102 protein-coding genes and 3 tRNA genes (2 of these 105 only partly in view) are annotated in these 114,505 nt (G+C 69.5%); 53 read left to right on the top strand and 52 right to left on the bottom strand.

The features are described 5' to 3' along the window. Positions 1–1,139, top strand: the 3' portion of a protein-coding gene (locus ACZ3KP_RS18400; protein WP_467500729.1) for a YibE/F family protein. Its footprint begins 367 nt before the window's first position; 1,139 of the gene's 1,506 nt are visible here — the last part of the coding sequence; the start codon falls outside the window, past its left edge; its stop codon occupies positions 1,137–1,139. A 117-nt stretch (positions 1,140–1,256) separates the two neighbouring features. On the opposite strand, the gene ACZ3KP_RS18395 is transcribed toward ACZ3KP_RS18400, so the two are convergent. The 4 genes from ACZ3KP_RS18395 to ACZ3KP_RS18380 all read right to left on the bottom strand — a co-directional run bounded on the left by ACZ3KP_RS18395 (position 1,257) and on the right by ACZ3KP_RS18380 (position 3,487). Then, the gene (locus tag ACZ3KP_RS18395; protein WP_132888303.1) at positions 1,257–1,694 is read right to left on the bottom strand and encodes an SsgA family sporulation/cell division regulator; all 438 of its coding nucleotides are present in this window, start codon (positions 1,692–1,694) and stop codon (positions 1,257–1,259) included. A 98-nt stretch (positions 1,695–1,792) separates the two neighbouring features. Then, a complete protein-coding gene (locus tag ACZ3KP_RS18390) occupies positions 1,793–2,518 on the bottom strand; it encodes an IclR family transcriptional regulator (RefSeq protein WP_467500727.1) in 726 nt (241 codons plus the stop codon). Positions 2,519–2,793: 275 nt separating this feature from the next. Next, positions 2,794–3,006 carry a DUF5326 family protein gene (locus ACZ3KP_RS18385; protein ID WP_132888304.1) on the bottom strand — a complete coding sequence of 71 codons (213 nt, stop codon included), beginning with the start codon at positions 3,004–3,006 and terminating at the stop codon, positions 2,794–2,796. Positions 3,007–3,169: 163 nt separating this feature from the next. Continuing rightward, positions 3,170–3,487, bottom strand: coding sequence for a cupin domain-containing protein (locus tag ACZ3KP_RS18380; RefSeq protein WP_358971605.1), 318 nt, complete (start codon positions 3,485–3,487; stop codon positions 3,170–3,172). A gap of 59 nt (positions 3,488–3,546) precedes the next feature. Here ACZ3KP_RS18380 and ACZ3KP_RS18375 point away from each other — a divergent pair, with 59 nt between their 5' ends. The 5 genes from ACZ3KP_RS18375 to ACZ3KP_RS18355 all read left to right on the top strand — a co-directional run bounded on the left by ACZ3KP_RS18375 (position 3,547) and on the right by ACZ3KP_RS18355 (position 7,256). After that, positions 3,547–3,924 carry a phage holin family protein gene (locus tag ACZ3KP_RS18375; RefSeq protein WP_358971608.1) on the top strand — a complete coding sequence of 126 codons (378 nt, stop codon included), beginning with the start codon at positions 3,547–3,549 and terminating at the stop codon, positions 3,922–3,924. Between the two features lie 7 nt (positions 3,925–3,931). Then, on the top strand, positions 3,932–4,423 hold the full coding sequence (locus tag ACZ3KP_RS18370; protein ID WP_467500723.1) for a low molecular weight protein-tyrosine-phosphatase: 492 nt from the start codon (positions 3,932–3,934) through the stop codon (positions 4,421–4,423). After that, a complete protein-coding gene (locus ACZ3KP_RS18365) occupies positions 4,420–5,550 on the top strand; it encodes a cystathionine gamma-lyase (RefSeq protein ID WP_467500721.1) in 1,131 nt (376 codons plus the stop codon). The genes ACZ3KP_RS18370 and ACZ3KP_RS18365 overlap by 4 nt, the downstream gene beginning before the upstream one ends. Positions 5,551–5,780: 230 nt before the next feature. Then, entirely contained in the window at positions 5,781–6,686 is a 906-nt protein-coding gene (locus tag ACZ3KP_RS18360; protein ID WP_467500719.1) for a LysR family transcriptional regulator, read from the top strand. An 87-nt stretch (positions 6,687–6,773) separates the two neighbouring features. Further along, positions 6,774–7,256 (top strand): NUDIX hydrolase, encoded by a 483-nt coding sequence (locus ACZ3KP_RS18355; protein ID WP_360513747.1) that lies wholly within the window; start codon positions 6,774–6,776, stop codon positions 7,254–7,256. Between the two features lie 4 nt (positions 7,257–7,260). Here the strand turns inward: ACZ3KP_RS18355 and ACZ3KP_RS18350 are convergent, their stop codons facing one another. Further along, complete coding sequence (locus ACZ3KP_RS18350) at positions 7,261–8,559, bottom strand: globin domain-containing protein (protein ID WP_467500717.1); 1,299 nt, start codon at positions 8,557–8,559, stop codon at positions 7,261–7,263. Positions 8,560–8,913: 354 nt separating this feature from the next. On the opposite strand from ACZ3KP_RS18350, the gene ACZ3KP_RS18345 reads away from it, so the two are divergent. After that, positions 8,914–9,780, top strand: coding sequence for a GNAT family N-acetyltransferase (locus ACZ3KP_RS18345; protein WP_467500715.1), 867 nt, complete (start codon positions 8,914–8,916; stop codon positions 9,778–9,780). Positions 9,781–10,059: 279 nt separating this feature from the next. Here ACZ3KP_RS18345 and ACZ3KP_RS18340 read toward each other — a convergent pair whose 3' ends face one another. Then, positions 10,060–10,479 carry a GlcG/HbpS family heme-binding protein gene (locus ACZ3KP_RS18340; protein ID WP_467500713.1) on the bottom strand — a complete coding sequence of 140 codons (420 nt, stop codon included), beginning with the start codon at positions 10,477–10,479 and terminating at the stop codon, positions 10,060–10,062. A 67-nt stretch (positions 10,480–10,546) separates the two neighbouring features. Beyond that, on the bottom strand, positions 10,547–11,755 hold the full coding sequence (locus ACZ3KP_RS18335; protein ID WP_467500711.1) for an MFS transporter: 1,209 nt from the start codon (positions 11,753–11,755) through the stop codon (positions 10,547–10,549). Positions 11,756–11,898: 143 nt separating this feature from the next. Here ACZ3KP_RS18335 and ACZ3KP_RS18330 point away from each other — a divergent pair, with 143 nt between their 5' ends. Together ACZ3KP_RS18330 and ACZ3KP_RS18325 are read left to right on the top strand one after the other, a co-directional pair. Continuing rightward, positions 11,899–12,357, top strand: coding sequence for a MarR family winged helix-turn-helix transcriptional regulator (locus ACZ3KP_RS18330; RefSeq protein ID WP_358971631.1), 459 nt, complete (start codon positions 11,899–11,901; stop codon positions 12,355–12,357). 9 nt (positions 12,358–12,366) lie between these two features. Next, positions 12,367–12,819 carry a GNAT family N-acetyltransferase gene (locus ACZ3KP_RS18325; protein WP_467500708.1) on the top strand — a complete coding sequence of 151 codons (453 nt, stop codon included), beginning with the start codon at positions 12,367–12,369 and terminating at the stop codon, positions 12,817–12,819. Positions 12,820–12,875: 56 nt separating this feature from the next. Here ACZ3KP_RS18325 and ACZ3KP_RS18320 read toward each other — a convergent pair whose 3' ends face one another. The 5 genes from ACZ3KP_RS18320 to ACZ3KP_RS18300 all read right to left on the bottom strand — a co-directional run bounded on the left by ACZ3KP_RS18320 (position 12,876) and on the right by ACZ3KP_RS18300 (position 16,117). Beyond that, entirely contained in the window at positions 12,876–14,261 is a 1,386-nt protein-coding gene (locus ACZ3KP_RS18320) for a serine hydrolase domain-containing protein (RefSeq protein WP_467500706.1), read from the bottom strand. Between the two features lie 68 nt (positions 14,262–14,329). Next, the gene (locus ACZ3KP_RS18315; RefSeq protein ID WP_467500704.1) at positions 14,330–14,764 is read right to left on the bottom strand and encodes a VOC family protein; all 435 of its coding nucleotides are present in this window, start codon (positions 14,762–14,764) and stop codon (positions 14,330–14,332) included. 196 nt (positions 14,765–14,960) lie between these two features. Next, a complete protein-coding gene (locus ACZ3KP_RS18310) occupies positions 14,961–15,341 on the bottom strand; it encodes a hypothetical protein (RefSeq protein WP_467500702.1) in 381 nt (126 codons plus the stop codon). Positions 15,342–15,420: 79 nt separating this feature from the next. Beyond that, on the bottom strand, positions 15,421–15,723 hold the full coding sequence (locus ACZ3KP_RS18305) for a hypothetical protein (RefSeq protein ID WP_467500956.1): 303 nt from the start codon (positions 15,721–15,723) through the stop codon (positions 15,421–15,423). Positions 15,724–15,781: 58 nt separating this feature from the next. Then, on the bottom strand, positions 15,782–16,117 hold the full coding sequence (locus ACZ3KP_RS18300) for a hypothetical protein (protein ID WP_467500700.1): 336 nt from the start codon (positions 16,115–16,117) through the stop codon (positions 15,782–15,784). 90 nt (positions 16,118–16,207) lie between these two features. Between ACZ3KP_RS18300 and ACZ3KP_RS18295 the strand changes: the two genes are divergently transcribed. Continuing rightward, positions 16,208–17,002 (top strand): DUF6193 family natural product biosynthesis protein, encoded by a 795-nt coding sequence (locus tag ACZ3KP_RS18295; RefSeq protein WP_467500698.1) that lies wholly within the window; start codon positions 16,208–16,210, stop codon positions 17,000–17,002. Here ACZ3KP_RS18295 and ACZ3KP_RS18290 read toward each other — a convergent pair. From ACZ3KP_RS18290 to dnaB, 5 genes are all read right to left on the bottom strand, one after another. Next, entirely contained in the window at positions 16,993–19,653 is a 2,661-nt protein-coding gene (locus ACZ3KP_RS18290) for a TniQ family protein (protein WP_467500696.1), read from the bottom strand. The genes ACZ3KP_RS18295 and ACZ3KP_RS18290 overlap by 10 nt on opposite strands. After that, positions 19,650–20,768, bottom strand: coding sequence for an AAA family ATPase (locus ACZ3KP_RS18285; protein ID WP_467500694.1), 1,119 nt, complete (start codon positions 20,766–20,768; stop codon positions 19,650–19,652). The genes ACZ3KP_RS18290 and ACZ3KP_RS18285 overlap by 4 nt, the downstream gene beginning before the upstream one ends. Beyond that, complete coding sequence (locus ACZ3KP_RS18280; protein WP_467500692.1) at positions 20,765–22,894, bottom strand: transposase; 2,130 nt, start codon at positions 22,892–22,894, stop codon at positions 20,765–20,767. The genes ACZ3KP_RS18285 and ACZ3KP_RS18280 overlap by 4 nt, the downstream gene beginning before the upstream one ends. Continuing rightward, a complete protein-coding gene (locus tag ACZ3KP_RS18275) occupies positions 22,891–23,598 on the bottom strand; it encodes a TnsA-like heteromeric transposase endonuclease subunit (RefSeq protein ID WP_467500690.1) in 708 nt (235 codons plus the stop codon). Before ACZ3KP_RS18275 ends, ACZ3KP_RS18280 begins: the two co-directional genes overlap by 4 nt. Before the next feature lie 195 nt (positions 23,599–23,793). Beyond that, positions 23,794–25,269 carry a replicative DNA helicase gene (gene dnaB, locus ACZ3KP_RS18270; protein ID WP_360561149.1) on the bottom strand — a complete coding sequence of 492 codons (1,476 nt, stop codon included), beginning with the start codon at positions 25,267–25,269 and terminating at the stop codon, positions 23,794–23,796. 459 nt (positions 25,270–25,728) lie between these two features. Here dnaB and ACZ3KP_RS18265 point away from each other — a divergent pair, with 459 nt between their 5' ends. Then, entirely contained in the window at positions 25,729–27,066 is a 1,338-nt protein-coding gene (locus ACZ3KP_RS18265) for an MATE family efflux transporter (RefSeq protein WP_467500688.1), read from the top strand. 127 nt (positions 27,067–27,193) lie between these two features. On the opposite strand, the gene rplI is transcribed toward ACZ3KP_RS18265, so the two are convergent. From rplI to rpsF, 4 genes are all read right to left on the bottom strand, one after another. After that, entirely contained in the window at positions 27,194–27,640 is a 447-nt protein-coding gene (rplI, locus tag ACZ3KP_RS18260; protein ID WP_132888321.1) for a 50S ribosomal protein L9, read from the bottom strand. Between the two features lie 18 nt (positions 27,641–27,658). Then, positions 27,659–27,895, bottom strand: a complete 237-nt coding sequence (rpsR, locus tag ACZ3KP_RS18255; RefSeq protein WP_006381652.1) for a 30S ribosomal protein S18 — start codon at positions 27,893–27,895, stop codon at positions 27,659–27,661. Between the two features lie 58 nt (positions 27,896–27,953). After that, a complete protein-coding gene (locus tag ACZ3KP_RS18250; RefSeq protein ID WP_467500685.1) occupies positions 27,954–28,541 on the bottom strand; it encodes a single-stranded DNA-binding protein in 588 nt (195 codons plus the stop codon). A gap of 74 nt (positions 28,542–28,615) precedes the next feature. After that, the gene (gene rpsF, locus ACZ3KP_RS18245; RefSeq protein ID WP_005482942.1) at positions 28,616–28,906 is read right to left on the bottom strand and encodes a 30S ribosomal protein S6; all 291 of its coding nucleotides are present in this window, start codon (positions 28,904–28,906) and stop codon (positions 28,616–28,618) included. 264 nt (positions 28,907–29,170) lie between these two features. Here rpsF and ACZ3KP_RS18240 point away from each other — a divergent pair, with 264 nt between their 5' ends. The 3 genes from ACZ3KP_RS18240 to ACZ3KP_RS18230 all read left to right on the top strand — a co-directional run bounded on the left by ACZ3KP_RS18240 (position 29,171) and on the right by ACZ3KP_RS18230 (position 31,874). Beyond that, positions 29,171–29,473 (top strand): hypothetical protein, encoded by a 303-nt coding sequence (locus tag ACZ3KP_RS18240; protein ID WP_046727593.1) that lies wholly within the window; start codon positions 29,171–29,173, stop codon positions 29,471–29,473. 163 nt (positions 29,474–29,636) lie between these two features. After that, the gene (gene femX, locus ACZ3KP_RS18235; protein ID WP_132888324.1) at positions 29,637–30,758 is read left to right on the top strand and encodes a peptidoglycan bridge formation glycyltransferase FemX; all 1,122 of its coding nucleotides are present in this window, start codon (positions 29,637–29,639) and stop codon (positions 30,756–30,758) included. A gap of 84 nt (positions 30,759–30,842) precedes the next feature. Next, complete coding sequence (locus tag ACZ3KP_RS18230; RefSeq protein WP_132888325.1) at positions 30,843–31,874, top strand: alanine racemase; 1,032 nt, start codon at positions 30,843–30,845, stop codon at positions 31,872–31,874. A 105-nt stretch (positions 31,875–31,979) separates the two neighbouring features. On the opposite strand, the gene ACZ3KP_RS18225 is transcribed toward ACZ3KP_RS18230, so the two are convergent. Beyond that, the gene (locus ACZ3KP_RS18225) at positions 31,980–33,479 is read right to left on the bottom strand and encodes a glycosyltransferase family 87 protein (RefSeq protein ID WP_467500682.1); all 1,500 of its coding nucleotides are present in this window, start codon (positions 33,477–33,479) and stop codon (positions 31,980–31,982) included. 130 nt (positions 33,480–33,609) lie between these two features. Further along, the gene (locus ACZ3KP_RS18220) at positions 33,610–36,255 is read right to left on the bottom strand and encodes a transglycosylase domain-containing protein (protein WP_467500680.1); all 2,646 of its coding nucleotides are present in this window, start codon (positions 36,253–36,255) and stop codon (positions 33,610–33,612) included. Between the two features lie 363 nt (positions 36,256–36,618). Here ACZ3KP_RS18220 and ACZ3KP_RS18215 point away from each other — a divergent pair, with 363 nt between their 5' ends. From ACZ3KP_RS18215 to ACZ3KP_RS18205, 3 genes are all read left to right on the top strand, one after another. Further along, positions 36,619–37,302 (top strand): PadR family transcriptional regulator, encoded by a 684-nt coding sequence (locus ACZ3KP_RS18215; protein ID WP_358971659.1) that lies wholly within the window; start codon positions 36,619–36,621, stop codon positions 37,300–37,302. Positions 37,303–37,345: 43 nt separating this feature from the next. Then, positions 37,346–38,428: an inositol-3-phosphate synthase gene (locus ACZ3KP_RS18210; RefSeq protein ID WP_132888329.1), complete on the top strand. Its 1,083-nt coding sequence runs from the start codon at positions 37,346–37,348 to the stop codon at positions 38,426–38,428. 110 nt (positions 38,429–38,538) lie between these two features. Then, positions 38,539–39,849 carry an MFS transporter gene (locus ACZ3KP_RS18205; protein ID WP_467500677.1) on the top strand — a complete coding sequence of 437 codons (1,311 nt, stop codon included), beginning with the start codon at positions 38,539–38,541 and terminating at the stop codon, positions 39,847–39,849. 27 nt (positions 39,850–39,876) lie between these two features. Here the strand turns inward: ACZ3KP_RS18205 and ACZ3KP_RS18200 are convergent, their stop codons facing one another. Continuing rightward, positions 39,877–41,343: a CCA tRNA nucleotidyltransferase gene (locus tag ACZ3KP_RS18200; protein ID WP_358971666.1), complete on the bottom strand. Its 1,467-nt coding sequence runs from the start codon at positions 41,341–41,343 to the stop codon at positions 39,877–39,879. A gap of 287 nt (positions 41,344–41,630) precedes the next feature. On the opposite strand from ACZ3KP_RS18200, the gene ACZ3KP_RS18195 reads away from it, so the two are divergent. The 7 genes from ACZ3KP_RS18195 (at position 41,631) to trxA (ending at position 51,419) form a co-directional block, all read left to right on the top strand. Further along, on the top strand, positions 41,631–44,030 hold the full coding sequence (locus tag ACZ3KP_RS18195; protein WP_467500674.1) for a DUF6049 family protein: 2,400 nt from the start codon (positions 41,631–41,633) through the stop codon (positions 44,028–44,030). 46 nt (positions 44,031–44,076) lie between these two features. Then, a complete protein-coding gene (murJ, locus tag ACZ3KP_RS18190) occupies positions 44,077–46,398 on the top strand; it encodes a murein biosynthesis integral membrane protein MurJ (protein WP_467500672.1) in 2,322 nt (773 codons plus the stop codon). 119 nt (positions 46,399–46,517) lie between these two features. After that, a complete protein-coding gene (locus tag ACZ3KP_RS18185; RefSeq protein ID WP_467500670.1) occupies positions 46,518–48,236 on the top strand; it encodes a protein kinase family protein in 1,719 nt (572 codons plus the stop codon). A 34-nt stretch (positions 48,237–48,270) separates the two neighbouring features. Then, positions 48,271–48,996 carry an RNA polymerase sigma factor SigM gene (sigM, locus tag ACZ3KP_RS18180; protein WP_467500668.1) on the top strand — a complete coding sequence of 242 codons (726 nt, stop codon included), beginning with the start codon at positions 48,271–48,273 and terminating at the stop codon, positions 48,994–48,996. Then, positions 48,993–49,880 (top strand): anti-sigma factor family protein, encoded by an 888-nt coding sequence (locus tag ACZ3KP_RS18175; RefSeq protein WP_467500666.1) that lies wholly within the window; start codon positions 48,993–48,995, stop codon positions 49,878–49,880. Before sigM ends, ACZ3KP_RS18175 begins: the two co-directional genes overlap by 4 nt. Before the next feature lie 192 nt (positions 49,881–50,072). After that, entirely contained in the window at positions 50,073–51,041 is a 969-nt protein-coding gene (trxB, locus tag ACZ3KP_RS18170) for a thioredoxin-disulfide reductase (protein ID WP_132888337.1), read from the top strand. A gap of 45 nt (positions 51,042–51,086) precedes the next feature. Beyond that, positions 51,087–51,419, top strand: a complete 333-nt coding sequence (trxA, locus tag ACZ3KP_RS18165) for a thioredoxin (RefSeq protein ID WP_362580649.1) — start codon at positions 51,087–51,089, stop codon at positions 51,417–51,419. Positions 51,420–51,471: 52 nt separating this feature from the next. Here the strand turns inward: trxA and ACZ3KP_RS18160 are convergent, their stop codons facing one another. The 9 genes from ACZ3KP_RS18160 to rpmH form a co-directional block, all read right to left on the bottom strand. Further along, the gene (locus ACZ3KP_RS18160; RefSeq protein ID WP_467500663.1) at positions 51,472–52,089 is read right to left on the bottom strand and encodes a GNAT family N-acetyltransferase; all 618 of its coding nucleotides are present in this window, start codon (positions 52,087–52,089) and stop codon (positions 51,472–51,474) included. Positions 52,090–52,398: 309 nt separating this feature from the next. After that, positions 52,399–53,511 (bottom strand): ParB/RepB/Spo0J family partition protein, encoded by a 1,113-nt coding sequence (locus tag ACZ3KP_RS18155; protein ID WP_467500661.1) that lies wholly within the window; start codon positions 53,509–53,511, stop codon positions 52,399–52,401. Beyond that, positions 53,508–54,581: a ParA family protein gene (locus tag ACZ3KP_RS18150; RefSeq protein ID WP_358972150.1), complete on the bottom strand. Its 1,074-nt coding sequence runs from the start codon at positions 54,579–54,581 to the stop codon at positions 53,508–53,510. The genes ACZ3KP_RS18155 and ACZ3KP_RS18150 overlap by 4 nt, the downstream gene beginning before the upstream one ends. A 288-nt stretch (positions 54,582–54,869) precedes the next feature. Next, a complete protein-coding gene (gene rsmG / locus ACZ3KP_RS18145; protein ID WP_358971689.1) occupies positions 54,870–55,589 on the bottom strand; it encodes a 16S rRNA (guanine(527)-N(7))-methyltransferase RsmG in 720 nt (239 codons plus the stop codon). A 114-nt stretch (positions 55,590–55,703) separates the two neighbouring features. After that, positions 55,704–56,216 carry a Jag family protein gene (locus ACZ3KP_RS18140; protein ID WP_358971691.1) on the bottom strand — a complete coding sequence of 171 codons (513 nt, stop codon included), beginning with the start codon at positions 56,214–56,216 and terminating at the stop codon, positions 55,704–55,706. Between the two features lie 15 nt (positions 56,217–56,231). Beyond that, positions 56,232–57,533 carry a membrane protein insertase YidC gene (gene yidC, locus ACZ3KP_RS18135; RefSeq protein ID WP_467500658.1) on the bottom strand — a complete coding sequence of 434 codons (1,302 nt, stop codon included), beginning with the start codon at positions 57,531–57,533 and terminating at the stop codon, positions 56,232–56,234. A 3-nt stretch (positions 57,534–57,536) separates the two neighbouring features. Continuing rightward, a complete protein-coding gene (gene yidD / locus ACZ3KP_RS18130; protein WP_358971695.1) occupies positions 57,537–57,899 on the bottom strand; it encodes a membrane protein insertion efficiency factor YidD in 363 nt (120 codons plus the stop codon). Then, positions 57,896–58,267 carry a ribonuclease P protein component gene (rnpA, locus tag ACZ3KP_RS18125; RefSeq protein ID WP_132888345.1) on the bottom strand — a complete coding sequence of 124 codons (372 nt, stop codon included), beginning with the start codon at positions 58,265–58,267 and terminating at the stop codon, positions 57,896–57,898. The genes yidD and rnpA overlap by 4 nt, the downstream gene beginning before the upstream one ends. Positions 58,268–58,287: 20 nt before the next feature. Further along, positions 58,288–58,425 (bottom strand): 50S ribosomal protein L34, encoded by a 138-nt coding sequence (rpmH, locus tag ACZ3KP_RS18120; protein WP_015659252.1) that lies wholly within the window; start codon positions 58,423–58,425, stop codon positions 58,288–58,290. A 373-nt stretch (positions 58,426–58,798) separates the two neighbouring features. On the opposite strand from rpmH, the gene dnaA reads away from it, so the two are divergent. The 9 genes from dnaA to ACZ3KP_RS18075 all read left to right on the top strand — a co-directional run bounded on the left by dnaA (position 58,799) and on the right by ACZ3KP_RS18075 (position 71,684). Next, the gene (dnaA, locus tag ACZ3KP_RS18115) at positions 58,799–60,763 is read left to right on the top strand and encodes a chromosomal replication initiator protein DnaA (RefSeq protein ID WP_467500655.1); all 1,965 of its coding nucleotides are present in this window, start codon (positions 58,799–58,801) and stop codon (positions 60,761–60,763) included. A gap of 932 nt (positions 60,764–61,695) precedes the next feature. Next, a complete protein-coding gene (gene dnaN, locus ACZ3KP_RS18110) occupies positions 61,696–62,826 on the top strand; it encodes a DNA polymerase III subunit beta (protein ID WP_467500653.1) in 1,131 nt (376 codons plus the stop codon). 176 nt (positions 62,827–63,002) lie between these two features. Next, a complete protein-coding gene (gene gnd, locus ACZ3KP_RS18105; protein WP_132888348.1) occupies positions 63,003–63,878 on the top strand; it encodes a phosphogluconate dehydrogenase (NAD(+)-dependent, decarboxylating) in 876 nt (291 codons plus the stop codon). A gap of 61 nt (positions 63,879–63,939) precedes the next feature. Then, a complete protein-coding gene (gene recF, locus ACZ3KP_RS18100) occupies positions 63,940–65,061 on the top strand; it encodes a DNA replication/repair protein RecF (RefSeq protein ID WP_467500650.1) in 1,122 nt (373 codons plus the stop codon). Next, the gene (locus ACZ3KP_RS18095; protein WP_467500648.1) at positions 65,058–65,591 is read left to right on the top strand and encodes a DciA family protein; all 534 of its coding nucleotides are present in this window, start codon (positions 65,058–65,060) and stop codon (positions 65,589–65,591) included. Before recF ends, ACZ3KP_RS18095 begins: the two co-directional genes overlap by 4 nt. 420 nt (positions 65,592–66,011) lie before the next feature. Next, on the top strand, positions 66,012–68,051 hold the full coding sequence (gene gyrB / locus ACZ3KP_RS18090; RefSeq protein ID WP_467500646.1) for a DNA topoisomerase (ATP-hydrolyzing) subunit B: 2,040 nt from the start codon (positions 66,012–66,014) through the stop codon (positions 68,049–68,051). Between the two features lie 42 nt (positions 68,052–68,093). Beyond that, complete coding sequence (gene gyrA, locus ACZ3KP_RS18085; RefSeq protein ID WP_467500644.1) at positions 68,094–70,688, top strand: DNA gyrase subunit A; 2,595 nt, start codon at positions 68,094–68,096, stop codon at positions 70,686–70,688. A gap of 19 nt (positions 70,689–70,707) precedes the next feature. Then, positions 70,708–71,496 (top strand): DUF3566 domain-containing protein, encoded by a 789-nt coding sequence (locus tag ACZ3KP_RS18080; protein WP_467500642.1) that lies wholly within the window; start codon positions 70,708–70,710, stop codon positions 71,494–71,496. Positions 71,497–71,607: 111 nt separating this feature from the next. Beyond that, positions 71,608–71,684 (top strand) — tRNA-Ile (locus ACZ3KP_RS18075). 250 nt (positions 71,685–71,934) lie between these two features. Here ACZ3KP_RS18075 and ACZ3KP_RS18070 read toward each other — a convergent pair. From ACZ3KP_RS18070 to ACZ3KP_RS18060, 3 genes are all read right to left on the bottom strand, one after another. Continuing rightward, positions 71,935–75,942, bottom strand: a complete 4,008-nt coding sequence (locus tag ACZ3KP_RS18070; RefSeq protein WP_467500640.1) for an nSTAND1 domain-containing NTPase — start codon at positions 75,940–75,942, stop codon at positions 71,935–71,937. Positions 75,943–76,378: 436 nt separating this feature from the next. Further along, positions 76,379–76,849, bottom strand: a complete 471-nt coding sequence (locus ACZ3KP_RS18065; RefSeq protein WP_467500638.1) for a hypothetical protein — start codon at positions 76,847–76,849, stop codon at positions 76,379–76,381. Positions 76,850–76,893: 44 nt separating this feature from the next. Then, entirely contained in the window at positions 76,894–77,343 is a 450-nt protein-coding gene (locus tag ACZ3KP_RS18060; protein ID WP_132888357.1) for a DoxX family membrane protein, read from the bottom strand. A gap of 183 nt (positions 77,344–77,526) precedes the next feature. Between ACZ3KP_RS18060 and ACZ3KP_RS18055 the strand changes: the two genes are divergently transcribed. From ACZ3KP_RS18055 to ACZ3KP_RS18045, 3 genes are read left to right on the top strand one after another with little or no spacing between them, the layout of a single operon-like run. Then, complete coding sequence (locus ACZ3KP_RS18055) at positions 77,527–78,738, top strand: amidohydrolase family protein (RefSeq protein ID WP_387137399.1); 1,212 nt, start codon at positions 77,527–77,529, stop codon at positions 78,736–78,738. 37 nt (positions 78,739–78,775) lie between these two features. Continuing rightward, entirely contained in the window at positions 78,776–78,979 is a 204-nt protein-coding gene (locus ACZ3KP_RS18050) for a ferredoxin (RefSeq protein ID WP_467500635.1), read from the top strand. Between the two features lie 3 nt (positions 78,980–78,982). Next, on the top strand, positions 78,983–79,909 hold the full coding sequence (locus ACZ3KP_RS18045; RefSeq protein ID WP_467500633.1) for an FkbM family methyltransferase: 927 nt from the start codon (positions 78,983–78,985) through the stop codon (positions 79,907–79,909). A 4-nt stretch (positions 79,910–79,913) separates the two neighbouring features. Here the strand turns inward: ACZ3KP_RS18045 and ACZ3KP_RS18040 are convergent, their stop codons facing one another. The 3 genes from ACZ3KP_RS18040 to ACZ3KP_RS18030 all read right to left on the bottom strand — a co-directional run bounded on the left by ACZ3KP_RS18040 (position 79,914) and on the right by ACZ3KP_RS18030 (position 81,972). Then, on the bottom strand, positions 79,914–80,663 hold the full coding sequence (locus tag ACZ3KP_RS18040; protein WP_467500631.1) for a glycosyltransferase family 2 protein: 750 nt from the start codon (positions 80,661–80,663) through the stop codon (positions 79,914–79,916). 7 nt (positions 80,664–80,670) lie between these two features. Continuing rightward, complete coding sequence (locus ACZ3KP_RS18035; RefSeq protein ID WP_467500629.1) at positions 80,671–81,459, bottom strand: GntR family transcriptional regulator; 789 nt, start codon at positions 81,457–81,459, stop codon at positions 80,671–80,673. A gap of 165 nt (positions 81,460–81,624) precedes the next feature. Further along, a complete protein-coding gene (locus ACZ3KP_RS18030; RefSeq protein WP_358971739.1) occupies positions 81,625–81,972 on the bottom strand; it encodes a DUF6344 domain-containing protein in 348 nt (115 codons plus the stop codon). 339 nt (positions 81,973–82,311) lie between these two features. Between ACZ3KP_RS18030 and ACZ3KP_RS18025 the strand changes: the two genes are divergently transcribed. Together ACZ3KP_RS18025 and ACZ3KP_RS18020 are read left to right on the top strand one after the other, a co-directional pair. Further along, complete coding sequence (locus ACZ3KP_RS18025) at positions 82,312–82,440, top strand: DLW-39 family protein (protein ID WP_003999697.1); 129 nt, start codon at positions 82,312–82,314, stop codon at positions 82,438–82,440. 257 nt (positions 82,441–82,697) lie between these two features. Next, complete coding sequence (locus ACZ3KP_RS18020; protein WP_467500626.1) at positions 82,698–83,975, top strand: hypothetical protein; 1,278 nt, start codon at positions 82,698–82,700, stop codon at positions 83,973–83,975. On the opposite strand, the gene ACZ3KP_RS18015 is transcribed toward ACZ3KP_RS18020, so the two are convergent. Together ACZ3KP_RS18015 and ACZ3KP_RS18010 are read right to left on the bottom strand one after the other, a co-directional pair. Next, positions 83,939–85,447: a serine/threonine-protein kinase gene (locus ACZ3KP_RS18015; protein WP_467500624.1), complete on the bottom strand. Its 1,509-nt coding sequence runs from the start codon at positions 85,445–85,447 to the stop codon at positions 83,939–83,941. The genes ACZ3KP_RS18020 and ACZ3KP_RS18015 overlap by 37 nt on opposite strands. A 165-nt stretch (positions 85,448–85,612) precedes the next feature. Continuing rightward, complete coding sequence (locus tag ACZ3KP_RS18010; RefSeq protein WP_132888366.1) at positions 85,613–86,161, bottom strand: helix-turn-helix domain-containing protein; 549 nt, start codon at positions 86,159–86,161, stop codon at positions 85,613–85,615. Between the two features lie 184 nt (positions 86,162–86,345). On the opposite strand from ACZ3KP_RS18010, the gene ACZ3KP_RS18005 reads away from it, so the two are divergent. After that, positions 86,346–86,418: transfer RNA gene (locus ACZ3KP_RS18005), tRNA-Ala, on the top strand. A 57-nt stretch (positions 86,419–86,475) separates the two neighbouring features. Here ACZ3KP_RS18005 and ACZ3KP_RS18000 read toward each other — a convergent pair. Beyond that, positions 86,476–87,162: a DUF5324 family protein gene (locus ACZ3KP_RS18000; protein ID WP_467500622.1), complete on the bottom strand. Its 687-nt coding sequence runs from the start codon at positions 87,160–87,162 to the stop codon at positions 86,476–86,478. A gap of 323 nt (positions 87,163–87,485) precedes the next feature. Here ACZ3KP_RS18000 and ACZ3KP_RS17995 point away from each other — a divergent pair, with 323 nt between their 5' ends. Together ACZ3KP_RS17995 and ACZ3KP_RS17990 are read left to right on the top strand one after the other, a co-directional pair. Continuing rightward, positions 87,486–88,019 carry a peptidylprolyl isomerase gene (locus ACZ3KP_RS17995; RefSeq protein WP_358971748.1) on the top strand — a complete coding sequence of 178 codons (534 nt, stop codon included), beginning with the start codon at positions 87,486–87,488 and terminating at the stop codon, positions 88,017–88,019. A gap of 95 nt (positions 88,020–88,114) precedes the next feature. Then, positions 88,115–89,014, top strand: coding sequence for a rhomboid family intramembrane serine protease (locus tag ACZ3KP_RS17990; protein WP_467500619.1), 900 nt, complete (start codon positions 88,115–88,117; stop codon positions 89,012–89,014). Positions 89,015–89,326: 312 nt separating this feature from the next. Here the strand turns inward: ACZ3KP_RS17990 and crgA are convergent, their stop codons facing one another. After that, positions 89,327–89,581 (bottom strand): cell division protein CrgA, encoded by a 255-nt coding sequence (gene crgA, locus ACZ3KP_RS17985; protein ID WP_046727637.1) that lies wholly within the window; start codon positions 89,579–89,581, stop codon positions 89,327–89,329. Between the two features lie 152 nt (positions 89,582–89,733). Between crgA and ACZ3KP_RS17980 the strand changes: the two genes are divergently transcribed. From ACZ3KP_RS17980 to ACZ3KP_RS17955, 6 genes are read left to right on the top strand one after another with little or no spacing between them, the layout of a single operon-like run. After that, the gene (locus ACZ3KP_RS17980; protein WP_366889727.1) at positions 89,734–90,522 is read left to right on the top strand and encodes a DUF881 domain-containing protein; all 789 of its coding nucleotides are present in this window, start codon (positions 89,734–89,736) and stop codon (positions 90,520–90,522) included. A gap of 27 nt (positions 90,523–90,549) precedes the next feature. Then, positions 90,550–91,236, top strand: a complete 687-nt coding sequence (locus ACZ3KP_RS17975) for a class E sortase (RefSeq protein ID WP_467500616.1) — start codon at positions 90,550–90,552, stop codon at positions 91,234–91,236. A 52-nt stretch (positions 91,237–91,288) separates the two neighbouring features. Further along, entirely contained in the window at positions 91,289–91,450 is a 162-nt protein-coding gene (locus tag ACZ3KP_RS17970; RefSeq protein WP_358971758.1) for a hypothetical protein, read from the top strand. Further along, entirely contained in the window at positions 91,447–92,085 is a 639-nt protein-coding gene (locus tag ACZ3KP_RS17965) for an aminodeoxychorismate/anthranilate synthase component II (RefSeq protein WP_467500614.1), read from the top strand. Before ACZ3KP_RS17970 ends, ACZ3KP_RS17965 begins: the two co-directional genes overlap by 4 nt. Continuing rightward, positions 92,082–93,131, top strand: coding sequence for a class E sortase (locus ACZ3KP_RS17960; RefSeq protein WP_467500612.1), 1,050 nt, complete (start codon positions 92,082–92,084; stop codon positions 93,129–93,131). Before ACZ3KP_RS17965 ends, ACZ3KP_RS17960 begins: the two co-directional genes overlap by 4 nt. A gap of 13 nt (positions 93,132–93,144) precedes the next feature. Next, positions 93,145–93,894: a class E sortase gene (locus tag ACZ3KP_RS17955; RefSeq protein ID WP_467500610.1), complete on the top strand. Its 750-nt coding sequence runs from the start codon at positions 93,145–93,147 to the stop codon at positions 93,892–93,894. Between the two features lie 96 nt (positions 93,895–93,990). Here ACZ3KP_RS17955 and ACZ3KP_RS17950 read toward each other — a convergent pair whose 3' ends face one another. The 7 genes from ACZ3KP_RS17950 to ACZ3KP_RS17920 all read right to left on the bottom strand — a co-directional run bounded on the left by ACZ3KP_RS17950 (position 93,991) and on the right by ACZ3KP_RS17920 (position 103,426). Then, positions 93,991–95,022 (bottom strand): restriction endonuclease, encoded by a 1,032-nt coding sequence (locus tag ACZ3KP_RS17950; protein WP_467500608.1) that lies wholly within the window; start codon positions 95,020–95,022, stop codon positions 93,991–93,993. 214 nt (positions 95,023–95,236) lie between these two features. Beyond that, complete coding sequence (gene pknB, locus ACZ3KP_RS17945) at positions 95,237–97,219, bottom strand: Stk1 family PASTA domain-containing Ser/Thr kinase (protein ID WP_467500606.1); 1,983 nt, start codon at positions 97,217–97,219, stop codon at positions 95,237–95,239. A 169-nt stretch (positions 97,220–97,388) separates the two neighbouring features. Beyond that, the gene (locus ACZ3KP_RS17940; RefSeq protein WP_467500604.1) at positions 97,389–98,873 is read right to left on the bottom strand and encodes a peptidoglycan D,D-transpeptidase FtsI family protein; all 1,485 of its coding nucleotides are present in this window, start codon (positions 98,871–98,873) and stop codon (positions 97,389–97,391) included. Continuing rightward, positions 98,870–100,309: an FtsW/RodA/SpoVE family cell cycle protein gene (locus tag ACZ3KP_RS17935; protein ID WP_467500602.1), complete on the bottom strand. Its 1,440-nt coding sequence runs from the start codon at positions 100,307–100,309 to the stop codon at positions 98,870–98,872. Before ACZ3KP_RS17935 ends, ACZ3KP_RS17940 begins: the two co-directional genes overlap by 4 nt. A gap of 27 nt (positions 100,310–100,336) precedes the next feature. Beyond that, the gene (locus ACZ3KP_RS17930; protein WP_467500953.1) at positions 100,337–101,914 is read right to left on the bottom strand and encodes a Stp1/IreP family PP2C-type Ser/Thr phosphatase; all 1,578 of its coding nucleotides are present in this window, start codon (positions 101,912–101,914) and stop codon (positions 100,337–100,339) included. 98 nt (positions 101,915–102,012) lie between these two features. Then, complete coding sequence (locus ACZ3KP_RS17925; RefSeq protein WP_132888381.1) at positions 102,013–102,534, bottom strand: FHA domain-containing protein FhaB/FipA; 522 nt, start codon at positions 102,532–102,534, stop codon at positions 102,013–102,015. Between the two features lie 10 nt (positions 102,535–102,544). Further along, entirely contained in the window at positions 102,545–103,426 is an 882-nt protein-coding gene (locus ACZ3KP_RS17920) for a DUF3662 and FHA domain-containing protein (protein WP_360561191.1), read from the bottom strand. A gap of 427 nt (positions 103,427–103,853) precedes the next feature. Here ACZ3KP_RS17920 and ACZ3KP_RS17915 point away from each other — a divergent pair. After that, positions 103,854–103,937: transfer RNA gene (locus ACZ3KP_RS17915), tRNA-Leu, on the top strand. A 172-nt stretch (positions 103,938–104,109) separates the two neighbouring features. On the opposite strand, the gene ACZ3KP_RS17910 is transcribed toward ACZ3KP_RS17915, so the two are convergent. Next, the gene (locus ACZ3KP_RS17910; protein WP_467500598.1) at positions 104,110–107,088 is read right to left on the bottom strand and encodes a hypothetical protein; all 2,979 of its coding nucleotides are present in this window, start codon (positions 107,086–107,088) and stop codon (positions 104,110–104,112) included. A gap of 270 nt (positions 107,089–107,358) precedes the next feature. Between ACZ3KP_RS17910 and ACZ3KP_RS17905 the strand changes: the two genes are divergently transcribed. The 3 genes from ACZ3KP_RS17905 to ACZ3KP_RS17895 all read left to right on the top strand — a co-directional run bounded on the left by ACZ3KP_RS17905 (position 107,359) and on the right by ACZ3KP_RS17895 (position 110,242). After that, a complete protein-coding gene (locus tag ACZ3KP_RS17905; RefSeq protein WP_467500596.1) occupies positions 107,359–108,777 on the top strand; it encodes a DUF2252 domain-containing protein in 1,419 nt (472 codons plus the stop codon). A 235-nt stretch (positions 108,778–109,012) separates the two neighbouring features. After that, positions 109,013–109,825, top strand: a complete 813-nt coding sequence (locus ACZ3KP_RS17900) for a hypothetical protein (RefSeq protein WP_467500594.1) — start codon at positions 109,013–109,015, stop codon at positions 109,823–109,825. A gap of 87 nt (positions 109,826–109,912) precedes the next feature. Continuing rightward, positions 109,913–110,242 carry a rhodanese-like domain-containing protein gene (locus ACZ3KP_RS17895; protein ID WP_358972155.1) on the top strand — a complete coding sequence of 110 codons (330 nt, stop codon included), beginning with the start codon at positions 109,913–109,915 and terminating at the stop codon, positions 110,240–110,242. A 140-nt stretch (positions 110,243–110,382) separates the two neighbouring features. On the opposite strand, the gene ACZ3KP_RS17890 is transcribed toward ACZ3KP_RS17895, so the two are convergent. After that, positions 110,383–111,516: an acyl-CoA dehydrogenase family protein gene (locus ACZ3KP_RS17890; protein WP_467500592.1), complete on the bottom strand. Its 1,134-nt coding sequence runs from the start codon at positions 111,514–111,516 to the stop codon at positions 110,383–110,385. Positions 111,517–111,674: 158 nt separating this feature from the next. On the opposite strand from ACZ3KP_RS17890, the gene pepN reads away from it, so the two are divergent. Together pepN and ACZ3KP_RS17880 are read left to right on the top strand one after the other, a co-directional pair. After that, complete coding sequence (gene pepN / locus ACZ3KP_RS17885) at positions 111,675–114,107, top strand: aminopeptidase N (protein ID WP_467500590.1); 2,433 nt, start codon at positions 111,675–111,677, stop codon at positions 114,105–114,107. 346 nt (positions 114,108–114,453) lie between these two features. Next, positions 114,454–114,505 carry the 5' portion of a DUF5819 family protein gene (locus ACZ3KP_RS17880; protein WP_467500588.1) on the top strand. Its footprint extends 782 nt past the window's final position, so 52 of the gene's 834 nt are visible here — the first part of the coding sequence; its start codon is at positions 114,454–114,456; its stop codon lies beyond the right edge, outside the window.

Below are 114,505 nucleotides of genomic sequence, written 5' to 3'. Positions count from 1 at the left end.
GTGTCGGTTTCGACCGGCAGACACAGGCGGCGACGGTCGCCAAGGTCGTCTCGGTCAGCTGCAAGTCGGTCAACGCCTCGGGAGGCGGTTCGACCGGTGACCTCTCCACCACCGACGGAGGGTCCGGCAAGCAGGAGGACGGCGGCACCTGCAAGAAGGCCACGGTCCGGGTCGACACCGGCAAGGACACGGGCCGTACCTTCACCGAGATCGTGCAGCCCGACCAGTCGCGGCAGTTGCACCAGGGCGAGAAGGTCGTGGTCGCCTACGAGCCCTCGGCACCGAAGGATCTGCAGTACTCGGTCACCGATGTGAACCGGAAGTTCCCGATGGCGCTGCTGGCCGGGATCTTCGCGCTCGCCGTCGTGGTGGTGGGCCGGCTGCGCGGGGTGATGGCGCTGGTCGCGCTGGCCGTGAGCTTCATGGTGCTGACCCTGTTCATCCTGCCGGGGATCCTGCAGGGCTCCAATCCGCTGCTGGTGGCGGTGGTCGGGTCGAGCGCCATCATGCTGATCGCTCTGTACATGTGTCATGGCCTGTCGGCCCGTACCTCCGTGGCGGTGCTCGGCACGCTGGTCTCGCTGTGCCTGATCGGCCTGCTCGGCTCCGAGTTCATCGACTGGGCCGCGCTCACCGGCAACACCGATGACAACACCGGGCTGATCCATGGCCTGTACCCGTCGATCGACATGAGCGGTCTGCTGCTGGCCGGCGTCATCATCGGTTCGCTGGGCGTGCTGGACGACGTGACGGTGACCCAGACGTCGGCAGTCTGGGAACTGCACGAGGCCAACCCGACGATGGGCTGGCGCGGGCTGTACCGGGCGGGCATCCGTATCGGCCGCGACCACATCGCCTCCGTCGTCAACACCCTGGTGCTGGCCTACGCGGGCGCGGCGCTGCCGCTGCTGCTCCTCTTCTCCATCGCGCAGAGCAGCGTGACGACGGTCGCCAACAGTGAGCTGGTGGCCGAGGAGGTCGTGCGCACGCTGGTCGGCTCGATCGGCCTGGTGGCCTCGGTGCCGGTCACCACGCTGCTGGCAGCCCTGGTGGTGTCGGCCGACCGGCCGGGCACGGAGGCGGTTGCGACCGTGCAGACACCGGCGCGCGGCGGACGGGGGCGGCGCCGGAAGCGCTGACGGCACGCCCGGAAGCGCTTGCGGAGTCAGGAGAGCACGCAGAAGCGTTCCTGCGTGTTCTCGTCCGGCTTCGCGTCCGGCTCGGCCGGAGGGTCCTGCCCCCGTCGCCACGACATCTCAGCCGGCGCTCTGCTCCTCTGCCAGGATGCGGTCCAGGGCTTCGTCCAGATGGGCGTCGAAATCGGCGAGCGCGCCTTCCTGGCCGAGCGGCACCAGCTTGTCCGTACGGTCGAGAAAGGCCACCAGCGGGGGTGCCGAGGAACGGAACATCGCCTGGTCGCATCCGACCTGAAGGCGGATCAGCACCTCACCCAGCACCTCGGAATCGGCGGGCGCGATATGCACATCGCCCTCGCCGCACGGTCGGCCCACCCCGTCGATCAGCAGCTCACGGCCGAAGGCCCAGGTCACCGGCGCGTCCCCGGGCAGATGAAAGGTGAGCCGCACGGCATACGGATCACAGGTCTCGTAGCGCAACTCCACGGGGATGCGGAAGGAGAGCTCCTCCGAGACGAGAAAGCTCATCATGACTTCTGCTTGTACGGACTCGCGCATCGCCTACCCCGTCATATGACGCCGACTGGCCGGGTTTACCCCTTTGATAGTGGTCAAATCTTGCTGAAAGTACACAGGAGATCACAAGGAGTGAGTTTTCAGATACTGATAGCGATGGCCAGGGAACCCAGGTGCCGTCCGACCTCGCCCTGCAACTGCCGTGCCGCGGGGAGCAGCCGGTCGGCCTGGTGCAGCGGGAGGGAGATGGCCATGGTGGCGGCTGTGGTGCCCGCGGTGATGGGAATGGCCGCGCACACCGTCCCCAGCGTGTACTCCTGGCGCTCGACCACAGGGTCCATCCGGCGCGTGCGCTCCAGCCTGCGCAGCAGCGTGTGGCTGTCACGCACCGTGTACGGGGTGAGCGTCCGCACGGGGTACCGGTCGAGATGGTCGCGGCGGGCGGCCTCGTCCAACTGGGAGAGCAGACACTGGCCGATGGCATGCGCATGGGCGGTTTCGCGGAAGTCCGCCCACTCCTCGACCGCCGGGGCAGCCGGGGAGTCGGAGACGCACACGACCTCGATCTCGCCGTCCCGGTACATCGCGTAGTAGACCGGCACGCCGATCGCGTCCCGCCAGTGGGCGAGGGTGTCGACGACCGCGCTGCGACGTTTCTGCTGCGCTCCGCTGCTGCTCAGCCGCTCGGCGGCCTCGCCGAGGAAGAACAGGCCCTTGTCACGGCGGAGATATCCCTCGTGCACGAGGGTGCGCAGCAGGTGGTAGGCGGTGGGCAGAGCGAGGCCGGTCTCGCGGGCCAGTTGTTTGGCGGGGGCGCCGTGTTCGTGCTCGGCGACACATTCCAGCAGACGCATGGCGCGCTGCACGGAGCCGATGAGAGTGGCCGAATGCGGCTGCGCGGGGTCGGCCTGGGTGGCCGGCCGCTGTACGGGGGGTGTGGTGGAACTGCGTCGGGCGGGGGGTGGGCGGTGTTCCGTGGGTGCTGAGGCGGCGTCAAGCGTGGCCAAGAGTCGCTCCCGGAGCGCGAGGGGGTCAGCGACTCTAACCGTCCGTCGCCGCTTCCGGTCGGCCCGTTGGGGGAAACTTCCCCCGCCCGAGGGAACCGGTGATTCCTGTTACCGGCCACCGATTCCCCCGGTCCTCACCAGTCGCTCTTCGACGAGGAGTTCGACATGAACTTCCGCACGATGTAGATCAGGCCGCCGACCAGCGCCACGAAGATCAGCAGCTTGAAGAGCAGATAGGCCAGGAAGCCGACGATCGCGCCGATCAGGCCGCCGAACACCACCAGTGCGATGACCGGCACCGCGATCCACTTCACCCACCACGGCAGACCCGTGAAGATCTCTCGCATTGCCCTGTCCTCAGCTTTCTCGTGCGCTCGGCACGTAGGTCTCGTGCGTCCCGCACGATGCGATGTCCTGCACTCGATGCTAGAGCCGCGCGGGGGCCGTCCGGGGGCCTCGGATCCCTTGTCCTCCCCTGACCCGTCCCCTAGGGAACCCCGAGGACCGGGGTCAGGCCTCAGGCGGAGAGAAGACGACCAGGACCCTCAGGTCCTCGCTGATGTGGTGGAACCTGTGGGCCACCCCGGCCGGCACGTACACCACGCTGCCCCGCGCGACCTGCGTGGTCTCCAGACCGACGGTGATCGAGGCACGGCCGCTGACGACGAAGTAGACCTCGTCCTGGTTGTGGGGCTGCTGGGGGTCCCGCTCACCCGCGTCCAGCGCGTAGAGGCCGACCGACATGTTCCGCTCGCGCAGGAACTGCAGGTAGGCACCGTCGTTGGCGGCGCGCTCCGCCTCGAGTTCGTCCAGCCGGAATGCCTTCATCGCCGTCGCCGCCCTCGCCTCACTACTTGTGTTCGATCTCATCTGTCACGATCAGACACATGATGAATTTCGTAGTCAAGACGATCGCCAACGCGGGCGCCCTGGCGGTCGCCGTGTGGCTGCTCGACAAGATCACTCTGACCGGTGACAGCACCGCCAAGAAGGTCTGGACGCTGATCCTCGTCGCCCTGGTCTTCGGGCTGGTGAACTTCCTCGTCAAGCCGATCGTGAAGATCCTGACCTTCCCGCTGTTCATCCTCACGCTCGGTCTGATCACCCTGGTGGTCAACGCGCTGATGCTGCTGCTCACGTCATGGGTGTGCGACAAGCTCGACCTGAGCTTCCACGTGGAGGGGTTCTGGACGGCCGTGCTGGGCGGTCTGATCATCTCGATCGTGTCCTGGGCCCTGAACATGATCCTTCCCGACTCGGACTGAGCGCCCCATGACCTACCGCGTCTGCTTCGTCTGCACGGGCAACATCTGCCGTTCCCCGATGGCCGAATCCGTCTTCCGTGCCCGCTTGGCCGAGGCCGGACTCGACGACCGGGTCAAGGCCGACAGCGCCGGAACCGGCGGCTGGCACGAGGGCGACGGCCCCGACCCGCGCACCGTGCGCGTCCTGACGGAACACGGCTACGACAGCGACCACACCGCCCGCCAGTTCCAGGTGGCCTGGTTCGCCCGCCTCGACCTGGTGATCGCGCTCGACGCCGGTCACCTCAAGGCCCTGCGCCGCCTGGCCCCCACCGAGGAGGACGCCCGCAAGGTGCGGCTGCTGCGCTCCTACGACCCCGCCGCCGGTGACGATCTCGACGTACCCGATCCGTACTACGGCGGTCTGGACGGCTTCGAGGAGTGTCTTGAGATGGTGGAGGGGGCGAGCGAGGGGCTGCTCGCCGCCGTACGCGACGAAGTGGAGGGAACGGCCCTATGAGCGAGGCAGCCATGGGCGAGGGCACGCGCGCGGTGCGCGCGGGGCTCCCCGATCCGGTCAAGAACGAGCCGACCCTGCCCGGGCCGGTGTTCGCCGCGCACTTCCACCTGCCGGGCGAGGTCAGCGGGCCGTACGCGTACGGGCGGGACGAGAACCCGACCTGGACGCATCTGGAGCGGGCCGTCGGCGAGCTGGAGGCGCCCGGTGAGGAGGCCGAGACCCTGGTGTTCGCCTCCGGCGTGGCGGCCGTCTCGGCGGTGCTGTTCTCCCAGCTGCGCGCCGGGGACGCGGTGGTACTGCCCTCCGACGGCTACCAGGTGCTGCCCCTGGTCCGGGCCCAGCTGGAGGCCTACGGCATCGAGGTGCGCACCGCGCCGACCGCCGGTGACGCCCAGCTGGACGTCCTGGACGGCGCGAAGCTGCTACTGATCGAGTCACCGTGCAATCCGGGCCTCGACGTGTGCGACATCCGGCGGCTCGCCGAGGCCGCGCACGCGCGTGGCGCCCTCGTCGCCGTCGACAACACCCTCGCCACCCCGCTCGGCCAACGGCCGCTGGCGCTGGGCGCCGACTTCTCCCTGGCCAGCGGCACCAAGCAGCTCACCGGGCACGGAGACGTCCTGCTGGGGTACGTCGTCGGACGGGACGCCGAGGCGATGGCCGCCGTCCGCCGCTGGCGCAAGATCATCGGTGCGATCGCCGGGCCGATGGAAGCGTGGCTGGCGCACCGCTCCCTCGCCACCCTCGAGTTGCGGGTCGACCGGCAGAACGCGACCGCCCTGCTGCTCGCGGAGGCACTGCGCGGGCGGCCCGAGGTGACCGGACTGCGCCACCCGGGGCTGGCCGACGATCCCGCCCACAAGATCGCCTCACAGCAGATGCGCCGCTACGGCTCGGTGATCTCGTTCACGCTGCCCACGCGCGCGCGTGCGGAACGCTTTCTCGAGTCCCTGCGGCTGGTCGACGACGCGACGAGCTTCGGGGGGGTGCGTTCCACGGCCGAGCGACGCCGGCGCTGGGGCGGGGACGACGTACCGGAGGGCTTCATCCGGCTGTCGGTCGGGGCCGAGGACCCCGAGGATCTGGTGGCCGATGTGCTCCGCGCACTCGACGAGTCGGCCAGGTGACCGGAATACGGACGCCCGCACCGGTCCGGCTACGCATGACGGACGGTCCGAGCCTCCCCCCTCGTGACTCGGACCGTCCCGGTTCTCGCGCGCCAAGAACCACGCGACCAAGGCTAGTTGACTCTGCGTCAGTGTCCAATCACTGTAGCGGCAGAGACCTATCGACTTATTTATAGTTGTGGACCTGCCCAGGGGCCGCGAAAGGGGCGGGGCGAACGGGAGGGCGTGCGATGGATCTGGCCTTGCTGCGCACCTTCGTGACCGTGCACCGGGCCGGATCCTTCACCCGCGCCGCCGCTCTGCTCGGCCTCTCACAACCGGCCGTGACCTCCCAGATCCGGACCCTGGAACGGCAACTGGGCCGTCCGCTCTTCCTGCGCCAGGCCCGCGGGGTGACCCCCACGACGATCGGCGACGAACTCGCCCACAAGGCCGCCCCTCACCTCGACGCCCTCGTGGAGATCGCGGAACGCGGCCTCGACGACGAATTCTCGGTACGTACCCTGCATCTCGCCGGCCCGCCGGAGTTCACGGCCGAGCGCGCCCTCCCCGCCCTCACCGAACTCGCCGGTGACGACGGCCAGGGCTTCGCACTGCGGGCCTCCTTCGGAAACGCCGAGGAGACCTTGGAGGGGCTGTCCGCCGGACACCACGACCTGGTCATCAGTACCCTCCGGCCACGCGGCGCCCTGCTCACCGCCACCGCGCTCTGCGACGAGGAGCATGTGCTGGTCGCCGCTCCGCGCTGGGCCGCGGAGATCGGCGCCGGGACGGTGGGGGACAAGGGTGCGCCCGCCCTGGAGTACCTGCCTGTCGTGGAGGTCCATGAATCGCTGCCCTTCGTCTCCCGCTACTGGGGTTCCGTGTTCGACGCCCGTCCGGCCGCCTCGGGCACGGTCGTCGCACCGGACCTGCGCGCGGTCCTCGCCTGTACGGTCGCGGGTGCCGGGCTCGCCGTGCTGCCCCGGTACCTGTGCGCCGCAGCTCTGGAACGCGGGGAGGTCATGGCCCTGCACGATCCCGCGGTACCTCCGCTGCGGACGTACTTCCTGGTGGTGCGTACCGGCACGCTCGCCATGCCCCATGTGGCACGGGCGCACGAATGGCTCCGGCACGCGGCCGCGGACTGGGCCTGAGTACGTTTCCGTGACGTTCGCGGGGTACGTCCGCTCGATGGGTCCTCACGATGTTTCACGTGGAACAAGCTGGGCCACATTTCTCCCATGACCGTCCGACCCGTGGTCAAGCGCACCGCACGTGCCGTTCTTCTGGACGGCGATGACCTGATCCTGATCAAGCGCACCAAGCCCGGTGTCGATCCCTACTGGGTGACCCCCGGTGGCGGCGTCGAGCCGGAGGACAGCACCGTCGTCGACGCCCTGCACCGCGAGGTGGACGAGGAACTCGGCGCCAAGATCACCGATGTGGTGCCCTGCTTCGTGGACACCGTGGAGCACATAGGCGACAGCGGCAGCGCGACCGGCGTGAAGGTCCAGCACTTCTTCGTCTGCCGGCTGGAGTCCATGGATCCCGAGCGTCGGCACGGCCCCGAGGTCGACGAGCCCGCGGGTGAGTACGAGATCGTCCGCGTCCCCTTCACCCGGGTCGGGATCGCCTCCGTCCACCTCGTCCCGCTGTCCCTGCGGCACTACCTGGACGGCAACATCGAGGGTGTCCGGGCCATGCACGCCCCCGACCTCGGGTGACGGCTCAACCGCCGACGACCGGTTCCTCGACCGAGTCGTGCCGTATGCGGTGCGCGGGGACCCCGGCGTCCCGCAGCGCGTGGACACCGTTGCGGATCATGCCGGGCGGGCCCGAGACGTAGGCGTCGTACCCGGTCCACGGGCCGCGCCCGCGGAGCGCGTCGGGGAGCTGGATCCGCTCCCGCTGGTCGACGACCGCGCGCACCGCGAGCCAGGGATGGCTCTGCTGAAGTCGGAGCAGGGTGTCGAGGTCGTACAGGCCGTGATCGGTGCGGGCGCCGTAGTACACCTCGACGGGACGGCGTGCGGCGCGATCGGCGATGTCCTCGACCAGCGCCTTGATCGGTGCGATGCCGGTGCCGCCGCCCAGGCAGAGCAGTCCGTTGTCCCGGGTGTGGTCGACGGTCATGGAGCCGCCGGGCGGCCCCAGTCGGACCACGTCGCCGGGGCGGGCGCGGTGTACCAGGGCGTTGGAGACCCAGCCGGCCGGGACGGCCTTCACGTGGAAGGTGAGCAGACCGTCCGAGCGGGGCGCGGAGGCGAAGGAGTAGTGCCGCCAGACCCGAGGCCACCAGGGCGTCTCCATGGCGGCGTACTGCCCGGCGAGATAGGGGTACGGCTGCTCCGGGCGGACCGTGAGCACCGCGACGTCCGCAGTCATGTGCTCGTGCGTGAGGACCTCCGCGTGCCACCAGGCGGGTGCCCGCAGCTCGTCCGTGGCCGCCGCGTCGATCATCACCTGGGACATCGTCGTGTACGTCCGCACCCAGGCCGCTTCTGTCTCGGGACTCCAGGTGCCCGAGGCGTACCTGCTCAGCGCGCCGATGAGGCACTCGCCGACAGCCGGGTAGTACTCGGCGCGGGTGCCGAACTTGCGGTGCCCGCGGCCCAGGTTCTGCAGGTACTCGACCAGGACCGGCGTGTTGTCGATGTGCTCGGCCGCCGTGAGCAGGGCCTTCAGCAGCCGCTCCCGCTGGGTGTCCATGGCGGCCGGGAAGAGCTCACGCAGTTCGGGGTGGCGGATGAAGAGCAGCGCGTAGAAGTACGAGGTGACCTTGTCGGCGATCGGACGGATCTCCGCCATGGTGTCGCGCACGCGTACCGCGTCCGGGGAGGCCTCCTGCCGCGGTGGTGCGCCGCGCTGCGGCGGGACGCGATGCCCGAGCGTCTCCCCCGAACCACCCGGCGCCACGACCGCCAGCTCTGCGGAGGACTCGCCCGCGGGACTGCTGTGGGCCGGTGTGAACCAGCCGCCTCCGACGGCCCCGTCGTCGTCAGCCGACGTGGTGGTCGGAGCGTCCATGGTGTGCCTCGCCTCGAACAACTTGCGGTCGGTCCCGGCACTTCACTCGGAAAGTGCCTGCGTTCCCCCGTTGACGGCCGGCTCCCCCTCGTCGCGCCCTTGGCCGACGGACCCTGTACGGGGTGGCCGTGCCTCGAACGTGAACCGGACTCGACACTACCCGCCGTCACTCCGGGCACGACTACCCCCCGCCGCCCCTGCGACACCGCGCACGGTGATCCGTCCCGTGCAGTTTCACGTGAAACAGCCCGCCGTTCCAGAAGCTGCACTCTTGACGACGACATGGCCAAAAGCGCGTGTGTCTCCTTTGAAACGGGTGGACGTCGGGGGTGCGGGTCGGCAAGCCTGACCTGCGTGCCAACTCCTTCCCTCGCCGCTCTGCCCATTCGCCGACTGACGCCACGCGATCTCACCGCCTGCGCCGACCTGTCCGTGGACCGGGGGTGGTCGCGTGAGGAGCACAAGTGGCGTTTCCTCCTCACGGCCGGACAGGGCTACGGCATCGACGACCCCGGCGGAGGCCTGGTCGCCGCCTGCGTCGTCACGGAGTACGGCCCTCCAGGGCGCCCGGATCTCGGCGCGATCGGCATGGTTCTGGTCGCCGAACGGCATTCCCGTCAGGGTGTCGGGCGGCGACTGATGCGGCACATCCTCTCGATGACAGGGACGACCCCGCTGACTCTGTACGCCACCCCGTACGGCCGTCCGCTCTACGAGGAGCTGGGGTTCAAGACCACGGGACGCTCGGAGATGGTGTCGGGGCCCTTCATCCCGGGCGGCCCCGAACCACGGGTGGCGACGCGTCCGGCCACCGCCGAGGACCTCGGTTCCCTTCTCGCATTGGACGAGGAGGTGTTCGGCAGCGACCGCACCCCTCTGATCACCCGACTGCCCGCCTTCTCGGATCAGCTCCGCGTGGCCGTGGACGACGGCCGGATCGTGGGCTACGCGGCCGCCTGGCCGAATATGGACACCCATGTCGTCGGTCCATTGATCGCCCGTGACACTCCGACGGCGAAGGCCCTCATCACCTCGCTCGCCGTGCACACCGACCGTCCGCTGCGCACCGACATCGACGTCCGGCACGAGGAACTGCTGGCCTGGGTGAAGGCGCACGGACTGACCTCCGTCGCCATGAACTCCGTCATGACGTACGGCGTCGCGGAGCTGCCGGGCGACTGGACACGGCGGTTCGCGCCGCTCACGGTGGCGGCGGGTTAGGGGCTGTCCGGGCGGATCTGCCGCAGACGCGGGGTCTGGGGCGCCCTCCCCCACTGCCCCAAAGGCGTGGGGACCCCCAGCGGCGCTGTCGTCGGTCGCCGACGTCCCCCAGCCTCCGGCCGGGAGGTGCCCCCACCGCGTCGCCCGCCGCGGCAGCGGCTGATCGGCCACGGCTCCTCCGCCGTGCAGCCGGACGCACCAGAGACCCCGCTCACCTCGGCCGACGAGCCACCCTTGCTTTCCTGCGACCTGATCCGCCGGACAGCCCCTAAGCCTCCGTCAGGACAGGGTCTTCGCGGCGGTGACGGCGAAGCCGTGGTCCTGGTCGGGGGTGCCGCCGCCGACGCCGACCGCCCCGACGGTCCGGCCGTCACGCTGGACGGGGACGCCCCCGGCGATGAAGAGAAGCGGCCGGTCCAGCGCCGTCGGCAGGGTGTGGAAGAGGCCACCTGGCTGGACGGTGTCGACGAGGTCGGCGGTGGGGGTGTTCAACTGCAGTGCCGTGTATGCCTTGCGGGTGCTGGTCTCGCCGGAGATCAGGACGGCGCGGTCGTCCCGCCGGAAGGCCAGCAGGTGGCCTCCGGCGTCCAGGACGGTGACGCTGACAGTGGCTCCGGCGGCCTCGGCGGCTCGCCGGGCCTCGGCGATCAGCAGTTCGGCGTCCTGGATGGTGAGTGGGGCGACGGTGGTGGTGCTCATGGGCTCTTTCTCCTGCGGGGGTGCTGGGGTTCAGGTGCGGGGGTGGCGTGCGGCGCCCTAGCCGGGCTCAGTGGTGGACGGGGTCGGGCTGCCGGGCGGGACTGCCGTCAGCGGTCACGGTGGCCGGAGCGTCGTCACGGCGTTCCAGCACGCCCGACAGGAAGGCGAGGACCAGGGCGGCCGCGGCCAGGGCGGCACCGACCCAGTTGGGAGACGTGTAGCCGTAGCCGGCGGCGATCACCATGCCGCCGAGCCAGGCGGACAGGGCATTGCCGAGGTTGAAGGCACCGATGTTCACTGCCGAGGCCAGGGTGGGAGCACCGTGTGCCTGGTCGAGGACGCGCTTCTGGAGCGGCGGCACGGTGGCGAAGCCCAGGGCACCGATCAGGGCCACGGTCAGAGCAGCCGCGATCTTGTGGTGCGCGGTGAGCGTGAAGAGGACGAGAACGGCGGCCAGGGCGCCCAGGGACACGTACAGCATGGGCATCAGGGCTCGGTCGGCGAACTTCCCGCCGACGAGGTTTCCGCCCACCATGCCGAGTCCGAAGAGGACCAGCAGCCAGGTGACGGAGCCGTCGGCGAAGCCGGTGACCTGGGTCATCATCGGCGCGATGTAGGTGATGGCCGCGAAGACCCCGCCGAAGCCGAGAACGGTCATCGCCATGGCGAGCAGGACCTGGGCGTTCTTGAACGCGGCCAGCTCGTGCCGTAGGTGCACGCCGGCCGGCCTGGGCAGCTCGGGCACCAGCCTGGCGATACCGGCCAGGCCCACGACGCCGAGCGCGGCGACGATACCGAAGGTGACGCGCCAGCCGACGTGTTGCCCGACGAGGGTGCCGAGGGGGACCCCGACCACGTTGGCCACGGTGAGGCCGGTGAACATCATCGCGATGGCCCCCGCCTTCTTGCTCGGCGCGACGAGTTCGGCCGCCACCACCGAGCCGATGCCGAAGAACGCACCGTGGGCGAGGGAGGCGACCACGCGGCCGATCAGCATGACGGCGAAGACCGGGGCCGTCGCGGACACCAGGTTGCCGAGGATGAACAGGCCCATCAGGAGCATCAGCATCCGCTTCCGCGGGAGCCTGGTGCCGAGGACGGTCATCAGCGGGGCACCGACCACCACACCGAGCGCGTAGCCGGTCACCAGAAGGCCGGCGGTGGGGATGGAAACCCCGAAGTCGCCCGCGACCTCGGGCAACAGGCCCATGATCACGAACTCGGTCGTGCCGATTCCGAAGGCCCCGATCGCGAGGGCCAGAAGCGCGAGAGGCATGGGGATGAAACCCTCCCAGACGATTGCAGGTGCGCTTAGCTTGCGTCCACAATAGTTGCATACGCTGGCTATATGCAACCGAGGGATATCGCGAACCTGCTCTATCCTGGATTCAGTCGCTCCGGGACGGAGGAAAACGCCCTATGACTGCCACGGATCCCGCTCTCACCGCCCTCGCCCAGGGCTGGTGCGCCCTCTCGCTGCTGCACGGCAGGATCGAGGCGCACATCGAGCGCGCCCTCCAGTCGAAGCACGACCTGAGCGTGCGCGAGTACTCGCTGCTCGACGTCCTCAGCCGACAGCACGACGGCGAAGGAGGACATCTGCAGATGAAGCAGGTCGCCGACGCGGTCGTGCTCAGTCAGAGCGCGACCACCCGGCTGGTGACCCGCCTGGAGGACCGTGGCCTCCTGGAGCGCTATCTCTGCCCGACGGACCGGCGGGGCATCTACACCAACGTCACCGACGCAGGGCTGCATCTGCTGGAACAGGCTCGCCCCACCAACGACACCGCGTTGCGCGAGGCTCTCGACGAAGCAGCCGGGACTCCGGAACTGGCCCCCCTGGTACGGGTCGTGGAGTCGCTGAACGTCCCCGCGTAGGCTCCGGCCATGGAAGATCTTGACATCCGTGCCGCGGTGGCCGACGACGTTCCGGCCGTCGTCGGCATGCTCGCCGACGACCCGCTCGGCGCCGAACGGGAGTCGCCTGACGACCTCGCGCCCTACCTGCGCGCGCTGGAGCGCCTCAACGCGGACCCCAACCAGCAGCTGGTCGTCGCCGTGCGCGAGGGCCGTGTCGTGGGCACGCTCCAGCTCACCGTCATCCCCGGCCTGTCCCGGCGCGGCGCCACCCGGTCGATCATCGAGGGCGTACGGGTCCATGCGGACGAGCGTGGCAGCGGGCTGGGCACCCGGTTCATCGAGTGGGCGATCGACGAGTCCCGGCGCCAGGGCTGCCAGTTGGTGCAGCTGACTTCGGACAGCTCGCGCACCGACGCCCATCGTTTCTACGAGCGGCTGGGCTTCACCGCCTCACACGTGGGCTTCAAGCTGGAGATCTGAGCGCCGAAGGCGCACGGGCGGCGTTTCACGTGAAACGCCGCCCTGCTCCGCCACGGTCAGCCGACCCCCTGCCACCCCTCGGGGGCCACCCCGCCGGGCACAGGAGACGTCTCGTCGTACGGCTGACGCGTGAACACGAACGATCCGAGGTCCAGGTGGCTCACCACTCCGTCGGGGCGCCGTACGGGCCGGAGAAGCTCTCCGGCGTAGTAGCCCTCCAGACCGGTCCACGTTCCGTCGCCGTTGGGACGGAAGCGGGCGCGGCGGCCGGCGCCCGACAGCGGTCCCAGCGAGACAAGACCGTCGGCCGTCACGCGGAGCACGAAGGGGTGCGTGCCCCAGTACCACTGCCCGGCCAGCTCGAGTACTGCCGGATCGACCCGGTTCAGTGGCCGCCACGGCTCCGGGATACGCGGTTCGGCCTCCGCGACGATACGGACGAGGTCGGCGCCGACGGTGGACGTCAGCGGGCCGGAGGTGCAGTTCGCCAGCACCACGGCCGCCACGTCCTCGTCCACGCTGATGGTGAGGCCGGCGAGGAAACCGGGCAGCGAGCCGGAGTGCCCGACGAGAAGCCTGCCGTCACGGCGCTGGATCTGCAGGCCGAGACCATAGGTGGCACCGTCCAGCACATCGGCGGGCTCTGCCGGAGCCGCCGGGACGCGCATCTCGCGTACCGACTCGGCGCTCAGCACCCGGTCGTCACCGGCCGTCAGGAAGACGGCGAAGCGGGCCAGGTCGCCGGTGGTCGACCAGAGTTGTCCGGCGGGCGCCATCCGGCCGAGGTCCTCCAGCGGCTCGGGAAGCATGACGTCGGCCCAGGGATGCACCGCCCACCCGCCCGCGTGCGGTGCCTGCGGCTGGGCGCTCGTGCGGTCGAGCCCCAGGGGTTCGAGCACCTCTCGCCGGAGCACCTGCTCCCAGGGGGCGCCACGGAGTTCCTCGACCAGCGCGCCGAGCAGGGTGTAGCCGGGGTTGGAGTAGTGGTGCCGGCGCCCGACGGGGTGCAGCAAGGGCTGCTCGCCTAGGACGTCGCTCAGCTCCGGCCGCAGCGAGCCCGGGGTGCGCTCCCACCAGGGGCCCGGAGACTCGGCTGCCAACCCGGCGGTGTGCGCGAGGAGTTGGATGATCGTCGCCTCCCCCGCGCCGGTGCCCGGCAGGTACTTCTCCAGTGGGTCGCCGAGGTCGAGCAGCCCCTCGTCGCGCAGCCGGAGCACCAGCACGGCCGTGAACGTCTTGGTGATGGAGCCGATCCGGTACTGCACGTTCTCGTCCGGTCCGTGCCCGTCCACGGAGGTACGCGCTCCGTGCCAGACGGTCCGGCCGCCCCGCACGACGGCGGCCACCAGCGAGGGCGCCCGGCCTTCGGCCTGGGCCACGGCGATCCTGTGCAGCAGCGCCCGCCGAGTGGCAGGGAGCAGCTCATCCTGGAATGTCGTCATGCGCCCAGTCCACCCGTTGTCCGGACCGGCGTCGAGTGCGTTTCTCCGGTGTGGACCCGTTCGGGCCCTCAGTCGAGACAGAACTCGTTGCCCTCGATGTCACGCATCCCTATGCACGATTCGTTGTACCCGTCGGCCACAAGCAGTCGTTCGCGTACCGCGCCGAGCGCGACAAGCCGCGCGCATTCGGCTTCGAGCACGGCGAGGCGCTCCTCGCCCACGAGCCCGGTACCGACCCGTACGTCCAGATGAACCCGGTTCTTGACGACCTTCCCTTCGGGGACCCGCTGGAAGAACAGTCGCGGGCCGACGCCCGAGGGATCAACGCAGGCGAACGCCGCGCCCTGGCGGTCCGGCGGCAGCGAGCGGTCGAAGTCTTCCCACGTGGCGAACCCCTGCGGCGGAGGCGGTACGACGTACCCCAGCACCTCGCACCAGAAGCGCGCCACACGCTCGGGTTCCGCGCAGTCGAAGGTGACCTGGAACTGCTTGACCGATGCCATCTGCCCACCCTGGTCGTCACGGACACGGAACCGGAGAACGGGCTGTAGGTTCTCGCTTTCGGTGTCATATCGCGACGCTGTGACCTGCAGGTCTTGGCGGTGTCTCACGCGGGTTGGCATGGGTGCTGTCTCACGGCCATGTCATTTCCTCGAAGCCGTCCCGGCTCACCGGCTGGCAGCCGGGTTCTTCTCACGGTCACCCAAAGAGCAGTTCGACGTTCGAGTCGACGCAGATCTTCAACACGATCACGAGCTGTCGGGCGTCCTCGATGTGTCGCGAGAGGGTGGGGTCACCTTCCTCGGCCTCCCACTCCGTGATGATCTCGGCCAGCCGGGGCAGGACCCTGGCACAGTCGGCGGCGGATAGATCGCCGGCGTCGTCAGGATGGTCGAGCAGGGGCTCAAGCGTCGATGAGATCTCGCTCCATTGCCGGTCCCCGCCGAAGCCCCACATGTCCGGCAGCGTGAACCCCTCAGCCTGGGCCAAGCGCTGGCGGAAGGCGCTGAAGCCCGAGTAGGACCAGCTGATGTCCGGGCTGGTGAGGTCACCGTCCCCGGGGAACAGACACAGTCCCACGAAGCCTCCTCGATCGAGACTTCCATGATCGAGCGGGCAGGGCGGGTGCGGCAAACGACTATCCGCCCCTGGCTAGCCATCACGACGACCGGGCTGCGATTTGCCGACGAGCGGCGTTCCAGACCTGCTCGAACTCGTCAGAGGTCATCTGCTCCGGATCGTGGCCTTCCCACTCGGAGACGGGCAGTTCTGCTGTGATCCCGAACCGGTTGTCGTACTCGTCGAGGCGGCCTGTGTCGGAGGCCTGCTGCCATTCGGCGAGGGAGGCGGCTGCGATCGGGGTCAGCTCAGGCCCTTCGAGTTCGATCTGCCGGATCACCCAGCCTTCGGCGTCGACCTCGAAGTAGAACCAGGTATCTTCCTCGTCCCAGTAGCAGCGCATCCATGTGGTCACCAGGCCATGATGCCGGGCCAGATGCGCCGCGCTACTCCGCTTTGTCTCATGGTTGAGCGATGAATCCTGCGGATCGGTCGAGCTGGAAAGGGGAGCCGCCCCGGGTTGGATCCCAGCCTTGATCCCGTGCCTCTCGAATGCTGGCAGCAACGTGAGCTGGACGAATGGGCTCCGTCTCGACGCCCACCCAGTTACTGGGATGGGCCTGGCCGCTGGTGACGATCAAGGTCATGCCCGGCTGGCTGCCGCCGGCCGCTTCGACCGCGTAGGTCATTGGTGTCCAGCAGAGTCCCTGCATGTAGGAGGGCTTCCTGCGGATCCGCCAGCGGTACTCAATCCCGTCAACAGTTATGCGCCGGGAGCCCTTCTTGTTCAGCGCCATCTTCCTCCTCCGGTGTCGGACTGTAGCGCCGTGCGACAAGTCCGTCTCCCGGGGTGGCCATTTCCTCAGCGCAGACGGCAGACTCCGGCGGTGACCTCGAACTCCCCGCGCCCCGCTCAACACGAACCCATTCCCGCCGACCCTGATCTCTATCCGGATCTCGCAGCTGCTGGCAGTCTGGCCGCGGCCCTGGCACTGACTGCTGCCGAGCAGGGGCTTGATCTGGGTGCGGTGCTGAGCAACGATTCGGACCCGCTGCGGACAGCTGGCGTCACCAGCACAACCCCTGGCCGGGAACCCTGCTGGATCTTCATCGGATCGGAGAGCCGTTGGTTCAACATCAACGGCCCGTGCCAGGGGGTTCAGCTGCTCTCGGGCTTGACTTCCGATCTGGGCGAGCTAGCCCGAGCTGCGGCAGGTTGGCGTGACGGGGCCAGGCTCCGCGAGATCCAGGATGATGCTGCCTTCATTGAGGTGAGCGAGCTGACCGAAGCGCATGAACTCGGTCCGGCCGAGGCAGTCACCGTGCAGTGGCGACTTCTCTTGGAAGGCTTGCACCAGGACGCCGATCGACTCGACCTCGCCCGCCAGACACTGGCGCTCGCCGAGGCTGCGTCCGCCGAACCGAAGCTGCGGCAGTTGTATCCGTTCACCAGCCACTGGTCGCTGCACTTCACGACCTGCACCGGGTTCCCGTACTCATGGGACGTGCCGTTCATCGATCCGCTGAGCGACGGGCGATATCGCGTCTGCGGTCCTTCTCGTGGAACGGTCATCGGTGAATGCGACACCGCGGCAGCAGCCATCGCCATGGTGGTGGTCGCGCTTCCGGCTAACTGCGGGCCTGCTGTCGCAGGCACCGCAAACGATCAGCGTCAGGGCTGACTCGCGATCTGGCTCTGCATGGTGCTGATGGCCGCGATGACCTTCTCGCCGAAGGGAGTCAGTGTCATGGCCCGGCCGCGTTCCGCGCGTGCAAGCAGTGCCTTTCCGAGGTCCCGTTCGAGGCGGTTGATCTGGATCACCAGGGCCGACTGGTGGATGCCGAGATCTTGGGCTGCTTCGGTGAGGGTGGGATAGGACTGGGCTGCCAGGAATCGCGCGAGTCGTTGCCGCGCGTATGGGCCGGTGAGGGCTTTGCGGAGGATGACGGGAAGAGCCTCGGCTTCGTCGGCGGTGCGGAGGACGGTCTGGTGGCTCGCTCCGCCGCGTGGCCGGAGGGGAATGTTGTGGGTGTGGGCCCAGCGAGCCATGTTCGCGGTGCTCATGCCGGCTTCTCGGGCGAGGTCCGGCAAGGTCCGGCGGCGGTGGACGTACTGCTCGATGAGCCAGTCCCGTTCGACGGTTCCGCGGCGCTTGTAGTCCTTGGGGCCCTCGCGGAGCGGGATGCCGTAGTCCTTGGCGAGGTCGGTCAGCACTCTGCGGGAGAAGCCGGTGAGGGTGGCGATCTGCTGGAGGGACCGGTGTTCGTCGAGGTAGAGCCGGGTGAAGCGCTCTGCCGGAATGGCTTGCCGGGCATGCTGCCGGATGCGGCCGGTGGCTCTGGCGGCGTTCTTTGTCAGTGGGGGTGCGGGGGCTGGATGTTCGTCGAGAGCATGTCGGATGGCCTCGACGGTCGTGCCCAGGACCTCGGCGGCGTGCTGAACGGGGTGCTGGCGTTCTCGGACGAGCTGGTGCAGGCGGGGTAGGTCAACGTGCGCCGGGTCGGGTCCGGGAGGGGAGAGCCCTGCCAGCAGGGTGGCGGGCGGCTGCCAGGTCATGGGCTCGTCGTGGATGTGGTGTGAGGCCAGGAAGTTGAGGGCTTCCTGCTGGAGGGCGTGCGCGAGTTCGGGGGTCTGAAGCGCGGTGAACCGCAAGGACGTCGCCCGGAACTCTGCGCTGTCGAGCCCGCCCAGGTCGTCGGGGACAGACTCGGCGGGCAGGCCGCTGAGACGTTGGAAGAGCTGGCTGCGTGCGATGCGTTCGCGCCGTCCGGTTCCCGGTGGTGTTCCGGTGCGGCGGCAGATCTCCAGCCAGCGGTCATGAGGAAGCAGGCCGGTGTAGTCGAGGAGTCGGCGTCGGCCGTAGTCGATGGGGGTGCTGTTGGCATCAAGGTAGTCCGCGAGCCGGTCCAGGGCAGTGGCGATGTCCGGCCATTGCGGAAGGTCGTCGAGTTCCTGGAGGAGGCGTGAGATCTCAGTGCCGTCGATGGCGTCGCCGACCAGCCCGGCTGCCTGGTCCAGGGATGTGCGGCTGTCGGAAATCAGCAGCAGGGCAGCGAGAACGGGGGCCAGAGCCCGCGCATTGATTCCTTCAGGTGGTGCGAGCTGGATCGTCCAGGGCGGCCAGAACATCGTGGGGATCTTCCTGGCTCGCTGCTCGATGTCCCGAGTGGTCCTGGTCGGCCGGCGGGGGGTCTCGGTCGTGATGCGGTAGCGGACGTATTCGCTGGGGCGGAGGGAAGGGGCGAGGGCGGCCAGGTGCACGGACTGCAGCACCGGGCTGATTCCCCGGCCCCAGCTGTCGATGCTGGTTGCCGAGATCTGCGTGAGTTCCTCGCGTACTTTTTCCAGCAGGCCCCGCAGGGCCTCGCCGGCCGGGTGGATTCCTGGTTGCTCCAGGATGCCCAGGGCCATGGTGACCGCGACGGCCGTGTCCGCGGCTCGGGGCGGAGCCATGAACCCCGGACGTTCCAACGCCTGTCCGGTGTGCGGGGAGACCGGATCGGTGCTGAGGTGCGCTTCTGCAATATCAGCCGGGATCCGTTCCTGGAGGACAGCCGCGGGCAGGTCGCTCAGGACGCGTATGCCCAGGGCCCGGATGTCGGCCAGCACTGCCGATGCCGGCTGGGGAGAGGTCCGGTAGGGGCCGAAAGCAGCCGTTGCACCGTCGATGATCTCCATCACTCGGTCCTGTGCCATGAGAACCGGATGGTCAGGAGGCAGGAGAAGCGTCGAAGCGCAGGTCAGATCGGTGCCGCAGCCAGCCGAGAACGGGCGGGTGGGGCGGGTCGGTGGATTGCCGCAGAGTTCAGGCTGGGGGACAGACCGGCCTGAACGGGGCCGCTGCCGCAGCACCCTCCCGCAGTGCGGGCAGCAGTCCGCCAGCAGTCTGCGGTGCCGGGTGCAGGCAAAGGAGAAACCGAGCCTCCAGGACAGCTGCCATCGCCCACCACTGGCAAGAAGGCACTCCGGGCAGAACCGGGATCCCCCTCCGCGGCCCCAAAGGACATGCCGTGACACGGCCCGGCCTCCGGCACTCATGTGGAGGGCCCGTCCGTCGTAGTGCGCCAGGGTCAGGGCAGCGATTGTCTCCGGGGACGTCCCGGTGGCGTGCGCGACGGCATTGATCTGCTGCTCGTCGAGGACGATCGTCCAGTCTGCCGGGATGCCCCGGAACTGGTTTCCGGCCCGGTGCCGGACCGGGAATCCGAAGTGCAGCAGGACATCACCGAGCGCGGTGTCCATCCGTCTGGCTGTCGCCTCCAGCCATGAGTCCAGGGCCTCGCCGGGCAGTGGAGGGAGCCGGATCGGCAGGGTGCGGACCGGCGTTCTCATGCGGGTCGTCGGCTCCGGGGCCGCGGGCGGCTGGTCAGCCGTTTCTTCTCCAGCGCGGCCTGCAGTTCGAGGCGGGCAGCCTCGGATGCCTCGTCGTTCTTCACCCGGTCCATGAGGTCCTGGTCAAGATGTTCGGCGCCGGTGCGGACCGCCCGCTGGCAGCTGCGGTTGATCAGCGTCATCAGCGAGCCGATATGTCCTGTGCTGCGGGCGAAGAGGTAGTCCGACAGGTCGTCCGCGAGCATGCCGGGGTGCTTGTCGGTGAGCACGACGCGCTGTTCGAGGGCCAGCAGCATCTGCCGCCATTCCCGACGGCCGGCCTCCGTATCGATGGTGAACGGTCGCAGTCCGAGGCGGGTGGTGCGGCGGCCGGTCTGGGCCAGAGCGGTGTCGCGCCCGTTCGTTCCTTCGCCGAACAGTCCCTTCTTCGCGAGCTCGACCCCCACCATCAGCAACGTCACCGGGAACTCGTTGGCGATCCACTTCAGATGGTTACTCACCTCGATGCCGCTCTTCTGTCCCCATTTCAAGAAGTGCAGATCGTCCAGAACCACTAGGCGGACATCACAGGACAGCACGCAGTCCAGCACCCGCCGTCCGAACTGGGCGGTGGTCCCCCGCATCTGTCCGGGGTGGCCGAAGAACTCCAGCATGGCTCGGTTGAGATCCTTCATTCCGGTGTTCCCGGTCAGTCCGACCCGGCAGACCGGGATCCGCTCGTGCCCCTGGCTCGTGAACGCTCCCGACTCCTCGATCTCCCTCTGGTGGAAGTCCCGAGCGAAGGCCAGCACCGAGGTCGTCTTGCCCAGCCCGGGGAACGCGTCGACAGCCACCGCCCCTTTGGCCTTGTCACCGTCCTGCTCGTTGCTGTCGACGATGTCCCATAGGTCTTCATGGAGCTCTGTCAGTTGCGGCGTCTTGACCGGGCCGATGTTCGCGTGCCACTGCCGGCGCTGACGGTCGTAGTCCGCCCGCGCCTGTGTGGGCAGGGACTTCAGCTGTTCTCGGGTCAGCAGGTCGGGCCGGCTGCGGCGGGGGCTCTCGGCGAAAGCCTTGAAGTCCTCCTTCCGCGACAAGGCAAGATTGCCCGGCTGCGGAACGCTGCCGTCGTTCACACGTCCTCCAGGGCATCGGCGTAGAAGTCGCTCTCCCCGGCGAGGTCCTCCAGATCAGCCCCGTCGTCGTCCCCCGCCTCCGCCACCACGTCGGGCTCCCGCAGTTCCACGGTCTGCTCGTCCTGGCCGAGGGCCTTGCGTACGGAGGGAAGCGAGACGACCGTCTCCGACTCACTCTCCGGAAGCTCGATGGCGGCCTGCTCGCGCGAGAGCCGCAGGGCCATGCGCCGCTCGGCGATCGTGGTGCCCAGCCCGAGATTCCACCGCTCCAACAAATCAGCGACAGCAAGCCGGTCGTCGGGGAAGCGATACTTCGAGGCCGCCAGCTGCCGGGCGAACGCCAACGCGTCCTCGCTCAGCGGCATCTCGGCCGACGGCGCGTGCTCCCAGACCAGCGTGTGCCAGGCCCGAGTAGCCGGATCACGGAAGTAGATTCGGGTGATGTCGTCGGGGTCCACCTGGAAAGGCCAGCCGTTCTTGACCGGACTGTCGTAGGGGCTGCGGACGCCCGGCTCAGGCAGGCCAGGGCCGCTGTAACGGCGCCGGCCGATCTCGACCCCGTAGTGCTGGACCGTGCGCCACTTCGTCTGCAGAAACTCGAACGCGAGATCGCGATCCCGGGGAACCTCGACGTAGCCGGCGCGGGCCATGCCGTGCTCGAACATCTTCGCCGGGGACATCCGCAGCCCCGGCAGGCCCGGATCGACCAGGCTGGAGTGCGGTCGGCAGTGATAGACCGCTGCGGTCCACTCCCGGATGATCGCCTCAAGCTCGTCGAGGAAGAAGAACGCGTCGTCCTCTGGGCTCTCGCCTCGCGAGTGGATGTCGGGCCCCTTGTAGCCGGGCAGCACCTGCAGCAGTCCCTCCCGCAAGGTCCGGAAGTAGCGCTCGACTGGCCCCTTGTCGCGGCCCGTCCGCAGCCGGGCCGGCTGGATGGAGATCCCCATCCGTCGGCAGACGCTGGTCAGATGCTCCGAGACATAGACCTTGCCGTGGTCGACGATCAGCGTCTCGGGAACCAAAGGTGGCGAGGCCAGGCCCGGTCCGGTGGCGCCTTCGACATCGACGAGGACGGTGCGGGGGATGCCGTGCTCGGGCCAGACCGCGTGCCGAGGCCAGTCCCGCCCCGCCGGCCTCGGCCGAAACGACTGGAACAGCACCGCGCTGACATCCACCGCCTTCGTCGAGACCGGCGTGAGCCGGATGCCCGTGATGCAGCGGGTGTACCAGTCCATCCCGACACTCAGCTCGGCCTGCACCCACTTCAGGGTCAGCGGGTCGAACGCGAAGACGTCCAAGCGGGTGGAGTCCATCAGCAGGTACTCGCCTGGCCGTGTCGGCCGCAGCTTGCCGTACTGGCCCTCCGGCCGACCGGCGATATCCCGGTTGCGCTTCGTACTCAGCCGGAACAGCGGATGTCGTCGTTCCAGCTCCTCCAGCAGCCGAAACGCCGTCGCCCGACTCGGCTGCGGCACCACTCCCTCACCGAACCGCGCAATCACCCGAGCCCGGGTCCGCTCGATCACCATCGTCCGCGACGGCCGCGACTGGTCGGTGTGCTCGACCATCACCTCTACCGCGGTCTCCACCCATCGGTCATCGACCGAGGTCTGTGACCGCTCCGACTGCGTCCTCCTCGGTGCAAGCCCGGCCTCGCCATGCTGGAGAAATCCAGCGACCCAGCGCTCAATGGTGCGGGTCGTCACGCCAAGTTCCGCCGCCTTGGCTGCCTTCCTCGCCTCCATCGGCACTGCCGTGTCGTAGGTGGCCTTCGGCTCGTCGTCAGCCGCCAACTCCCTGCTGCCGGAGCGATATCCGGTCAGCACCTCGCGGACATGCCCAGCTCGCTCCAGGACCTTCTGCTTCTCCTCCGCATCGAGCTGTCCGAGGAGCACGGAAGCGATCTCGCCTTCGTCATCCGCGGACGGTCCCGGGCCATCAGGACTGACCGCAGCGCGGTCAGAGAACAGCAGCTCCTTGAGCGACAGCCGCAGGAGCCGCCCATGACCATCCTTCAAGACCACTTCGTTGCCCGCTGTGGTCGCAGCCATCTCCACTACTTCGACGGATTCCCCGTCGTAGCGGAAGCGCGTACCAACTCCGACGCGAGCGGCCGCCCTACTCACGCTGCCCTCCTCAGGACGTGCGAAGGGCCGAGCGGCCGGTCGAGATCGGTTAAGAAGGCCTGTGTCCAGAGCAAATGGTGGATCGCAGCACGGACTTGAGGTTCTGGTCGATCTGGCAGATACCCCACGGCCTGCCCCAGAAGAACCCCGTTGAGATCCGCATCCCGCAGCTCTTCCAGAATCTCGGGGGTGAATAGCCAATCCCTGCGGTAGCCCGCCAGGAACCGGATGTTCTCAAGCTCTGTGGCCGGAGGATCACTCCAGACCTCGTACTTCCATCCCCGCGATTCCACCACCTTCCGGGTCCAGTCGAAGGTGAATGCCACCTCTGGCTTGGACAATCGGTGCCGCGGCTTGACGTCGACAACCACCGGCGCCTGCCCGGTGAGCAGGAGATAGTCCGGGATGTGCCGACGCACCTTCCCCTCCAGCACCGTCTGCAGCAGAAATGGCTGGGCCACGATGGTGCGTACGGACGGATCAAAATCGGCGAAGAGCAGACGCGACAGCTCAAGTCGTGACTCGTAGATCACGTGGTCGCGCATCGTCGCCGACCAGTAGGTGCCCGAGTAGTGCTTCTGGCCCCTGTACCAGCGGAACGTCCGCCACGGATGAGCCGTCTGCAGCAACGCCGGTGCCACAGACGCCCAGGAACACTCTTCAACCCCGCCACCGTGCCCACGAAAGCTGACCGTCGCTTCCATCCCCACTCCCGAGTTGGAGTTGCCCTCGGCAGCACGATGCTCCCGTCCAACACGCCGACGGGAGCACACCAGCAACGCTTTCACTCGAACGAGGTACGGCAGCGACCTGCGAATCTCAGCTCAGTGTCGGATCCGACTTCAATCCGACATCGGCCGTGAGATTCCGACACGAAATTTGAGACCCTACAGCACCGATCAGGTCTGTGCCATGTCGACGAAGCGTGAGTAGTGGCCCTGGAAGGCCACCGTGATCGTCGCGGTCGGACCGTTACGGTGCTTGCCCACGATGATGTCCGCCTCACCGGCGCGCGGCGACTCCTTTTCGTAGGCGTCCTCGCGGTGGAGCAGGATGACCATGTCGGCGTCCTGCTCGATGGAGCCGGACTCACGCAGGTCGGACACCATCGGCTTCTTGTCCGTGCGCTGCTCGGGACCACGGTTGAGCTGCGAGAGCGCGATCACCGGGACCTCCAGCTCCTTCGCCAGCAGCTTGAGATTCCGGGACATGTCCGAGACCTCCTGCTGACGGCTCTCGGAGCGCTTGCCGCCGGACTGCATCAGCTGGAGATAGTCGATGATCACGAGCTTGATGTCGTTGCGCTGTTTGAGCCGTCGGCACTTGGCGCGAATCTCCATCATCGACAGGTTCGGGGAGTCGTCGATGTAGAGCGGCGCCGCCGAGACGTCCGGCATCCGGCGGGCCAGCCGGGTCCAGTCCTCGTCGGTCATGGTGCCGGAGCGCATGTGGTGCAGGGCGACCCGGGCCTCGGCGGACAGCAGTCGCATCGCGATCTCGTTGCGGCCCATTTCGAGGGAGAAGATGACGCTGGGCAGATTGTTCTTGATCGACGCGGCCCGCGCGAAGTCCAGGGCGAGCGTGGACTTGCCCATCGCGGGACGGGCGGCGATGACGATCATCTGTCCCGGGTGCAGACCGTTGGTGAGGGAGTCGAGGTCCGTGAAGCCGGTGGGCACACCGGTCATCTCGCCGGTGCGGGAGCCGATCGCCTCGATCTCGTCGAGGGCGCCCTCCATGATGTCGCCGAGCGGCAGGTAGTCCTCACTGGTCCGCTGCTCGGTGACGGCGTAGATCTCGGCCTGCGCGCTGTTGACGATCTCGTCGATGTCGCCGTCTGCCGCGTATCCCATCTGCGTGATGCGGGTACCGGCCTCGACCAGGCGACGCAGCACGGCCCGCTCGTGGACGATCTCCGCGTAGTACTCGGCGTTCGCCGCCGTCGGCACCGTCTGGACGAGGGTGTGCAGATAGGCCGCACCACCGACCTTGTTGATCTCACCGCGCTTGGTGAGTTCCGCGGCGATGGTGATGGGGTCGGCCGGCTCACCCTTGGCATAGACGTCGAGGATCGCCTGGTAGATCGTCTCGTGCGCCGGTTTGTAGAAGTCGTGGCCCTTGAGGATCTCGACGACGTCGGCGATGGCGTCCTTCGAGAGCAGCATGCCGCCGAGCACGGACTGTTCGGCGTCCAGATCCTGCGGGGGGACCCGCTCGAAGGTGGGCCCCGAGCCGTCCCATTCTCCGCTGTCCCGGCCCCGGTCGTGCCGGTCGTCCCGGCCCCGGCCGCCCTCGCCCCGTCGGCGGGAGGCAGGCAGACGATCACTGGGACCGGCGTCGGCCCACGGATCGTCCAAGGGCTCGGAAATGCTCACCGAGCCACCTCCTCCCCGTCCGCCCGGCGGACCTCGCCGTGCCTCTGTTCTACGGCACGGCACTGACAACTAGGTCGCCCCATTCCGGTTCTGCGCGCGTCGGTTTCACGAGGCTTCCGAGGCCGTGACGAGGAGCGGGTGCCGGACCACGTTAGGCCCGCGGGCACCGTCAGCCAATCTGGTTATCCACAGGCCATGTGGACGACGGCCCGTATGCTGTGGAGAACCCCCTGAAACCTGTGCACGACACGGTGGACAGCCCTGTGAACAAGCCCTCGATCTCTCTTCGTCACAGGCCCTGACCTGCTACTTTCCCGTCCACCGGCTGTGCAGAAGAAAAACTTCCCCGGTCGGACCAAGATCGCGTCGAACAGCGCGCGAAAGCATGGTCCGCCCACACACACGTAAGGGTCACTGCTGGATTGCATCTCTTACCTGTGGACGATTACATTAGGACCCATGCCACAGGCCCCCGCGATCCCCCAGGCCACCCGCCGACAGCACGACAGAGAGATCGTCGCGCTGGCCGTCCCGGCCTTCGGCGCGCTCGTCGCAGAGCCGCTCTTCGTCATGGCCGACAGTGCGATCGTCGGCCATCTCGGCACCGCACAGCTCGCCGGCCTCGGGGTCGCCTCGGCCCTTCTGACCACCGCCGTGAGCATCTTCGTCTTCCTCGCCTACGCCACGACGGCCGCGGTCGCCCGCCGGGTCGGCTCCGGTGATCTGCAAGCGGCCCTCCGCCAGGGCATGGACGGGATCTGGCTGGCACTGCTGCTCGGCGCCGCGGTCATAGCCCTGGTCCTGCCTCTCGCTCCAGGAATCGTGGACGCCTTCGGCGCCTCGGCCACCGCCGCTCCCTACGCGACCACTTATCTGCGGATCTCCTCGCTGGGCATCCCGGCCATGCTGGTCGTGCTCGCTGCCACCGGTGTCCTGCGCGGCCTCCAGGACACCCGTACCCCGCTGTACGTCGCCGTCGCGGGCTTCGTCGCCAACGCCGGGCTCAACGTCGGCCTTGTCTACGGCGCCGGACTGGGCATCGCCGGTTCCGCATGGGGCACCGTCATCGCCCAGTGCGCGATGGCGGCGGTCTACCTGGCCGTCGTCGTCCGTGGCGCCCGGGGACACGGGGCGTCTCTGCGGCCCGATGCCGCCGGGATCCGGGCGTCAGCACAGGCCGGCCTGCCGCTGCTGGTACGGACGCTCTCCCTGCGGGCCATCCTCATGATCGCGACGGCCGTGGCGGCCCGCATGGGTGACGCGGACATCGCCGCCCACCAGATCGTCCTTTCACTGTGGAGCCTGCTGGCCTTCGCTCTGGACGCGATCGCCATCGCCGGGCAGGCGATCATCGGCCGCTATCTCGGTGCGGACGACGCTGCCGGGGCCCGCGAGGCCTGTCGGCGCATGGTGCAGTGGGGCATCGCCACCGGTGTGGGCCTGGGGCTGCTCGTGGTGAGCGCCCGGCCGCTGTTCCTCCCGCTGTTCACGAGCGACCCTGACGTGAAGCAGACCGCACTGGCCGCCCTGCTCGTCGTGGCGCTCTCCCAGCCGATCTCCGGCGTGGTGTTCGTCCTGGACGGCGTTCTGATGGGGGCCGGAGACGGTCGGTACCTCGCTTGGGCCATGGTCGTCACTCTCGCGGTCTTCACACCGGCGGCGCTGCTGGTCCCCGCCCTCCGTGGTGGGCTCACCGCCCTCTGGGCGGCCATGATGTTGATGATGGCCGTGCGACTGCTGACCCTCTGGCTGCGGGCACGCTCGGGCCGCTGGATCGTGACAGGCGCCACCCGCTGACCGGCGCACCCCCGGCAGGGGTTCCACGGGAAACGTCGCAAGCTGTCATGTTTCACGTGAAACGAAAGGGGGCCGCACCCATGACGGGTGCGGCCCCTTTCAGCTACGGCTCAGGCAGAGCGCAGCGTCAGGCCGCGACGACCTCGATGTTGACCTTGGCGGCAACCTCGGGGTGCAGACGCACGGACGTCTCGTGGGCGCCCAGGGTCTTGATCGCCGAGACGACCTCGATGCGACGCTTGTCGACCTCGGGACCACCCGCAGCCTTGATCGCCGAGGCGATGTCGGCCTGAGTGACGGACCCGAAGAGGCGACCGGCGTCGCCGGCACGGACGGCCAGGCGGACCTTGACGCCCTCGAGCTGGGCCTTCACCTGGTTGGCCTGCTCGATGGTCTGGATCTCGTGGATCTTGCGAGCACGGCGGATCTGCTCGACGTCCTTCTCGCCACCCTTGGTCCAGCGGATCGCGAACTTCCGCGGGATCAGGTAGTTGCGGGCGTAGCCGTCCTTGACGTCGACGACTTCACCAGCGGCACCGAGGCCGGAGACCTCGTGGGTCAGGATGATCTTCATTGGTCGGTCACCCTTCCCTTAGCGCGCGGTGGAGGTGTAGGGCAGCAGCGCCATCTCACGGCTGTTCTTGACGGCCGTGGCGACGTCACGCTGGTGCTGCGTGCAGTTGCCGGTCACGCGGCGGGCACGGATCTTGCCGCGGTCGGAAATGAACTTCCGCAGCATGTTCGTGTCCTTGTAGTCCACGTACTGGACCTTGTCCTTGCAGAAAGCGCAGACCTTCTTCTTAGGCTTGCGCACAGGCGGCTTCGCCATGGTGTTTCTCCTGTGTGATCAAGAAGTTTGGGTGTGCCCCGCTCCTCGGCCCGGGGGCCTAGAAGGGAGGCTCGTCCGAGTAGCCGCCGCCACCGCCGCTGCCGCCGGAGCCACCGCCCCAGCCGCCGCCCTGGTTGCCACCACCGGCGGGAGCGCCGGAGGCCCAGGGGTCGTCGTTGGGAGCGCCGCCCTGCTGGCCGCCGCCGGAGCCACCGCCCCAGCCGCCGCCACCCTGGCCGCCGCCACCGGCGTAACCGCCCTGGCCACCGCGTCCGCCACCACCGGCGGTCTTGGTGACCTTGGCCGTGGCGTTCCGCAGGCTGGCGCCGACTTCCTCGACGTCCAGCTCGTAGACCGTGCGCTTGACACCCTCACGGTCCTCGTAGGACCGCTGCTTCAGCCGGCCCTGCACGATGACGCGCATGCCTCGCTGGAGCGACTCGGCGACGTTCTCCGCCGCCTGCCGCCATACCGAGCAGGTGAGGAAGAGGCTTTCGCCGTCCTTCCACTCGTTCGTCTGGCGGTCGAAGGTGCGGGGAGTGGACGCGACGCGGAACTTCGCGACCGCCGCACCGGACGGGGTGAAGCGCAGCTCGGGGTCGTCGACAAGATTGCCGACGACCGTGATGACGGTCTCGCCTGCCATGGGGGAACCTCTCGGCGGGTTTGCTGCTGGCTGCTTGCTGCTACTCGAATCCCGAGCTCAGCTGAGCGGGAAGCTCAGTGGGTCTCGGGGCGGAGGACCTTGGTCCGGAGGACCGACTCGTTCAGGTTCATCTGGCGGTCGAGCTCCTTCACGACCGCAGGCTCGGCCTGCAGGTCGATGACCGAGTAGATGCCCTCAGGCTTCTTCTTGATCTCGTACGAGAGACGACGACGGCCCCAGGTGTCGACCTTCTCCACCTTGCCGTTGCCCTCGCGGACGACGGAGAGGAAGTTCTCGATCAGGGGGGCGACGGCGCGCTCCTCCAGATCGGGGTCGAGGATGACCATCACCTCGTAGTGACGCATGTGGAACCCACCTCCTTTGGACTCAGCGGCCACGGTCGTTCCGTGGCAGGAGGGTTGTGATGCGTACGCAACGGTATCGGCGGCCACTGACAATCGGGGGCTTCCCGCGGGATCCCCTGTCACGGCATGGGCAGACACCGGTGCAGACGGTACAGAGTACCCGCACACCCGCTTCCGGTTGAAATCCGGCCGCCAGGGCACGCAATCTGTACACATCGGGTGTGTATGGCGCTACGATGCGCCGTCTTCCGCAGGAGGTGCCCTATGGCACAGGCATTGCGACCCAACACCGCCGGATCCCTGTTCGCCACGGACGGCAAGAGCCATCCGCTCCAGGACTCACTGATGGCAGTGACCCTGGTGCTCGGACTGATCGCCTTCATCACGTGTTTCTTCCACGGCCTCCACCTGCTCAGCTCCTGGGCCGGTCTGATCGGCATCTTCACCGGCCTGTACGGGCAGTGGGTCTCGATCACCACACGCGAGCGCTTCGGTGTGATCCTGGGTCTCGGTGCCTCGGGCATCGGCTTCTTCATCGGGATGGCGAACGGCGGGCTGTTCGGCTAGCCCTCGGCACCCCCCGCACCCCAGCGGAACGTCCCGGCCCGACAGGGCCGGGACGTTGGTGCCGTACGCCCGGTCGGGCCGCGGGCGAGGCGCAGTAGGCTTCGGCGCGAGAGCCGGAGCCCCTGTACCCATGGGGACACACCAGCCCGAGGAGCGCCCCGACATGAGCCTGACCCTGAGGACCATCAGCCGCGAACAGCATCTGGCGTACATCCAGAGTCTGCCGGCGGCTAGCCACATGCAGGTCCCGGCCTGGGCCGATGTCAAGGCGGAGTGGCGTTCGGAGAACCTCGGCTGGTTCGACGAGCGCACCGGCGAGATGGTCGGCGCGGGTCTGGTGCTGTACCGCCAGCTGCCCAAGATCAAGCGTTATCTGGCCTACCTGCCCGAGGGCCCGGTCATCAACTGGTTCGCGCCGAATCTCGACGACTGGATCCAGCCCATGCTGGCCCACCTCAAGCACCAGGGCGCCTTCTCCGTGAAAATGGGCCCGCCGGTGATCATCCGGCGCTGGGAGGCCAACTCCATCAAGGCGGGCATCCAGAACCCGGACGTGAAGCGGCTGCGCGACATCGAGGCCGACTTCATCGAGCCGCGTGCCTTCGAGGTGGCCGACAAGCTGCGCCGGATGGGCTGGCAGCAGGGCGAGGACGGCGGCGCCGGCTTCGGCGACGTCCAGCCGCGCTACGTCTACCAGGTGCCGCTGGCGAACCGCTCCCTGGAAGAGGTCCACAAGAACTTCAACCAGCTGTGGCGGCGCAACATCAAGAAGGCCGAGAAGGCCGGTGTCGAGGTCGTCCAGGGCGGTTACGAGGACCTGGCGGAGTGGCAGCGGCTGTACGAGATCACGGCCGTGCGCGACCACTTCCGGCCGCGCCCGCTGTCGTACTTCCAGCGCATGTGGACGGCCCTGAACACCGAGGACCCCAACCGGATGCGGCTGTACTTCGCCCGGCACAACGGGGTGAACCTGTCCGCGGCGACCATGCTGATCGTCGGTGGGCACGTCTGGTACTCCTACGGCGCCTCGGACAACATCGGGCGCGAGGTCCGGCCGTCGAACGCCATGCAGTGGCGCATGCTGCGCGACGCCTACGCGCTCGGCGCCACCGTCTACGACCTCCGGGGTATCTCGGACTCGCTGGACGAGACGGACCACCTCTTCGGGCTGATCCAGTTCAAGGTGGGCACCGGCGGCCAGGCCGCCGAGTACCTCGGCGAATGGGACTTCCCGCTGAACAAGCTGCTCCACAAGGCTCTCGACATCTACATGTCGCGCCGCTGACGTCACGCTCCGTGCTTCTATAGCCCTGACACACCGCAGTCCTCTGGCACACCCCAGCCATCCAGAAAGGTTCCAGGTCCGGCCATGGCGCTCACGCTCTACGTCGACACCGCGCGCTGGCGGGCGCACCACAAGCACGTGCAGGAACAGTTCCCGGGCCTGGTCCCGGTCTGCAAGGGCAACGGCTACGGCTTCGGGCACGAACGGCTGGCGGAGGAGGCCACGCGTCTGGGCTCGGACGTCCTGGCCGTCGGCACGACGTACGAGGCCGCGCGCATCAAGGACTGGTTCGGCGGGGACCTGCTGGTGCTGACGCCGTACCGGCGCGGCGAGGAGCCGGTGCCGCTGCCCGACCGGGTCATCCGCTCGGTGTCCTCGATCGACGGCGTGTACGGCCTCGTGGGCGCTCGGGTGGTGATCGAGGTGATGTCGACCATGAAGCGGCACGGCATCAGCGAGCAGGACCTGCCGCAGCTGCACGCCGCCATCGAGAACGTCCGGCTGGAGGGCTTCGCCATCCATCTGCCGCTGGACCGCACCGACGGCTCGGACGCCGTCGAGGAGGTCATCGGCTGGATGGACCGGCTGCGGGCGGCCCGGCTGCCGTTGCACACGATGTTCGTCAGCCACCTCAAGGCCGACGAACTCGCCCGGCTCCAGCAGCAGTTCCCGCAGACCCGGTTCCGGGCGCGGATCGGCACCCGGCTGTGGCTGGGGGACCACGACGCCACCGAGTACCGCGGTGCGGTGCTGGACGTCACCCGCGTCGCCAAGGGCGACCGGTTCGGCTACCGGCAGCAGAAGTCGGCCTCGGACGGCTTCCTGGTGGTCGTGGCGGGCGGTACGTCGCACGGGGTGGGCCTGGAGGCGCCGAAAGCCCTGCACGGCGTCATGCCGCGCGCCAAGGGCGTCGCACGGGCCGGCCTCGCCACGGTGAACCGGAACCTCTCCCCGTTCGTGTGGGGCGGTAAGCAGCGCTGGTTCGCGGAGCCGCCGCACATGCAGGTGTCGATCCTCTTCGTGCCCTCGGACGCCCCGGAACCGAAGGTCGGCGAGGAACTGGTGGCCCATCTGCGGCACACCACCACCCAGTTCGACCGTCTCGTCGACCGCTGACGGTTCTCGGGGCAGTGCGGCGCCGGGGGACCTCAGGACGCCGGAAGGGCCGTACACGGGACTCCGTGTACGGCCCTTCTCACGTCGTGGACCCGAACTGTTCGCTCAGAGCGAACTCTCCTCGGACGACCGGCTTCCCCATGCGACCTGCGGGCCCTCGAAGTGGGCGGCGTGGCGCGCGGGATGCGCCGCGGCACCGAACACGAAGACGTCCTCCGCGCCGTCGAGCACCCCGCCCGAGGGGTCGTCGTCACCGGAGCGGCGTACCACGTCCCGCTCGGGCATGAGGATGTCGCGCACGACCATGGCGCACAGGTAGAGCGTGCCCAGCAGGTGTACGGCGATGGCCCAGTGGTAGCCGTCGGTCGGCAGACCCTTGTGGGCGTCTCCGCTGGTCGTGTACGCGAGGTACATCCAGATCCCCAGGAAGTACGCCACCTCGCACGCCTGCCAGATCAGGAAGTCCCGCCACTTGGGCCGGGCGAGGACCGCCAGCGGGACCAGCCACAGGACGTACTGCGGGGAGTAGACCTTGTTGGTCAGGATGAAGGCCGCGACCACCAGGAAGGCCAGCTGGGCGAAACGCGGCCGGCGCGGGGCGGTCAGGGTCAGCGCGGCGATGCCCAGGAAACAGAGCAGTACCAGGACCATCGCCGCGCTGTTCACGAAGTCGGTCGACGGCGGGCTGGTGGTGTTCTGCGCCCAGATCAGCCAGAACGAGCCGAAGTCGACGCCCCGCTCCTGGCTGAACGTGTAGAACTTCGACCAGCCGTCGAAGGCGAAGATCATCACCGGCAGGTTCACCACGAGCCAGGAGCCCACCGCGCCGCCCGTCGCGACGAGGAACTCCCGCCATCTGCCCGCGCGCCAGCACAGCAGGAACAGCGGACCCAGCAGGAACACGGGATACAGCTTGGCGGCCGTGGCCAGGCCCAGGAGGACGCCGAAGGCGAGGGGGCGGCTTCGGGACCACATCAGCATCGCCGCGGCCGTCAGAGCGACCGCCAGGAGGTCCCAGTTGATGGTGGCGGTCAGTGCGAAGGCGGGCGACAAAGCGACCAGCAGACCGTCCCAGGGGCGGCGGCGGTGGGTACGGACCACGCACACCGCGATGACGGCGGCGCAGATCATCAGCATCCCGGCGTTGACGAACCAGTACACCTGCTCCTGGAGCTGGATGCTGCCGCTGCCCGGGGTGAGCCAGGCGGCCACCTCCATGAACACCCCGGTCAGCACCGGGTATTCGAGGTAGTCCATGTCGCCGGGGAGCTTGTCGAAGTACGGCACCAGACCGTCGGCGAAACCGCGCCCCTGGTAGAGGTGCGGGATGTCCGAGTAGCAGGCGTGGGTGTACTGGGAACTGGCGCCGAAGAACCAGGCGCCGTTGTAACAGGGCGCCTTCTGGACCAGGCCCAGGGCGAACATGCCGATCGCGACGAGGACCACCACTCGTAGCGGCGTCCACCAGGACGTCCCGAGCAGGGCACGCCGCCCGATGGGGCCGCCGATCAGCTCACTGCCGGCCGCGGCGACCGCGTCTTCCCTGGTCGGCCGCACCGGCTCCGGCTCACGCACGCCCGCGGGCGTCGTCTCTGCACTGGGCATGGGGCCCATCCTGCCGTACCTCTCTAGGAATACGCCGAGGGCCGCCGTACCTCCTCGGGTACGGCGGCCCGTGTTTCACGTGAAACACCCTTCGGCGGGCGAAAACCTCACCAACCGGTCAGCCTCGCGACTAGCCGGTCGATCCGCCGAAGAGGTTCCCTCCGCCGTTGGCATTGCCTCTGGTGTTGCCCACACCGGTCGTATCGGTCGGCGACGGCGAGGACGTGGGCCCCGACGTGCCGCCGGTGCCGCCGCCGTCGGTCGAGCAGTTCCAGGCGAACTGGCAGCTCTCACTCGTGCTGGGCGACGGCGCGGTGACCGTCTCGCTGGGCGTGGCGCTCGGCGACTCGCTGGGCGACTCGCTCGGCGTGATGCTCGGGCTGGGCGTCGGAGAGGGCATCCCCGCCTCGTCGGCGATCTGACCGATCGTGGTGGCGTCCGGGAAACCCGGGTCGTTCTTGCCCTTCAGCGCGGACTTCATGTACTCGGTCCACACCGAGGTCGGGATGTCACCACCGTGGATGGACGCCACGCCGGCGGTACCGTTCATGGACAGCAGCTCGGCGTCCTTGGGGTTCTCACGGAACATCGCCACCGACGTCGCCAGCTGCTGGGTGTAGCCGACGAACCACGCCGACTTGTTGCTGTCGGTGGTACCGGTCTTGCCCGCCGCCGTACGGCCCAGGGCCTTGGCGTTGGTACCCGTACCGTTCTGGATGACGTTCTCCAGGGTGTCCGTGACGTTGTTCGCCACGTTCTCGTCCATCGCCCTGGTCAGCTTCGGCTTGTCGAAGCCCGGCAGCTCCTGACCGTCCTGCTTGACCGCGGTCACGGAGTACGGGTCCACGTGCTCGCCGGAGGCCGCGAAGGTCGCGTAGGCGTCGGCCATGCGGATGGCACTGGGGGTGGACGTACCGATGGCGAACGACGGGTTCAGACCCTGCAGCATGCTGTTCGGCAGGATCCCAGCCGCCTGGGCCATGTCACGTACCTTCGTGAGCCCCACGTCCACACCAAGCTGCACGAACGGTGTGTTGACCGACTGCTCCATCGCCTTGCGCAGGGTGATGTAGCCCCAGGGGTACGCACTCTCGTTCCGCTGACGGAAGATCGAGTTGTCCTTGTTCAGGTAGTACGAACCGTCCGGCCGTCGCACCTTGAGGTTGTCGTCGCCGTTGTATTTGCTCAGCGGCGACACTCCGACGCCGTCGGTCTTGTACGTCCCGTCCTGCATGGCCGCCGCGAGCACGAAGGGCTTCCACGTCGAGCCGACGGGGACACCAGACGTGTCGGCATTGTTGGTGAAGTGGTTGTTCTCGTAGCCGGCACCGCCGTACAGGGCGACGATCGCGCCGTCCCTGGGCACCACCGACGCGGCACCGAACTGGACGTACTTGTCCTTCTCGCGGTGCTTCGGGTCCAGGCGCGCCTTCTGGACCTTCTGCACGGCCGCGGTCAACGCGTTGACCCTGTCCTTGTCGAAGGTCGTGTAGATCTGGAAGCCGCCCTGGTCGAACTGCGTCTCGGTGATGTTCGAGTGTGCGAGGACGTACTTCTTGGCCGTGTCGGCGAGGTAGCTGATCTGGCCGGTCATGCCCTTGATCGCCTTCCGGCCCTGCGGCATCGGGTACTGCTTGATGGCCGTCTGGTAGTCGGCGTCGCTGAGGCGCTTGTCCTTGTGCATCTCCCCGAGGATCCAGGCCCAGCGTTCCTTCGAGCGCTGGAGGTTGGCCTCCTTGGTGGCCGCGGGATCGATGTCCGGGTTGCCCGCCGGGTCGTAGTACGTCGCACCCTTGAGCAGCGCGGCCAGGACAGCACACTGGCTCGGCTTGAGGTCCTTCGCGTCCACGCCGTAGTAGGTCTGGGCGGCGGCCTGGATGCCGTACGCGCCACGGCCGAAGTACGAGGTGTTCAGGTAGCCCTGCATGATCTGGGGCTTCTTGAGCTTGGTGCCCACCTTGATGGAGATGAACATCTCCTTGAACTTGCGGGTGACCGTCTGGTCCTGGCTGAGGTAGGTGTTCTTGACGAACTGCTGGGTGATCGTCGAACCACCCTGCGTCTGCCCACCCCGGGCCATGTTGAGCAGGGCACGGGCGATGCCCATGGGGTCGACACCCGAGTCCGAGTAGAAGCTCTTGTTCTCGGCCGAGATCACCGCGTTCTGCATGGCCTGGGGGATCTGGTCGATGGTGACGTTCTGCCGGTTCACGCCCGTGCCCGTCGCGACCATCTGCTGACCGTTGGCCCAGTAGTAGACGTTGTTCTGGGACTTGGCCGCGGTGTTCTCGTTGGGCACGCCCACCATGGCGTACCCGACACCGACCAGCGCGACCAGACTGCCCAGGAAGGTCAGGCACAGCCCGGACACGAGCTTCCAGGAGGGGACCCAGCGGCGCCAGCCGAACCTGTTCGCCCTGGGGTAGTCGATGATGCGTTTCTTGCCCGGATCGGCCATCCGGCCTCTGCCGCGCCCCGGGCCGGCCGGACCACCCGGACCACGGCTCCCGTTGTCGGGCCCTCTGCGGCGGCCCCCTGTGTTTCTCTGCGCCGCCCGGCGGGCCTCCGCTCGGCTGCCGTAGGGGCGCTCCTCACCCCCCGGGCCCTGGGAGTCCGACCCATAGGAAGAGAACCCATAGGAGTCGGAAGAAGACCCGGTGGCGCCTCGCGGTGCCGCACGGCGGCCGGAGGACGGGCCGGACTGGCCGCGTCGGGCCGCGGCACGTCCGCCTCCGCCTCCCTGCGGCTGCGGCGGTTTGCGACGGTGCTCGCTCATCGAACGATTACTCCTCGGGCAGGCGCACCCGTGCGCGCCTGGAAACGGCGGCTGGTTTCCGGTCCCCCCGAAGTACGGATGTGGTCGGTCCTGCATTCACCCGTACTGCACCAGGGACGTGGACGCCCCCCAGGCGTCACTCGGTTCCCGGTGGTCTGCATGCCGCACAGACTACGCACCACCAAAACCCGCCGAGCCCCGAAGTTCACCCCAAAACAGGCAAGTTGCCTCCTGCGAATCGGTGATGTGATCCCGTTCACCGTCATCCCCCTTGTCGCAGAGGGAAGGCCGATCTATCGTCTGGATGTATCGAGTCGATACATCGGACCGAGACAAGCGAGCGGCAGACGAGAGGAGGCGATCATGAGCCGGCGCTCCGGCATCCTTGAGTTCGCCGTACTCGGCCTGCTCCGCGAGTCCCCGATGCACGGCTATGAGCTGCGGAAACGGCTGAACACCTCACTCGGCGTGTTCCGTGCCTTCAGCTACGGGACGCTCTATCCGTGCCTCAAGACGCTGGTCGTCAACGGCTGGTTGATCGAGGAACCGGCGAACACCGGGGAGGATGCTCTCACCGCCCCGCTGGCCGGCCGCCGCGCCAAGATCGTCTATCGGTTGACGGCGGAAGGTAAGGAGCACTTCGAGGAACTCCTCTCCCAGACCGGCCCCGACGCGTACGAGGACGAGCACTTCGCAGCGAGGTTCGCCTTCTTCGGCCAGACCTCACGAGACGTACGCATGCGCGTGCTGGAGGGCCGCCGCAGCCGTCTGGAGGAGCGCCTGGAGAAGATGCGCGCCTCACTGGCACGCACCCGGGAACGCCTCGACGACTACACGCTTGAGCTCCAGCGCCACGGGATGGAGTCCGTGGAGCGCGAAGTGCGCTGGCTGAACGAGCTCATCGAGAGCGAGCGGGCCGGACGGGACCTGAAGGGTTCCGGCTCCGAGGGGTCCGCTCAGCAGAACACCACCCATGGAGCGCCGGGCAACCTGCCCCGGTCCGAGGACACCCCTCGGCCGGATTTGCCCGGCGACACCGCCACGTGAGTCCCGTTCAGGGCCTCACTCGTACACACAGGGAGCAACCGGAATGGGTTCGGTTCGCGTAGCCATCGTCGGCGTGGGCAACTGCGCCGCCTCGCTGGTACAGGGAGTCGAGTACTACAAGGACGCCGACCCGGCGTCCAAGGTGCCCGGCCTGATGCACGTCCAGTTCGGCGACTACCACGTCAAGGACATCGAGTTCGTCGCCGCCTTCGACGTGGACGCCAAGAAGGTCGGTCTCGACCTTGCGGACGCCATCGGCGCCTCCGAGAACAACACCATCAAGATCTGCGACGTGCCCACGTCCGGTGTCACCGTGCAGCGCGGCCACACCCTCGACGGCCTCGGCAAGTACTACCGCCAGACCATCGAGGAGTCTGAGGCCGAGCCGGTCGACGTCGTCCAGGTCCTCAAGGACAAGCAGGTGGACGTCCTCGTCTGCTACCTGCCCGTCGGTTCCGAGGACGCCGCGAAGTTCTACGCCCAGTGCGCCATCGACGCCAAGGTCGCCTTCGTCAACGCCCTCCCGGTCTTCATCGCCGGTACCAAGGAATGGGCGGACAAGTTCACCGAGGCCGGTGTCCCGATCGTCGGTGACGACATCAAGTCGCAGGTCGGCGCCACCATCACGCACCGCGTCATGGCGAAGCTGTTCGAGGACCGGGGCGTCGTCCTGGACCGCACGATGCAGCTGAACGTCGGCGGCAACATGGACTTCAAGAACATGCTGGAGCGCGACCGCCTGGAGTCCAAGAAGATCTCCAAGACGCAGGCCGTCACCTCCCAGATCCCCGACCGGGACCTCGGCGAGAAGAACGTCCACATCGGCCCGTCCGACTACGTGGCCTGGCTCGACGACCGCAAGTGGGCGTACGTCCGCCTGGAGGGTCGTGCCTTCGGTGACGTCCCGCTGAACCTCGAGTACAAGCTCGAGGTCTGGGACTCCCCGAACTCCGCGGGTGTCATCATCGACGCCCTGCGTGCAGCGAAGATCGCCAAGGACCGCGGCATCGGCGGCCCGATCCTCTCCGCGTCGAGCTACTTCATGAAGTCCCCGCCGGTCCAGTACTTCGACGACGAGGCCCGCGAGAACGTGGAGAAGTTCATCCGCGGCGACGTCGAGCGCTGACGTCCGCCGCTCGCACAAAAATCGCTCCTGCCAGGGCTGTGAGGGTCCCCGGGTCATCGGACCCGGGGACCCTTCCCATGGATGTGACCCCATGTGTGAGGCTGTGCCCCATGCCCGTCGTCTGTGACCTGCGTGTCCTGCTGCGCCTGCGGGACTTCCGCCGTCTGCTTGCCGTGCGGCTGCTCTCCCAGGGCGCCGACGGCGTGTACCAGGTCGCGCTCGCCGCCTACGTCGTCTTCTCACCGGAGAAACAGACCTCACCGTCCGCGATCGCCTCGGCCATGGCGGTCCTGCTGCTCCCGTACTCGCTGGTGGGCCCCTTCGCCGGTGTCCTGCTGGACCGCTGGCGACGCCGTCAGGTCTTCCTTCACGGCAATCTGCTGCGCGCGTTGCTGGCCGCGGTCACCGCCGCCCTGATGGCGGGGGACGTTCCCGACTGGTTGTTCTACGCCTCCGCCCTATGTGTCACGGCCGTCAACCGCTTTGTCCTTTCGGGTCTGTCGGCCGCGCTTCCGCGGGTGGTCGACACCGACCGCCTGGTGCTGGCCAACTCCCTGTCACCGACGGCGGGCACCCTCGCCGCGACCGCCGGCGGCGGCTTGGCCTTCGCCGTACGGCTGATCGCCTCGGGCTCCGACGCCGCGGTCGTTCTGCTGGGTGCCGTGCTGTACCTGGGAGCGGCCCTCACCTCCCTGACCATGGCCCCCGGCCTCCTCGGCCCCGACCGGCATCCGGCCCGGCCGAGCGTGCGCGCAGCGGTCCTCACCACCACGCGCGACCTGCGGCAAGCGATACGGCATCTCGCGGCACCCCGTCGCCGCGAGGCGGCCTGGGCCCTGTTCAGCATGACGGCGATGCGCTTCTGCTACGGCGCTCTGCTCGTCCTGGTGCTGATGCTGTGCCGCTACGCCCTCTCCTCCGGCCCGGACAACGGTCTCGCGTTGCTGGGGCTGGCGCTGGGTCTCTCCGGCGCAGGGTTCTTCGCGGCGGCCGTGGTGACGCCGTGGGCCGCCGGGCGACTGGGCCCCGCCCGCTGGATCGTCGTGTGCGCCGCGAGCGCCGCCGTACTGGAGCCCGCACTGGGCCTCCCGTTCACGACCGCTCCCATGCTCGTCGCCGCCTTCGTGCTGGGACTGATCACCCAGGGCGCGAAGATCGCGACGGACACCATCGTGCAGTCGTCGGTCGACGACTCCTTCCGCGGCCGGATCTTCTCCGTGTACGACGTCCTCTTCAATGTCGCCTTCGTCGGAGCCGCGGGCGTCGCCGCCCTCATGCTGCCGCCGGACGGCCGCTCCGCGGCTCTCGTCATCACGGTCGCGCTCCTCTATGCGGCGGTCGCGGCAGCCATGGCTCGGTGTGAGGCGCAGCGAGGGAAGCAGGAGCAAAGGGGAAATGGAGAGGGGCGATGTTTCACGTGAAACATCGCCCCTCTCCCATCGGCATGCTCAGCCCTGCTCGGCCCACCACTCCTTGAGCGCGGTCACCGCGGCGTCGTGTTCCATCGGGCCGTTCTCCAGCCGGAGCTCCAGCATGTGCTTGTAGGCCTGGCCCACCTCCGGGCCGGGGCGGATCCCCAGGATCTCCATGATCTGGTTGCCGTCGAGGTCCGGGCGGATCGCGTCGAGCTCCTCCTTCTCCTGAAGCTCGGCGATGCGGTCCTCCAGGCCGTCGTAGGCACGGGAGAGTGCCGCGGCCCTCCGCTTGTTCCGGGTGGTGCAGTCGGACCGGGTCAGCTTGTGCAGACGGTCGAGCAACGGACCCGCATCACGGACGTAGCGGCGGACCGCCGAGTCCGTCCACTCCCCGGTGCCGTAGCCGTGGAACCGCAGATGGAGTTCGACCAGCCGCGAGACGTCCTTCACCAGTTCGTTGGAGTACTTCAACGCCGTCATGCGCTTCTTGGTCATCTTCGCCCCGACCACCTCATGGTGATGGAACGAGACCCGGCCGTCCTCCTCGAAGCGGCGCGTGCGCGGCTTGCCGATGTCATGCAGCAGTGCGGCGAGACGGAGGGCGAGGTCGGGACCGTCCTCCTCCAGCGCCATCGCCTGCTCCAGAACGATCAGCGTGTGGTCGTAGACGTCCTTGTGCCGGTGGTGCTCGTCCCTCTCCAGACGCAGGGCAGGAAGCTCGGGCAGCACCTGGTCGGCGAGGCCGGTTTCGACGAGCAGTGTCAGCCCCTTGCGGGGGTGGGCGGAGAGGATCAGCTTGTTCAGCTCGTCCCGGACCCGCTCCGCCGAGACGATCTCCAGCCGGCCGGCCATGTCCGTCATCGCCGCCACGACCTCGGGCGCCACCTCGAAGTCCAGCTGGGCCGCGAAGCGGGCGGCGCGCATCATCCGCAGCGGGTCGTCCGAGAACGACTCCTCGGGCGTCCCCGGCGTACGCAGCACGCGTGCGGCCAGGTCCTCCCGGCCACCGTGCGGATCGATGAACTCCTTCTCCGGCAGGGCCACCGCCATCGCGTTGACGGTGAAGTCACGCCGGACGAGGTCTTCCTCGATGGAGTCCCCGTACGACACCTCGGGCTTGCGTGAGGTTCTGTCGTAGGCCTCGGAGCGGTAGGTGGTCACCTCGATCTGGAAGGACCGAACGGTACCTCCTACCCGGGCGTCCTTCTGCGCCCCGACCGTGCCGAAGGCGATCCCGACGTCCCAGACGGCGTCCGCCCAGGGCCGGACGATCTTCAGTACGTCCTCGGGGCGGGCGTCGGTGGTGAAGTCCAGGTCGTTGCCGAGCCGGCCCAGCAGCGCGTCCCGGACCGAGCCGCCGACCAGGGCGAGGGAGAACCCGGCCTCCTGGAACCGGCGGGCGAGGTCGTCGGCGACGGGCGCCACCCGCAGCAGTTCGCTCACCGCGCGCTGCTGCGCCTGGCTCAGGGCAGAGGGATTGTCTTCATTGGCGTTCGGCACAACAGCACAGGGTACGTGTCCCGAGCCACCCCCAGCGCCTCCATATTCCCCCCGCACTCCCCGCAGAGCGTCCATACGCGCCCCTGGGACAGTCCGCTCCGTACCAGCACAAGCCCAGTATTCGGCTCTTGAAGAAGCCTTCCGGTGATACTGGATATAGGGGACAGGCCGATACGCTTCTCCGATCTTGTGAAGCGGACCGCGGCACTTCAGCTCAGCGCACCTCGTTACCATGCGTGGACGCACATTCCGACGACCACTGACGACGACGAGGGACGGACGAGCGCGTGGCCGAGGCGGCAGACTTCCAGGGGACGCCCTCACCTGCCCGCCGCTGGCTGCGGCGCACCGGGGCACTGCTCGCGGGTGCGCCTCTGCTGGCCGGGCTGGTGCAGCTGCCTGCCGCGGCGCCGGCTCAGGCGGCCGGATCGAACGCCGTGTCGGTGGCCATCGACTCACTGAGCCCCAGCGCCCCCACCGACGGGGACACGCTGACGGTCTCCGGCACGGTGACCAACAACGGCAAGCAGGCCGTCACGGACGCCCATGTGGACCTGCGAGTGGGTTCCCCGCTCAGCACCCGGTCGGCGATCGACACGGCCGCCCAGCAGTCCGACGAGCTTCAGTCCGGCCTCGGCACCGAGATCGGCGGCAAGTACACCGAGGACTTCGACTCGCTCGCCCCGGGGGTCGCCGAGCACTTCAGCATCTCGGTCCCCGTCGACAAGCTCGACCTGGGCCAGGACGGGGTGTATCCGTTCGGTGTCTCGCTGTCCGGCCGGACGACCGCGCAGCAGTGGGACCAGGTGCTGGGCGTCCAGCAGACGTTCCTGCCCTGGCAGTCCTCCGAGGCGGACACGAAGACCAGGACGACGTACCTGTGGCCGCTGATCTCCACCGTCCACATGACGGCGAGGACAGGGGCGGGCGAGCTGCAGACGCCGGTCTTCCTCAACGACGACCTCGCCAAGGAGATCTCGCCCGGCGGCCGGCTGGCCCAGATGCTGGCCCTCGGCAAGGACCTGGACGTCACCTGGGTGATCGACCCGGACCTGCTGGCCTCCGTGGACGCGATGACCGGCAGCTACCAGATCCAGGGCCCCGGTGACACCACCACGGCAGGCACCCACCAGGCCGTGGCCAAGCAGTTCCTGACCGACCTCCAGGGCGCGGTGGCGGACAAGGAGGTCGTCGCGCTCCCCTTCGCCGACCCGGACCTGGCCTCCCTCGCCCACAACGGCACCGCGGTGACCGGTTCGCTGAGCCACCTCAAGGACGCCACCGACGTCGCCGCCACCACGGTCGAGACCGTGCTCCATGTCACACCGAACACGGACTTCGCATGGCCCGTGAACGGCGCGGTCGACCCGTCGATCATCAAGGTGGCCACCTCGGCGGGCGCCGACAAGGTGATCGCCCGCAGTGACAGCCTCAAGGAGACCGGCGGCCTGTCCTACACGCCCTCCGCGGCGCGACCGATCGGCGGCGGCACGACGGCGGTCGTCGCGGACGCCCGGCTGTCCACGGCGTTCGAGGGCGATCTGACGACGGCGGACTCGGCGACGCTCGCGGTGCAGCGGTTCCTGGCCCAGAGCCTGGCCCTGAGCACCCAGACCGACAAACAGCGCAGCATCGTCGTCGCCCCGCAGCGGATGCCCTCCTCGAGCCAGGCCCAGGCCATGGCGACGGCCATCACCGCGCTGCAGGACAGCAACTGGTCGCAGTCCCAGAACCTCACGGCCGCCGCCAAGGACAAGCCCGACCCGGGTGCCACCACGAAGATCCCCTCGTCGTCCGCCTACCCGTCCTCGCTGCGCAAGCAGGAACTGCCCCGGACGGGCTTCGAGCAGATCGCACGTACCCAGGACAAACTCGACAACTTCCAGGTGATCCTCAGCAACCAGTCCCGGGTGGTGACCCCGTTCGGCCGGGCCATGAACCGGGAGATGTCCGCGTCGTGGCGGGGGCGCGGCACCGATGCGGACAGCTTCCGCACGGGCGTGGAGTCCTGGCTCGACGACCTCATCGGCGAGGTCAAGCTGATCGACAAGTCCGAGACCAAGCTCTCCGGGCGCAGCGCCACCATCCCGGTCACCGTCCAGAACAACCTGGTGCAGGGCGTCGACCACCTCGTCCTGCGGCTGACGTCGACGATGCCGACCCGGCTGGAGATCGGGGGCAAGCCCTACTACGAGCAGCCCGTCGAGGTCTCCGGCGGCCACAGCCAGTCCGTGAAGTTCTCCACGTCGGCCAACGCCAACGGCCGGGTGGAGGTCACCGCGCAGCTCTACACCCAGGACGGCCAGGAGTACGGCCAGCCCGTCCGGTTCGACGTGAAGGTCACCGAGGTCACGCCCACCGTGATGCTGGTCATCGGCGGCGGTGTGCTGCTGCTGGTGCTGGCGGGGTTCCGGATGTACACCCAGCGCAAGCGGGCGGCCGCACGACAGACCGAGGAGGGCGACGGCCCGGCCCCGGCCCGCGAGGACACCCCGGGCGGCCCTGCGGACGAGGGCCCCGAGAACACCACTGGGCCCGGGAACCCGGGCACTCCCGGTGGCCGTCGTACGGGAGAGTCCGACGCCCGGTCCGGGGCAGACGACCCCGAGCAGCCGAGTGACCCGACACCGGACACCGCACCGGAAAGCGCCGACCCGTCCGGGACGGGTGAGAGAGTGGACCGTTGAGCGATGTCGTGGCCGGTGTGGCCCGGGACGATGAGGTGGGGTAACCATGAACGCGCCGTACGACGGTGAACGCGGCCAGGGCGCGGCCGGTTCGGGCTACCCCGAGCCGCCGCCGGAGGCCGGCCAGGTCCCGCCGCAGCACGCGGCTGACATGTACCTCCAGGACGCCTACGACCAGGACCCCTACCGGGCACAGGACCTCTCGGCCCAGGACCCGGTCGCCGAGGCGCTCTACGACCGTGCCGCCCACCCACCGCCGCCCCCGGGCACGTACCCCCAGCAGCCGCTCTACGGCCGGCCCGCCCAGTCGCCGTACGCCCCGGACCCGCAGGTGTGGGCCCAGACCCCGGCGCCCGAGCCGGAGGGCCCGACCCAGTACCTGCCGTACGGCGACGACCCCCGTACGACCCAGTTCGTGGGCGTGGACGACCTGGTCTCGCACTCCGGTGAGGAACGCCACGAGCCGGACGCCTTCGCCCACCTCTTCCGGGACCAGCAGCAGAGCGGTTACCGGGACCCGCAGCAGGACGGCACCCAGCCGCCGCCCGGGCCCGCGGCGGTACCCGGTCCGGCCGCGGCCCCGGGCGGCGCCTCGCCCAGGCCGCGGTACCCGGCGCCGACCGCCCCGGCCGCCGCGTCCCCCGCGAGCGACCAGACGCTGAACCTTGGTGCCGCGCCCGTCGCGGCCGCGGCGCCGGCCACCGCCGCCGCCCCCGCTCCGGCGCCCGTCAAGAAGGGCGGGAAGGCCGGGGGGCTGCTCAAGTCGAGCGCCGTGATGGCGGCGGGCACGATGGTCTCCCGTCTCACCGGCTTCGTCCGCTCCGCACTGATCGTCTCCGCGCTGGGCGTCGGTCTGCTCGGCGACACCTTCCAGGTCGCCTACCAGCTGCCCACGATGATCTACATCCTGACCGTCGGCGGCGGCCTCAACTCGGTCTTCGTACCGCAGCTGGTGCGCGCCATGAAGGAGGACGACGACGGCGGCGAGGCGTTCGCCAACCGGCTGCTGACCCTCGTGATGGTGGCGCTGGGCCTGCTCACCGCGGCCACCATCGCGGCCGCGCCCCTTCTGATCCGCCTGCTGTCCGACCCGGTCGCCAGCGACCCGGCGGCCAACGAGGTCGGCATCACCTTCGTGCGCTACTTCCTGCCCTCGATCTTCTTCATGGGCATCCACGTGGTGATGGGCCAGATCCTCAACGCGCGAGGCAAGTTCGGCGCGATGATGTGGACCCCGGTCCTCAACAACATCGTCATCATCGTCACCCTCGGCCTGTTCATCTGGGTGTACGGCACCGCCGCGCACTCCGGCATGAAGGTCACGAACATCCCGCCGGAGGGCCAGCGTCTGCTCGGCCTCGGCGTGCTGCTCGGCCTGGTGGTCCAGGCCCTGGCGATGATCCCCTACCTGCGCGAGACCGGGTTCCGGCTGCGGCTGCGCTTCGACTGGCGGGGCCACGGCCTCGGCAAGGCCGCCACGCTCGCCAAGTGGACCGTACTGTTCGTCCTCGCCAACCAGGCCGGCGCGATCGTCGTCTCCCAGCTGTCGACCGCGGCCGGCAAGCAGTCCCCGGTCGACGGCACCGGCTTCGCCGCCTACGCCAACGCCCAGCTGATCTGGGGCCTGCCGCAGGCCATCATCACGGTCTCCCTGATGGCGGCCCTGCTGCCGCGGATCTCCCGCTCAGCCGCCGAGAACGACACGGGCGCCGTCCGCGACGACATCTCCCAGGGCCTGCGGACGACCGCCGTCGCGATCGTCCCCATCTCCTTCGGCTTCCTGGCCCTCGGCATCCCGATGTGCACCCTGATCTTCGGTTCCTCGGGCACCAGCGAAGCCACCAACATGGGCTTCATGCTGATGGCCTTCGCCCTCGGCCTGATCCCGTACTCGGTGCAGTACGTCGTCCTGCGTGCCTTCTACGCCTACGAAGACACCCGCACCCCGTTCTACAACACGGTCATCGTCGCCGCGGTCAACGCGGGCGCCTCGGTCGCCTGTTACTACCTGCTCCCGGCGCGCTGGGCGGTGGCCGGCATGGCCGCCTCGTACGGCGTGGCCTACGCGACCGGCGTCGGGGTGGCCTGGCGACGGCTGCGCAAGCGGCTCGGCGGCGACCTCGACGGCTCCCGGGTCACCCGCACCTACGCCCGGCTGTGCATCGCCTCCGTACCGGCGGCACTCCTCAGTGGTGCGGCCTGCTACGGCATCGGCCACACTCTGGGGCAGGGTGTGATCGGTTCCTTCGCCGCGCTGCTGGCCGGCGGAGTCCTCCTGCTCGGCGTCTTCTACGTGGCCGCACGCCGCATGCGCATCGAGGAGCTCAACTCCCTCGTGGGTATGGTGCGCGGGCGTCTGGGTCGCTGAGTCAGGGGTAAGCGCACAACCATCGTTCGCCGCCGCGTGTCGTGCATAGCGGGGGACTGTGGGCACAATTGGTTTCGGCGTCGGACAGCGTGCAACGGATGGGGAGGCAGGGAACGACGGTGGCGGAACGGAGCACGGCTGCCGTCGACGTGGCAGACAACAGCGGTGACAAGCCGCTGACCGCCAAGGCGGACCAGTCCACGGCCGACGGGGTGGCCCAGAACCCGGAGCAGGACACGGACAGCGACGAGGCCCAGGGCAGCGGTGCGTCCGCGGGCCCCGGGAAGAAGACCTCACCTCCCGAACTGCACAGCGGTCACAAACTCGCCAGACGCTACCGTCTCGAGGAGTGCGTCACCCGTCTGGACGGATTCAGCAGCTGGCGTGCGGTCGACGAGAAACTCCGGCGTGCCGTCGGAGTCCACATCCTGCCCGCCGATCATGCGCGCAGCCGTGCGGTGCTGGCCGCCGCCCGGTCCGCCGCGCTGCTCGGCGATCCCCGGTTCGTCCAGGTGCTGGACGCCGTCGAGGAGAACGACCTCGTGTACGTCGTGCACGAGTGGCTCCCCGACGCCACCGAGCTGACCGCGCTGCTCGCGGCCGGGCCGCTGGAGCCCCACGACGCCTACCAGATGGTCAGTCAGATCGCCTCCGCGATGGCGGCCGCGCACCGCGAGGGCCTGGCGCACCTCCGCCTCAACCCGAACGCGGTGCTGCGCACCTCCACCGGCCAGTGGCGCATCCGCGGCCTCGCGGTGAACGCGGCGCTGCGCGGCATCAGTTCCGACACCCCGCAGCGCACCGACACCAAGGCGATCGGCGCCCTGCTGTACGCGGCGCTGACCCAGCGCTGGCCGTACGAGAGTGACGCCTACGGTCTGGCCGGACTGCCCAAGGACGTCGGCCTCATCGCACCCGACCAGGTACGCGCCGGGGTCCATCGCGGCCTGTCCGAGCTCGCCATGCGCGCCCTGGTCAACGACGGTGCCACCGCCTCCCGCCACGAGTCGGCCTGCACCACACCCGAGGAGCTGGTGAAGGCGATCGGCGAGATGCCCCGCATCCGCCCGCCGGAGCCGGCGTTCACGGCACCGCCCGAGTACCAGCGCACCACGTACCAGCAGGGCACCTACGGCCGCCCCGCGTCCCCCGGCGTGACGCAGCCCGTCCAGCCCCCGCCGCCCCCGCTCCAGAGCCGCACCGGCAAGGCCCTGAAGTGGGCCGTCTCGGCCCTTCTCATCGCGGCCCTGGGCCTGGGCAGTTGGCAGCTCGCGGAGGCCCTGATGAACCAGGGCGACAAGTCCGACGGCACCACCACGCAGACGACGGACGACGGCGACAAGAACAACGCCAGTCCCGCACCCGTCACCCCGATAAAGATCCAGGACGCCCAGGAGTACGTCGTCGACGGCGGCGCCCAGCACCCGGCCGACGTCAAGCTGACCTACGACGGCAACGCCTCGACCTACTGGCGGACGAAGACCTTCAACGAGGGTCCCGAGCTGGCGCCGTACAAAGCAGGTGTGGGCATCGTCTACGACCTGGGCTCTGCGAAGGAACTCAGCACGGGAACCATCTCCCTTCGCTACGCTGGCGATCACACGACGGTCGCGCTCTACGCCGCCGACTCACTGACCCCAGGGCCGGTGAGTTCGCTGACGAAGATCGGCAGCATCACCACCACCGGGAACACCGCCACGGTGAAGGTCAGCAAGAAGGTCAAGAGCCAGTACGTGCTCCTGTGGATGACCGCCGTGCCCAAGTCGGGCGCGGATCCTGCCACGTACTCGGATGCCGGTTACAAGCAGGCCATCACGGAAGTGAAGTTCACGGGCTGACGTCTCACCGGAGGCACCGAAGGCGGAGGGGCAGATGGCGGAGGGCGCCGGATACGGCGGTGTGAGCGATCAGGAGCTGCTCGCCCGCCATGTGGAAGGTGACCCCGACGCCTTCGGTGAGATCGTCCGGCGGCACCGGGACCGGCTGTGGGCGGTCGCCCTGCGGACCCTGGGGGACCGCGAGGAGGCCGCCGACGCCGTCCAGGACGCCCTCGTTTCCGCCTACCGGGCCGCCCATACGTTCCGGGGCCAGTCGGCCGTCACGACCTGGCTGCACCGGATCACGGTGAACGCCTGCCTGGACCGGGCCCGCAAGGCGGCCTCCCGGAAGACCTCCCCGGTCGATGACACCGAGCGGCTGGAGCACCTGCTGGAGCCGCATGAATCGGCCTCCGCTCCGGCCGAGCGGCACGATCTGCACCGTCAGCTCCTGGAGGCCCTCGGCACGCTCCCGCACGACCAGCGCGCCGCGCTCGTCCTGGTCGACATGCAGGGATATCCGGTCGCGGAGGCGGCCCGGATCCTCGATGTGCCCACCGGGACGGTGAAGAGCCGCTGCGCTCGCGGCAGAGCCAGACTCCTGCCGCTGCTCACTCATCTGCGGCCGGAAAACACCGGTGACGAGAATGACGCCGACCCGGCACGGAACCGGGCGGAGGGGACATCCGTCCCACCGGCAGCGAGGCCTCGAAACGGGGCCCCACAGGACACCGGGCCGAGTGATCCGGCCGCAGTGAAGGGCGGAGGTGGACGAGCGTGACGTCGACGACGGACACGACCGGGCACCCGGACGTCTCGGAGATCTCCGACCTGGCCGAAGGTCTGCTCCCGCCCGCCCGGACCGAGGAAGTACGGCAGCACCTGGACGGGTGCGGACTCTGTGCCGATGTCCAGGCCTCACTGGACGAGATCCGGGGCCTGCTCGGCGCGGTCCCGGGTCCGGCAGCCATGCCTGCCGATGTCGTGAGCCGGATCGACGCGGCTCTAGCCGCCGAGGCCCTGTTGGACGCCGCCCCTCCCGAGGCTCATGTTTCACGTGAAACATCGACCCTCGCGTCCCCGGGGGGCCGTCCGGCTGGCAGGCCGAGCGCCTCGACCGGTCCTGGACGCAGGAACCATGGAACCGACCGTGGTCGTCGCCGCCGGAACGTCGCCCTCGGTGCCGTCCTCACCGCCGCCGTCCTCGGTGCCGGATCCGTCTTCCTCCTGTCGCTCGGCGGCCACGACAAGGGGCCGGTGACAGCTCAGGGCAAGCCGACGAACTCCGCCGTCGGCCTCACCAAGAGCACCCTGCAGGCGGAGGTGGACGGCCTCCTCGGCAAGAAAGCGACCTTGCGCGGCTCCAAGCGGCCGGAGGTGGGCATCCAGGGCGACTCCACCCCGTCCGGATCGTCGGCTGCCCCGTACTCCCCGTTCATCCAGCCGCTGCCCTCGGTACCGACGTGTGTCCGCGATGGCATCAGCCAGTCCGGTGACCTGCTCGCCGCGAAGGAGGAGACGTACGAGGGGAAGCACGTCTATCTCGTCGTCCTCCCCGACGCCTCGGACTCCTCGCGAGTGACGGCCTTCGTCGTGGACGCCGACTGCAGCAGCTCGACCTCCCCGGGCAAGGTCCTTCTGACGGAGTCCCTGGCTCGTCCCTGAGCGTCCTCGGCACGACTCCGAGCCGAGCACGCATCGTCTCCGCCCGCCGCGGAAATCCGTAGGTGTGGGATGGCCGTGTGCCCGGACACACCGGGAATGCGCGCCCCGTAGGATCCGTTGGGTGGGGTGAGAGCTTCCGAGAGAAGCTCTCACCGGTCGAACTGACGTAGACCAGAGACGAGGAATCAAGCCGTGAGCGACGTCCGTAACGTGATCATCATCGGCTCCGGGCCCGCCGGCTACACGGCGGCGCTCTACACCGCGCGCGCGTCGCTGAAGCCTCTCGTGTTCGAGGGCGCTGTCACCGCGGGCGGTGCGCTGATGAACACCACCGAGGTGGAGAACTTCCCGGGCTTCCGCGACGGCATCATGGGCCCCGACCTCATGGACAACATGCGGGCGCAGGCCGAACGCTTCGGCGCCGAGCTGGTTCCGGACGACGTCGTCTCCGTCGACCTGACCGGTGAGATCAAGACCGTCACGGACACCGCGGGCACGGTCCACAAGGCCAAGGCCGTCATCGTCACCACCGGCTCCCAGCACCGCAAGCTCGGCCTGCCGAACGAGGACGCGCTCTCCGGCCGCGGTGTCTCCTGGTGCGCCACCTGTGACGGCTTCTTCTTCAAGGACCAGGACATCGCCGTGATCGGCGGTGGCGACACCGCGATGGAGGAGGCCACCTTCCTCTCCCGGTTCGCCAAGTCCGTGACGATCGTCCACCGTCGGGACACCCTGCGCGCCTCCAAGGCGATGCAGGAGCGCGCCTTCGCCGACCCGAAGATCAAGTTCGCCTGGGACAGCGAGATCGCCGAGGTCCAGGGCGAGCAGAAGCTCTCCGGTCTGAAGCTGCGCAACGTCAAGACCGGTGAGCTCTCCGACCTGCCGGTGACCGGACTGTTCATCGCGATCGGTCACGACCCGCGCACCGAGCTCTTCAAGGGCCAGCTCGACCTCGACGAGGAGGGCTACCTCAAGGTCGCCTCGCCCACGACGCACACCAACGTGACCGGTGTGTTCGCCGCCGGTGACGTGGTCGACCACACCTACCGCCAGGCGATCACCGCGGCCGGCACCGGCTGCTCCGCTGCTCTCGACGCCGAGCGTTTCCTCGCCGCCCTCGCGGACGAGGAGAAGGCAGAGCCCGAGAAGAGCACCGTCTGACCATCCCCCCTTCCGCCCCCGCACCATCAAGTAAAGGAGCCCGCCGTGGCCGGCACCCTGAAGCATGTGACCGACGCCGACTTCGAAGAGGTCGTCCTCAAGAGCGAGAAGCCTGTCCTGGTGGACTTCTGGGCCGAGTGGTGCGGTCCCTGCCGCCAGATCGCCCCGTCTCTCGAGGCGATCGCCGCCGAGCACGGCGAGAAGATCGAGATCGTCAAGCTGAACATCGACGAGAACCCGAACACGGCGGCCAAGTACGGCGTCATGTCGATCCCGACCCTGAACGTCTACCAGGGTGGCGAGGTCGCCAAGACCATCGTCGGCGCCAAGCCGAAGGCCGCGCTCGTGCGTGACCTTGAGGACTTCATCGCCGAGTGACGTTTCACGTGAAACACGAATGGGCCAACCCCTGTGGGTCGGCCCATTCGCATTAGAGGGGTCGTAGCGCCGGTTCCTTCTGCACGGCCCCCAGCAGCCTGTCGAGCGCCAGCTCGACGTCCTCCTTCCAGGAGAGCGTCGACCGCAGTTCCAGCCGCAGCCGGGGATGCACGGGGTGCTGCCGTACCGTCTTGAAGCCCACGGCGAGCAAGTGATCGGCGGGCAGCAGACAGGCAGGCTCCTTGTAACGGGCGTCGCCGAACGCCTCGATCGCCTTGAAGCCGCGTCTCAGGAGATCCTTGGCGACCGTCTGGACCATCACCCGCCCGAGTCCCTGTCCCTGGTAGCCGGGCATGATGAAGCCCGTGATCAGCTGGACGGCATCCGGTGCGACCGGGCTGGTGGGGAACGCCGTGGAGCGGGGGACGTAGGCAGGCGGAGCGTAGAGCACGAATCCCACCGGTACGTCGTCGACATAGACCACCCGGCCGCAGGAACCCCAGTCGAGCAGGACCGCCGAGATCCAGGACTCCTTCTCCAGCGCGGGTGTCCCCGCTTTCACCGCTGCTTCGCCACTGACGGGATCCAGTTCCCAGAAGACACACGAGCGGCAGCGCTCGGGAAGGTCCTGAAGGTTGTCCAGCGTGAGCGGTACGAGCCGACGCCCCATGAAGGCTGTTCCTCGCTTCCTTCGCCCGCGGCGTCGCGAGCGACTGCCAGAGCGCTGCGTTCCCTGAGCAGACTGCCGACGAACCCTACGGTCGCCCCCAGCCCCAGGCCCGCGCTCACCAGCCCGGTGCGGCTCATCGATCGCATGGCCCCCGCCTCCCATTCAGAGGTGCTGCCAGCTGCCAGATGAATGCGCCATACCGCACGCATCGTATCCACACCGCGATTCCCTCGACACCGCATGAAAGCAAAGAGCGGATCGTGTCCGGTTCACACCGGACACGATCCGCTCTGGAGACACCCGGGACGGTCAGTCCGCGGACTCCTCGGAGGCCGGGGCGTCACCCTCCTGGAGCCCATGGTGGAGAACCGGCCCTTCGCCCGGGGCGAGCGTCCCGAGGATTCGCTCAAGGTCCTCCATCGAGGCGAACTCGACGGTGATCTTGCCCTTCTTCTGGCCGAGGTCGACCTTCACCCGAGTCTCGAAGCGGTCCGACAGCCGGGTCGCGAGGTCGGTCAGCGCCGGGGAGACGCGGGCGCCGGCCCGTGGCCCCTTGGCACGGGTCGTCGTCTGGGGACGGGAGCCCATCAGGGTCACGATCTCCTCGACGGCCCGCACCGACAGCCCCTCGGCCACGATCCGGTGGGCCAGTCGGTCCTGCTCCTCCGAGTCGTCGACGGAGAGCAGCGCCCGGGCGTGACCGGCCGACAGCACACCCGCGGCGACCCGGCGCTGAACCGCCGGCGACAGTTTCAGCAGCCGCAGCGTGTTGGAGACCTGCGGGCGCGAGCGCCCGATCCGGTCGGCCAGCTGGTCATGCGTGCAGTTGAAGTCCTTCAGCAACTGGTCGTAGGCGGCGGCCTCTTCCAGCGGGTTCAGCTGGGCGCGGTGCAGGTTCTCCAGCAGCGCGTCCAGGAGGAGCTTCTCGTCGTCCGTCGCCCTGACGATCGCCGGGATCGCCTCCAGACCGGCCTCGCGGCAGGCCCGCCAGCGCCGCTCACCCATGATGAGCTCATAGCGCGCGGGGCCCAACTGCCGGACGACGACCGGCTGGAGCAGACCCACCTCCTGGATGGAGGTGACCAGCTCGTGCAGAGCGTCCTCGTCGAAGACCTCACGCGGCTGGCGCGGGTTCGGTGTGATGTCGTCGAGGGGGATCTCCGCGAAGTGGGCACCCATCGGAGGCGCGGGCATCTCCGGGGCCGAGCCGAACACCGAGGGCTCCTCGGGCTCCTGGACGACCGGCGGCAGGGTGGTCACCTTGGCCGCCGCGACACCGCGGTCCGTCAGCGACGGTACCGCGGCAGGGGCTCCTGCCGAGCCGCCCTCCACCGCGGTCTGAGCCGGGGTCCGCTCGGTCGGGGCAGCAGGGATCAGTGCGCCCAGACCACGGCCCAGGCCAATCCTCCGTCGGTCGCTCACTGGATCCCCTCCACCATGTTCGGGTTCGTCTGTGCGCCGATATGGGCCTGTGTCGGGTCGTAGCTGACACCGACGCCCCTCAGCGCGATTTCTCGGGCCGCCTCAAGATAGGAGAGGGCACCGCTCGATCCAGGATCGTAGGTCAGTACCGTCTGCCCGTAACTCGGTGCCTCGGAGATACGGACCGAGCGGGGAATGCTCGTCCGCAGCACCTCGTCGCCGAAGTGACTGCGCACCTCGTCAGCGACCTGGGAGGCGAGGCGCGTCCGGCCGTCGTACATGGTGAGCAGGATGGTCGACACATGCAGGTCGGGATTGAGGTGCCCCCGTACCAGGTCGACGTTGCGGAGCAGCTGGCCCAGTCCCTCCAGCGCGTAGTACTCGCACTGGATCGGGATGAGTACCTCGGCGCCCGCGACAAGGGCGTTGACCGTCAGCAGGCCGAGCGAGGGCGGGCAGTCGATGAGGATGTAGTCCAGCGGCTGCTCGTACGCCAGGATCGCCCGCTGAAGCCGACTCTCCCGTGCCACCAGGGACACCAGCTCGATCTCCGCACCGGCGAGATCGATGGTGGCGGGAGCACAGAAGAGACCTTCGACGTCCACCACCGGCTGGACGACCTCAGCGAGCGGCTTGCTCTCAACCAATACGTCGTAGATGGACGGAACTTCGGCGTGGTGGTCGATACCCAGCGCGGTGGAGGCATTGCCCTGAGGGTCGAGGTCGATCACCAGAACACGACCGCCGTGCAGGGCGAGTGACGCGGCAAGATTGACGGTGGTCGTCGTCTTGCCCACGCCGCCCTTCTGGTTGGCGACCACGATGACTCTGGTCTGCTCCGGACGCGGCAGGCCTTCACCGGCGCGACCCAGAGCCTCCACCGCGAGTTGGGCAGCACGACCGATGGGAGTGTCGTCCATCGGAGGCGGTGTTTCACGTGAAACATCCGCCCCCATCGACTCGGTACGGGGACCGGGGACCGGATCGGTCATCGGTCCCGCGATGTTGGCGTCGGACCGCAAGGATTCACTCTCCTCGACTTCAGGCTCGCAATGAACAGAGCCTCCCATGTCTTCGGGGTGGTGAACCAGTGAGGCCTGTTGTTCTGTGGAGAAATCCACCTCTGTGGACAACTCCGCGCCCCGCAGGGAGGACGGAGTGTCACCTGTGGGGTCCCCTCCCAGGGAACCGAGGGGCTTTCGATCACGCGGTTCGGCCGCAGCGCGGCCCCGGCCGATGATGCCGTGCAGCAAGGAACGACGTTTCACGTGAAACACGATGCACAGCGCACGGGGTCGGAAAGCCGCGACACTCCGTCATGCGTAGTTTCGGCAGCTTGTGTGGAGTACGTCTCACTGTCATCCGCGGCGGCGGCGCGCCCGTCCCGTGCGGGCCGCCTTCGCTCGTTTGGCCGCAAAGCGCACACCGCCCGGGCTCTCCCCGACCTCCACCCGGACGACCGTGGACAGGGGATCCACCACACCCTCACCCACCTGGAGGACAGACGTGGCAACCGCACCGAGCTTGGTCAGTGCCGTCGCCGCGGCCTTCAGCTCCTCCTCCGCCGTGTCCCCCTTGAGGGCCAGCATCTCGCCGTAGGGCCGCAGCAGCGGAATCCCCCAGGTGGCCAGACGGTCCAGCGGGGCGACGGCACGGGCCGTCACCACGTGCACCGGAGGCAGCTTGCCCATGACCTCCTCGGCACGGCCGCGCACCACCGTCACATGGTCCAGGCCGAGCAGCTCGACGACCTCGGTCAGGAAGTTGGTGCGCCGCAGCAACGGCTCCAGCAAGGTGATGTTGAGATCCTCGCGCACCAGCGCCAGCGGGATGCCCGGCAGACCTGCGCCGGAGCCCACATCGCACACGGTCACCCCCTCGGGGACCGCCTCCGAGAGCACCGCACAGTTCAGCAGGTGCCGCTCCCACAGGCGGGGCACTTCCCGTGGGCCGATCAGACCACGCTGCACGCCTGCCTCGGCGAGCAGCTCCGCGTAGCGGACCGCATCGGCGAAGCGCTCGCCGAACACTTCCCGCGCCTGTTCGGGCGCCGGGGGGAGCTCCGCAGCCTCCGTCACGGGGACCGTCCTTCCGTACAGCGCCGGCGCTTCGCGCACCGACCACCAGAACTACAGGCTGACAAAGATCGGCCCCGTCTGCGGACAGACGGGGCCGGTGAAGCAAGGGACCTGTCAGGCAGGCAGCACGACGACGAACCGCTGCGGCTCCTCGCCCTCCGACTCGCTGCGCAGTCCGGCGGTCTTGACCGCGTCGTGCACGACCTTGCGCTCGAACGGGGTCATCGGCTTGAGCTTCACGGGCTCACCGGTGTTCTTCACCTCGGCGGCGGCCTTGGCGCCCAGCTCGGAGAGCTCGGCGCGCTTATTGGCCCGGTAGCCGGCGATGTCGAGCATCAGTCGGCTGCGGTCACCGGTCTCCCGGTGCACGGCCAGGCGGGTCAGCTCCTGGAGCGCCTCCAGCACCTCGCCGTCGCGGCCGACCAGCTTCTGCAGGTCGCGGCCGCCCGCGTCGCTGATGATCGACACAGAGGCGCGGTCGGCCTCGACATCCATGTCGATGTCGCCGTCGAGGTCGGCGATGTCCAGCAGACCTTCGAGGTAGTCCGCCGCGATCTCACCCTCCTGCTCCAGGCGGGTGAGGGTGTCTGCACCCTCGGCAGCGGCGGAGGTGGTGCCTTCCGTCACGGGATGGGCTCCTTCTTACTTCTTGGACGGGGACTTGGGGCGCTGCGGGCCGCCCTTGCGCTGACCGGACTGGGCCCTGCTTCGGCCGTTGGAGCCGGCCTTCGGAGCCTGGGCGGCGGCAGGCTTCGCGCCTCGCGGCTCGTCGGACTTCTCCAGCGAGGTCGTCTTCTCCGCAGCGTCCGACTTCTCCGGCGCGTCCGACGGGGAGTCGCCGGCCGCCTTCGGGGCGCCGGACTGGCGCTGGGCCTTGGTCTGGCGCTTGGGCTGCTGGCGCCTGGCGGCGCCGGTGGTCGTGACGCCGTCCTCGGTCACCGCGTCGGCCTGGGCCTCGCCCTTCACCACGGTGCCGTCGGCCTGGGCCACGAGGCCCGCCTTGGTCAGCGCGTTGATGAACTTGCGCTCGAACTCGTTGCGGTCACGCCCCTTGGCGACGATCGCCTTGATGATCGTCTTCTCGCTGCGCCGACGGGCCTTGCCGTGGTGCGTGACGTGGTGGGTGAGGCGCTCCAGGTAGGCGGCCTGGGCCTTGGAACCCGGGGTGGGGTTGTTGCGGATGACGTACATCTGCTGACCCATGGTCCACACGTTGGTGGTCAGCCAGTAGACGAGAACACCGACCGGGAAGTTGATGCCGAAGACGGCGAACATGACCGGGAAGACGTACATCAGCATCTTCTGCTGCTGCATGAACGGCGTCTTGACCGTGGTGTCGACGTTCTTCGTCATCAGCTGGCGCTGCGTGTAGAACTGCGACGCCGACATCAGAACGATCATGACGGCGGTGACGACCCGGACGTCGGTGAGGGAGGCACCGAGCGCCTCCACCTTCGCGGAACCGTCCGTGAACTTCGCGGCGAGCGGGGCACCGAAGATGTGGGCCTTACGAGCGCTGGCGAGCAGCGACTCGTTGATGACGCCGATCGTGGTGCCCGTCGCGATGCCGTTGAGCACGTGGTACAGGGCGAAGAAGAACGGGGACTGCGCCAGGATGGGAAGGCACGAGGAGAGCGGGTTGGTACCCGACTCCTTGTACAGCTTCATCATCTCTTCGGACTGACGCTGCTTGTCGTTCTTGTAGCGCTCCTGGATCTTCTTCATCTCGGGCTGGAGCGTCTGCATGGCCCGGGTCGCCTTGATCTGCTTCACGAAGAGCGGGATCAGGCAGATGCGGATCAGGATCACCAGGGACACGATGGACAAGCCCCAGGCCCAGCCCGTGTCGGGACCGAAGATCTTCCCGTACACCGAGTGGAACTGGACGATGACCCATGAAACGGGTGTCGTGATGAAGCTGAAGAGGCTGGCAATCGTGTCCACTAATCATGCTCCTTGGGCATGGGACGGGGTCTCTGCGGCCGGGCTCGAAGGAGCCTCGGTAGGAGGCTTCCCCTCGGTGGCCGAGGCGGCGGAGGGCCCGCCCCTGCGTGCACGCCAGGCGTCACGCAGCATTTCGTGCCACCGCGGGCGCTTGCGCGGCGGAACATGGTCCACACCACCGAGCGACCACGGGTTGCACCGCAGGATGCGCCAGGCGGTCAGTGCCGTTCCCTTGATCGCACCGTGCCGGTCGATGGCCGTGTAGCCGTAGTGGGAACACGACGGGTAGTACTTGCACACCGGCCCGAGCAGTGGACTGATCGTCCACTGGTACAGCTTGATCAGAGCCAGCAGCGGGTACTTCATCGCGCGCCCCCTCCCAGCAGCCGTTCGATGGCGGCATCCAGGTCTCGGGCCAGCTGTGCATGGTCGGCGTCACCCGCTCCGGGCAGCGCTCGTACGACTACCAGGCTACCGGGGGGGAACAGGGCGACTCGGTCACGCATCAGATGGCGAAGTCTGCGCTTCACTGTGTTGCGCACGACCGCGCCACCCACGGCCTTGCTCACGACGAAACCCGCACGCGTCGGGGGAGCGCTCTCCCCAGGCGCGTGCGGGTCCGTGGCACCGCTACGAAAGTGGACGACGAGGGACGGGCGACCGGCCCGGCGCCCCCGTCGTACCGCGGTCGCGAAGTCCTCGCGCCGCCTCAGCCGATGCTCGGTAGGCAGCACGACGTCATGACCTGATCGGATCAGGCGGACAGGCTGGCGCGACCCTTTGCACGACGGTTCGCAAGAATCGCGCGGCCGGCACGGGTGCGCATCCGCAGGCGGAAGCCGTGGGTCTTGGCGCGACGACGGTTGTTCGGCTGGAAGGTGCGCTTGCTCACTCGGGGGCTCCAGAAATCAAATCGGTGTGGCGGGTGCCGTCCTGGCTGTCACCGTGCGCCCACGAGTAGCTCGTATCACGCCCGAGTGCACCGCTTCCCGATCACCTTCAGCGATCTGTGCCCATCGGAGGCAGGCGGCAGCAGCCATCGACAACTCGACCTGGTTACGGTACGCGGGGCTACGCCATTCGGTCAAACCAGCAGTGACGGAGAGACACTGTCCACAGGCTGGGGACAACAACTTGAACCGCAGCCGCCACGCTGACTACCGTGGCTGAACTCCGATTCGTTCCTTTATCCCCGCCCGACCTGATTTTCATCCCGACCCGTCCCCGAACCACACGTTCGTGGGACCTGTGAGAGAGCGTGCCCTGTGGCTGACGTACCTGCCGATCTTGCCGCAGTGTGGCCACGAGTACTGGAGCAGCTCCTCGGTGAGGGCCGCGGTCAGGGTGTGGAGACGAAGGACGAGCACTGGATCCGCCGCTGCCAACCGCTCGCGCTGGTCGCGGACACCGCCCTGCTCGCCGTGCCGAACGAATTCGCGAAGAACGTACTGGAGGGCCGTCTCGCACCGATCGTCAGCGAGAGCCTGAGCCGTGAGTGCGGCCGCCCGATCCGGATCGCGATCACCGTGGACGAGTCCGCGGGCGAGCCCCCGGCCCCGCCGGCACCTCCCGTCCAGACACAGCGTTACGCGGAAACCGAGCTTCCGCCGGCCCCGCAGTACGACGGCGGATACGGCCGCCACCGCGCCGAGCACCGGCCCGAGCAGCTCCCCGACCAGGGCGGCCGCGACGGCGGGCGTGACGGCGGCCGGGACTCCGGCCGCGACCAGCTGCCCACCGCCCGCCCGGCCTACCCCTCCGAGTACCAGCGTCCCGAGCCCGGTGCCTGGCCGCGCCCGGGACAGGACGAGTACAGCTGGCAGCAGCCGCGGCTCGGCTTCCCCGAGCGCGACCCCTACGCCTCACCGGCCCAGGACTCCTACCGCTCGGACGGCTACGGCGACTCCTACTCCCAGGAGTACCGCCCGCAGCAGCCGATGGACCGCCCCTCCTACGAGCAGCAGCGCGCCGAGTACGAACCGCCGCGCTCCGAGTACGACCGCCCCGAGTACGACCGCCCGGACTACGACCGTCCCGACTACGACCAGCGGGACACCGGGCGCCGTGAGCCGCCCGGCCCCTCGGGCGGGCCGGGACAGGGCCACCGCGGCGGCACCGGACGCCCGGACCTGCCGGGCGGGGGCGCGCCGGGCCCGCTGGGCGCCAAGCCCGCGCCGGCGACGGGTCCCGGCGAACCGACCGCCCGGCTGAACCCCAAGTACCTCTTCGACACGTTCGTCATCGGAGCCTCCAACCGTTTCGCACACGCGGCCGCGGTCGCCGTCGCCGAGGCACCCGCGAAGGCGTACAACCCGCTGTTCATCTACGGCGAGTCGGGGCTCGGCAAGACGCACCTGCTGCACGCGATCGGGCACTACGCGCGGAGCCTCTACCCCGGCACCCGTGTGCGGTACGTGAGCTCGGAGGAGTTCACCAACGAGTTCATCAACTCCATCCGCGACGGCAAGGGCGACAGCTTCCGCAAGCGCTACCGCGAGATGGACATCCTGCTCGTCGACGACATCCAGTTCCTCGCGGACAAGGAGTCGACGCAGGAGGAGTTCTTCCACACCTTCAACACGCTCCACAACGCGAACAAGCAGATCGTGCTGTCCAGCGACCGGCCGCCGAAGCAGCTGGTCACGCTGGAGGACCGGCTGCGGAACCGTTTCGAGTGGGGTCTGATCACCGACGTGCAGCCGCCCGAGCTGGAGACGCGTATCGCGATCCTCCGCAAGAAGGCGGTGCAGGAGCAGCTGAACGCACCGCCGGAGGTGCTGGAGTTCATCGCCTCCCGCATCTCGCGCAACATCCGCGAGCTGGAGGGCGCGCTGATCCGGGTGACGGCGTTCGCGTCGCTCAACCGGCAGCCGGTCGACCTCGGGCTGACGGAGATCGTCCTCAAGGACCTGATCCCGGGCGGCCAGGACACGACGCCCGAGATCACCGCCACGGCCATCATGGCGTCGACCGCCGACTACTTCGGCCTCACCGTCGAGGACCTGTGCGGCAGCTCACGCGGACGGCAGCTGGTCACGGCGCGGCAGATCGCCATGTACCTGTGCCGGGAGCTGACCGACCTGTCGCTGCCGAAGATCGGGGCGCAGTTCGGCAACCGGGACCACACGACCGTGATGCACGCCGACCGGAAGATCCGGGCACTGATGGCGGAGCGGCGGTCGATCTACAACCAGGTGACGGAGCTGACGAACCGGATCAAGAACGGGTAGCGGTCCAGCCGACGGTTCCACGGCGTCCAGGGCGCCCCGGGAATGATCCCGGGGCGCCCTTTCGGCGTCCTGGGGGGCGGTTCGGGCGTGGATCGCGGCCGCCCGGTGGGGGCTCGTCGCGCAGTTCCCCGCGCTCCTGACGGTGCGCGCTGTTCGATTACCGGCCTGGTTACGGGCGTCCTCCACAGATTTGCCGACTTTCTTGCGTCCACACCCTGGGGACTGTGGAGTTGTCCCGAACGTCGTCCACAGGCTGAGGGGCGGAAGGACATCGAGGCAGCTCAGGTGCCTGTGGAATCGTGGACGACGGATCTCCACAGACTGTGGACGACGGAATGATCCACAGGCTGTGCACGACGTTGTCCACCGTCGACCCACAGGCTGAGGGGCGGTTGTCCCCAGCATTTCCCACCTTCTCCACACCGCTGTCCACTGTTCGGCAACCCGACGCGCCCGCTCACCGAGTCGAGTGAAAGGCGTCACATGAAGGTGCCGGGTTGGGCTGTGGGAAAGGTGGGTAAAGCTGGGGACGACGTTGGGGAGAAGTGCCCTCAGGCTGTGCACGGTGTGTGCAGAACTTTCTGTTCTCCACAGAGACACCGGGTTGTCCACCGGCTCCGCCCACAGGGGCAGTGGACAAAATCTCGGCCCTGAGCTGGGCAAACGAGGTTATCCACGGTATCCACAGCCCCTACTACTACTCCCAACTAGAGAGAGCTGGGAATACGTTTCGAAGAGGGCCCTGTGCACAACTCGCTCTTCGGCTCTTGACCGCGCCTCGTCACGACTTGACCGCGACGGGCACCAGCTGTCAGTGCGGTGCGTCAGACTGGTCCCCGGTGTTCTTCCCCTCCCCGGGGCTCACGACACCGAGTCAGACGACGAAGGCGAAGCAGGGCGAGAAGCGCCGGCAACAGCAGGAGGCGGCTTAGGTGAAGATCCGGGTGGAACGCGACGTACTCGCGGAGGCAGTGGCCTGGGCGGCACGCAGCCTCCCGGCCCGTCCGCCGGCGCCGGTCCTCGCCGGCCTGCTCCTGAGGGCCGAGGACGGTCAGCTGAGCCTGTCCAGCTTCGACTACGAGGTGTCCGCGAGGGTCAGCGTCGAGACCGAGGTCGAGGAGGAGGGCACGGTCCTGGTCTCCGGCCGGCTGCTCGCCGACATCTGCCGTGCGCTCCCCAACCGGCCGGTGGAGATCTCCACAGACGGTCTGCGGGCGACGGTGGTCTGTGGATCCTCGCGGTTCACGCTGCACACGCTGCCGGTGGAGGAGTACCCCTCGCTGCCGCAGATGCCGAACGCCACGGGCACGGTCCCCGGCGAGGTCTTCGCCTCCGCCGTCTCCCAGGTGGCCATCGCGGCCGGCCGTGACGACACGCTGCCGGTGCTGACCGGTGTGCGCATCGAGATCGAGGGCGACACGGTCACCCTGGCCTCCACCGACCGCTACCGCTTCGCGGTCCGTGAGTTCCTGTGGAAGCCGGAGAACCCGGAGACCTCCGCGGTGGCCCTGGTGCCCGCCAAGACGCTCCTGGACACCGCCAAGGCCCTCACGAGCGGCGACAGCGTCATCCTGGCGCTCTCCGGCTCCGGTGCGGGCGAGGGGCTGATCGGTTTCGAGGGTGCGGGCCGGCGTACGACCACGCGGCTGCTCGAAGGCGACCTGCCGAAGTACCGCACGCTGTTCCCGACCGAGTTCAACTCCGTCGCCGTGATCGAGACCGCCCCCTTCGTGGAGGCCGTCAAGCGCGTCGCGCTGGTCGCCGAGCGGAACACCCCGGTGCGGCTCAGCTTCGAGCAGGGTGTGCTGATCCTGGAGGCCGGTTCCAGCGACGACGCACAGGCTGTGGAAAGGGTCGACGCGCAGCTGGAGGGCGACGACATCTCCATCGCCTTCAACCCGACGTTCCTGCTCGACGGCCTGAGCGCGATCGACTCGCCGGTCGCCCAGCTGTCGTTCACGACGTCCACCAAGCCCGCGCTGCTCAGCGGCAAGCCTGCGCTGGACGCCGAGGCGGACGAGGCCTACAAGTACCTGATCATGCCGGTGCGTCTCAGCGGCTGAGTTGTCCACAGCTGTGCACGGTGCCGGGTGCCTCCTGTGGGTACCGGGCACCGTGGCGCGGTGGTTTACCCCAGGTGAGCGCCTATGCCCACAACTGTGCGCAAAGGGCCGGGATTAGGCTCGGGTGCGGGCACGAACGTGCCTCTCCTGCCACACCGCGACCTAAGGAACAACTGATGGAGCTCGGTCTCGTCGGCCTCGGCAAGATGGGCGGCAACATGCGCGAGCGGATCCGCCGCGCGGGCCACACCGTCGTCGGATACGACCGCAACCCGGACCTCGCCGATGTCCACAGCCTGGAGGAGCTTGTGGGCAAGCTCAGCGGGCCGCGCGTGGTGTGGGTGATGGTCCCGGCCGGGGCCCCGACCCAGTCCACCGTCGACGAGCTGGCCGAGCTCCTGGCCCCCGGCGACGTGGTCGTCGACGGCGGCAACTCGCGCTGGACGGACGACGAGCGGCACGCAGAGCAGCTGGCGGCCAAGGGCATCGGCTTCGTCGACTGCGGGGTCTCCGGCGGCGTCTGGGGCCTGGAGAACGGCTACGCCCTGATGTACGGCGGCGACGCCGAGCACGTCGAGAAGGTGCGGCCCGTCTTCGACGCGCTGAAGCCCGCGGGCGACTTCGGTTCGGTGCACGCCGGCAAGGTCGGTGCGGGGCACTTCGCGAAGATGGTCCACAACGGCATCGAGTACGCGATGATGCAGGCCTACGCTGAGGGCTGGGAGCTCCTGGAGAAGGTCGACTCCGTCACGGACGTGCGCGAGGTCTTCCGCTCCTGGCAGGAGGGCACCGTCATCCGTTCCTGGCTGCTCGACCTCGCGGTGAACGCCCTCGACGAGGACGAGCACCTGGACCGGCTGAAGGGTTTCGCCCAGGACTCCGGCGAGGGCCGGTGGACCGTGGAGGCCGCGATAGACAACGCGGTGCCGCTGCCCGCGATCACCGCCTCGCTGTTCGCGCGGTTCGCGTCCCGCCAGGACGACTCGCCGCAGATGAAGATGATCGCCGCGCTGCGCAACCAGTTCGGCGGCCACGCCGTAGAGGCGAAGTAACACCGGGGCAACACCGGGCAGGGACGAAACAGCAGGGCACGGGGAGGCCGGCGAAACCACCATGCACGTCACGCATCTGTCGCTGGCCGACTTCCGCTCCTACGCCCGGGTCGAGGTCCCGCTCGACCCGGGCGTCACCGCCTTCGTCGGACCCAACGGTCAGGGCAAGACCAACCTGGTCGAGGCCGTCGGCTACCTCGCCACCCTCGGCAGCCACCGGGTCGCCAACGACGCCCCCCTGATCCGCATGGGCGCCGAGCGCGCGGTCGTCCGGGCGCAGGTCAGGCAGGGCGACCGGCAGCAACTGGTCGAACTGGAGCTGAACCCCGGCAAGGCCAACCGCGCCCGCATCAACAGGTCCTCGCAGGTCAGGCCGCGGGACGTGCTGGGGATCGTACGGACCGTGCTGTTCGCGCCCGAGGACCTCGCCCTGGTGAAGGGGGATCCCGGGGAGCGGCGGCGGTTCCTGGACGAGCTGATCACGGCTCGTTCCCCGCGGATGGCCGGGGTGCGGTCCGACTACGAGCGCGTCCTCAAGCAGCGGAACACCCTGTTGAAGTCGGCGGCGCTGGCCCGGCGGCACGGCGGGCGTGCCATGGACCTGTCCACGCTGGACGTGTGGGACCAGCACCTCGCGCGGGTCGGCGCCGAGCTGCTCGCCCAGCGGCTGGATCTGATCGCCGCGCTCCGGCCGCTCGCCGACAAGGCGTACGAGCAGCTGGCACCGGGGGGCGGCCCGGTCGCGCTGGAGTACAAGCCGTCGGCGCCGGGCGAGGCGCACGCGCGCGAGGATCTTTACGCCCAGCTGATGGCCGCCCTGGCGGACGCCCGCAAGCAGGAGATCGAGCGGGGGGTGACCCTGGTCGGACCGCACCGCGACGACCTGGTGCTCAAGCTGGGGCAGCTGCCCGCCAAGGGGTACGCCTCGCACGGGGAGTCGTGGTCGTACGCGCTGGCGTTGCGCCTCGCGTCGTACGACCTGCTGCGCGCCGAGGGCAACGAGCCGGTGCTGGTGCTCGACGACGTGTTCGCCGAGCTGGACGCCAGGCGCCGCGAGCGGCTGGCGGAGCTGGTCGCGCCCGGCGAGCAGGTGCTGGTCACCGCGGCCGTGGACGACGACGTACCGCATGTGCTCGCCGGTGCGCGGTACGCGGTGGCGGACGGGACGGTGGAGCGCGTATGAGCACCGACGGGCCCGCTCCCGGAGGCCGGCAGGAGCCGTCCGGCGTCGACCTCGCGCGCGTGGCGCTCAGGGCGGCGAAGGAGGCGGCGCGCGCGCGGGGTGACGCGGCGCAGCAGAAGAAGCAGGCGCGGCGCGGTGGTCTGCGCTCCGGCGCGCGCGCCGACGGCCGTGACCCCATGGCGCTCGGATCCGCCATCAACCGGCTCATCACGGAGCGCGGCTGGGAGGCGCCGGCCGCGGTCGGGGGCGTGATGGGCCGCTGGCCGCAGATCGTCGGCGAGGACCTCGCCAAGCACTGTGTGCCGCAGCGGTACGACGAGGACGAGCGGGTGCTGGTGGTGCAGTGTGACTCGACCGCCTGGGCGACCCAGCTGAGGCATCTCGCGCCTGCGCTGGTGGCACGTCTGAACGAGGACCTGGGGCACGGCACGGTACGCGTGATCAAGGTGCTGAATCCGGGGGGCCCGGTGCGGCGCTACGGCCCGCTGCGCGCTCCCGGGAGCACGGGTCCGGGCGATACCTACGGGTGACTTACGTCACGCTCACAGCCGGGTGCGGTGCCGTCGTACGGCCCTCCCGGCCGGTCGTCGTGCGACCGCACGCGGTTGCGAATCGCGACCTGACCCCGGAGTAGCCAAGGGTTGACAGCTGGAAGCGCTGAGTGCCGCCGTGAGCCTCTTGGAGCCCCCATCCGTATATCGGGAGTCGGCGGAGGCGGGTTCAGGGCGGCACATGCGGACTCAGGTACCGGCAAACCCCCATCACTGTCGGCGCTACCGGTAGACTGGGAGACAATCCCGCCCCGAACGTGGGGACCGTCCGGGAAAAGCTGAGCAACGCTGATCAAGGCTTACCAACGCAACATGCCGCAGCCGCTCCGGCAGCCCTCGTCACGGGGGTGACCCCCAGGAGTCCGGCTCGTGCTGTGCCAGTGCCAGAAAGGGCGCTTCGTGGCCGATTCCGGCAACCCCAACGAGAACATCCCGTCCACCGACGCCGGCGCGAACGGCGAGGTCACCGCCTCGTACGACGCCAGCGCCATCACCGTGCTCGAAGGGCTGGACGCGGTCCGCAAGCGACCCGGTATGTACATCGGTTCCACCGGTGAGCGCGGTCTGCACCACCTGGTCTACGAAGTCGTGGACAACTCCGTCGACGAGGCTCTGGCGGGCCACGCGGACACCATCGACGTGACGATCCTGGCCGACGGCGGCGTGCGCGTCGTCGACAACGGCCGTGGCATCCCGGTCGGCATCGTGGCGTCCGAGGGCAAGCCGGCCGTCGAGGTCGTGCTGACCGTGCTGCACGCGGGCGGCAAGTTCGGCGGCGGCGGCTACGCGGTCTCCGGCGGTCTGCACGGTGTGGGCGTGTCCGTCGTGAACGCGCTGTCCTCCCGGGTGTCCGTCGAGATCAGGACCGACGGTCACCGCTGGACGCAGGACTACAAGCTGGGTGTCCCGACGGCTCCGCTGGCGCAGCACGAGGAGACGAGCGAGACCGGCACCTCGGTCACGTTCTGGGCGGACCCGGACATCTTCGAGACCACCGAGTACTCCTTCGAGACGCTCTCGCGGCGCTTCCAGGAGATGGCGTTCCTGAACAAGGGCCTGACGATCCGGCTCACCGACGAGCGCGAGTCGGCGAAGGCCGTCGCCGGGGCGGACGAGGCGGGCGCGGACGAGAAGCCCGAGGTCAAGACGGTCACGTACCACTACGAGGGCGGCATCGTCGACTTCGTGAAGTACCTCAACTCCCGCAAGGGCGACGCGGTGCACCAGACCGTGATCGACCTGGAGGCCGAGGACCGGGACAAGAGCCTGTCCCTCGAGGTCGCCATGCAGTGGAACAGCGGCTACAGCGAGGGCGTGTACTCGTTCGCCAACATCATCCACACGCATGAGGGCGGTACCCACGAGGAGGGCTTCCGGGCGGCGCTGACCTCGCTGATCAACAAGTACGCGCGCGACAAGAAGCTGCTCCGCGAGAAGGACGACAACCTCACCGGTGACGACATCCGCGAGGGCCTGACCGCGATCATCTCGGTCAAGCTGAGCGAGCCGCAGTTCGAGGGCCAGACGAAGACCAAGCTGGGCAACACGGAGGCCAAGACCTTCGTGCAGAAGGCGGTCTACGAGCACCTGAACGACTGGCTGGACCGCAACCCGGTGGAGGCCGCGGACATCGTCCGCAAGGGCATCCAGGCGGCCACCGCGCGCGTGGCGGCCCGCAAGGCGCGCGATCTGACCCGCCGCAAGGGCCTGCTGGAGAGCGCGTCCCTGCCGGGCAAGCTCTCCGACTGCCAGTCGAACGACCCGACCAAGTGCGAGATCTTCATCGTCGAGGGTGACTCCGCGGGCGGCTCGGCCAAGTCCGGCCGCAACCCGCAGTACCAGGCGATCCTCCCGATCCGGGGCAAGATCCTCAACGTCGAGAAGGCGCGGATCGACAAGATCCTGCAGAACCAGGAGATCCAGGCGCTGATCTCCGCGTTCGGCACCGGTGTGCACGAGGACTTCGACATCTCGAAGCTCCGCTATCACAAGATCATCCTGATGGCGGACGCCGACGTCGACGGCCAGCACATCAACACCCTGCTGCTGACCTTCCTGTTCCGCTTCATGCGGCCGTTGGTCGAGGCCGGGCATGTGTTCCTGTCGCGGCCCCCGCTGTACAAGATCAAGTGGGGCCGGGACGAGGTCGAGTACGCGTACTCGGACCGCGAGCGCGACGCCCTCCTGGAGCTGGGCCGGCAGCGCGGCAAGCGCGTCCGCGAGGACTCGATCCAGCGTTTCAAGGGTCTCGGCGAGATGAACGCCGAGGAGCTGCGCGTGACCACGATGGACGTCGACCACCGCGTCCTCGGCCAGGTCACCCTCGACGACGCCGCCCAGGCCGACGACCTGTTCTCGGTCCTGATGGGCGAGGACGTCGAGGCCCGTCGCCAGTTCATCCAGCGCAACGCCAAGGACGTCCGCTTCCTCGACATCTGAGTCGGTCTCAGCTGACCGCACCAGGAAGGATCTTCACCAGCAATGGCCGACGAGAACACTCCTGTCACCCCTGAAGAGGGCGGCGACGTCGTGATGCGGATCGAGCCCGTCGGGCTCGAGACGGAGATGCAGCGTTCGTACCTCGACTACGCGATGTCCGTCATCGTCTCCCGCGCGCTGCCCGACGTCCGGGACGGTCTCAAGCCCGTCCACCGGCGCGTGCTGTACGCGATGTACGACGGCGGCTACCGCCCCGAGCGCGGCTTCTACAAGTGCGCCCGTGTCGTCGGCGACGTCATGGGCAACTACCACCCGCACGGCGACTCCTCCATCTACGACGCCCTGGTCCGCCTGGCCCAGCCCTGGTCGATGCGCATGCCGCTGGTCGACTCCAACGGCAACTTCGGCTCCCCGGGCAACGACCCGGCGGCCGCCATGCGGTACACCGAGTGCAAGATGGCGCCGCTGTCGATGGAGATGGTCCGCGACATCGACGAGGAGACCGTCGACTTCACGGACAACTACGACGGCCGCTCCCAGGAGCCGACCGTCCTGCCGTCCCGCTTCCCGAACCTGCTGATCAACGGCTCGGCCGGCATCGCGGTCGGCATGGCCACCAACATCCCGCCGCACAACCTGCGCGAGGTCGCCGCGGGCGCCCAGTGGTACCTGGAGAACCCCGAGGCCTCCCACGAGGAACTGCTGGACGCGCTGATCGAGCGGATCAAGGGCCCGGACTTCCCGACCGGCGCGCTGGTCGTCGGCCGTAAGGGCATCGAGGAGGCGTACCGCACCGGCCGTGGCTCGATCACCATGCGCGCGGTCGTCGAGGTCGAGGAGATCCAGAACCGCCAGTGCCTGGTGGTCACGGAGCTGCCGTACCAGGTCAACCCCGACAACCTCGCGCAGAAGATCGCCGACCTGGTGAAGGACGGCAAGATCGGCGGCATCGCGGACGTCCGTGACGAGACCTCGTCGCGTACCGGCCAGCGCCTGGTCATCGTGCTGAAGCGGGACGCGGTCGCCAAGGTCGTCCTGAACAACCTGTACAAGCACACCGACCTGCAGACCAACTTCGGCGCCAACATGCTGGCCCTGGTCGACGGCGTGCCGCGCACCCTCTCGCTGGACGCGTTCATCCGGCACTGGGTGACGCACCAGATCGAGGTCATCGTCCGCCGGACGCGCTTCCGGCTGCGCAAGGCCGAGGAGCGGGCGCACATCCTGCGCGGCCTGCTGAAGGCGCTGGACGCGATCGACGAGGTCATCGCGCTGATCCGGGCCAGTGACACGGTCGAGATCGCGCGCACCGGCCTGATGGAGCTCCTGGAGATCGACGAGATCCAGGCGAACGCCATCCTGGAGATGCAGCTGCGCCGGCTGGCCGCCCTGGAGCGTCAGAAGATCATCCAGGAGCACGACGAACTCCAGGCGAAGATCACCGAGTACAACGCGATCCTGGCCTCGCCGGTGCGCCAGCGGGGCATCGTCAGCGAGGAACTGGCGGCGATCGTCGAGAAGTACGGCGACGACCGCAAGACCATGCTGGTGCCCTACGACGGTGACATGTCCATCGAGGACCTGATCGCCGAGGAGGACATCGTGGTCACCGTCTCGCGCGGTGGCTACGTCAAGCGCACCAAGACGGACGACTACCGGGCGCAGAAGCGCGGCGGCAAGGGCGTGCGCGGTACGAAGCTGAAGGAAGACGACATCGTCGACCACTTCTTCGTCTCGACCACGCACCACTGGCTGCTGTTCTTCACCAACAAGGGCCGGGTGTACCGCGCGAAGGCCTACGAACTGCCGGACGCCGGCCGGGACGCGCGCGGTCAGCACGTGGCGAACCTGCTGGCCTTCCAGCCGGACGAGGCGATCGCCGAGATCCTCGCGATCCGCGACTACGACGCGGCGGACTACCTGGTGCTCGCCACCAAGGCCGGTCTGGTCAAGAAGACGCCTCTGAAGGATTACGATTCGCCTCGCTCCGGCGGTGTGATCGCGATCAACCTGCGGGAGCGCGAGGACGGTTCCGACGACGAACTGATCGGTGCCGAACTGGTCTCCGCCGCCGATGATCTGCTGCTGATCAGCAAGAAGGCACAGTCGATCAGGTTCACCGCCTCCGACGACACTCTGCGTCCCATGGGCCGGGCCACCTCCGGTGTCAAGGGCATGAGTTTCCGCGAGGGTGATGAACTTCTGTCGATGAATGTTGTTCGACCCGGTACGTTCGTGTTCACTGCCACCGACGGGGGGTACGCGAAGCGGACCCGTGTCGACGAGTACCGCGTCCAGGGTCGCGGCGGCCTCGGCATCAAGGCCGCCAAGATCGTGGAGGACCGCGGTTCGCTGGTCGGCGCGCTGATCGTCGAGGAGAACGACGAGATCCTCGCCATCACCCTGTCCGGCGGTGTGATTCGCACGCGAGTCAGCGAGGTCAGGGAGACGGGCCGTGACACCATGGGCGTCCAACTGATCAACCTGGGCAAGCGCGATGCCGTCGTCGGTATCGCACGTAACGCCGAGGCCGGCAGCGAGGCGGAGGAAGTCGACGGCGAGGACGCCGTGGACGAGTCCGCCGAGGGTGTCGCGACCAGCGGCACGGACGAGGGTGAGGCGCCCTCGGCCGAGTAGGCACGAGGAGTGAGTCATCGTGAGCGGAGCCACGGGCGCCGGATCGGCCGGTACCTCTACGGGTACGGATGCGGACGGCGGCGGCCGTGGCTCCGCCGCGTCCGGCGGGGGCGGTGCGGCGCAGCCGCAGCAGACGGACACGCACACCACCCAGCTGAAGGCGATCAAGGCGCCCACGAAGGCGGCCGCGCCGGACGGGCAGGGAACCCAGGGGGCGACCGTGACCGACAGCCGAGGACCGGGTGCGCCGGGGGCCCAGCCGGCGCCCGCGACGTCGCCGCAGCAGGCCCCTTCCCCGCTGCCCGGGGAGCGGCGCACGGAGCAGGCCGCCGGGCCGTACCACCCGCCGCAGGCCTACCCGGCGGCGGAGGCCGCGCAGGCGCCCGCGGGGGCGGTACGACGGCCCCGCACCGGCGCCGGTACGCGCACCGCGCCGCGCACCCGCAAGGCCCGGCTGCGGGTCGCCAAGGCCGACCCGTGGTCGGTGATGAAGGTCAGCTTCCTGCTCTCCATCGCGCTGGGCATCTGCTCGATCGTGGCGGCCGCGGTGCTGTGGATGGTGCTGGACGCCATGGGGGTGTTCTCGACGGTCGGCGGCACGATCTCGGAGGCGACCGGCTCCAACGAGTCGAACGGTTTCGACCTCCAGTCGTTCCTGTCCCTGCCGCACGTCCTGATGTTCACGGCGATCATCGCGGTCATCGACGTCGTCCTGGCGACGGCGCTGGCGACCCTCGGCGCGTTCATCTACAACCTGTCCGCGGGCTTCGTCGGCGGCGTGGAGCTGACCTTGGCCGAGGACGAGTGACCGGGGTCCAAACGTCTCCTGTCGGTCCTCCGACAACCGATTTTGGGACTGCCCCGGTCGTGCGCTAATCTTCAGGAGTCAGCGCGCGGGACACACACCGCACAGCGCGGCGGGGCTATAGCTCAGTTGGTTAGAGCGCATCCCTGATAAGGATGAGGCCACAGGTTCAAATCCTGTTAGCCCCACCATCGAGAAGACCCCCGGTCCATCAGGACCGGGGGTCTTCTGCGTTCCGTCTCCGTGGCGGGTCGTGCAGGTGGGGAACGGCGGGGGCGCGGTGGGGGTACGGAAAAACCCGACCGCTGGCGACGGGGGATGCACCAGCGATCGGGCTGTGTCCAGCCTAACAAGGTGGCCTGTGCGGTGGGAGTCAACTTCTCGGCCGTTGTGAGCAGTTGTGATCGGGATCACTCATGCGTGGTCACGGGTGGGTAGGGATCAGTCGTCGCAGGGCGGGTCGTAGGTGAGGCGGGGGAGGTACTCGCGCCATCTGGCCGGGGTGAGGACGTTGCGGGTGGCCGAGCAGATCCGGGTGACCGCCTGGTCGACGTCCAGGCTCCACAGGCGGACGGTGTCGGCGCCGCTGGAGACGCCCAGCATGTCGCTCCGCGGGCCGAAGGAGAGGAAGTTGCCGGTCTTGGCGTTGGGGCTCATCGACTGGCCGATGGGGTGGGCGGCACCGGGGTCGGAGACGCTCCACAGGCGGACCGTGTTGTCGTTGCCGCCGCTGGCCAGGGTCCGGCCGTCCCGGCTGAAGGTCAGGGAGACGACGGCCTCCGTGTGGCCGGTGAGGACCGCGGCCAGCCGGGTCGCGTGCGCCGGGTCGGAGACGTGCCACAGCCGGACCGTGTCGTCGTCGCTGCCGCTGGCCAGGGTGTTCCCGTCGGGACTGTAGGCCAGGGTGTTGATGGGGCCCAGATGGCCGGTGAGGGGGGTGCCGAGGGCCTTGGCGTGCGCCGGGTCGGAGACGTCCCACAGGCGGACCGTGCCGTCCGCGCTGCCGCTGGCCAGGGTCCGGCCGTCCGGGCTGAACACGAGCGCGTTGACGTAACCGGTGTGGCCCCTCAGGGGTGCGCCGAGGCGCCTGGGCCGGGCCGGGTCCGAGATGTCCAGGAGCTGGACGGTGCGGTCGTCGTGGTCGGCGGCCACGGTGTGCCCGTCGGGGCTCAGTGCCAGCGCCTCGGAGCCCGCGTACCGGGTGTCCAGCCGGATCGGTGCGCCGTACTGGGCGGGGTGCGCGGGGTCGGAGACGTTCCACAGCTGCACCCAGTTGACGTTGTTCTCGCCGGTCAGGATGACCAGGGTGCGGCCGTCGCGGGTGAAGACCATCGAGCGCAGGTCCCGCCACCCGGTCCGGAACGGTTCGCCGAGTCCCCTCGGCCGCGCCGGATCCGAGATGTTCCACAGCCGCATCCGGCTGTCGCCGCCGCCGGTGGCGAGGACGCGTCCGTCCGGGCTGAACGTCCCCGCCTCGCCGATCATGTCCGCCCCCGGGACCGACCACAGCCGCACCTTGCCGTCTCCGCTGCCGGTGGCGAGGGTGTGCCCGGCGGGGCTCCAGCCCACGGCGTACATCTCGCCGCTGCTTCCCGCGAGCGGCTCGCCCACCTGGGAGGGGAACGCCGGGTTGTCGACGTTCCACAGGCTGGCCGTGGAGTCCGCGCTGCCCGCCGCGAGCATGGAGCCGTCGGGACTGAAGGCCACCGACCAGACGGGCCCGGTGTGACCGGTGAGTGGACCGCCCAGGGCCTTGGCGTGCGTCCGGTCGGAGACGTCCCACAGCCGTACGGTGTCGTCCTTGCTGCCGCTGGCCAGGGTCCGGCCGTCCGGGCTGAAGGCCACGGAGTGCACGGTCATGGAGTGGCCGAGCAGCGGAGCGCCGACGCGCTCGGGGTGCCGGATGTCGGAGACGTCGTAGAGCAGGATCGCGTTGTCGTCGCTGCCGGCCGCGAGCGTGTGGCCGTCGGGGCTGAACGCGATGGAGCGCACCGCCTCGCTGTGGCCGGTGAGGGTGCCCAGCGACGCGGGGTGACGCGGGTCGCGCACGTTCCACAGGCGGACGGTGTGGTCCTCGTCCGCGGTGGCCAGGGTCCGGCCGTCCGGGCTGAAGGCGGCCAGGTAGACGGTGCCGTCGTGGCCGTCCAGTGGTGCGCCCAGGAGGGCGGGGTGCTTCGGGTCGGAGACGTCCCACAGGCGGACGGTGCCGTCGTCGCCGGCGCTGGCCAGGGTCCGGCCGTCCGGGCTGAAGACCGCGCTGGAGACCCAGCTGGTGTGACCGCGCAGTGGTGTGCCCAGGGGTGCGGGCCGCGTCGGGTCGCTGACGTCCCACAGCCGGACCGTGCGGTCGTAGGCGGCGGTGGCCAGGATCTTGCCGTCGGGGCTGAAGGAGGTCAGGTAGACGGCGCCGGTGTGGCCGAGGAGCGGGGTGGCGAGGGGCGCGTTCACGATCGATATCAGGCGGTTGGCGGCGCCCTCGTCGTCCCGGCGCAGCCGGTGCGCGACCAGGTCCAGCTGGGCGGAGAGCGACGGGTCCGAGTACTGGAACCGGTCGGCCTCCGCGACCACCTGCTCGAACACCGCGTCGTCCCGCTGCTGCCGGGCGACCACCGCGGAACCGGCGGCCAGCACCGCGAGTACGACCAGCGCCGACACCGCGGCCCGGCTGAGCCAGACCGTCCTCCGGCGCAGCCGGACCGACGCCGCCAGGAACTCCACCGCGCTGCGGGTCAGGAAGGTGTCACCGGCCGACTTCGCCCAGGCGTGGGCCTGTTCGAGCCGTGAACCCCGGTAGAGGAGTGCGGAGTCGTGGTGCGACTCGTCCCAGGCCCGGCCGTCCTCCTCCAGCCGCTGGCGCAGCAGGTTGCCGTTGCGGTCCTCGTCCAGCCACTCGCGCAGCCGGGGCCACGCGTGCAGCAGTGCCTCATGGGTGATCTCCACGGTGTCCGCGTCCAGCGTCACCAGCCGGGCCCGGACGAGGGCTTCGAGTGACTCCTCCGTCTTGTTCGGGTCGGTGGACTCGGCGGCCAGCTGACGCCGGGTACCGCGTCTGCGGGTCGCCTGGGTGTCCTCGCCGAGCCGTACCAGGCGGAGCAGAAGCAGCCGGGCGGCGGTACGGGCGGCGGGGTCGAGGCTGGACCAGGCGCGTTCGGCGGTCGCGGCGACGGCGCCCTGGATACCGCCGGCCGCCCGGTAACCGGCCAGGGTCAGTCGGCCCGCCTTGCGGCGCTGCCAGGTGGCGAGCAGGGCGTGGGAGAGGAGGGGGAGGACACCGGCGTCATGGGCGCCGCGCGGGCCGTCGGCGCTCACCTCACGGACGATCAGTTCGGCGAGGCCCGGCTCCAGTTCCAGGCCCACTGCCTTGGCGGGACCGGTCACGGCCTCGCGCAGTTCGGCGGTGCTCAGCGGGCCGAGCACCATGTGCCGGTGCTGGAGCGCGTCGGCCAGCTCCGGGTAGCCGAGGCACTGCTCGTAGAAATCGGCGCGGATACCGACGACGACGAGGGTGGGAGCCTGCCGGCCGGGAGCGGCGGGTGTACTGGCGGCGTGCAGGAGCCGGACGAAGGTACGGCGGTCCGCCTCGTCGGTGCAGAGGGTGAAGGCTTCCTCGAACTGGTCCACGATCACGACCGGGCGGTGCGGAGGAGACTCGTCGGCCGTGGGCCATGTTTCACGTGAAACATCCTCGGGCTCCCGCCGGGCCCAGGCTGTGACCGCTTCCCGTACGGCGTCCGGGTCGTCCAGCTCCGGAAGGTCGGACAGCTGGGGTATACGGCGGGTCAGTTCCTTCACCGGGTCCGCTCCCGGCACCAGCTGAAGGATCCTGGACGGGCGGCCCTCGTCCTCGGCGAGGGCGCCGTTCTGCAGTGCGGTGACCAGACCGGCGTTCAGCAGCGAGGACTTTCCCGCGCCCGAGGCGCCGACGAGCATGACCAGACCGCCGGTCGCCTCCGCCGAGCGGAGCTGGGCGACCAGGGCGTCGGTACTGCGTTCCCGGCCGAAGAACCAGCGGGCGTCCTCACGCCGGTAGGAGGCCAGACCCCGGTACGGGCAGACACTGTCGACCGACGGCGCCGGGTCCGTCTCCTCGGCCGCTTCCGGCACGGCAGTCTCGGCGACCGGGTCCGCCACGGCCCGCTCCCACAGCTTCTGCCACTGCGTCAGGTCGTACAGTCCGGAGGAGACCGGCGTCGGTTGGACGCGACGGGCCTGCGGGATGAGGACGTGGAGCACGGCGGAGAGCGCCGCGAACTGTGCGGGGACGTTCTTCGCCCGCCTCCAGTCGCTGATCCGCTGGGCGGAGACCCGTACGGGCCGGCCCCGCTCGTCCATGCGCTGCAGCCGGTCGACCGCCTCGGCGACGCGCTTGAGCGGAGGATTGCCGGCCTCCTTGTACAGCAGCGCGAGACGTTCCGCGAAGGCCGTGCGTGCCCCGGCATCGGGACCCAAGGTGCTCCACCCCTTTACTTCCCCCGCTGCTGAACATCCGGACCGGAAAACTCACTTTATACGGCTGACCTGCGGCGAAGCCCTGAGGCGGCTGTCCTGACCTCCTCAGATGTGCACCTCGGCTGGCAGGATTTCGTTCCAGCAACGCGGTAATCGGGTGTCGCCCGACGGGCCGACCAGCTCAGCAGTCGCAGGGACAGCTCACGGCACCGCACGTTCTCGGCCACCTTCGCCCGGCGCGATCCCGCCGGAGTGACCGGAAGACAGGAGCCGCCCTCGCCTGCCGAGCCGGCCGTCCCCCTCAGGGGCGCGGTCCGATGTCACCCGCGCCGTTCGGCGCCGGTCCCCACGTGGGGAGGGACCGGCGCCGAACGGCACGGGGTCGGCGTGCGGCGCGGTCCGGCAAGATGCCCGGTCCGTCGTGCCGCCGGTGGTCTCAGGGCCGTATCCAGCCTGCCGCGCGTGCCGTTGCGGCCGCGTGTTCCTCCGCGGCCTCGGCCGCCGAGTTCAGCTCGGGGTTCTGTCCCGCCGCCGTACCGCCCGCCGCCGTCGCGGCCGCCCGGGACGCGGCGAGGGCGGCGCGCAGGGCCGTGGCCGCCGCCGGGCTGTCGTCCAGGGCTTCGGCGACCTGTGCGGCCAGGGCCGCGGTGGCGGCGGCGTTGCGAGCGCAGCGGGCGGCTGCCGCCGGGTCGGATGCGGGGGCGTCCAGGGCGGTGAGGGACTGGGCCGACAGCCGGAGGGCGTTCGCGGCCCGGCCGACGGGGGTCGTGGGGACGGTCTGCGCGGCGTCGGGGGTGATTCCCGCGTGGCGGCAGGTGGCTGCCGCGCGTTCGTAGGCGCTGCGGGCGCGGGTCGCGTGAAGGTTGCCGGGGGTTTCTGCCGAGGGAGGCTCTGCGAGGCCGGTCATGGGTGTCTCCTCGATGACGGGACCGTGGTGGGGCGGTTCCCCGGTCAGCCGAACAGGCCCAGGGCGTTGTCCAGGGACCAGGTCTGCCAGCTGATCGCGAACAGGGCGGTCAGGGAGATCAGGGCCATCATCAGGTTCTGTCCCTGTTCCGCCCAGTCATGGATCATGAGGATCAGGTAGACCAGGTTGAGCAGGCATCCGGCCACCAGCGCGACCGGGGTGAGGAAGCCGGACACCAGGCCCAGGCCCAGGGCGAGTTCCGCGTACGCCACCACGTAGGCCATCAGCCGGGGCCGTGGCGCGACGACGGTGTCGAAGCCCCGTCGGACCGCCGGCCAGCGGTGTTTCTCCGCGACCCCGGCCGCCCACCTGATGCCCCCGCCGCCGAACCACTGCTTCTTGTCCTTGTGCCGCCAGCTCTCCAGCCACCACAGTCCGAGCCCGATGCGGAGCACCGCGAACCATTCGGCACCGCTCAGCAAGGCTGATCGCATTCCGCACCCTCCCCGGATCCCGCACCTACCTGACGACCCGTCAGTTCAGCGGAAGGCGGCGCGGGCCGCAAGGGGTCCGGCGGCTCTTGCTGGTACCGGCTCGCGGGCCTAGCCTGAATGCCGACGAAATATCTGATGGATCGTCAGATCTACGGAAGACTCCGCAGGCAGCAGGGGGTAGGCATGGCAGACGACGCGACCGGCACCCAGGATCTGCCCAGGGTGATCAGCGTGGACGACCACGTGATCGAGCCCGCGCACCTCTTCGAGAGGTGGCTGCCGGGCAAGTACCGCGACAAGGGACCCAAGCCCTTCACCGCAGGCATCGGGGAGCTCGCCTACGTCGGCGGCAAGTACCGGTTCACCACCGACCCCCAGGGCCAGATCACCGACTGGTGGGAGTACGAGGGCCTGCTCTTCCCGTACAAGCGCATCATCGCGGCCGTCGGTTTCTCCCGGGACGAGATGACGCTCGACGGCATCACCCGGGAGCAGATGCGGCCCGGCTGCTGGGACCCGAAGGAACGGCTCAAGGACATGGACGTCAACCATGTCGAGGCCTCGCTCTGCTTCCCGACCTTCCCCCGTTTCTGCGGGCAGACCTTCGCCGAGGCCGAGGACAAGGAGGTCGCGCTGGCCTGTGTCCGCGCCTACAACGACTGGATGGTGGAGGAGTGGTGCGGGGACAGCGGCGGCCGGCTGATCCCGCTGTGCCTGATCCCGCTGTGGGACATCGACCTGGCCGTCGCCGAGATCCGGCGCAACGCCGCGCGGGGGGTGCGCGCGGTCACCTTCAGCGAGATCCCCACCTACCTGGGCCTGCCGTCCATCCACTCCGGCTACTGGGACCCGTTCTTCGCGGCCTGCGAGGAGACCGGGACGGTCGTCAACATGCACATCGGCAGCAGTTCCCAGATGCCGGCCGCCTCCCCGGACGCGCCGCCCGCCGTGCAGGCCTCGCTGAGCTTCAACAACGCCATGGCCTCGATGATGGACTTCCTCTTCTCCGGGGTCCTGGTGAAGTTCCCCCGGCTCAAGCTGGCGTACAGCGAGGGCCAGATGGGCTGGATCCCGTACGCCCTGGAGCGTGCCGACGACGTCTGGGAGGAGCACCGCGCCTGGGGCGGGGTCAAGGACCTGATCCCGGAGCCGCCTTCGACCTACTACTACCGGCAGATCTTCTGCTGCTTCTTCCGCGACCGGCACGGCATCGAGGCGATCGAGACCGTCGGCGTGGACAACGCGACCTTCGAGACGGACTACCCGCACGTCGACTCGACCTGGCCGGAGACCAAACGCGTCGCCCAGGAGCACGTGGGCGGCCTGGCCCCGGAGGTGGCGTACAAACTGCTGCGCGGCAACGCCATCCGGATGCTGGAGCTGCCGTTCACGTAGCCGGTTCAGCGGGTGTTCCGCTGGGCAGGGACCTTCCATGAAGGTCTCCGTCGACGCCGACGTCTGCTACGGATCCGGCGAGTGCGCCTTCCGGGCGCCCACCGTGTTCGGTTTCGAGGACGGGTACGGTTTCGTCCTGCCCGGACGCGCGGAGTCCGGGGACGACGAACTGCTCCGGGACATCGCCGAGCGCTGCCCGTCCCAGGCGATCCGGATCGACGGCAAGAAGGTCACCGACTAGCGGATGAGCAGCACCGGCACGCACCTCACCGAACTCCTGGCCACCCTCGGCCGCCGCTACGTCCGCGACTTCCCGGGCCCCTGGGGCAAGACCGTCGCCGCCCGTGCGCTCAACCCCTACCTGCGCGACCACCCGCGCCGGCGCGTCGTGGAGACGCTCACCGGCGCCCGGTTCGCCGTCGACACCCAGGACCTCATCCAGCGCTACCTCTACCTCTTCGGGGTGTGGGAGCCGCACATGACCCGCTGGCTGTGCGGCCGGCTGGCGCCCGGGGACTGCTTCGTCGACGTCGGCGCCAACATCGGCGTCTTCAGCGTCCTCGCCTCCCAGCTGGTCGGCCCGCAGGGCAGGGTGGTCGCCGTCGAGGCCTCCCCCGACTTCCACCGCCGGCTGCGGCAGCAGAGCGCGCTCAACGGCTGCCGGAACGTCCGCGCGGTCAACGCCGCCGTCTCCGACGCCCACCGCACCCTGACCTTCGTGCTCGCCAGCTCCCGCAACATGGGCGCCAACAGCATCGTCCCCTGGGACGGACCGGCCGAGTCCACCTTCGACATCGAGGCCGTGCCGCTGCCCGAACTGCTGCTGCCGGAGGAGATCGCGACCGCCCGGGTCGTCAAGATCGACGTGGAGGGTGCCGAGGGAGCGGTGGTACGCGGGTTCGCCCCGCTGCTGGAGAAGCTGCGCCCGGACGCCGAGATCACCGTCGAGGTCACCCCCGAGCGCATGGCCCGGCTGGGCGACTCGGCCGACGACCTGCTGCGCACCATGACCGACGCGGGCTACCACGTCTACCGGCTGGCCAACAGCTACGCGGCCGACAGCTACCCCCGCGCCCGGTACGGCGAGCCGGTGGTGCCGGTGCGCTGGGAGGGGCCGGTCACCGAGGAGAGCGACCTGGTCTTCTCCCGGATCGACGCGGCGAGTCTGTGAGTGGTCAGCCGTACCGCCAGCCGAACTCCCCCAGCGCTCGTGCCCGGGCCGCCACCACCGCCATGCGGGCCTCCCGCTCGGCCGGGGCGGTGTGGGCGGACTGGCCGGTGACCTGGCCCTCCCACTTGCGGTAGAGCAGCCCGGCCCGAGCCGAGAACCAGCCCCGGCTCACCGCGTTCAGCGCGAGCAGCAGCCCGGTGTCCTCGGAGGCGGGCAGCGCCATCCAGCCGCCGAGGGCGAGCAGCAGTTCGCGGCGGACGCAGAGGGTGGCCGGGTGGACCTGGGCCCGGAAGCCGTTCGCCGCCCAGAAGTCGAGCACCGCGCCGCGCTCGACCGGGCCCTCCTGCGGATCCCCGGGGAAACCGGCCGTCGTACCGTCCGGCAGCAGGTCGAGGGCGCGTGAGGTGACCCAGCCGACGGCCGGGTCGGCCTCCAGGGCCGCCAGGTCACGTGCCAGCGCCCCCGGCGTCAGCTGGTCGTCGGCGTCCAGGATCTTGACGTACGGCCCCTCGGCCCGCGCCAGGGCCATGGTGCGGGCGACCCCGGGCCCACCGGCCCGGCCCTGCCGGAAGGACACCCGTGCGTCGTCGGGGACGTAGGGCAGGACCCCGTCCCCGGTGCCGTCCTGCTGGATCAGCCACCGCCACTCCCAGCCGTCCGGCAGCCGCTGCTCGCAGAGCGATCCGTACGCCTCCGGCAGGAAACGGGCCGACGGCGGGTGGACCGCGGTGACGACGGTGACGCGCCGGCTCACGCAGCGCTCACCACCTTTCCAGACGTGTGGTGTAGAGCAGTTCCGTGCGGTCGCCGGGGAGCGTGACGGACGTGACGTCCACGATGCGGTCGTGGATGTCGTACGACCGCTTGCGCAGCACGATCACCGAGGTGCCGGCCGGCAGGTCCAGTGCGCGGGCCTCCTCGGGCGTCGGCGGCCGGGCTGTGCAGCGCTCCTCGACGCGGTCCACCTCGATGCCGACGGTGCGCAGCTGGTGCTGGGTGCCGCCCGGCCAGGGCTCCCTGGTCTCGTCCAGGAGAGCCGGGTTCGCCGCGATCAGGTCACGGACCAGATAGGAGGTCACGAGGCTGAAGGGAGCGGTCTCGGCCGCGTGCCGGGTGCGGAAGGTGCGTTCCAGCAGGGCGGTGCCCTCCGGCAGCCCGAACGCGTCGGCGAGCTCGCCGGACGCGGTCAGCTCGCGGTAGCGGGCGAAGAAGACCAGGTCGTCGACGACCAGGCCGGTGTCGTGCTCGGTCGCGCCGGTCTGGGCCCGGGTGGCCTCCGGCATCCGGGCCCGGTCCTTCTCCCACTGGTACCGCCCGTTGTCCCGCACCGCGCGGGTGCGCGGGCGGCGCACGAAGGTGCCGCTGCCGTGCCGTCTGTCGATCAGTCCCTCGGCACTCAGCAGCCGCAGGGCGTTCTGGACCGTCGGGACGCTCCTGCCGTAGTGCCGAGCCAGCTCCGTCTCGGAGGGGAGCCGGGCGCCGGGTTCGCGCCCGCCGTTCCTGATGGACCGGCGGAGATCATCGGCGATCGCCTCGTAGGCCTTGGGCACGGAGCCAGCCTACGACTCCTCAACAGGACTTGCCGACTCGAGCGGTGCTGAGCTGGGATGTGCGAAGACCCGTGGCCGGTGTCCGGCCACGGGGCTGAGTCGCAGTAGGCGCTGGTACGTACGCAAGTCGCCCTTGCGCCGTTGCGTCTGGACTGTCCGTGCGGCTCAGCAGTCGAGCGGGGCGGCGGGATGGTCTCCCGTGGTCTCCGACTCGGTGGTGTCCAGGGGGCGGTGCCGGCAGCTGGGGGACTTTCCGTGGGCCTCGGCCCGGATGCGCTGCTTCATCGTGGGGGGCAGGGACCTGGCGTGGGACCAGAGCCAGTGGGTCTGTGCCGGGATCATCACCCGGTCGGTTCCCTTGTCGTGGTCGTCACCGCTGCTGTTGCGCGGGGCCTCGGTCCCCGGTACCGCGGCGGCGGTGGTGGCGGCGACGAATCCGAGCGCCGTGAACAGCGCGAGGAAGGCGGTGACGATGGCGGTCCACAGCTTCATGACCTTGGCGTTCCGGGCCATGGCCCCTCACTTTCGGGTTGGGCGATTTGCGTACTTTCCTCATGATGTGTATGGGGGTTGCGAAGTGGGGGACCTCGACCCGTGGCGCGTCGATGTTCTGATGAACACCACCCGGATGGACGTAGGGAGGTCAGAAAACCTCTTAAACCGCGCGAGAGGGTGCAAAGTAACCGGCTGTAAGGGGGTGATCACCCTCCGATCGGAACGGCGTCCGTGCCGGGCAACACCGTGCCGCGGGCCCGAGTTGGGGCCGGACGCCAGGTCACCGATCGGTATCGGTCGGTGTGTATAGTCGGGCGCCAGAGGTCCCCTACGTCAAGGAAGAGACGAGGTCGCGCGGTGAAGAAGCTTCTCCTGGTCGCACTGGCCGCCATCGGCGGGCTCCTCGTGTACCGCCAGATCCAGGCGGATCGCGCCGAGCAGGATCTGTGGACGGAGGCGACTGACTCCGTGCCCACGGGTTCGTGAGTACTCCCGACAACAGACGACACCGAGACCCCGGCCGCCGTAGCGGTCGGGGTTTTGCGTTGCCCGGGCCGCGTGGGCGCGGTGGGTGTTTCGGACGGTCGTACGGATCTCCGGGTGGCGCGGGGACGCGCGGGGCAGTATGGGGCCCGTCCGGAACTTCGGCGGCTGGCGAGCGACGGCTGGGGGCGCGCGTGACGGGGTGGTGGCGTACGGCGGGGCGGTGGCGTACGGCGGGGCGGACCAGCGGGGTGGCAGGTGTGCTCGCACTGTCGGTATCGCTGACGGCACTCCTGACGGGACTGCTCCCGGCGGCCTGGGCGGTGGCGGACGGCGGCAGCGGATACGCCTTCGCCGCGAACGCCCGTACGGTCGCCGGGACGACGGGCACCGCGGACGCCGTCCTGCTGCGGCCCGGCACCACCTACCGCAGCACCCTCCCGGAGAAGAGCGCGCGCTACTACCGTCTGGAGCTCGCCGCCGGCACCACGGCCTACGTCCCCGTCACCGCCGTCCCGCCCGCCGACGCCACCGTCTCCGCGAGCGACGGCATAGGGGTCTCGGTCGAGAACGCCGACGGGGTCTCCTGCGACTACGACGGCGCCCGCTTCGGCGCCGGACTGAGCCCCCAGCCGATCACCGCGCTCGGGCGGCGGGACGCGAACCGCGCCCTGTGCCAGGGGGCCGGGACGTACTACCTGGTCGTCGAACGGCTCGTGACCGGCTCGAAGACCACGACCCCCGGCAGCTGGGACCTGGAGATCGCGCCCGTCACCGAACCGCCCCTGGCCCACGCGGGCGCCACCACCGCCCCCGGGACCTGGGACTCCGCGTCACCCGCACCGCTCACCGGCGACCCCCGTCGGCGCCCGGGGGGCGCGGGCTTCAGCACGGCCCGGACTCTCGGCCAGGGCGTCTGGCACACCGACATCGCCCCCGGCCAGACCCTCTACTACGCCGTCCCGGTCGACTGGGGCCGGCAACTCCACGCCACCGTCGACCTGGACAGCAGCGGCGGCGACGCCCACGGCTACGTCAGCGCCGCGCTCAACCTCTCCCTCTACAACCCCGTCCGCGGCTACGTCGACGACCTCTCCCTCGGCTACGACGGCACCCAGAAGTCGTCCTCCCTCGCCCCGCTCCCGCCCGTGGCCTACACCAACCGGTACGCCGTCTCCGGCGAGCAGAACGCCGTCCGCTTCGCCGGCGCCTACTACCTCGTGGTCCACCTCACCGGGCAGACCTCGGCCGTCTTCGGGCCCGGGCCGTACGGGGTGACGCTCCGGATCCGCGTCGACGGCGCCCCGAACTCCGGCCCCGTGTACGCCGGTTCGTCCGTGCCGAAGGGTGTCTTCGACGCGGCGGCGGCGGATACCGGGGGCCTCGTGACCGGGGGCGCCTCCGGCGATCCCACCATGCGGGCGCTCGCGGTCGCCGGGATCGGCACCGGCACGGCGCTGCTGCTCGTCCTGGGCGTGTGGACGCTGACCGCCCGGCGCGCTCAGATCCGGGTCAACGCCCAGAAACCCACGGCGTAACAGGCCAGCGCGAGGAGCAGGATCGGCACCGCCGCCTTGGCGGGAGGGCCGGCCCGGCGTACCCGCCGCCGGCGCCGGCCGTGCGTGCGGGCGGACGTCGGCGGACTCCCCGGACTTCCCGGACTCCCCGGGCGCTTCGGGCTCTGCGGGTCGCGCGCGGTGTAGGTGGCGGTGGTGGTGTCGGTGTCGGTGTCCGGCAGGGCGGGCGGGAGGGGCTGAGCGGGGGGCCAGAGGGTGGCGGCGACCTGCTCCGGAGCGGGGCGCGGCGGGGGCAGCGGCTGTGACAGGGGCTGTGGAGCAGGCCCCGGTTGGGGTAGTGGGGCGGGCGTGTCGGGCGTCGGGATCTGCGGTGGCGGCAGCCGGAAGCTGCCGGTGTCGGACATGGAGACCGGGGTGTGGCCGGTGCCGGTGCCGGTGACAGGAGGAGGGCCCGCCTGAGGTCGCGACGTCCCCGCAGAAGCGGACCGGCCCGAGGGCGTGCCCCCACCAGCCCTGTACGCAGTCCCCGTCCCGGTCCCCGCTGCCACCCCTGTCCCGGTGGCCGGGCCCGGGATCGCGTCCCCCTTCGCCGTGTCCAGCCCCGAAGCCGGTCGAAGTGGTCCTGCCGGTCCGAATCCCTCGGGCAGGGGCCCCAGTTGGTCGAAGATCTCGATCAACTCGTCGTCCGCGTCCGTCTCCGGGAGGAGCTCCCTCGCCTCGGCGAGCGCCCGGCGCGCACCGGTGGCCGTGTGGAAACGGGCGCGCGGATCAGGCTGGAGGAGGTTGGCGACGACCTGCCAGAGCGGGTCGGGGATGCCCTTGGGGGCGCCCGGGGTGCCGTGTTCCGCGAAGTACTGGACGAGCGCCTTGGCGTCCGGCTTGGCGCCTTCGAGGAGGTACAGGGCGACGAGCCCCACGGCGAACAGGTCGGCCGTGAAGTCGGGCTCGGCACCCATGAGTTGCTCGGGAGCGATGTAACCCGGTGTGCCGACCACGAGGTTGGTCTCGGTCAGCCGGGCCTCGCCGAGCCGCATGGCGATGCCGAAGTCGGACAGCCTGAGGCGCGGGCGGGCCGTGCCGGTGGCTTCCAGCAGGATGTTGGCGGGCTTGATGTCCCGGTGGACCACGTCCTCCGCGTGCACCGCGGCGAGACCGGAGAGCAGCTGGTCGAGGAGGGTGCAGACGAGAGCCGGCGGCAACGGGCCGTAGTCCCCGACGAGGTGGACCAGTGAGCCGCCGGCGACCAGGTCCATCGTGAACAGGACCTTGTCGTCGTCGGCGGCCCAACTGGCGGGAGCCAGCACATGGGGGTGGTCGATGCGCAGCGCCTGCTCCCGCACGAACCGCAGGAGCGCGTGGGCGTCGCGCTGCTGGAGCACCTTGGCCGCCACATAGCGCTTGCGCCGGTGGTCCCAGGCACGCCAGACGGCACCCACTCCGCCATGACCGATCGGGTCGGCCAGTTCGTACCGGCCCGCGAAGACCTCACCCATGACTGCCCGCAGCCTCCCCCTCGAGTCCCCCCTGCCACACCCTCCTGGCCTGTACCCCCCTTGCTTCCCCCGGATGAGCGATACGACCCCTCTCGCGTGACCCCCGCGGCCAGGACCGCGCCCCGCCCGGTGCACCGGACCCCCTCCGGTGCACCGGGCCGTGACTCAGTTCTGGTGCGACTGGTAGTGCGTGACCGCGTCCGAGGTGCGGCCGGCCCCGTACACCCGCAGGAACTCCGCGAGCTCCGGGTGGGTCGGCGCGAGGGTGTCCGCCGCGTCGATGATGTCGCCGGCGGCGGCCACCGAGCGCAGCAGCGACTGGATCTCGCGGACCACCCGCTTGACCGTCGGAGCTCCCGAACCGCTCGTCGTCTGCGTGGTGTTGCTGAGCACCGAGCCCCCCTGGGACTTCTTGATCTCGTCCATGCGCTCGGTCGCCTCGGCCGCGCTCACACTGCCGTCGGCGACCTGGGCCGCCAGGTCCTGGAGCAACTGCACCCGCTGGACCACAGCCGGGTTTCCGATCTTCGCCCGCTGGCCGCTCATCAGCTGCGACAGCATGGGCGCGGACAGTCCGAGGACCGCCGCCAGACGAGCCTGGTTGAGCCCCAGGTCGTCGATGAGCTTACGGAAGAGCGCCCCCAACGGCTCCCCGTACCAGTTCCGCTGCAGCTCCCGCGCTCTGGCGGTGGCTTCCTGCTGTGCGGCGTCCATTGCGTCTCCCCATCGCTTCCCCAAAAAAACCGCGGTTCGCTACAGCGAACCCCGCCGAGCATCTTACGGAGAGTGGTCATCCGCGGGGACCCCCAATCTTTTTGCGAGGTACGGGGGGAGACCCGGTACTCTGGTCCCCGGCACCGACCGGCGGACCCTTCGCTCGGCCGGTCGCTTCCCGTACGGGGCCTTAGCTCAGTTGGTAGAGCGCCGTCTTTGCATGGCGGATGTCAGGGGTTCGACTCCCCTAGGCTCCACAAAAACCCCTCTGACCTGCACGAAAGCAGGTCAGAGGGGTTCTTCGTGTGCGGTGGTCAGTCGTCCCGGGACGCGTCCTCCTCCGCCTCCTTGGCCTGCACCTCGGGGTCCAGGGGAGAACTGCCGTCCACCGAGCCGAGACGACCCGTCTCCGGGGCCTCCGTCGCGGCGGGCGGCTCGACCAGCCAGTCGGGGTTGGCCTGCTTGTCCCACCACTTCCAGGCGGCGAAGGCGGCCCCGGCCACCGCCCCGACCACCACGAACGCCTTGAACGCCCGGCCGCACGCCGAACGCCGTTCGTTGCGGCGCGCCAGCTTCTCGATCTGCTCGGCCGAGACGTTGCCGCGCAGCGCGGCCAGCGCGGCGGCGCCCCGTGCGGTGGCCTCCTCGCGGACCGGTCCGGCAGCCGCCACGGCCTGCTCGATCTTCGGACGTGAGTACTCGGCGGCCTGCCGGGCGGCCTTGCGCGTCAGGTCGGCGGCGTCGTGCGCGGCCTGGTCCACCATCGGCGGCACATGGGTGCGGGCCTGCTCCAGGCGCGGCACGAGATGGGCGTCGTACTGGACGCGGGCCTGCTCCGCGGCCTGCGACACCACGGGCGCGAGCCGTACGCGTGCCTCCTGTGCGTAGTGGGCGGCACGCTCCTTGGCCGTGTCGGCGTAGGGCGCCACCACTTCCGCGGCGTGCCGCACGCTGTCCTTCGCCGAGCTGGTCGCGGCGCGCACGCTTTCTTTGCGGGTCACGGGTTTCCTCCTCCTCGGTGGCGTACGGAATTCGACTTTCCACCCTTTTAGGGATCATGCCTGCCGACGGGCCGAGCGGCGCGCGAGGACGGGCATACGGGTGCAACCAGAGCTACGAGGGGCCCGCCGACGACAATGCCACGGATCGGCTCCCCGCGCCCCCGTGTGTGGGGACAGGACCGGATTTCCGCAAGCGATGGGTGAGGATGTCCGCCCAGGGACGGCGGACGGGTCGCGCGGCCGCCGTGGCGTGCGAGGATCGTCGCGTCACATCCCACAGGGGCTGAACCCCGCGCACACGTGAGCACAACGGAAGGCGGATCGTGGCCGAGCAGTTGTACGCCACCCTGAAGACCAGCCTCGGCGACATCGAGGTCCGGCTCTTCCCGAACCACGCGCCGAAGACGGTCAGGAACTTCGTCGAGCTGGCGCAGGGTGAGCGTGAGTGGACCCACCCCGGAACCGGCGAGGTCTCCACGAACCGGCTGTACGACGGCACGCTCTTCCACCGGGTGATGAGCGGCTTCATGATCCAGGGCGGCGACCCGCTCGGCAACGGCCTCGGCGGACCGGGGTACAAGTTCGAGGACGAGTTCCACGTCGAGCTGCGCTTCGACCGCCCCTATCTGCTGGCCATGGCCAACGCCGGTCCCCGCACCAACGGCTCCCAGTTCTTCATCACGGTCAACCCCGCCCCCCACCTCAACCGCAAGCACACCATCTTCGGCGAGGTCTCCGACGCCGCCGGTCAGAAGGTCGTGGACGCCATCGCCGCGGTCCCGGTCAGCGGACCCAACAAGCGGCCGGTGCACGAGGTGGTCCTGGAGACCGTCGTCGTCGAGAAGCGCGCGAGCTGAGCGGCCCGGACGACCTCCCGAAGGGAACCGAACGCCCCGCCCGTCCGTAGAGATGTGCGGGGCACAATGGTGTTCACGACGAACGAGGGGACCCCATGGAGGACCAGGCGGCAGGCAGCACGCACGACGCTCACAGCCTGCCCAAGTGCTACCGGCACCCGGACCGGGAGACCGGCGTGCACTGCACCCGCTGCGAGCGCCCCATCTGCCCCGAGTGCATGGTCAGCGCCTCCGTGGGCTTCCAGTGCCCCGAGTGCGTCCGGGGCACCGCGACAGGCCAGAGCGGGCCGCCCCCGGCCGCCTCCCGGCCGCGCACCCTCGCCGGCGGTACGGTCACCGCCGACCCCAGGCTGCTCACGAAGATCCTCATCGGCGTCAACATCGCGGTCTTCCTGGTCCAGGTCTCCGTCGGGGACAGCTTCACCAACCGCTTCGACCTGATCGGCCAGGCCTGGTTCCCGCAGTACGGCGCCGTCGAGGGCGTCGCACAGGGCCAGTACTACCGGATGCTGACCGCGATGTTCCTGCATGACAGCTCGAACTACATGCACATCGTGTTCAACATGCTCAGCCTGTGGTGGATCGGCGGCCCCCTGGAAGCGGCCCTCGGCCGCGCCCGCTACCTCACGCTCTACTTCGTCTCCGGCCTGGCCGGCAGCGCCCTCACCTATCTGCTCGCCGCCCAGAACCAGCCCTCGCTCGGTGCCTCCGGCGCCATCTTCGGCCTCTTCGGCGCGACCGCGGTGCTGATCCGCCGGCTCAACTACGACATGCGGCCGATCATCGCCCTGCTGGTGATCAACCTCATCTTCACGTTCAGCGGCGGCATCGCCTGGCAGGCCCACATCGGCGGCCTGGTCGCCGGTGTCGTCACCGGGTACGCCATGGTGCACGCCCCGCGTGAGCGGCGGAACCTGATCCAGTACGGCACCTGCGCCCTGGTGCTGGTGGTGGTCGTGGTGCTCACGCTGGTCAGGACCGCGCAGCTCACCTGAGCCCGAGGACCGCAGCTCACCTGAGCCCGTGCACGACGGCTCTCCGTACCGATACCGAACCGTTGTCCACAGACGGTCGCCGATCTTGTGCACAACGTGCGCGCACACCTGTGCCCCCGGCAACTCACCTGCGTTCTTGCAGGTCAGGCAGGGGGCGCGCGGTCAGGTCGTCAGTGTTGTGGTAGTCGTACCGGCGTCAACGCTCGATGGGTTATCCACAGATCGTCGTTCTTTTCCCCAGGTGGGGTGTGGACAGTGCTCCAAGCTGTGGATAACTCAGCGAACAGCCCTGGGCAGAGCTGTCGGCCGAGGTCACTTCCACTGCGTGGAGACGCCGAAGCCGGCCGCGATGAACCCGAAGCCCACGACGATGTTCCAGTTGTCGAGGCTGTCGATCGGCAGCGAGCCGTCGGTCACGTAGAACACGACGATCCAGGCCAGCCCGATGAGGAACATGGCCAGCATCACCGGTGCGACCCAGGCACGGCTGTTCAGCTTGATGGCGGTCGCCTGCTTCGCCGGGGGCGGCGTGTAGTCGGCCTTCTTGCGGATACGTGACTTCGGCACGAGGGTCTCTCCTGTCGATGCGCTGCGTGGCCGCGCAGGTAACTGGGTCGGGCTCGGGGCAGCGTACAAGGGGACAGTAAGGGCGCACTGAGCGCTCCCCCGGGCGTCCGTTAGCGTAGTGCTTCTACGGCGCCGAAGGAGATAAGGGTACGTTGAGCAATTCTGCCGACTCCAGCGCGACCGGATCAACGTCTTCCGGCCCGGTCCGCACGCGCGGCTTCCGGCCGGTGCGGATTCTCACCGTGGGCGTCTTCGCCCTGGCCGGTCTCCTCTTCTTCACCAGCTTCAACACGGCCAAGGGCACCGACATCCGCTCGGACGACAACCTGCTGAAGCTGTCCGACCTGATCCAGGAGCGCAGCCGCAAGAACAAGGAGCTCGACGAGTCCAACGCGAGCACCCGCGACGGCAACGAGAAGCTCGCCGAGCGCGACGACGGCTCCACCAAGGCCCAGGACGAGAAGCTCACCGGCCTGGAGAAGGACGCGGGCACCCAGAAGCTCACCGGCAGGGCGATCACCGTCACGCTCAACGACGCCCCGCCGAACGCCACCGCCAAGCTGCCCGGCTACCCCGAGCCGCAGCCCGACTACCTGGTCATCCACCAGCAGGATCTGCAGGCGGTGGTGAACGCGCTCTGGCAGAGCGGCGCCCGGGGCATCAAGGTCATGGACCAGCGGCTGATCTCCACCAGCGCGGTGCGCTGCGTCGGCAACACCCTGATCCTCCAGGGCCGCGTCTACTCACCCCCGTACAAGATCCAGGCGGTCGGGGACCCGGCGAGGATGCAGAAGGCGCTCGCGGACTCCGAGGCGATCCAGAACTACATGGTGTACGTCAACGTGTACGGCCTCGGCTGGAAAGTCACCGAGGACGGGACGGTGACTCTTCCCGGCTACTCGGGCACAGTGGACCTGCACTACGCCAAGCCCGTGGGGTAAGCAGCCCGTCACTTTCGGGAGCCGCCGGTGCGAGTGATCGTCAGGACCGTCAGCGAGCTCTGCGTCACCGTCGGCACGCTGATCGTGCTCTTCGTCGTGTACGTGCTGTTCTGGACCGGTGTGCGGGCGGACAGTGTCATGCACGACCAGATCGACCGCTTGCAGAAGCAGTGGTCGGCGGGCGCCACCGTGCGTTCCACGGCGAAGGCGGCCACGAGCGCTCCCGCCCGGCCCGCCGCGTACCACTACGGCAGGCCGTTCGCGATCATGTACATACCGCGGTTCGGTTTCACGTGGAACAAGCCGGTCCTGGAGGGCACCGGCACCGACGTGTTGCGGAAGGGCCTCGCCCACTACGCGGGGACCGCCGGGCTCGGCCAGGTGGGCAATTTCGCGGTGGCCGGCCACCGGCGCACGTACGGTGACCCGTTCCTCGACTTCCCGGAGCTCCGCGAGGGCGACGCGATCGTGCTGACGGACGGGACGACCTGGTTCACGTATCGGATCGACAAAGGCCCTTACAAAACAGTTCCGACGGACGTTGAAGTGATCGACCCTGTGCCACGTAAGTCGGGGTACACGGGTCCGGGGCGCTATCTCACGCTGACCACGTGCGATCCGGAGTGGGGTCACAGCCATCGGCTGATCGTCTGGGCGCATCTGGACTCCACACAGCCTGTGGAGGCAGGCAGACCCGCGGCGTTGCGCCGTTAGTCTGGTGCAGTACGGCGGGATTCTGGTGCCGTGGTGGAACGGAAGGGACGGCATGTACGGCTGGATCTGGCGGCATCTGCCGGGGAACGTGTGGGTCAGGGCGCTGATCTCGGTCGTGCTGGTCCTCGCCGTGGTCTACATCCTCTTCCAGTACGTCTTCCCCTGGGCCGAACCGCTGCTGCCCTTCAACGATGTGACGGTGGACAACCAGTGAGCGCGCGGATTCTCGTCGTCGACAACTACGACAGCTTCGTCTTCAACCTGGTCCAGTACCTGTACCAGCTGGGCGCCGAGTGCGAGGTGCTGCGCAACGACGAGGTGTCGACCGCGCACGCCCAGGACGGCTTCGACGGCGTCCTGCTGTCGCCGGGACCCGGCACCCCCGAGGAGGCGGGCGTCTGTGTGGACATGGTCCGGCACTGCGCCGCGACCGGCGTCCCGGTCTTCGGGGTCTGCCTGGGCATGCAGTCCATGCAGGTGGCGTACGGCGGTGTGGTGGACCGGGCGCCCGAGCTGCTGCACGGCAAGACCTCGCTCGTCGAGCACGAGGGCCTGGGCGTCTTCGCCGGGCTCCCGTCGCCGTTCACCGCCACCCGCTACCACTCCCTCGCCGCCGAGCCGGCGACCGTACCGGCCGAGCTGGTGGTGACCGCCCGCACCCACGACGGGATCATCATGGGGCTCCGGCACCGGGAACTCCCGGTCGAGGGCGTGCAGTTCCACCCCGAGTCGGTGCTGACCGAGCACGGTCACCGGATGCTGGCCAACTGGCTGGTGGAGTGCGGTGACCAGGGGGCCGTGGCGAGGTCGGCGGGGCTCGCCCCGGTGGTGGGCAGGGCCACGGCGTGACCGCGCTGCGCCCCGAGCGCAAGACCGATACCTCGTACGGGGATCAGTCGTACGGGGGATCCGGCGCGCTCGGGGAGACGGCGTACCTCCCGCCGGTGCCGGCCGGCGGGGAGCCGACGGCGTACCTGCCGCCGATCGACGAGGAGACGGTCGCCCTGCGGATCCCCGATCCGCTGCCCATGTCGGCTTCTGCGGGCACAGCGGCCCCTTCCGTCACCGGAGTGCCAGGAGGCGGCCGAGCGGCCCGCAGAAAGGCCGCCAAGCGCCGCGGTGGCCGTCGGGGCGGCGCGGCGGAGACACCGGTGCAGGAGCAGGAGGCGTCGGGCCGTCCGCTGTCCCGGGTGGAGGCCCGTCGCCGGGAGCGGCTGCGCAGGCCCAGCCCCGCCGTCCTGGCGAGCCGGGCGATAGGCGAGGTGTTCATCACCACCGGTGTGCTGATGCTGCTGTTCGTCACCTACCAGCTGTGGTGGACGAACGTGCGCGCGCACGCCCAGGCCGGCAGTGAGACCAACTCCCTGCAGCAGGACTGGGCGAGCGGCAAGCGGGCCCCCGGGGTCTTCGAGCCCGGCCAGGGCTTCGCCATCCTGCACATCCCGAAGCTGGACGTGGTGGCGCCGATCGCCGAGGGCGTCAGCAACAAGAACGTCCTCGACAAGGGCATGGTCGGGCACTACGGCGAGGGTGCGCTGAAGACCGCGATGCCCCAGGACAAGACCGGCAACTTCGGTCTGGCCGCGCACCGCAACACCCACGGTGAGCCGTTCCGGTACATCAACAAGCTGGTTCCCGGGGACGCGGTGGTGGTCGAGACGCAGGACGAGTACTTCGTGTACAAGGTGACGTCGATGCTGCCGGTGACGTCGCCGAGCAACGTGAGCGTGCTGGACCCGATCCCGAAGGGTTCCGGGTTCACCAAGGCGGGCCGGTACATCACCCTGACCACCTGTACGCCGGAGTTCACCAGCAAGTACCGGCTGATCGTCTGGGGCAAGATGGTCGAGGAACGCCCACGCAGCAAGGGCAAGCCAGACGCGCTCGTCGAGTAAGGGCAGAGGAACTGTGGCAGCGACCGCCGACGACACCGAAGAGCAGACCGACGCGCCGGCGGCGGGGCCCGCGCCGCGCCGCCGGCCGACCGGCCCGATCGCGACGGCGGTCAGCGTCCTCGGTGAACTCCTCATCACGGCGGGCCTGGTGCTCGGCCTGTTCGTCGTCTACTCGCTCTGGTGGACGAACGTGATAGCGGACCGCAAGGCGGACCGCGAGGGCGACAAGGTCCGTGACACCTGGGCCCAGCACGACACCGGTCCCGGCGCGCTCGACACGAAGGACGGCATCGGGTTCCTGCACGTGCCGTCCATGAAGAACGGCGAGGTGCTGGTCGAGGAGGGCACCTCGACGGACGTGCTCGACGACGGGGTGGCCGGCTACTACACGGACCCCGCCAAGGCCGTGCTCCCCATGACCGGCAAGACCGGCAACTTCACCCTCGCCGCCCACCGGGACGGCCACGGCGCGAAGTTCCACAACATCGACAAGGTGAAGGTCGGCGACCCGATCGTCTTCGAGACCCGCGACGACTGGTACGTCTACAAGGTCTACGACATCCTCCCGGAGACCTCGAAGTACAACGTCAAGGTCCTCTCCCAGATCCCGACGGAGTCGGGGAAGAAGAAGCCCGGCCACTACATCACCCTGACCACCTGCACCCCGGTCTACACGAGCCGCTACCGGTACGTCGTCTGGGGCGAGCTGGTACGGGTGCAGAAGGTCGACAGCAAGCGGACTCCGCCGAAGGAACTGCGCTGACTGAGCTCCTTGCGGGAGCCCGGTCGCCTAGCATGACGAAGGCCCGAAGCCGCAACCATCTCTTGCGACTTCGGGCCCTTTCACGTCAGGCCGTACCTACTCCAGGATCCTGAGCGGCTCACCGGCGCTCCACTCCTCCAGCACCCCGCGGTGCACGGCGGTGATACCGCCTTCGGCGGCGATACTCAGGGCCTCCGGAGTGAAGGGGCACGTGGCCACGTAGAGAGCCACGTCCGCGCTGTACAGAACCTTGGCGGCCCCGATGAACCTCTGGATCTCGGGGCTGGTGATGTTGAGGTAGGGCGCGAACCTCTTGCACTGGACGACGAGGCGCCGGCCGTCGGCCGTGATTCCGATGATGTCGACGCCCCGGTCACCGGGGCCGCCCTGTACGACGACGTTGGTGCACCCGTCGCGGATCAGCAGTTTGGCGACGTGACGCTCGAACGTGCGGCCGTTCATGGCGTCCATGGCTGCCATGACTCCGATGGTGGGGCGGTCGTCCCTGATCCCTTCGAGCCGCTTCAGCCGGGTGTGGTGCTGGTGGAGCCGCCGCTCGATGCGCTGGACGCCGGTCCGTAGGGCGATCAACTCCGCGCGGTGTTCCCCTGATGTTTCGATCAGGGCGTTGAACATCGGGACGACGGTCTTGCTGAGGATGTGGGTGATGCGTTGGTCGATGCGGTCGTCGAGGTCCCCGAGGTCCCCCGGGGCGCGGTTTTCCACAGGCTGTGTGCGGGCCAGGTACTCCATGTCCAGGAGATACACGCGCACCTGACGTGCGACTTCGCTGTCGCGGAGGAGCATGGCGACGTTGAGGACGGCGCGACGAGAGAGGAGGGCGAGTGACCTTGTGCGTGACTGGATCCCACTGAGTTCCTTGAAGGAAGTCAGTTCTGAACCTGTCAACACGCGGTAGCCGCTGGCTTCGAGTTCTTCCCGATGATCATGGACCAGAGATGAGATGGCGGTGAGCCCCACCTCGAAGTACGCCGCGACCATCGCCGTCGTCACATGCATCCCGTCCGGCAGCAGCGACAGGGCCTTCACCCTGTCGAGCACGTCCGTGCGGTCCAGCACGCTGTCGCGCAGGCTCATCGATTCCAGCAGCGCCGATTCGTCGATCACGTTCTGCCCTTTCGTTCGTGGCGTGGCCGTACGGCCAGGGCAGAGCTGCGAGTCCCCACCCGATCTGATCAACGAGGTGTGATGTCCGAAGGCACGATCGATGGAGAAACTACTGAGCGGACCCTCACTGGACGTGATCGGCTTCGTCTGCCTATGAACAAATGTCCCGGCGTCCTCCAGGAGGACGCCGGGACATTTCTTGTTCGGTGCAGGATCAGCCGTTGTTGCCGCCGATGAAGCCGCCGTTGTTGCCCCCGTTGTTGTTGCCGTTGCCGAAGCTCACCGTGGTGAGGGTGATCTGCGTGCTGCCGGGGTCGTCCTCGCCGGTGTTGGCGGCCGGGTCCTGGTTGGTGACGAAGGCGTTGTCGCTGGAGTCGCCGTTGAACTGGATGTTGGTGAAGCCGGCTGCCTGGAGGGTCTGCTTGGCCTGCTTCACGGTCTGGCCGACCACGGTCGGCACGGGCGTCTGCTGCTTGGCCTTGCCGATCTGGATGTTCACCGTGGAGTTCTTGTCGACCTTCTGACCGGCCTGCGGGTCGGTCGAGACGACCTTGCCGACCAGGTTGGGGTCGTTGGTCTCCACCTCGGAGCAGTTGCCGGTCAGGTTGTTGGCCTGCATCTGCGCCTTGGCGTCGTCGCAGCTCTTGCCGCTGACGTCGGGGACCGTGGACTTCTCCTCGGCCTTGGCGACGGTGAGGGTGATCGTGGAGCCCTTCTGGACCTCCGCGCCGAGGGCGGGATCCTGCTCCAGGACGGTGCCGGGGTCCTCGCCGGAGGTCCGCTGCTTCGTCTTGACGACGAACTTGTACTTGTCGCCCTCAAGTGTGTTCGTGGCGTCGTCGATGTTCTGGCCGACGACGCTCGGTACGACCACCTTCGGCGCGCCCGTCGAGATGACCAGGTTGACCGTCGAGCCCTTCTTGACGTCGGTGCCCGCCTTCGGGTCCTGGTCGCAGACGCTGCCCTTGGGCTGGTCCGCGCAGGTCTTGTTGGTGGTCGCCACCACGAGACCGGCGTTGTCGGCCATCTTCTTGGCAGCGCTCTCGGTCTGCCCGATGAAGGTCGGCGCGGAGACCGTGTCGTTGCCGGCGCCGCCGCTGAACACCCACTTGCCGATCAGGATCGCGCCGACCAGCACCAGGATGCCGGCGACCACGAGCAGGATCGTGGAGGTGTTGTTCTTCTTCTGCTGGCGGCGGCGGTCCGGGCGGTCGTCGTAGCCGAAGCCGCCGTCGTCCGGGTTCATGGGCGGGAGCATGCTGGTCGCGCCCGCGTCCGCCCGCAGTGCGGTGGTGGCCTGGTCGTCCGGGTAGCCGCCGTAGCCGACGGAGCCCATGGCGGCCGTGGCCGCGACCGGCTGGCCGTCCAGGCACGCCTCGATGTCGGCGCGCATCTCGTCCGCCGACTGGTAGCGGTAGTTCGGGTCCTTGACCAGGGCCCGCAGGACGATCGCGTCCATCTCGGGCGTGATCTCCGGGTCGAAGACCGACGGGGGCTGCGGTTCCTCACGGACGTGCTGGTAGGCCACGGCCACCGGGGAGTCGCCCACAAAGGGCGGTCGTACCGTCAGCAGCTCGTAGAGGAGGCAACCCGTCGAATAGAGGTCCGACCGGGCGTCCACCTGCTCGCCCTTGGCCTGCTCGGGGGAGAGGTACTGGGCGGTGCCGATGACCGCCGCCGTCTGGGTCATGGTCATGCCGGCGTCGCCCATGGCGCGGGCGATGCCGAAGTCCATCACCTTGACCTGGCCGTTGCGGGTCAGCATGACGTTGGCGGGCTTGATGTCACGGTGGACGATGCCGCTGCGGTGCGCGTACTCCAGGCCCTGGAGGATGCCGATGGTCATCTCCATCGCGCGCTCGGGCAGCAGCTTGCGTCCGGAGTGCAGCAGCTCGCGCAGCGTCGAGCCCTCCACGTACTCCATGACGATGTACGGGATCGAGACCCCGTCGATGTAGTCCTCGCCCGTGTCGTAGACCGCGACGATCGCGGGATGGTTGAGCGAGGCGGCAGACTGGGCCTCCCGGCGGAACCGGGCCTGGAAGGACGGGTCGCGCGCGAGGTCCACGCGCAGCGTCTTCACCGCCACCGCGCGACCGAGCCGGGTGTCATGCGCGAGGTAGACCTCCGCCATGCCACCACGGCCGAGCACGTGGCCCAGCTCGTACCGGCCGCCGAGGCGACGCGGCTCTTCCATAGCTACCTACCAGCCCTCTCCGTCGGTCCCGGCCGCCACGGGTGTGTGGCCGGAGGCTGCCGTCCGGGCCTACCGTACCCGGCTGTGTTTGTGTGACCTGGCCAAGCCCGTAACCCGATACAGGACCGGTATCGCAACGTGCACCGATGTGAAGCGAACGTGATCGGGCTCACTTCTTGGAGTTGATGACCGCCTCCATCACGCTCTTCGCGATCGGGGCCGCGAGGCCGCCGCCGGAGATGTCGTCACGGTTGGCCTGGTCGTCCTCGATGACCACGGCGACCGCGACCGGCTTGCTGCCGTCGGGGAGCTTGGCGTAGGAGATGAACCAGGCGTAGGGGTTCTCGCTGTTCTCCACGCCGTGCTGGGCGGTGCCGGTCTTGCCGCCCACAGTGGCGTTGCTGATCTGCGCGTTCTTGCCGGTGCCGTCCTTGACGACCGTCTCCATCATCGACTGGAGGATCTGGGCGTTGGCGGAGGAGAGCGGCTGGCTCAGTTCCTGCGGGTCGGTCTGGGAGATCGTGTCCACACCCGAGGACTGCAGCTTGTCGATCATGTACGGCTTCATCAGCTTGCCGTCGTTGGCGACCGCGGAGGCGACCATGGCCATCTGCAGCGGGGTGGCCGCGGTGTTGAACTGGCCGATCGAGGACAGCGCGGTCTGCGACTGGTTCATCTTGTCGGAGAAGACCGAGGCGCTGGAGCGGACCGGCGTGAACTGCTCCTGGTCGAAGCCGAACTTCTTCGCCTCGGCCAGCATCTTGTCGTTGCCGAGGTCGGCGCCGATCTTGCCGAAGACGGTGTTGCAGGAGACGCGCAGCGCGACTCGCATGGTCGCGTTCTTGCAGGGGATGTTGCCCTCGTTCTTCAGCTCGGTGGTGGTACCCGGCATGACGTAGGGCAGCGGCGAGTTGGTGGCCTGGTCCGCGGAGGTGTACAGCCCGTTCTGGAGCGCGGCCGCGGCGGTGACGACCTTGAAGGTGGAGCCCGGCGGGTAGGTCTCGCGCAGCGCCCGGTTCAGCATCGGGTCGTTCGGGTCGTACTTCTTCTGCAGCTTCTTCCACGCCGCGGCGTCGTTGTTCGAGTTCCCGGCGAACACCGAGGGGTCGTACGACGGGTAGGAGGCGAGGGCCAGGATCTTGCCGGTGGAGGGCTCCAGGGCGACGACCGCGCCCTTGCCGCCCTGGCTCTTCAGGCCGTTGTACGCGGCCTTCTGCGCGGCGGCGTTCAGCGTGGTGACGACGTTGCCGCCCTGCTTCTGCTTGCCCGTGACCATGTCGAGGGTGTTGCGGAAGAAGAGCCGGTCGTCGTTGCCGGTGAGGATGCCGTCCTCGAGGGACTCCAGCTGGTTGGCGCCGAAGGCCTGGGAGGCGTAGCCGGTGACCGGGGCCCACATGGGGCCGTTCTTGTAGGTGCGCTTGTACTTGAGGTCGTTGAGGCCGGACGAGCCGGACGCGGTGGATCCGGTGATGGGGCTGCCGTCGACGATGATGTCGCCGCGCGGGGTGGAGTAGCGGGCGATCGTGACGCGGCGGTTCTTCGGGTCCGTCCGCAGGGTGTCGGCCTTGACGTACTGGAGCCAGTTGTCGCGCAGCAGCAGGGAGAGGATCAGGAGGCCGCAGAAGACCGCGATCCGGCGCAGGGGCTTGTTCATGACGGGCGGACCACCTGGGTCATCTCGGCGTCGGGATTGCCGGCGGGGGCGGGTGCCGGGCGGCGGGCGGTGTCGCTGATCCTGATGAGGATGCCGATGAGCGCCCAGTTGGCGATGACCGAGGAACCACCGTAGGCGAGGAACGGCATGGTCATACCGGTCAGCGGGATGAGGCCCATCACGCCGCCGGCGACGACGAAGACCTGGAGCGCGAAGGCGCCGGAGAGGCCGATGGCGAGGAGCTTGCCGAACGGGTCGCGGGCGGCGAGCGAGGTGCGGACTCCGCGTTCCACGATCAGGCCGTAGACCAGCAGGAGCGCCATGAGGCCGGCCAGGCCCAGTTCCTCGCCGAAGGTGGCGAGGATGAAGTCGGAGTTGGCGGCGAAGCGGATGAGGTCGGAGTGGCCCTGGCCGAGGCCGGTGCCCAGGGTGCCGCCGGAGCCGAAGGCCCACAGCGCCTGCATCGACTGCTCGGAGTGGCCGGCCACGCCCTGCTGGCTGAGCGTGTACTCCTTCATCGGGTCGAGCCAGGCCTGGACACGTTGCTGGACGTGCGGTTCGAAGCTGGCCACGCCGACCGCGCCGGCCCCGGACATCAGCAGGCCGAAGACGATCCAGCTGGTCCGCTCGGTGGCGACGTACAGCATGATCACGAACATGCCGAAGAACAGCAGCGAGGTACCGAGGTCGGTCTCGAAGACCAGGATGAGGATCGAGATGAACCAGACGACCAGGATCGGACCGAGGTCGCGGCCGCGCGGCAGGTAGAGGCCGATGAAGCGGCGGCTGGCGAGTGCGAGGGCGTCCCGTTTCACCATCAGGTAGCCGGCGAAGAAGATCGCCAGGACGATCTTGGCGAACTCACCGGGCTGGATGGAGAACCCGGCGACCGAGATCCAGATCTTCGCGCCGTAGATGTTGGCGCCGAGGCCCGGGACGAGCGGGAGCAGCAGCAGGAAGAGCGCGCCCACCATCGAGATGTAGGTGTAGCGCTGCAGGACGCGGTGGTCCTTGAGGAAGACCAGCACCGCGATGAAGAGCGCGATGCCCATCGCCGTGTAGAGCAGCTGGCGGGGGGCCGCCGTGCCGGCCTGCTTGATGGACTGCAGCAGCTTCGACTGGTCCAGCCGCCAGATGACCACGAGTCCGAGGCCGTTGAGGAGCGTGGCCAGCGGCAGCAGCAGGGGGTCCGCGTACGCGGCGAATCTGCGGACGGCGAGGTGGGCGACGCCGGCCAGGAGGCCGAGGCCCAGGCCGTAGCTGAGCAGGCCGGCGGGGACCTTGTCGTTGATGGCCAGGCCCACGTTGGCGTAGGCGAACACCGGGATGGCGACGGCGAACACCAGGAGCGCGAGCTCGGTGTTGCGTCGGCTCGGCGTGCCGATGGAGCCGATGGTGGACGTGTGGTGCGTCGACGTGTTGGTAGTACTGCTCATGGTGTGACGGGGCCTCTCACGGCTTGCCTACTGCTTACCGCACAGCGAGACGACCTTCTGCTCATCCTCCGAGAGGGTGGGGCCGGGGCTGGGGGTCGCTGAGGGGGACGGGGACGGTGACGCCGTGGAGGACGCCGAGTGCGAAGGGCTTGGCGAGGCCTTGGACGTGAGAGAGGTCTTGGTGGTTCCCGTGGTGCCGCCGGCCTCGCCCTGGCCGGTCTTGGTGCCGGTCTTGGAGCTGGCCTTGGAGGCGGCCGCGGTGCGCTCCGACTCCTTCTTGCAGGCGGACGCCTGTACGGCCAGTTCCTGGACCTTGGACTGGGCGTCCTTGAGACCGCCCTCGGCGATGGTGGCCTTGACCTGCTTCTGCTGGTAGGGCGGCAGGTACTTGAGTTCGATCTCGGGGTGGTCGGTCTCGACCTTCGACAGCGACACCCAGGCCAGGTCCTGGCTGATGCCCTGGTACAGCGCCACGTGCTCGCCGTTGGCGCCGACGTAGTACTGCGTCTGCGTCCAGCGCCAGCCGCCGTACAGGCCTCCGCCGACGACGGCGAGGGCGAGGGCGCCGAAGAAGGATCTCTTCAGCCACTTGCGGCCCTTGCGGGGCTTCACGAAGTCGTCGTCGGTGTAGTCGCCGAAGCTGCCGGACGGGGCGTAGCCGGTGGTGTCGCCGGAGCCGGGCGGGCCGAACTCGCCGCCCCCGCCCTGACCGTGGCCCTGCCTGCCGAGGTTGGCGGCGCGGCCCGCCGGGGTCTGCATGAAGCCGTTGTCGTGCAGGTGCTGCTGGTTCTCCGCGACGGCGCCGACCACGACCGGGGTGTCGGAGAGCTGGCCGGCGAGGGTGTCGCCGGTGTCCAGGTCGAGGACGTCCGCGATGATGACGGTGATGTTGTCGGGGCCGCCGCCGCGCAGCGCGAGCTGGATCAGCTCCTGCACGGTCTCCTGCGGGCCCTGGTAGCTGGCGAGTGTCTCCTCCAGGGTCTGGTGGGAGACGACCCCGGAGAGTCCGTCGGAGCAGATGAGGTAGCGGTCCCCGGCGCGCACCTCGCGGATGGAGAGGTCGGGCTCGACGTGTTCGCCGCTGCCCAGCGCGCGCATCAGCAGCGAGCGCTGCGGGTGGGTGGTGGCTTCCTCTTCGGTGATCCGGCCCTCGTCGACGAGCCGCTGCACCCAGGTGTGGTCCTGGGTGATCTGGGTGAGCAGGCCGTCGCGCAGCAGGTACGCACGGGAGTCGCCGACGTGCACGAGGCCGAGTCGCTGGCCGGTCCACAGCAGGGCGGTGAGGGTGGTGCCCATGCCCTCCAGCTGCGGGTCCTCCTCCACCATGGCGCGCAGCTGGTCGTTGGCGCGCTGCACGGCGTGGCCGAGGGAGGTGAGGATGTCGGAGCCGGGGACGTCGTCGTCGAGCGTGACGAGGGTGGAGATCACCTCGGAGGAGGCGACCTCGCCGGCGGCCTGGCCGCCCATGCCGTCGGCGATGGCGAGCAGCCGGGGACCGGCGTAGCCGGAGTCCTCGTTGCCCTCCCGGATCATGCCTTTGTGCGATCCGGCGGCGAAGCGCAGTGACAGACTCATGCGCACCTCGCCCGTCGGCTCCGGGTACATCCGCACGGTGCCCACCCTCCGGTCGGGAGCGCGCAAAGGACCGGCGTCCGGTCCGCCGCTGCGTGCTCGCTCCGCTCGCGCCTAATCATGATGTAGCACTACTTCCGCAGCTCGATGACGGTTTTCCCGATGCGGATCGGGGCGCCCAGCGGGATCGGCGTGGGAGTCGTCAGCCGGGAGCGGTCCAGGTACGTGCCGTTGGTGGAGCCGAGGTCCTCGACGATCCACTGTCCGTCGCGGTCCGGGTAGATCCTGGCATGGCGGCTGGAGGCGTAGTCGTCGTCCAGCACGATCGTCGAGTCGTGGGCGCGGCCCAGGGTGATGGTCTGCCCCTGGAGCGCGACCGTCGTCCCGGTCAGGGTGCCTTCGCTGACGACCAGCTTGCTCGGGGCGTTGCGCCGGCGGCCGCCGCCCGCGGGCTGCTGGCCGCGCTGCTGCGGGGGCGCGGCCTGCTGTCGGGCGGCGGGCTGCTGCCGGCGTCCTTCTTCCCTACGCGATCCGCGCTGGGTGACGCGCGTACCGAACAGGTCGCTGCGGATGACCTGCACGGCCACGATCACGAACAGCCACAGTACGGCCAGGAAACCCAGCCGCATGACCGTGAGGGTCAGCTCTGACATTGCCCCCGCTTCACCCTTCGGCTTGCCGGTAAATGATGGTGGTGCTGCCCACGACGATCCGCGAGCCGTCGCGGAGCGTAGCGCGGGTGGTGTGCTGCCCGTCCACCACGATGCCGTTGGTGGACCCGAGATCCTGGATCGTCGAGGGCGTTCCGGTCCGGATCTCGCAGTGCCGGCGGGAGACGCCGGGGTCGTCGATCCGCACGTCGGCCTCGGTGCTGCGGCCCAGCACGAGTGTCGCGCGGGAGATCTGGTGGCGGGTGCCGTTGATCTCGATCCAGTAGCGGGTACGGGAGCCGGGCGCCGGGGCGCCGACGGGTCCCGAGGGTCCGGCGGGCCGCTGGCCGGCGGGCTGGGTCGGCTGTGGGTAGCCGTAGCCGCCGGGGCGCTGCGGGGCGCCGGGCGGCGGCGCGCTCGGCATCGGCGGGGCGGCCGCGCCGGCCGGCGGGTAGCCGTAGCCGCCCGGTCGCTGCGGGGCGCCGCCCGCGGGAGCGCGGTCCGGGGCCTGCTGGTTGCTGGAGGAGGCGAGGGTGCGGCTGCGCACCCGGTACAGGCCGGTGTCGAGGTCGTCGGCCTTCTCCAGGTGGACCTTGATCGGCCCCATGAAGGTGTAGCGCTGCTGCTTGGCGTAGTCGCGGACCATCCCGGCGAGCTCGTCGCCGAGCTGCCCGGAGTAGGGGCTGAGCCGCTCGAAGTCGGGGGCGCTCAGCTCCACGATGAAGTCGTTGGGTACGACGGTCCGGTCCCGGTTCCAGATGGTCGCGTTGTTGTCGCACTCGCGCTGCAGCGCACCGGCGATCTCCACGGGCTGGACCTCGGACTTGAACACCTTTGCGAAGGTGCCGTTGACCAGACCTTCGAGACGCTGCTCGAACTTCTTCAGGACTCCCACAGGGCACCTCCTCTGTCGCCTTGCCCGTACTGCCTGCCGTGACCGCTGCCGCTCACTGATCGTATCTACGCGCCCGGCAATCAGCCGGTTCCCCGAGCGACCCCTCTTCGAACCGCTCGGCGCGCTTCTCCCGTCGAGGATCGGCGCTCCTTCTTCCCAGGATCGTAGAGGTGGCCCATGACCAGTGTCCCGCACCTGACTGTGGACCCGATCCGTCTCCTGGGCAGATGACGTGGACCGGTACGAGGTTGATACGTGAACGCCGACCGCCCGGTACGTGATCCTGGTGGTCACGGTGATCACCAGGTGAGCGCTGCCCAGAGACAAGGGATGTGAACCCACCCTGTCCCACGTGCTAGTGTTCTCGATGTCGGAAGGGGCCAGCCCGAAGGAAACAACGGGTCTGAAGCCGGAAGACACACCCAATGCGCGGGTGGCGGAATAGGCAGACGCGCTGGATTCAGGTTCCAGTGCCCGCAAGGGCGTGGGGGTTCAACTCCCCCCTCGCGCACAGATGGAACGAGCGGCATCGTGATCACGATGCCGCTCGTTCCGTTTTCTGCTCGTTCCGTTTCCTGTGGGAAAGAACACGAAGACCGCCGACGGCTTGGAGCCGTCGGCGGTCTGGTCTGTGAGGAAGGTCTCAGGGCGCGGGCGCCGGTGCCGTCGCTGCAGCGCACCGGTCAGCGGGTGACCATGACCGCGTCCAGGTGCACGGTGGAGCGTCCCGGCGCGCTGCCGGCCAGCACCTTCAGCTGCGCCTTGTGCGTGGTGATCCGCGTACCGAGGGTGTACGTGAACACCACCTTCCGGTGTCCCGTCGTCGAGGCGTAGGTGTTCACCGTGCCCACCGTGACCCCGTCCACCACGACCGCGAAACGGCCGCCGCCGGACGTGCGGGTCGCGACGATCCGCAGCTTGGTGCCGTCCGCCGTGAAGGAGGCCGAGGCCCCCTTCGTGGCGGAGACCCGCTCGGTTCCGGACCAGGCGGCAGCCACCGACGCCTTGCCCCATGTCCCGTGGAAGGCGAGCGCCGAGGACCGGTCGTCGACGGGGATGCCGCTGGTGACGGCCGCTGTCCAGGGTCCGGTCTGTCCGGCGTCGTCATGGGCGCGTACGGAGAAGCGGTAGGTCAGACCCGGCTGCGGCGTCACCGGGCTGCCGGAGGAGCCGAAGCTGCCGGACTTCGTCGTGGTGCGGCTGCGCCAGGTCTTGAGCGGACCGAGCGTCCAGGCACCCGTGCTGCCGCGGGTGGCGACCCGCCAGCCGACGTCGTACGACGTCACGCCCGCCGTCTTCGCCGCCCAGCTCACCGGGATCACGGCACGGGTCGAGGCGTCGCTGGCCAGGGCGGGGGCGGTGACGGTCGCGGCGGGGGCGGTCCTGCGCAGGGCGACCGCGCCGGTGACGCCGGCCGCGGGCACGCCGGTGGCCGTGTCCTTGACGGCCAGGGTCCAGGTGTAGGCGCCTTCCGCGGCCGTGCCGCCCGCGTCGTTCTTGCCGTTCCAGACCGGGGCGACCGTGCCGCCGGAGGCTGTTCCGGACAGGGTGCGTACCCGCGTGGTACCGGAACTGAGGGTGAGTGTCCAGGTAACCGGCCGGTTGTACGCCCAGACCGGGGCCCAGGTGTCGGACGAGCCGTCGCCGTTGGGGCTGAACCCGGCCGGGACGGAGGCGGAGGCGGAGGTGACCGAGGGAGCCCCGGCCCACACCGCGTGGGTGACGCCGTCGTCGTCCAGCCGCGCCGCCCAGGGTGCCTCGCGGTCCACCGCCCACCGCTGCGCGGCAGCGGTGTCGGCCCGCTCCGGAAGGACGAACAGGGCGCGCGCGGTGGCTCCGCTCACGCCCAGGACCTGGGCGTTCAGCGTGACGCTCGTCGCGGTGTCCTTGGTGAACGTGTACAGGACCCCGGTGCCGAGGACCGGTGCCAGCACGGAGGCGTCCACCGTCGTACGGGCGGTGGTGCCCGTCTTCATGAGCAGGCCCTGGGAGGCGGATCCGCAGGTGGTGAGGAGGATCCAGGCGCCGCGCACCTGGAGGCTTCCCGGCCGGCAGTCCACGGTGGTGACCGTGGACGTGGTTCCGGCGGTCAGATCGGTGCGCCGGATCGACCAGCCGGAGGTCGCCTCCTTCACCGAGGTGTAGAGGGCGCCGCCGTACAGGGCCGAGCCTGCGGGCACCCGCTCGCTCGCGCCGGTGGCCACGGTGTAGAGCAGAAGGGTGCCGTTACGGGCGGTGGTCTGGTCGGACAGCAGGAAGTGGCCGCCGTCGAAGTCCACGACCTGGTCTCCGGAGGTGTCGCTCAGCTGGAGCGGCACACCGGTCGGCGTCCCCTTGTCGTACACCTCGTAGGCGTTGCCCTGCTCGACGAGTACACGGTTCCCGGCGGCGGCCAGCGTCTGGTGCACGATGCCGGTCCGGTAGGCCAGGACGCGTGACGGCGCCGTGGCCGAGGCGCCGGACGGGCCGACCGCGAGGCCGGAGGAGAGCAGCACACCGGTACGGCGGGAGGAGTCGTCGGCGGTGTAGAGGGTTCCGCCGGACAGGGCCAGGGCGTCCAGCCGGGCGGGACCGGCCGGGAGGGTGGAGGCGTCGCCGTCGGCGGTGGACACCCTGCCGTCGCGCAGGGTCTGGACGGCGGCGTCCACGTCGGGCCGGTACAGCGCCGCGCGCATCCTGCCGTCGTCGCCCACGGAGATGTCCCGGAACGTGCCGTCGAGGTCGGCCGCGGGGGTGGAGCCGTCCCGGGACATCGCGTACAGCTCGTTGCCGTCCGCGCTCCACGCGTACCAGGCCAGGGTGTCGTCGCTGATCCAGCGGGCCTTGTCGGTGGGCAGGGTGACGGCCGCGGGGCCCGCGTCGGGCGCGGAGCGCCGCCACTCGGTCAGCGTGGCACCGTCGACGACCCCGACGTGGGAGGGGGTGAACTCGAGTCCCTGCGGCAGCTCGTCGGTGTCGGGCTCGGCGACGGTGACGGTCGCGCCGGTGGCGAAGTCGACGTACTCGATCCGGTGGCCCCAGCCGGGCGCGGTGCGCCGCAGTACCAGGGCCCCCTCGGCGTCCGAGGCCAGCACCTCGTACTGCTCGTCGTCGGAGAGCAGCACGCGGTCGCCCTGGGCGGTGCGCAGCACGAGGCGCACGCGGTACGCCGAATCGGCGTCGGTGTAGGCCTGCTGTACGAGGATGCCGTCCCCGGCCTGGGCCCGGTACCGCTCGTCGCCCGGGGCGCCCGAGCCGTCGTAGGCGACAGCCAGGGTCTCCTGCTGGTCGGTGTCGAGGTGCCGCAGGGTCACGTGGTCGGCGAGGGCGCCGTTCGGATTCGTCGAGGTGGCGACGGCCACCACCGAGTGCTGGACGGAGACCGTGCGGACGGAGACACCCTCGCTGTCGTCGGCCAGCGCCCCCAGATCCTGCGGGGTGCCTCCGGAGACGGAGAGCCAGCCGTGCGGCCGGGTGTCGGAGGAGGTCTTCTGCTCCCAGACGACCGACTGTTCCGACCCGGACACCTCACCGACCAGCGGCGCGGACGTGCTCCGGGCCGGCAGCGAGGCCGTCACCCCGGAGGTGGCCGAGGCGGTGGGGACGAAGGCGACGGTCCCGGCGAAGGCCACCGAACCGGCGATACCCATCGATACCCAGCGACGACGTCTGTGCGATGACATTGAGTCGCATTCCTCTCGAACATGAGAGCGGGATCATCGCATACGCGCAGGACACGGGGGTGAACAGAACGACTACGCCTCTGCCGACGACGGGCGGCGGGCTGCCGCAGGCAGCGGTGGGCGAGTACGCCGGGGGATTCGGTCCCCGCAGGGACCCGCAGGTGCGCGGAGTTGTCCACAGGGTCTGACGGGCTCCGGCGGTCGCCTGTACCGTCTGCACGAGTTGATGTTCGAGGATGTGCCGATCGGCGTACGGGGGAGGCGGTCGACGTGACCGGACGGGAAGAGCTGACGACGGTCGGGACACGTGTGCTGCCCTCGCCGAAGGGCTTCGCGCAGTGGCCGCCGAAGGGTTCCCCCAAGGCGGAGGGCAAGGCGTTGCGTACGGCGGTGCCGCGCGCCGCCCACGCCGCCCTGGACCTGGACGGCTCCCGGCCTGACGCGGTGAGCGCGGTCGAGGAGTCCAACCGGGACCGCATCCCGGAGCTGGTCCCGATAAGGGTCGGAAGGATGGCGGCGTCCCCGTTCGCGTTCCTGCGCGGCTCGGCCGGGCTGATGGCGTACGACCTGGCCCGCACCCCGATGACCAGGATCGCCACCCAGATCTGCGGTGACGCCCACGCGGCGAACTTCGGTCTGTACGGCGACCCACGAGGCGATCTCGTCATCGACCTGAACGACTTCGACGAGACGGTGCTCGGCCCCTGGGAGTGGGACCTCAAGCGGCTCGCCGCCTCCCTGGTGCTGGCCGGCCGGGAGGCGGGCGCCGACGAGGACACGTGCCGCAAGGCGGCGGGCGACGCGGCCGGCGCCTACCGCCGCACCATGCGTCTGCTGGCCAAGCTTCCGGTGCTGGACGCGTGGAACGCCATCGCGGACGAGGAACTGGTCTCGCACTCCGACGCCCACGACATGCTGGGCACCCTGCGCCGGGTCTCGGAGAAGGCCCGCGCCAACACCAGCGGCCGGTTCGCGGCCCGCGCCACCGAGCCCACCGAGGACGGCGGCCGCCGGTTCGTGGACGCCGCTCCGGTACTGCGCCGGGTCGCGGACGCGGAGGCGGCGGCCGTCACCGCGGCCCTGGAGCACTACGTCGGCACGCTCTCCGAAGACCGGCACCCGTTGCTCGCCCGGCACACCCCGCACGACGTCGCCTTCCGGATCGTGGGCACCGGAAGCGTCGGCACCCGGTCCTACGTCGTCCTCCTCCTCGACCACCGCGGCGAGCCGCTGATCCTCCAGGTCAAGGAGGCCCGTCCGTCCGCGCTCGTACCGCATCTCGCCACGGCCGGGTTCGAGGCGCCGGCCGTCGAGCACGAGGGCCGCCGGGTGGTCCTCGGGCAGAAGCGGATGCAGGTGGTCAGCGACATCCTGCTCGGCTGGACGACGGTGGCGGGGCGCCCCTTCCAGGTCCGGCAGTTCCGCAACCGCAAGGGCAGCGTCGACCCGGCCGCCCTGTCCCCCGACCAGATCGACGACTACGGCCGGATGACCGGCGCCCTGCTGGCCCGCGCCCACTCGCACAGCGTGGACCCGCGCCTGATCGCCGGCTACTGCGGCAAGAGCGAGGAGCTGGACGAGGCGATCGCCGCGTTCGCGGTCACCTACGCCGATCTGACGGAGGCGGACCACGAGCACCTGGTGGCCGCGGTGCGGGCGGGACGCATCGCGGCGGAGCAGGGCGTGTGAACCGCGGGGCCGGGGCGGATCGTGGCGGAACCCGGGGGTGGACGGCACGACGAGGACCTGGTCGTCCGCTGCACGGGCGTCTCCCGTTTTTCCAGGCGGCCGTCCTGGGCGTCCGGTGCCGGGGCGGCAGGGCAGCCGGTGAGCTCAGGTCGGCATCCTGGTCGTGGCCTGCGCGGACCTGGCCGCCGAGTGGGTCCCGGCCACCGTCGGCGGCGACAGGCCCTAGTCTGGTCGGGTGACGACCCCGGAAGCTGAGCAGTCCCAGGCACCGCGGCCCGAGGAGCGCCTGGAGCGGGCCGTGCGGGCCGCCGAGCAGGCGTTGATCGAGTACGAGATCGCGGTCGAGACCTTCCGTGTCGAGGTCGAGAACTTCTCCCGCCTGCACGAGCAGAAACTCGGCCCGCTCTACCTGCGCCTCGAGGAACTGGACGCACGGATCGCCGAGGCCAGGGCCGCCCGCACCGGCGACCCCGAGGACCTCCGCGCCGCCGAGGAGGCCCGCGCCCGGGTCATGCCCATCCCCGGCGTCGAGGAACTGCTGCACGGCTGGATGGACGGCGACGGCCTGTTCCCGGAGGCCGTCTCGATGCTCACCGAGCAGGAGGTACGGCCTCCGCAGCGGGTGCGGCCCAGCGAGGAGGCCCGCCGGCTCTACCGCGAGCTGGCCCGCAAGGCCCACCCCGACCTGGCACAGGAGCCGGCCGAGCAGGAGCGCCGCGAGGAGTTCCTCAGCCGGGTCAACGCGGCCTACGCCCGCGGTGACGAGGCCCTGCTGCGGGAGCTGGCCGAGGAGTGGGCGGCCGGTCCGGTCCCGCCGGAGCGCCGGCCCAGCCGCGCGGAGGAGCTGTACGCCCGCCTCGAATGGCTCTCCCAGCGCAAGGAGCTGCTCGCCCTGGTCGCCAAGGAGCTGGAGGACGGACCCATCGCCGGTCTGCTCCGGCTGGCCCCCGACGACCCGGACAGCCTCCTCGACGAGATCGGCGAGCGGCTCCGCAAGGACCTGGCCGAGCGCGAGGCCGAGCTGGCCACGCTGCTCATACAGGAGTAGCGGCCGGGCGGGAGCAGTGGCCGGGCGGGAGTGGCGGTCTGGCGGGAGTGGTCGGGTAGCGTCGGGGGCATGAACTTCGCAGCGCGTGTGCCCACGGTCGGGGTCTCGGACCTCAAGGACGGCGACTTCCTGCTGGACGTCCGCGAGGACGACGAGTGGCAGGCGGGCCACGCCGCGGGCGCCCTGCACATCCCGATCAGCGAGTTCGTGGCCCGTTACGGCGAGCTGACCGAGGCCGCCCCCCAGGACGGCCGCGTCCACGTCATCTGCCGCTCCGGAGGCCGCTCGGCGCAGGTCACGATGTACCTGGTCCAGCAGGGCGTCGACGCGGTGAACGTGGACGGCGGCATGCAGGTGTGGCAGGCGGCCGGCCGGAAGGTCGTGACGGACACGGGCGAAGAGGGTTTCGTCCTCTAGCGCTCGTCCAGCGCTCCTCGTCCAGCGCTCCTCGTCCAGCGCTCCTCGGCTGGCGCTGGTCCTCTGGCGCCCGGGTTCTGGCGCTGGTCCTGCGTGCCGCTCCGGGCCGGAGCGGCACGCAAGGGGCCGTCGGACTGCCGCTAACCCAGGGGATGTGCGGCCAGCAGGTCTCCCAGCGCCTCCTCATGGGCCCCCGAGCCCCCGAGCGCCAGCTCGAGCTGCTTCGCCCAGGCGTGGTACCGGTGCAGCACGTACTCGGTGTCGGCCCCGAACCCCCCGTGCAGGTGCTGCGCGGTCTGCACCACCCGCCGCACCCCCTCCGCCGCCCAGATCTTCGCCACGGCCACATCCCCGGCCAGCGGCAGGGTCCCGGCCGCCCCCGACGCGATCCGCCACGCCGCCTGCCACAGCGTCGCCTCCATCGCGCGCAGGTCGATGTACCGGTCGGCGGTCTGCACGGCCACCGCCTGGAACGTGGCGATCGGATGCCCGAACTGCTCACGCTTCCCGGTGTACTCGCTGGTCAGCCGCAGCACCCGGTCACCCACCCCGAGCGCCAGCGCGCACGTCCCGGTCGCGAGCAGCTCCCGCAGCCACTCCCAGGCCCCCGACTGCTCCAGCACCTCCCGGGCGGCGACCCGCACCGACTCCAGCCGGAGCTCACCGAGCCGCTCCCCGCTGGTCGACACCTGCTCGGCGAGCGTGACCCCGTCCGCGCCGGGCGCCACCAGCGCCAGCACGCTCCGGTCGGTGCCGGTGTGCGCGGGGACGACGACGAGATCGGCGTCGTGGGCCCACGGCACCGAGGTCTGCACCCCGTCCAGCACCCACTCGGTACCGTCCCGCCGTGCGGTCACCGCCCGTTCGGCCGCGTCGTGCCCGGTGCGTCCGCTCGCGGCGACGGTCAGCACCGGGTCGCCCCGTCCCGCACGCGGCAGCAGCCGCCCTCTCAACTCCTCGTCCCCATAGGCCTGTACGGCCGCCAGGGCCGCGCTGTGTTCCAGCAACGGCACGCGCGCCAGCACCTTCGCCGACTCCCGCAGCACCAGGCACAGTGCGATGGCGTCCAGGCCGGCCCCGCCGTACTCCGCGCCGGGCAGCAGGCTCAGCAGATCCGCGGCCGCCAGCCTGTCCCACAGTTCCCGGTCGAAGCCCTCGGCCACGGCACCGGTGGTCAGCGCGGGGCTCGGCACCGCGTCCGGTGCCACCGCGGCGAACACCCCGCGTGCCGCCTCGGCCGCCGCCAACTGCTCCTCGGTGAAGGTGAAGTCCACGGTCCTGTCCTCCCGGCGGTGTGCTGAACTGACGGTCCGTCAAGATAGAACAGGTTCTAGAAGAAGGGAACCGAAAACCCCTGCGACCTCCGGCTCGTCCCGTCGTACGCTGTCGGCCGCTGTCCGCCGACGGGGACGGACGCACGAGGGAGGACGCCATGGGGATCCGAAGCCTGACCCGGACCGAGGCCGAGCGCCGGGCCGCGCTGATCTCGGTCGACCGGTACGACGTGGACATCGACCTCACCGCGCTGCCCGGGGGACCGGAGATCAGCGCCGTCTCCACCATCACGTTCACCTGCTCCGAGCCGGGCGCGGAGACCTTCGTCGACTGCGCGGCGGAGGTCCGCGCCGCCACCCTGAACGGCACCCCGCTCACCCCCTCCGGCGACGGCCGGATCCCGCTGCCCGGACTCGCCGCGCACAACGTGCTGCGCGTCGAGAGCGTCCAGGCCGACACCGCCACCGGTGAGGGCGTGCACAAGGCGACCGACCCGGCCGACGGCGAGGTCTACGTCTGGACGAGCTTCGAACCCGACGAGGCCCGGTTCGCCTGGGCCTGCTTCGACCAGCCCGACCTCAAGGCCCCGCACGCCTTCACCGTCACCGCGCCCGCCGCCTGGACCGTGCTCAGCAACTCCGGCGGTCCGCGCGTCGAGGAGCAGGGCGCCGCCCGCCGCTGGACCTTCCCGGACACCCCGCCGCTGTCCACGTACAACACCGTCGTCAACGCGGGCCCCTTCCACGGCATCCGCCGCGAGGCGGACGGCCACGACCTCGGCGTCTACGCCCGCCGCTCGCTCGCCGACGTCCTCGAACGCGACGCCGACGAGATCTTCACCCTCACCCGGCAGGGCCTCGCCTTCTACGCCGAGGCCTTCGCGATGCCGTTCCCGCAGCGCACCTACAACCAGGTGTTCATGCCGGAGTTCGGCGGCGCGATGGAGAACTACGGCTGCGTGACCTGGTCGGACGGGTTCCTGCGGCGGGCCGAGCCGACGCCCGCGGAGCGGGAGCTGCTCGCGGTCGTGCTGCTGCACGAGATGGCGCACATGTGGTTCGGCAACATCGTCACCATGCGCTGGTGGGACGACCTCTGGCTGAACGAGGCCTTCGCCGAGTTCGCCTGCCACTGGGCCGCCGAGGGCGCCACCCGCTACACCGACGCCTGGGCGGGCCACCTCGCCGGCGACAAGCTCAAGGCCTACCTCTCCGACCAGGGGCCGGTCTCGCACCCGATCCACCAGCCCATCCACGACGTCGCCCAGGCCGCGTCGATCTTCGACAACATCACCTACCCCAAGGGCGCCTCCGTCCTCCACCAGCTGATGACCTACGTCGGCGAGGACCGTTTCCGGACCGGTATGGCGGCCTACTTCGCCCGGCACGCCTGGGGCACCACCACCCTCCAGGACCTGATCGACGCGCTCTCCGAGGCCGGCGGCCGCGACCTGACCGGCTGGCGGAAGGCCTGGCTGGAGACGGCCGGCACCGACCGTTTCACGCTGGAGCACGACGGCGACACCGTCACCCTGGTCGCCGACGGAACCCCCCGCCCCCAGATCCTCGCGGTCGGCGCGTACGACCGGCAGGCCGGGGCACTGAAGCGCACCTCGCTCGTCCGCGTCGAGGTCACCGATGCCCGCACCCCGGTCGCCGGTCTCCCCGCCACCGCCGACCTCCTCCTCGTCAACGACGACGACCTCACCTTCGCCACCGCCCGCCCGTCCGCCGCCACCCGCGACACCCTCTTCCAAGCCGCCGCCCTGCTGCCCACGGCCATCTCCCGGGGCGTGGCCGCCGCCACCGTCTGGGACATGCTGACGGCCGGGGAGGCCACCGCGGCCGAGGCCGGGCGCAGCCTCACCGCGGTCCTCGCGGCCGAGACCTCCGACGCGGTGATCGAACCCTGTCTCAACCTCGCCACCACGATCGCCGAACTCTGGGCCCCGCCCGCCGAACGCCCCGCCCTGACCCGCGCGGTGGCCGCGGTGTGCCGACGGCTCGCGGCCGACCCGGGGCGCCGCCAGGTCGCCCTGCGCGGCCTCGCCCGCACCGCGGACGCCGAGGACCTGGCCTGGCTGCGCGACCAGGCCGGTGACGACGTCGACCTGCGCTGGCGCGCCCTGGTCCGGGAGGCCGAACTCGGCGGCGACACCTCCGCCGAGTCCGCCGCCCTGCTCGAACGCGACCCCGACCCCGAAGCCTGGGTCCGCGCCCTCACCGTCCGGGCGGCCGCCCCCGATCCCGCGGCGAAGGCCGAGGTCTGGCAGCGGCTGGCCGTGGACCGCGCGGTGCCCGTCCACGCGGTCTCCACGGTGGCGGCCGGCTTCTGGCGTCCCGGCCAGGATGCCCGGCTCGCCCTCTACGCCCAGCACTACCTGGACGCGGTCCCCGGCCTGGACCAGGGCGGCATGATTCCCGCGATGGTGTACGCATCCCAGCTCTTCCCCCTGTTCGCCGTCGACGCGGCCTACCTCGAGAAGGCCCAGCGGGCCGCCCGGCAGGCGGCCCCGGTGGTCCGCAACACCCTCCTGGAACGCGCGGACGCGGTCCGCCGGATGCTCCGGGCGCGGGCCGCCGCCGTCTGACGTCCGCGCCCCCATTCTCGACCGGAACGGCCTGCGGTGGCGGCCCTGTGGAAAACGTCCGCCGCGGCCTGTGGAAAAGCCGCGTACGCGATCCTGCCGACCGGACCGGACGCCGTTGACCACGCCGCTGACCTGCGGTGTCGTCGGACAGAGTGCTCCGCCGGGCCGTACCGGAGTGCCGATGGAGCACCCCGGAGTGGCGACGGCCACGTGTTCCGGCTCCCTCCCGGGGCTGCGCCCGGCGGCCGGTGCTGAGTACCGTTCCGTGCGAGTGCCGGGCGGCGGCACACGGGCGGCTGCGGACCGGCCGTCCGGACGACGAGGCGGGACCGGGGAACGGGGCGGCATGGACGCGTACGACGAGGACTCGGACGCCCGACACGGGCCGGACGGTCCGC

The organism is Streptomyces sp. NPDC020958 (genome assembly GCF_055562175.1).
Note: the sequence above shows the minus strand (reverse complement) of the source record. Positions and strands in the feature narration are given on the sequence as shown.

Coding starts and splice junctions, on each gene's coding strand:
- ACZ3KP_RS18395 (WP_132888303.1), bottom strand. CDS start 1,694: ATGCGCGAGTCCGTACAAGCAGAAGTCATGATGAGCTTTCTCGTCTCG.
- ACZ3KP_RS18385 (WP_132888304.1), bottom strand. CDS start 3,006: ATGCGAGAGATCTTCACGGGTCTGCCGTGGTGGGTGAAGTGGATCGCG.
- ACZ3KP_RS18380 (WP_358971605.1), bottom strand. CDS start 3,487: ATGAAGGCATTCCGGCTGGACGAACTCGAGGCGGAGCGCGCCGCCAAC.
- ACZ3KP_RS18375 (WP_358971608.1), top strand. CDS start 3,547: ATGATGAATTTCGTAGTCAAGACGATCGCCAACGCGGGCGCCCTGGCG.
- ACZ3KP_RS18370 (WP_467500723.1), top strand. CDS start 3,932: ATGACCTACCGCGTCTGCTTCGTCTGCACGGGCAACATCTGCCGTTCC.
- ACZ3KP_RS18365 (WP_467500721.1), top strand. CDS start 4,420: ATGAGCGAGGCAGCCATGGGCGAGGGCACGCGCGCGGTGCGCGCGGGG.
- ACZ3KP_RS18360 (WP_467500719.1), top strand. CDS start 5,781: ATGGATCTGGCCTTGCTGCGCACCTTCGTGACCGTGCACCGGGCCGGA.
- ACZ3KP_RS18355 (WP_360513747.1), top strand. CDS start 6,774: ATGACCGTCCGACCCGTGGTCAAGCGCACCGCACGTGCCGTTCTTCTG.
- ACZ3KP_RS18350 (WP_467500717.1), bottom strand. CDS start 8,559: ATGGACGCTCCGACCACCACGTCGGCTGACGACGACGGGGCCGTCGGA.
- ACZ3KP_RS18340 (WP_467500713.1), bottom strand. CDS start 10,479: ATGAGCACCACCACCGTCGCCCCACTCACCATCCAGGACGCCGAACTG.
- ACZ3KP_RS18335 (WP_467500711.1), bottom strand. CDS start 11,755: ATGCCTCTCGCGCTTCTGGCCCTCGCGATCGGGGCCTTCGGAATCGGC.
- ACZ3KP_RS18330 (WP_358971631.1), top strand. CDS start 11,899: ATGACTGCCACGGATCCCGCTCTCACCGCCCTCGCCCAGGGCTGGTGC.
- ACZ3KP_RS18325 (WP_467500708.1), top strand. CDS start 12,367: ATGGAAGATCTTGACATCCGTGCCGCGGTGGCCGACGACGTTCCGGCC.
- ACZ3KP_RS18320 (WP_467500706.1), bottom strand. CDS start 14,261: ATGACGACATTCCAGGATGAGCTGCTCCCTGCCACTCGGCGGGCGCTG.
- ACZ3KP_RS18315 (WP_467500704.1), bottom strand. CDS start 14,764: ATGGCATCGGTCAAGCAGTTCCAGGTCACCTTCGACTGCGCGGAACCC.
- ACZ3KP_RS18305 (WP_467500956.1), bottom strand. CDS start 15,723: ATGCGCTGCTACTGGGACGAGGAAGATACCTGGTTCTACTTCGAGGTC.
- ACZ3KP_RS18300 (WP_467500700.1), bottom strand. CDS start 16,117: ATGGCGCTGAACAAGAAGGGCTCCCGGCGCATAACTGTTGACGGGATT.
- ACZ3KP_RS18290 (WP_467500696.1), bottom strand. CDS start 19,653: ATGAGAACGCCGGTCCGCACCCTGCCGATCCGGCTCCCTCCACTGCCC.
- ACZ3KP_RS18275 (WP_467500690.1), bottom strand. CDS start 23,598: ATGGAAGCGACGGTCAGCTTTCGTGGGCACGGTGGCGGGGTTGAAGAG.
- ACZ3KP_RS18265 (WP_467500688.1), top strand. CDS start 25,729: ATGCCACAGGCCCCCGCGATCCCCCAGGCCACCCGCCGACAGCACGAC.
- rplI (WP_132888321.1), bottom strand. CDS start 27,640: ATGAAGATCATCCTGACCCACGAGGTCTCCGGCCTCGGTGCCGCTGGT.
- rpsR (WP_006381652.1), bottom strand. CDS start 27,895: ATGGCGAAGCCGCCTGTGCGCAAGCCTAAGAAGAAGGTCTGCGCTTTC.
- ACZ3KP_RS18250 (WP_467500685.1), bottom strand. CDS start 28,541: ATGGCAGGCGAGACCGTCATCACGGTCGTCGGCAATCTTGTCGACGAC.
- rpsF (WP_005482942.1), bottom strand. CDS start 28,906: ATGCGTCACTACGAGGTGATGGTCATCCTCGACCCCGATCTGGAGGAG.
- ACZ3KP_RS18240 (WP_046727593.1), top strand. CDS start 29,171: ATGGCACAGGCATTGCGACCCAACACCGCCGGATCCCTGTTCGCCACG.
- femX (WP_132888324.1), top strand. CDS start 29,637: ATGAGCCTGACCCTGAGGACCATCAGCCGCGAACAGCATCTGGCGTAC.
- ACZ3KP_RS18230 (WP_132888325.1), top strand. CDS start 30,843: ATGGCGCTCACGCTCTACGTCGACACCGCGCGCTGGCGGGCGCACCAC.
- ACZ3KP_RS18225 (WP_467500682.1), bottom strand. CDS start 33,479: ATGCCCAGTGCAGAGACGACGCCCGCGGGCGTGCGTGAGCCGGAGCCG.
- ACZ3KP_RS18220 (WP_467500680.1), bottom strand. CDS start 36,255: ATGAGCGAGCACCGTCGCAAACCGCCGCAGCCGCAGGGAGGCGGAGGC.
- ACZ3KP_RS18215 (WP_358971659.1), top strand. CDS start 36,619: ATGAGCCGGCGCTCCGGCATCCTTGAGTTCGCCGTACTCGGCCTGCTC.
- ACZ3KP_RS18210 (WP_132888329.1), top strand. CDS start 37,346: ATGGGTTCGGTTCGCGTAGCCATCGTCGGCGTGGGCAACTGCGCCGCC.
- ACZ3KP_RS18205 (WP_467500677.1), top strand. CDS start 38,539: ATGCCCGTCGTCTGTGACCTGCGTGTCCTGCTGCGCCTGCGGGACTTC.
- murJ (WP_467500672.1), top strand. CDS start 44,077: ATGAACGCGCCGTACGACGGTGAACGCGGCCAGGGCGCGGCCGGTTCG.
- sigM (WP_467500668.1), top strand. CDS start 48,271: ATGGCGGAGGGCGCCGGATACGGCGGTGTGAGCGATCAGGAGCTGCTC.
- ACZ3KP_RS18160 (WP_467500663.1), bottom strand. CDS start 52,089: ATGGGGCGTCGGCTCGTACCGCTCACGCTGGACAACCTTCAGGACCTT.
- ACZ3KP_RS18150 (WP_358972150.1), bottom strand. CDS start 54,581: ATGGGAGGCTCTGTTCATTGCGAGCCTGAAGTCGAGGAGAGTGAATCC.
- yidD (WP_358971695.1), bottom strand. CDS start 57,899: ATGAAGTACCCGCTGCTGGCTCTGATCAAGCTGTACCAGTGGACGATC.
- gnd (WP_132888348.1), top strand. CDS start 63,003: ATGGAGCTCGGTCTCGTCGGCCTCGGCAAGATGGGCGGCAACATGCGC.
- recF (WP_467500650.1), top strand. CDS start 63,940: ATGCACGTCACGCATCTGTCGCTGGCCGACTTCCGCTCCTACGCCCGG.
- ACZ3KP_RS18095 (WP_467500648.1), top strand. CDS start 65,058: ATGAGCACCGACGGGCCCGCTCCCGGAGGCCGGCAGGAGCCGTCCGGC.
- gyrA (WP_467500644.1), top strand. CDS start 68,094: ATGGCCGACGAGAACACTCCTGTCACCCCTGAAGAGGGCGGCGACGTC.
- ACZ3KP_RS18065 (WP_467500638.1), bottom strand. CDS start 76,849: ATGACCGGCCTCGCAGAGCCTCCCTCGGCAGAAACCCCCGGCAACCTT.
- ACZ3KP_RS18060 (WP_132888357.1), bottom strand. CDS start 77,343: ATGCGATCAGCCTTGCTGAGCGGTGCCGAATGGTTCGCGGTGCTCCGC.
- ACZ3KP_RS18055 (WP_387137399.1), top strand. CDS start 77,527: ATGGCAGACGACGCGACCGGCACCCAGGATCTGCCCAGGGTGATCAGC.
- ACZ3KP_RS18050 (WP_467500635.1), top strand. CDS start 78,776: ATGAAGGTCTCCGTCGACGCCGACGTCTGCTACGGATCCGGCGAGTGC.
- ACZ3KP_RS18045 (WP_467500633.1), top strand. CDS start 78,983: ATGAGCAGCACCGGCACGCACCTCACCGAACTCCTGGCCACCCTCGGC.
- ACZ3KP_RS18030 (WP_358971739.1), bottom strand. CDS start 81,972: ATGGCCCGGAACGCCAAGGTCATGAAGCTGTGGACCGCCATCGTCACC.
- ACZ3KP_RS18015 (WP_467500624.1), bottom strand. CDS start 85,447: ATGGGTGAGGTCTTCGCGGGCCGGTACGAACTGGCCGACCCGATCGGT.
- ACZ3KP_RS18010 (WP_132888366.1), bottom strand. CDS start 86,161: ATGGACGCCGCACAGCAGGAAGCCACCGCCAGAGCGCGGGAGCTGCAG.
- ACZ3KP_RS17990 (WP_467500619.1), top strand. CDS start 88,115: ATGGAGGACCAGGCGGCAGGCAGCACGCACGACGCTCACAGCCTGCCC.
- ACZ3KP_RS17970 (WP_358971758.1), top strand. CDS start 91,289: ATGTACGGCTGGATCTGGCGGCATCTGCCGGGGAACGTGTGGGTCAGG.
- pknB (WP_467500606.1), bottom strand. CDS start 97,219: ATGGAAGAGCCGCGTCGCCTCGGCGGCCGGTACGAGCTGGGCCACGTG.
- ACZ3KP_RS17940 (WP_467500604.1), bottom strand. CDS start 98,873: ATGAACAAGCCCCTGCGCCGGATCGCGGTCTTCTGCGGCCTCCTGATC.
- ACZ3KP_RS17935 (WP_467500602.1), bottom strand. CDS start 100,309: ATGAGCAGTACTACCAACACGTCGACGCACCACACGTCCACCATCGGC.
- ACZ3KP_RS17930 (WP_467500953.1), bottom strand. CDS start 101,914: ATGTACCCGGAGCCGACGGGCGAGGTGCGCATGAGTCTGTCACTGCGC.
- ACZ3KP_RS17925 (WP_132888381.1), bottom strand. CDS start 102,534: ATGTCAGAGCTGACCCTCACGGTCATGCGGCTGGGTTTCCTGGCCGTA.
- ACZ3KP_RS17910 (WP_467500598.1), bottom strand. CDS start 107,088: ATGTCATCGCACAGACGTCGTCGCTGGGTATCGATGGGTATCGCCGGT.
- pepN (WP_467500590.1), top strand. CDS start 111,675: ATGGGGATCCGAAGCCTGACCCGGACCGAGGCCGAGCGCCGGGCCGCG.